Source organism: Bradyrhizobium sp. Leo78, from assembly GCF_059512425.1.
Genome location: NZ_JCAMOT010000018.1, coordinates 55,083 through 166,855, shown reverse-complemented (window position 1 = coordinate 166,855; position 111,773 = coordinate 55,083). Strand labels below are relative to the sequence as shown.

Here is a 111,773-nt window from a genome sequence, read left to right as displayed (position 1 = left end):
GAAAAAACCGCACGAAATTACTTCGCTGTCGTCGCTATCGCCGCAACTCTGCTCTGGCTAAGATAACTGTCCACGCGACCTAGAGGAGTATGTTCTCCGGGCGACGCTGCCGCGAATTACTGGGCCCTGAAATCCCCAGTTCCACTATGTCTGTCGGCGTGCAAAAGAGGTTCAAAAGAAAACCCCGCGACGGGGGCATCGCGGGGCTTCTTAGCCGGTAGGCGGCAGGGGGAGTGTTCCTACCGGCACTTCCTGATGCTTACTCAATTCGTGACGATCAGAAGTGTTCCTGCGGAGTGTTGTCACGGGTCTCAAGGCCGCGCGCGGCATGCCGCAACGGCCTGGTGTTCTGATCTCACCTTTTTACACAAGCGTTTGAGCCTGCATCGCATTCCTATGCCGCCGCGCGCATGTCGGAACCGAGGCGACGTACGCAGCGAGGGCAGATCCATGAAAAGCATCATTCTGGCCACGGCGATCGTGGCGGTGGCGGCAACGTCCGGACAGGCGTTCGCACGTTCGGACGCCTCAACGCCGCGGCAGGAAACGGCGGCCGATCAGCAGATGGCACCGCAAATGAGCGATGGCGACGCCCACCGCTATCATGGCGGGCCAAAATCCAACGACTAAGCGCTGGCGCGGTTCGGCATTCACGCCAGGAGAACGCGGAGGCGCTTGCCGTCACGCCTTGCGGTCCAGCAGCGCCTCGCGTTCGGCTTGGGTCTGGGCGTCGATGACGCTCTGGACATCGGCATTGATCTGATGCGGCGGCGCTTTTGCAGTCTCGTCGATGACGAGCTGAACCTTCGCCTGCGTCACCGCGGCAGGGACGGGGTAGATGACCATGACGGCAACCTCCTGCCCAAAAATCCCAGATCCGCATTTACGTTTTCTAAAGAGGTGCGGTTAATGGGGATGAATTCGGTTGTCCAAACGTCCGGGAACTCCGATCGCGAGCAGGGCGGGGCGTGTGTGGATCGCTGCGCAGCAAGATCAGGAAATGCTTGGCAAAGGCCGGTCCGGCGGCCTGTGGATTTGCTGCGGATAAGCTGGGGACGAGAGGAAGCGGATGGCGCCCGTGCGGCGCCGTGTTCCTAACGATCTCTTTCGGGGCAGCCGATAACGCTATTCAGTTAGGTTAAGGGCAGGATCGCGTTGCGATAACCGGAGGTTGCGCGTAGGGATCAGGTGCGGAACCCGAGCCATGATGATCCCTTCATTCCACAATGCAGACAGGCGAACTCACCGGCGCGTGATGCTGGTGGGGCTGTTGTTTTGTCTCGCCTTCGTCGCGATCAGCTTTTCGCTGCGGCCGCAGGCGGACGATGGACGCGTGCTGGTGAAAGCCGACCGCCTGGTGCGCACCGCGGGCGAACCGCACAAGGCGAATTAGCGCGGATCCTGTCCGGGCAATTTCTCGCTAGAGGAGCGGTGATACATCGCGATGGCGATGAACCCGCCATAGCCGATGATGTTGATCAGAATTTCCAGCCAGACCGGCATGGCGATTACCCCTTCTGCAGCACAGTACGCGCAGAGGTCGTGGTTTGTTCCTGCCCCCAATCCATGGGTGGTCCGGCCGAGTTGCATAGCTCGAAGGGAGGCGGCCCGTCCAAGCGCTGCCAGCGCCGCCCCGATAGGCCCGCGGGTTCCCGATGCAACCAATCGGGAATTTCTGCGTTGGAGCCGCGGATGAATCCCTAAGGAGGCGAGGATGAAAAAGGCTTTCGTAGTTTTGGCTACGGTCGCCGCGCTGGGGGCGACCACAATGAGCTCGCCGGCCGAGGCGTACTGGCGCGGCGGCGGCTGGGGCTGGCGGGGTGCAGGTCCGGGCCTGGCATTCGGTCTCGCCGCGGGCGCACTGATTGCGGGCGCTGCCGCAGCGTCCAGCCCCTACTACTACGGTTACGGCCCGGGCTACTACGGCGGATACTACGGACCGAGCTACTACAACTACCCGGCCTATTATGGCGGCTACGGGTATCGACGTTACTACGGCGGTGGTCCTTACGCCTACGGGGGCGGCCCTTATTATCGGCGCGCCTACTGGGATCCTTATTGGTAACAGAAAGCCCGGAGCGACGCGCCCCGGGCTTTTTGACTCCACTTGTGCTGCGAGCGCCTAATCGGTCTCGATCGGTGCCTGCTGATAGCCGTGCCAGGCGCTGCCAAGCGTGCTCTCGTAATACTCCTGGCGCTCGCGTTCGAACTTTTGCTGGGTCGCCTTGAAGCTGGCGATGCGAGCGGCGATCTCTTCGCGTTCACGTGCAAGCAGCTCTTCCTTCTCGGTCATGGCGTCTTCGGTCATGGCTTCGATCATGGCCCATCCCTGTAATCGTAATGTCATCGGGGGCGAATTCGCCTCCCCAATGGGGCGCCAATGGGGAGGAGCCGGTGCAGGATTGTGGTGAGATGATGGGCAGCGAAGGCGGTGGATAAGGCGCGTACGCTGCTTGTCGCTTCTCCGCGGCCCCGCTAGCCAAAAAGAGAAACTGGGGAGGCCGTTCATGGCAAAGATCGATCTGGATTCACTAAGCATCGAAGAACTCGCAAGCTTGCGCGAGTACGCGACCGACAAGCTGTTCGAGAAGGTCGCGGCGCGCCGCGCCGAACTCGAAGCGGAATTGGAGAAGCTTGCCCAATACGGCAAGCCGGTGAAGAAGTCCGATGCCGCGCCGGTTGCGAAGACGAAGAAGAGCGACGAGGTGAAGGAGCCGAACGAGGCGAAGGAGCCGGTCGCCAAAGCGGCGTGACAAACCAGGCGGTTGTGACAAAGGCGGCCTGAGAGCCGCATCCTAGGTGCGATCCCTCGGTCCGGTTGGCCGTGCTATAGTGCGCGCGGTCAACTCGGGTTTCTCACGTGATTACAAAAGATCTGCGCAGCGGTGTCGAGGCGCTCGGCAATTTGATCGCCGAGGCCTCCACCATCGTTCCCTTCACTGGTGCCGGCATTTCAACCGAGAGCGGGATTCCCGACTTCCGCTCGCCCGGCGGGCTGTGGACGCGCAACCGGCCAATTCCATTCGACGAATTCGTTGCAAGTGCCGACGCGCGCGACGAGGCCTGGCGCCGGCGCTTTGCGATGGAGCCGATCTTCATGGCGGCGAAGCCCGGGCGCGGGCATCGCGCGCTCGCCTCGCTCTATCGCGCGGGGAAGATTCCGTCGATCGTCACCCAGAACATCGACAACCTGCATCAGATGAGCGGCTTCAAATCGGATCATGTGGTCGAACTCCACGGCAACACGACCTATGCGCGCTGCATCGGTTGCGGCAGGGCGTACGAATTGCCGTGGGTCAAGCAGCGCTTTGACGAGAACGGCAGTGCGCCCGATTGCACCGACTGCGGCGATCCCATCAAGACCGCAACCATCTCGTTCGGCCAGGCGATGCCGGAGGATGCGATGCGACGGGCGACGGAACTTGCGCAGCACTGCGACTTGTTCCTTGCGATCGGGTCTTCGCTGGTGGTGTGGCCCGCGGCCGGATTTCCGATGATGGCCAAGAACTGCGGTGCCAGGCTTGTGATCATCAACAACGAGCCGACCGATCAGGACGACATTGCGGATCTCGTGATCCGTCACGACATCGGCGAGACGCTTGGGCCGTTCGTGGGCAATTGACGCTCAATTGATTCGCGGTCGTGCAAGTCTGTTCATAGTTCCCGCCAGATTCATTTTTTATCTATGCGATACAAGCGGGAGTGTTATCTTTTGATTCGAGATTCGCGTGCGTTGTTCATGAGCGGTCGTGCAACAACGCACCGATAAGGTACCGTCGCAGAGAGACGGATTGCAGATGATGTGCGGGGTCCGGGGTCATGGGGTCGGACGGATTTGAGTCCAAGAAGCTCGGCGGTCCACCATCAGGTGGCGCCGGGCAGGGTAGGCTTGTGCCGGGTGAATACTCGGAGAGAGCACCGCGTGATCCGGCGGCGGATGCGTTCTCCGGCTTGGGCGATGCCGCCAACCTCGTCGAGATTTCCGGCGTCATCAAATGGTTCGATGCCTCGAAAGGCTACGGCTTCGTCGTCCCAGACAATGGCTGGCCAGATGTGCTTCTGCACGTCACCGTGCTCAGGCGTGACGGCTATCAGACGGCCTACGAGGGCGCTCGCGTGGTGGTTGAATGCGTGCAGCGCGCGAAGGGCTATCAGGCGTTCCGCATCCTCTCGATGGATGAAACGACGGCGATCCATCCGGCGCAGATGCTGCCGCCCAGGACCCATGTCACAGTCACCCCGACGAGCGGACTCGAGCGGGCGCAAGTGAAGTGGTTCAACCGGCTGCGCGGCTTCGGCTTCCTGACCTGCGGTGAAGGGACGCCCGACATTTTCGTGCACATGGAAACGCTGCGCCGCTTCGGCATGACCGAGCTGCGCCCCGGCCAATATGTGCTGGTGCGGTTCGGGCCCGGCTCCAAGGGCATGATGGCCGCGGAAATCCACCCGGAGACCGGCCCGTCGGCGCTGTCGTCGCACTGATTTTCTGCGCAAGCTCTAACGGAAACGTGAGCCGGATGGCGCGTGGCATATCTTTGCCCTCTGGCCATCGGCGCGGTGCTCGGGTTAGGTTCCGCGCGATTTGATTTTGCCGTGAGTGCAGTTTCCATGACTTTCGATCGTGTCACCGGGCATCGCCTGCTCGTTGCCCTGTTTGCGTCGCTTGCCCTCCTGTGTGGTGTGATCGCGGGCCCTGCCGCAAGGGCTGCGACGGTCCAGCCGCTCGAGATCGTCACCAAGAATGGAGTGCACGTCTTCTCCGTCGAGCTCGCGACGACCGAGGAGGAGAAGACGACTGGGCTGATGTACCGGAAGGAGCTGCCCGACGGCAAAGGCATGCTGTTCGACTTCTCGCCGGAGCAACAGGTGTCGATGTGGATGAAGAACACCTATGTGTCGCTGGACATGATCTTCATCCGCGCCGACGGCCGCATCCTGCGGATCGCGGAGAATACCGAGCCGTTGTCGACCAAGATCATCTCGTCCGGCGGGCTCGCCAAGGGCGTGCTGGAGGTGGTCGCGGGCACGGCGCAGAAATACGGCATCAAGCCCGGTGACCGGGTGGCCCACCCGCTGTTTAATGGCAAATAGAGCATGATCCGGAAAAGTGGGCACCGGTTTTCCGGAAAGATCATGCTCAACAAAGAGATGCGATGGTGATCCGATCAGCCTGATCGGATCACCATCGCGCCTGGCGAGCGGCTTGCTGGCGCCCGCCTAACCGTGTATCGACATCGCCTGCGGATTGCTCGGGGTATAGCGCAGCCTGGTAGCGCGGCAGTTTTGGGTACTGCAGGTCGTTGGTTCGAATCCAGCTGCCCCGACCAAAATATTAGTGGAATCAAATATTTGAGCGACGTGCTGCGTCCCGCCCGCTGATTTGCTGTGCACTGTCGGGAGTCTCGGGGTCAGCCGGAGAGAGCTCGTCGAGGGGCTTCCATGAGCGCGCGATCTGGCGAGTGCGCTCCGTTTCCAATCTTTGCAACCGGAAGGTGAATGGCGTCGGACGAACGTCCGATGCGCGACTGCCCGACCCATGGAATAACGTCGTTCTGTAATGCGCATGGAATCGATGACGATCCACGCGGGAGGAGGCGGCTTACTCTTATGCCGTCGAATACGAACGATTGCTGCGTCAGTGGGTAGGGAGCAAGAAAATGCGCTCGGATATCGGCATTGCTATCGTTGGATTTGTCCTGACGTTGTCGGTCTCGGTAGAAGCACATGCATCGTGCACAGGGCCGAGGAGTATGAAGGGAATCTGGAAGGGTAACGACACAGGTACCTACTTTGTCGCGCAACACGGAAACACTGTTTGGTGGTTTGGACAGAGTAAAGAGCGGAACTTTGCCAACGTTTTTCGAGGCACGCTATGTGGCGACATCATTGACGGCGAATTTTCGGATGTTGCCGGTGGCTTCAATTTTGCCGGTCCGCTGCGTCTCCAAATTGTGAGAGGCTCGGTAACTCGATAGCTTCGTTCAAGAAGGTGAGCGGTGGATTTGGGGCGAGCCATTGGTCTTTCGCGTGTGATGATCAAAGCCTGATCCCTGCACGAGAATAGCGAAACGCTGAAATTGCTAGGGGGGCCACCCCGATTTCCCTCTACCGCTCGGAATAGGGCGTGCCATCCTTGTGCACGAACCGGCCGTCGGCGTTGGAGCTCATCATGTCGCGTCCGAGCAGATGGTGACGTCGGCTGGCGAGCGCGAGCCGACTTCGAGATAAACCGCCATTGCGCCCGACTTGTTGACGAGGTGATGGCCGTTGCCGGAGCCTTTCGGAAACGCTGCGCAATCGCCGGCGCGCAGCACCGTGTCGCCGCCATCTTCAATCAGCGTCAGTTCGCCTTCGAGCACATAGACGAATTCGTCTTCGTCCGAGTGCCAGTGGCGCTGGCTCGACCAGTTGCCCGGCGGCAGGTGCATGAGATTGACCCCGAAGTCGGTGAGGCCGCCGGCATTGCCCAATCGCTGCCGCACGCGTTCGGCACAGGCGGCGTCGAATGGCGGCGGGTAGCCGGAGCCCTTGCGTTTCGGGACAGTGGCGATGTCGATCTTGGGCATGAGGTCCTTTCCATGACACCCGAGGCCGCAATGCTTGCTCAACGCTGACACGTCAACCGCGCGAGATGTCCTGATCGGTAGATCAGGAAAAGATCACTGGTGTAGTGGAAATACTCGCCCGTGAAGTCCTTGGTTTTGAATCTGAGTTGAATCCTGTTGTTGCTGACGACCGTAGCGCGCTGCGGGCCATTCCCGGTGTCGATCGAAACCGGCGGACCGAGGGCAAGCGTCACGCTTTTTGACGACGGCGCCGATCCAGTCGGATCGAACAGGGAGCCGCTGCAGGTGAGAGAGGCAGGCTGAGCGGCGGCAGAAGCAATCATCGAGGCGAGGGCTGACAGAATTATCAGAGGCGTTCTGAACATTCATGGCTCCAAAGAAAAGAATACAGGAATCGCGGCGGGGCTTGCAGGGGCGCAGCATAGTAGGTGGCATCCGGCTTTGCCAGCAACGGTTGTGGTTGCCAAATCGCACGTCAAATCAGCGGATCCGATCATGCCGCCACCGTTAGGCTGCAGGAATTTTTGGGACGGGCGCTTGCGCTTGCACGCTGGTGGCGGCGAAGCACCGAGGGTGCAGCGCACTCCCTTTAGGTGCGGGACGCCTTAATCGTTTGACGTGAGGAACGGCAGAACCGGCACGTCGATGCCGATGGCCAATTCGAGCACCGCGCCGATCGCAGCGATTGCCGCGCACAATTCAAGCAGGACGAATGCGAACAGCGCGCTGAGCCCAATAAGTGCGTTCTTGCGGCCGTTCCACATGATATCACCTGCAATCCTGGCTCTCGGAAAGAAAGCTCGATTTAGCCCCGGTCGGGTCATAAGCCGGAAACCTGGTACGGTAAACTCGCTTACCATCGCGGCCACCAAGCTCAAGACGAGCCTGATCTTAACCTAACCGATCAACCTTAACGTCCGTGGAGCGGGGCCGCGAGGTGCTCTTGCTGCCGCTTCAGCATCCGCGGCAGATTGATCCAATCATCTTGTCGACTTTGGCGTCCTCGCGATCGAGCGAGGGATCGGTGCCAAGCAGCGGGCCTTTCTGGGGACCGTTGGCGATGCCTTCGGAGGAAAGTGCGGTTCCGAGCGAGTTGGTGCCGGGCGTGGTGGGGCTGGTTCCAAAAGCACCGCCGGTCACCGGCAGGCCCCCGCTCGTGGGCAGGCCGCTGCTCATGGGCATGCCTCCGTGCATTCCCATGGTCCCCATGCCGTGCCCCATGCCGCCTCCGCCGCCGCGCGCGAATGCAGCGGTGGTCGAAAGGCCGACGGTGAGGGCGAGGCAGAGCAGGGATAGTTTCTTCATGGCGAGACTCCTGTCTTCGCGAGACGGCTGGGCCAGCCCGTCCGGCCGGCGCCAGTAGAAGTGAAGTAGGTGTTGTGGTGCCGCGCGAATGCGGTCTCGCTCATCAAATCCTTTGGCGCGAACCATCCCGCCGGATCGCGGCCGTGAGAGCGACGGCAATGCCGTTCGTCATTCTCAACGATTTGTAATCAAGGCCTGGCTGTGAGCGGCGATAGCCGCTTCCTCATCGGTCGGGACTACCAGGGTTGCAACACTCGCCGTCTTCGCACCGATCCTGAGTTCATTGGCGCTGTTGGCGCGATCATCGATCTCCACGCCGAGCCAGCCAAGGCCGGCGCAGATCCGCTTCCGCACCTCGGGGCTGTTCTCGCCGATCCCGGCGGTGAAGACGATCGCATCCAGGCCGCCCAGGCTGTGGGTCATCGCGGCGATTGCCGCCCCCGCGCGGAAGGCGAACAGTTCGAGCGCCTCGGCGGCACGCGGATCGTCGCTCGTGGTGAGCACGCGCACGTCGGCGCTGATCCCGGACACGCCGAGCAGTCCGGACTCGTAATAGAGCACGTGCTCGATCTCGTCGGCCGAGAGCCCGCGCTGCTGCTGCAGGTAGAGGGGCAGGCCGGGATCGATCGCCCCGCAGCGCGTGCCCATCATCAGCCCGTCCAGCGTCGTGAAGCTCATCGTCGTGTCGATGCTGCGCCCGTCGCGCATCGCGCACAGGCTGGCGCCGCTGCCGAGATGGGCTGTCACGATCCGCCCCGTCGCCAGATCCGGCGCGATTTCGCGTAAGCGGCTGGCGATGAACTCGTAGGAGAGCCCGTGAAAGCCGTAGCGGCGCACGCCTTCCTGTTCGAAATGCCGCGGCAGCGCAAAGCGGCTCATGGGCGGCGCGACGCTGTGGTGAAAGGCGGTATCGAAGCAGGCGACCTGTGGCAGGTCCGGCCGCAGCTTCTGCATCGCCTCGATCGGCGCCAGACAGACCGGCTGGTGCAAGGGCGCGAGCGGGGTGAGCTCGCGCAGCGCCTGCAGGATGGCCGGCGTCACCTGCACCGGTTCAAAGAATTTCAGGCCGCCATGAACGACGCGGTGACCGACCGCGACGAGAGTTCCACCGGCGAGGAATTCATCGATCCAGTGCAACAGATCCGAGAAGAAGCGCTCGTCGTCCGCTTCCGCCGCGGCGTGCCGCTCGAACAGCACGTTGCCGTGGAGGTCCTTCACGACCATCTGCGGCTGATGCTGATGATGGTCGAGCATGCCCTTGCACAGCAGCGCGGGATGGCCTGAGCCGCCGCTCGCAAACAGCGCCAGCTTGATCGTGGACGATCCCGCATTGAGCACGAGGAGGGCGTTCGGCATCTTCTTCAGCCTCAACGCTTGTGATCGGGCATCAGTCGCCGGCGTTCGCGGCCGTGCCGTACGGCCAGGACCAGTCGCGGATATCGGGCATGTCCTCGCCGTGCTCGCGGACATATTTGCCGTGCTCGATCAGCCGGTCAAGGCAATGCTGCTTCACGGCCGCTGCGGAGGCCGCAAGTCCCGGCACGCGGTTGATGACCTCGATCGCCAGGTGGAAGCGGTCGAGCTCGTTGAGCACGACCATGTCGAACGGCGTCGTCGTCGTTCCCTCTTCCTTGAAGCCGCGCACATGGATGCCGGAGTGGTTGGTGCGCGCATAGGTGAGGCGGTGGATCAGATAGGGATAGCCGTGATAGGCGAAGATCACCGGCTTGTCGCGGGTGAACAGGGTGTCGAAGTCGCGGTCGGTGAGGCCATGCGGATGCTGCTCGCGCGGCTGCAGGGCCATGAGGTCGACGACGTTGACGACCCTGATCTTGAGCTTGGGGGTCTGCTTCCGGAGAATGTCGACAGCGGCGAGTGTCTCCAGCGTCGGCACGTCGCCGGCGCAGGCCATCACCACGTCGACGTCGTCATCCGGTGTTTCCGTTCCGGCCCATGGCCACGCGCTGATTCCGGCCTCGCAATGAACTGCGGCCTCCTTGATCGTCAGCCATTGCGGCGCTGGTTGCTTGCCGGCCACGATGACGTTGATCCGGTCGTAGGTGCGCAGGCAATGGTCGGTGATCCATAGCAGCGAGTTGGAATCCGGCGGGAAGTAGACGCGGACGATGTCCGCCTTCTTGTTGGCAACGAGATCGACGAAGCCCGGATCCTGGTGGCTGAAGCCGTTGTGATCCTGCCGCCAGACATGTGAGGTGAGCAGATAGTTCAGCGAGGCGATCGGGCGCCGCCAGGGCAGGCCGCGGGAGACCTTCAGCCATTTGGCGTGCTGATTGAACATGGAATCCACGATGTGGATGAAAGCCTCGTAGCAGGAGAACAATCCGTGTCGCCCGGTGAGCAGATAACCCTCGAGCCATCCCTGACAGAGATGCTCGCTCAAGACCTCCATCACCCGGCCGTCCCGGGACAAATGGACGTCGTAGGGCTCGATCTCCTCCATCCAGACGCGATCGGTCGCTTCGAACACGGCGTCGAGCCGGTTGGAGGCGGTCTCGTCCGGACCCATGATGCGGAAATTGCGCGTGCTTTCGTTGCGCTTCATGACGTCGCGCAGGAATTTGCCCATTGTGCGCGTTGCTTCATCGATCACGCCCCCGGGCGTCGTGATCTCGATCGCGTAGTTGCGATAGTCGGGCAATTCCAGTTCGCGCCTGAGCGTGCCGCCATTGGCATGCGGATTGGCGCCCATCCGCCGCGCGCCGTTCGGCGCCAGTTTCTGCAATTCCGGAACCAGCCTGCCTTGCTCGTCGAACAGCGTTTCCGGCTGGTAGCCGCGCATCCATCGCTCCAGTATCGCGAGATGGCCTGGATTGCTGCGGACTTCGGCAATCGGCACCTGGTGCGCGCGCCAGAACCCTTCCACCCTGAGGCCGTCGACTTCCTTGGGTCCGGTCCAGCCCTTTGGGCTGCGCAGCACGATCATCGGCCATCGTGGCCGCTCTTGTGATGGCGATGCGCCTCGCGCGGCCTGCTGGATGGCGCGGATGCGATCGGTCGCCGCATCCAGCGTGGCAGCCATCTGCCGGTGCATTGTCGCGGGATCGTCGCCCTCGACGAACATCGGCTCATGGCCGAAGCCCAGGAACAGATGGCGGATTTCCTCGTCGTTCATCCGCCCGAGCACGGTCGGGTTGGCGATCTTGTAGCCGTTCAGATGCAGGATCGGGAGCACCGCGCCGTCGCGTGCAGGGTTGAGAAACTTGTTCGAATGCCAAGAGGCGGCGAGCGGGCCGGTCTCGGCTTCGCCGTCGCCGATGACGCAGGCAACCAGGAGATCGGGATTGTCGAATGCCGCACCATAGGCATGAGCGAGTGCATAGCCGAGTTCGCCGCCTTCATGGATCGAGCCAGGTGTCTCCGGCGCGGCGTGGCTCGGGATGCCTCCGGGAAAAGAGAACTGCCGAAACAGCTTGCGCAGGCCGTCGATGTCGCGCGTGATGCTGGGATAGATCTCGGTGTAGCTGCCTTCGAGATAGGTATTGGCGACCATGCCGGGGCCGCCATGACCGGGGCCGCAGATATAGATGACGTCGAGATCGCGGTGTTTGATCACGCGATTGAGATGGGCATAGACGAAATTCAAACCGGGCGTCGTGCCCCAATGGCCGAGCAGGCGCGGCTTGATATGTTCCTTGCGAAGCGGCTCACGGAGCAGGGGATTGTCGAGCAGATAGATCTGGCCGACCGAGAGGTAGTTGGCGGCGCGCCAGTACCGATCAAGCAGATCGAGTTCGGCGCTATCGGGAACGGCGGACGGGCTGCTTGCATCTTGCATTGAACGCCTCGTTGTTTCCTGGCGACGATTGCCAATCGTGACGGCTTTTGCTGGACGCGCTACTGTCTATTTCTGCGCGGCACGGGTGTTGAGCCAAATCAACCGCATCCAGCCATCATCAATCTGGCGCCATGCGCATGCGCCAGCGGCGCCATCTGTTCGACGACAACGAGCGCGGATCGGCGCCGTTCCGGCGCACGAAATGTCAAATTATAGCGGCGGCGTTTGACAAAACTGCGATGCCGCGCTTTTGAGCAGACGTGCGCCCCAAGCCCGGTAGGATGCGTCGGCGCTACCGGCTGGAGATCAGTTTCAGCGGAGGCTGGAGGGTCGCTTCGAGTTCCACCCGCAGGCGCTGGACTCGGGGATCGCTCGATCGCTCGGCGCAGACCGTGTACTGATGGACGGATTGAGCCAGCGCCCGCCGCTCTGCCGCGGTCTTCGACACCGAGGCGAGCTTGAGCACGATGGCGCCCAGGTTCACCAGCATTTCGTCGAGCGTCCGGTCGATCTTGTCGAGCTCGTTCGTCATCCGCACTCCTTGCACGTCAATGAAGGCTGGTGAATGACGTTCCTGTGGCAACATCGGTAAGGCTAACCATTGGTAAAAGGCCCGCCGTGTGTGTCCGTAGCCCGGGTTGCGCTGCGCTCCACCCGGACTACGAGATTTCTGCTGACGTTGCAGGGATCGGCGTACTGATCCAGAATTTCATCGAGGAAACCCGAGAGGACAGACCATGGCGCGCAAACTGATCGACATCTCCGTCCCCCTGCAGAACGACGTGCCGGCCGATCCGCCGGGCAACCATCCGACCATCCAGTATATCGACCACCAGCAGGGCCTGCCGCGGATGCTGGAATTCTTCCAGGGGTTACGAGCGGAAGATCTACCGGACGGGCAGGGCTGGGCGGTCGAGCAGGTCAATCTCTCCACCCATAACGGCACGCATCTGGATGCGCCCTGGCACTTCCATCCCACGATGAACCGCGGCGAGCGCTCCTGGACCATCGACGAAGTGCCGCTGGAATGGTGTTTCCAGCCGGCCGTCAAGCTCGACTTCCGGCATCTACCGGACGGCTATGTCGCGAGCGCCAAGGATGTCGAGGAGGAGCTCATCCGCATCGGCCATACGCTCAAGCCGCTCGAGATCGTCGTCGTCAACACCAGCGCCGGCGCGAAATTCGGCCGGCCGGATTATGTCGTCTCCGGCTGCGGCATGGGCTATGAGGCGACGATGTATCTGTTGGAGCGCGGCGTGCGGCTGACCGGCACCGACGGCTGGAGCTGGGATGCGCCGTTCGTCTACACCGCGAAGAAATATGCCGAGACGAGGGATGCCAGCCTGATCTGGGAAGGCCACAAGGCCGGCCGCCACATCGGCTATTGCCACCTCGAGAAGCTGCACAATCTCGAACTGTTGCCCTCGACCGGCTTCATGGTGTCGTGCTTCCCGGTGAAGATCGAGCGCGCTTCCGCTGGCTGGACGCGGGCGGTCGCGATGCTCGAGAGCTGAGCCGCGAGAGCTCTCTTGCCAAAAGAAAATCAGGTGCGCCGTTTCCGACGCACCTGATTTTTCCTTTGATCTAGTGCAGTAGCGTCGGGCTAACGCTACTACCTGCAGACGCGAACGCCGCGCGGGGTCCACCAGCAGCGCGGGCCACCATAGCCGCCGTAGTAGCCGTAGCCGCGGGGATACCAGCCACGGCGATAACCGCCGCGATAACCCCATCCGCCGCGACCGCGACCCCAACCGCCGCGTCCGCGATACTGCGCCTGCGCCGACGAGGTGGTCGCGCCGACCAGAATCGCCGAGGTGCTGGCGACATAGACGAACAGCAATGCCACCGCGGCAAGGCAGCGCGTCAGGAAATTGTAGCGTTTAACCATTCAGTAATCTCCCGGTCACTTCCAGACATCCAAACAATCCGAACTGTCTTGCTTAGACGTTTGAGACAGCCACTAGTTCAGATGCACTAAGACAAAATTTTGTCGAACGTTCTTGCGCTTCGCAAAAACTCTATTGGGCGTGTCGGGGGAGGTCAAGTTATAGTCCCGATTGCAGAAATGCATCGTTTGTCTTGCCGTTCATCCGTCGTTCATCTTGTTCATCTTCCTCGTATCCAATGATTTGTGCGCCGCCGAACCATGGCGAAAAAGATTTCGACAAAATCCCGCAGAGAACTTGATGTCGACACGATCGCGTATCCTAAGCCACGCGATGATTCCCGCCTGACGAGTCCCCATGCCCAAGCAGCACACCTACGTCCTCGGCCTCAACACCTACGATCATGACGTCAGCGCCTGCCTGTTGCGCGACGGCGCGATCGCCTTTGCGATCGCCAAGGAGCGGATCACGCGCGAGAAGCACGCGTCCGGATTCTACAAGGAGGCGATCGACTATTGCCTCAAGGCCGAGGGCATCACGCTCGATGATGTCGATCTGGTCGTCAGCAATTGCTACATCCTGCCGGTGCCGGAGTTGGAAGAGCGGCTGATCTATCAGGACATGGCCGGCTTTCTTCCGTATCCCGAGCGGCAGGAAGCGTCGAAACATCCGCTGTTTCGTTCGACCTCGGGCAAGGTGGTATCGCTCTCCCACCATCTGGCGCATGCCTACAGCGCATTTGCGGTGTCGCCGTTCGATGAGGGTGTGGTGATGGTGGTCGACGGCGTCGGCAACTATCAGTCCGACGTCATGGAGCAGTATCCGAATGCGGATGCGGCGTCGCCGCTGGCGCGCGAATCCGAAAGCTACTACCGGTTCGAGGGCGAGAAGCTGGAGTGCCTGAAGAAGGTCTTCATGGAGCCTTCGCGCGGCATGCTCAGCGACGAGTTCTACAATATGCCGGGCCTCGGCGCGCTCTATAGCCGTGTCTCGTCCTACGTGTTCGGCGACTGGAACAAGTGCGGCGAATTGATGGGCCTTGCACCCTACGGCCGTCGCGAGCAGGTCAAGCATCTCCTCGACATGAGCGACGGCAAGTTGCGCGTGCCGCCATGGACCAGCGAATTCAATCAACCCTATCTGCTCGACAGCGGCAGTTGGGACAAGAGCCCGGCGATGCGTCACTGGGAGGACATCGCCTGGCGCGTGCAGGACGACACCGAGAACGTGCTGCTCGCCCGCGCGCGCTGGCTGCGCGAGACCACGGGCGCCAACAACCTCTGCATCGCCGGCGGCGTCGCGCTGAATTGCGTGGCCAACGGACGGATTGCGCGGGAAGCCGGCTTCGAGAATGTCTGGATCCAGCCGGCGGCGGGCGACGACGGCACCGCGATCGGCTGCGCTTATTACGGCTGGCTCGAGATCCTGAAACAGCGGCGCAACTTCGTGATGGAGCACGCATTCGTCGGCAGGCCCTATAGCGAGGCGGAGGTCGCGGCCGCGTTGCAGAAGTTCCTGGTGCGTGTGCAGGTGGACGCCAGGCGCAGCGACGATATCTGCCGCGATACCGCCAAGCTGCTCGCCGACCAGCGCGTGATCGGCTGGTTCCAGGGGCCGTCCGAGTTCGGGCCGCGCGCGCTCGGCAATCGCAGCCTGATTGCCGATCCGCGCCGGGCAGAGATGAAGGACATCCTCAACAGCCGCGTCAAACACCGGCAGGCGTTCCGCCCGTTTGCGCCGCTGGTGCTGGCCGAGCGGATGACGGAGATCTTCGAAGGTGAGGAGGATTCGCCGTTCATGCTGATCGCCAAGCCGGTCCGTCCCGAGTGGCGCGACAAGATTCCGGCCATCGTCCATGTCGACGGCTCGGCGCGCGTGCAGACTGTGCGCGAGGCGACCAATCCGAGGCTCTACCGGCTCCTGAAGGAGTTCGAGGCGCTGACCGGGGTGCCGGTGCTGATCAACACCTCCTTCAACGTCAAGGGCGAGCCGATCATCGAGACGCCGGAGGACGCCGTGAACTGCTTCCTCGCCACAGGGATCGACAACCTGATCCTGCACGACACGATCGTGTCGAAGGGCCGGATGCACAAGGTCGTCGCGCCGCTGGTCAGGACCTATGGCGATGTCGCCAGCATCGTCGCCTCGACTGCCCCGCCGCCGAGTTGAGATTACCTCGCCCCGCTTGCGGGGAGAGGTCGGATCGCATCGTAAGATGCGATCCGGGTGAGGGGGGGTCTCCGCGAGTCAGACTCTCACCGTTTTTGCGGAAGCAGCCCCTCACCCCAACCCTCTCAGGGCGAGCTCTGCTCGTCCCGGCCCCGTGAAGAACGGGGGAGAGGCGGAAGATGGCGCTACGTCGCCTTCGCCGGGGTCGGTGGCGTCTTCGGCAGCGGCTTGTCCTGCCGTTTCGACCAGGAGATGTAGTAGGCCACGATCGTCATGATCGCGATGCCGGTGACGCTGACGAAGATCTGCGCGAGCAGCGAGCCAGAGCTCATCGACAGCTCGAAGTGCCCGACAAAGGACAGGAACACGCCGACACAGAACACCGCGAGCGACTGCTGGCCACAGACGATCAGCGGATCGAACACCTTCCATTCCAGTGCCGCCCAATCCTTCGGGATGAAGCGGATCACGAGGATGACGATGACCGCGAAGTGGATGAAGCGGTAAGGCGCGAGGTTGGTCTTGTCGTTCGGGTTGAAGGCCGAATAGAGCCAGTCCGGGAACATGGCGCCGAAATCCGGGAAGCGGCCGGCCATGGTCATGATCAGCGCGAAGATCATATAGGCGACGCAGAACCAGAGCGTGTAGGGCGAGTTGATGATGTTGGCATTCTGCCGCGCGCCGCCGAGTGCGCACCAGGCGCCGAACACGAACAGAACCTGCCAGGCGAACGGGTTGAAGTACCAGACGCCGGCCGGATAGGCCGGCAGGTTCCACCCCACCTGGCGCGACACCAGCCACAGCGCGATCGAGGCGAGCATGGTCAGGTTCGGTTGCCGCAGCATGAACCAGAGCACCGGCGGGAACAGGCCCATCAGCACGATGTAGAGCGGCAGCACGTCGAGGTTGACCGGCTTGAATTTGAGGAACAGGCCCTGGCGCAGGGTCTCGGTCGCGTTGTCGACGAGGCCGGCGACGTTGAATTCGTTGATAAGGTTTGAATCGCCGAAGCGCAACGCCAGGTAGCTGATTGCGGCGATGTAGATCACAAACAGGATGATGTGGGCGACGTAGAGCTGCCAGACGCGCTTGGTCAGCCGGGTCGCGCCGACGACGAAGCCGCGCTCCAGCATCATCCGGGCGTAGACGAAGGAGGCGGTATAGCCGGAGATGAAGACGAACAGGTCGGCGGCGTCGCTGAAACCGTAATTCCGCGTGGTGATCCAATTCACCACATTGTCGGGGATATGATCGAGATAAATCGCCCAGTTCGCGACCCCGCGAAACAGGTCGAGCCGGAGATCGCGTCCCTTTTCGGGCAGGGTGGCGTTGATTTTCATGGGTCCCGCTTCGAAGTGATGCTTTCGAGAAGGCCGCGCCGCGAGACATTCGAGCCCATCCGCGGCCAGATTGTCACAGCGCGGTAGAATGGCTATACCGGACGGAAAGGTAACATCCGGGTTCAGGAATCACCCATCACATCCGTGAAAGGTGTCTGTATACTATCCCGGGCGTTCCCTCCACACGCTCCATGTCGCACAATCCCCGAAGGTTCGACGATCCATGACGACAGCTCGCATTTTTAAGCCCGCCAAAAACGCGATGCAATCGGGGCGTGCCAAGACCAGGGAATGGCAGCTCGATTACGAGCCGGAACAGCCGCGGATGGTTGAACCCCTGATGGGCTGGACCTCGTCCGGCGACATGAAGCAGCAGCTCACGCTGCGCTTCCAGACCAAGGAAGAGGCGATCGCCTATTGCGAACGCAAGGGCATCCCCTACCAGGTGCTCGAGCCGAAGGAATCGCTCCACCGGCAGATCGCCTATGCCGACAATTTCTCGTTCCGCCGCGGCGAGCCCTGGACGCACTAACTAACCAGCAGCATGTAAGCGTGCTCTCAGGGCGCCCGTAGCAGCGAATATTTGCCGACGATGCGGCCGACCCGCTTCCTCGTGCCGAACAGCATGATCCCGAGATATTCGATGCTATCCGGCGCAAGGCCGCTCATCATGCGCCGGAATTCGCCGTAGTCGTTGGTCTCTTGTCCCTGCACGGGGAAGTCGACGATCTCAATTCCCGCCTCGGCTGCCTTCTGCCGGATTCGCGGCAAATCCTCCTTCGGCGCGCCCAGCACGGGAATTCCGATCGGGATCAGTCCCGCATGGGGATTGCCCGCGGCATCGATCAGCGCATCGCCGACGAGGTGAGGGTGGCGGGCGCCCATCGTCAGGGCCATCACGGCGGCGGCGTTGGCGGCCTTGCCAAGGGGCAACCCCGCATCGATCACCGCCACGCAGCGTTGCAGCTCGGACGCGCCTTCCTCGGCATTGCGATCGGCAGGATGCGACATCATCAACCCCCGCTGTACAAGTAACTTGTACACAAGTAACATGCGTGCGTGAAAAACGTCAACCCAGAACGCCCCGGCGGCTATAAGGGAACGATGGACAAGATCGAGGACTGCATCAGCTTCCTGCTCGGAAAGGCGCAGCAGCGGGTGACACGGCGCGCCAAGGAATTGCTGGCCGAGCACGATGTGACGCCGGTGCAGTACGCCGCGCTATGCGTGCTCTGGGAAGAGGACGCGCAGACGGCGGCTGAGCTCGGCGCGCGCCTTGTGATCGACAGCGCGACCATGACCGGCGTCATAGACCGGCTCGAGCGCTCGGGTCTGATCAGGCGCCACGCCGATGAGAGCGACCGGCGCATCTACCATCTCTACCTGACGGAGCGCGGGCGGGCGCTGCGAGCCCCGCTGGATTCCGCGATGGAAAAGCTCAATGCCGAAGTCGCAGAACTCCTCGGCAAGGATTGGCCGCGCTTCCACCGCATGCTGCGCAAGGTTGGTACGTCTGGCTAGGGAAGCGGGAGCGGCAGCGGTGCGTCCTTGGAGACGCCGAGCACCGGAAAGCTCCTGATGGTGCGCACCTCAGCCATCGCCGAGAACTGCAGGAGCTGCTGGTGCATGCCCTGAACACCGGTTGCCACGCATTTGAGCAGGAAGTCTGCCTCGCCTGAAATGCGCCAGCATTGCTGCACCAGCGGCAGACGGGCGATCGACGCCTCGAACGCCTCCAACGTGGCCTGGTTCTGGCTGGTCAACTGTATCAGGACAAAGGACACCACCTCGTAACCGAGCGTCCGCTCGTCAAGGCTCGCACGGACGTCCCTGATCACGCCGCGGCTACGCAGCACACGGACGCGGCGCAGGCAGGCCGGCGCGGAGATGCCAACCCGCTGCGCCAGATCGTTGTAGCGCAGCCGGCCGTCCTGCTGAAGCTCGGACAAAATCTTCCGGTCGATCTCGTCGAGCTCGGCGCGCTCCGTCATGAATGCCTCGTGCGTTGACGAACGAATTATCCTGCGGCGACACGCCGGGTTGCCCTACGGCTGACGCGGGCAGGGGGAGTGGCCGCCTGCGGCGCAATGCCCGACAGCACCAGCTTTTCATGGGTGGCGATGATGGCTTCCTTCGAGAGCCGGCCGCCGGGACGATACCAGGTGCAGGGCCCGGTCAGCATCGCCAGGATCGCAAAGGTCGCGACCTGCACATCCACCAATTCGAAGACGCCCTGCGCAACACCTTCCTCGAGGATGTCGGCAAGGCGCCGCTCATAAGCCTCGCGCAAGGCGATCACCGCCGCATAATTCTTCGGCTCCAGGCTGCGCAGCTCGGAATTGGCGATGTAGACCTCGCGCTTGCGCGTCATGTGATAGCTGACGTGGAAGGCAACGAAGGCGCGGATTTTTTCCTCCGGACCGCTCTTGCCGTCGAGCGCAAGATCGAGCTGGCGCAGCAGCTCGTTGATATGGTGCTGCACCAGGTCGAACAGCAATTCCTGTTTGGTGCTGATGTGGTTGTAGAGCGAGCCCGCTTGGATGCCGACCTCGGCGGCGAGCTGGCGCAGGCTCATGGCCTCATAGCCATGCTCGAAGATCAGGCGCGTTCCGGCTTTGCGGATCGCCTCCAGCGTCGTTGGACCGTGTGAGCCGATCGTGCGCGCCATCGGGACCCTCGCGGGAGCGTTAGAAAGAGCGGGAAACTAGCGAACGATCGTATGTTTATAGTCGGAAAATCAAGCGAAATCAATGTGCTATAACCTTGGTAATCGCTCAATGTCGAGCCTCTTGAGAGGATGATAAAAAAACGTATGATCGTTTCGATATAGGATCCATAGCGACGGGAGGAATCATGGCGTCGAAACCGGCGGCGGTGGTCAATTTCGCAAGGCGGGAATCATCCGGCTTGAGTGGCGGGCCCTATCGCGCGATGAGCCGCGATATTCTAGTTTGAAGATTGTCGAAACACGCGGCAGAAAAGCGCAACATGCAGCTTCATTCCACGATCGATCCTAAATCCCAGGAATTTTCCGGCAATGCCGAGGTGATGCGCGGCCTGGTGGCCGAGCTCCGCGACAAGCTGAGCCAGGTTGCGGGCGGCGGGGGCGAGGCGTCCCGTATCAGGCATACCTCGCGCGGCAAGATGCTGGCGCGCGACCGCGTCGACCTCCTGGTCGATCCCGGCACCGCATTCCTGGAATTGTCGCCGCTCGCGGCCAATGGCCTCTATGGCGGCGACGTGCATTCGGCGAGCGTGATCACCGGGGTGGGACGCATCTCGGGCCGCGAATGCATCATCGTCGCCAATGATGCCACCATCAAGGGCGGCACCTATTATCCGATGACGGTGAAGAAGCACCTGCGCGCCCAGGATATCGCGCGGCAGAACAATCTGCCCTGCGTCTACCTGGTCGATTCGGGCGGCGCCTTCCTGCCGATGCAGGACGAGATCTTCCCGGACGAGCGCCACTTCGGCCGCATCTTCTACAACCAGGCGCAGATGTCGGCCGCGGGCATCCCACAGATCGCGATCGTGATGGGCTCCTGCACCGCCGGCGGCGCCTATGTGCCGGCGATGTCGGACGAGAGCATCATCGTACGCAATCAGGGGACGATCTTTCTCGGCGGCCCGCCATTGGTGAAGGCCGCGACCGGCGAGGTCGTCACCGCGGAAGAACTCGGCGGTGCCGACGTGCATTCGCGGCAGTCCGGCGTCACCGACCACTACGCGCAGAATGATGCGCATGCGATCGGCATTGCCCGGCGCATCGTCGCCACATTGAAGCCGTCGGCGCGCGCCACGCTCAACATGCGCGAGCCGCGAGAGCCTTTGTATCCGGCCGAGGAGATCTATGGCGTGGTCTCCTCCGACGGCCGCAAGCCGTTCGACGTCCACGACATCATCGCGCGGATCGTCGATGGCTCCGAATTCGACGAGTTCAAGCGGCTTTATGGCACCACGCTGATCTGCGGCTTTGCCCATATCTGGGGCTTTCCGGTCGGCATCATCGCCAACAACGGCATCCTGTTCAGCGAAAGCTCGCTGAAGGGCGCGCATTTCATCGAACTGTGCTGCCAGCGCGGCATCCCGCTGGTGTTCCTGCAGAACATCACCGGCTTCATGGTCGGCAAGAAATACGAGGCCGGCGGCATCGCGCGCGACGGTGCCAAGCTCGTCACTGCGGTGGCGACCGCCGGCGTGCCGAAATTCACCGTCGTGATCGGCGGCTCCTATGGCGCCGGCAATTACGGCATGTGCGGCCGCGCCTACAGCCCGCGCTTCCTCTGGCTGTGGCCGAATGCGCGCATCTCCGTGATGGGCGGCGAGCAGGCCTCGATGGTGCTGAGCCAGGTCCGGCGCGACAATATCGAAGCCAAGGGCGACACCTGGTCGGCAGAGGAAGAGGATAAATTCCGTGCGCCCATCCGCGCGCAATATGAGAGCCAGGGCAATCCCTATTACGCCACCGCGCGGCTCTGGGACGACGGCGTGATCGATCCCGCCGACACGCGCCTTGTGCTCGGCCTCGGGCTATCGGCCGCCGCCAATGCGCCGATCGAGCCGACGAAGTTCGGCCTGTTCAGGATGTGACGATGGACCGCTCAAAGCTCTACCGGCGTTTTCGCACCCTGCTGATCGCCAACCGCGGCGAGATCGCTTGCCGCGTGATCCGCACCGCCAAGGCCATGGGCCTGCGCACCGTCGCGGTTTATTCCGAGGCCGACCGCGATGCCCTGCATGTCGCGTTCGCCGACGAGGCCGTGCTGCTGGGCCCGGCCCGGGCGCGCGACAGCTATCTCAACATCCAGCGCGTGATCGAAGCGGCGCGCGAGACCGGGGCCGAGGCTGTTCATCCCGGCTACGGCTTCTTGTCCGAGAACGCGGAATTCGCACAAGCCTGCTTCGAGGCAGGGTTGGTGTTCGTCGGCCCGACGGCCGAGATGATGAACGCGATGGGCTCGAAATCCGGCTCCAAGGCGCTGATGGAGAAGGCTGATGTGCCGCTGGTGCCCGGCTATCACGGCGAGGCGCAGGACGAGGCCACTCTGGCGAATGCCGCGGAGCGTATCGGTTTCCCGGTGCTGGTGAAGGCCTCGGCCGGCGGCGGCGGCCGCGGTATGCGGGTGGTCAATTCAGCAGCCGAGCTGTCGGCTGCAATCATCAGCGCCAAGCGCGAGGCCAAGGCGGCATTCGGCGACGACCGCATGCTGATCGAGAAATACGTCCAGAACCCGCGCCATATCGAGGTGCAGATCATCGGCGACAGCCATGGCAATCTGCTCTCGCTATGGGAGCGCGAATGCACACTGCAGCGCCGGCACCAGAAGGTGATCGAGGAAGCGCCGTCGCCGACGCTGAATGCCACCCAGCGCGAGACCGTCTGCGCCGCCGCGCGAAAGGCGGCCGCGGCTGTCAATTACGTGGGCGCCGGCACCATCGAATTCGTCTCCGATGGCAGGGACGTGTTCTTCATCGAGATGAACACGCGCCTGCAGGTCGAGCATCCCGTCACCGAACTGATCACCGGCGTCGATCTCGTGGAATGGCAACTCCGCGTCGCCTTCGGCGAGAAGCTGCCGCTAACCCAGAACGAAATCAAGCTGAACGGCCACGCCATCGAGGCGCGGGTCTATGCGGAAAATCCGCAGAAGAATTTCATGCCGTCGGTCGGACGCATCAAGACCTGGCGCACGCCGGAGGAGGGCGACGGTTTGCGCATCGATGCCGGCTATCGCAGCGGCGACAACGTCTCGCCGTATTATGACGCGATGCTGGCAAAGGTGATCGCGTGGGCGCCGACGCGCGAGATCGCGATCGAGAAGCTCAATCGCGGGCTGGAAGAAACCGACGTCCGCGGCATCGTCACCAACATCCCGTTCCTGTCGGCGCTGGTGACGCATCCTGCTGTGGTTGCGAATGCCATCGATACCGGCTTCATTGAGCGCGAACTGAAGAGCCTGACCGCAGAACGTGGGGCTGCCGGTGCGTTCGAGCTGTGCGCCGCGGTCGCTGCGATCTTGAATGAGGAGCAGAAGGCTGCACGGAAGGAGGCGCATTCGGCGTGGCAGACCTTCGGCTGGATGCCGGTCGGCCAACGGCAGCGGGTGTTTTCGTTCCGGCAGGGGCAGGGCGCGGAACAGAAGGTGACGCTGCGCTACGGCAACGGGCCGTCGACGGTGTCGGTCGGCGATCGCACGTTCGCGCTGGCGCTGGCGCCGTCCGCGGATGAGGGCTTTGATCTGACGCTTGATGGCACGAAATCCGGTGTCGTGGCCGTGATCGAGGGTCACGAGCTCTATTTGCGTACCCGCAACGGCCGCTTCGATCTGCACTGGGTCGATCCGTTCGGCGGCGAAACCGAGGAGCAGGTCGGCGAGGACAAAATCGTCGCGCCGCTGCCGGGCACTGTTGTCGCCCTGCTTGCCGAAGAGGGCGCGATGTTGGAGAAGGGCGCGGCGATCCTGACGCTGGAAGTGATGAAGATGGAACAGACGTTGCGCGCGCCGTATGCCGGCGTGCTGAAGAAGCTGAAATGCAAGGTGGGCGATATCGTCGGCGAGGGCGTCGAACTCGCCGAAGTCGAGCCGGTGGCTGCGTGATGAGCGAGCCCGTCCGCATCGTCGAGGTCGGCCCGCGCGACGGGCTGCAGAACGAGAAGACGCCGATCAGCGTCGCCGATCGGATCGCCTTCATCGAGCGACTGATCGGCGCCGGCTTGCCGATCGTCGAGGTCGGCGCCTTCGTGTCGCCGAAGGCGGTCCCGCAGATGGTGGGATCGGCCGAGGTGCTGCGCGGCGTCAGCCATCTTCCCGGCGAATTCCACGTGCTGGTGCCGAACGAGAAGGGCTATGAGGCCTCGCAGGCCGCCGGCGCCAAGGTGATAGCGGTGTTCGCGTCCGCGTCCGAAGGCTTTTCCCGCGCCAACATCAATTGCTCGGTCGCGGAATCGATCGAGCGCTTCAAGCCGGTGCTGGCGCGTGCCAAGGCCGACGGCATCAAGGTGCGCGGCTATATCTCCTGCGTGCTCGGCTGCCCCTTCGACGGCGAGGTGAAGCCGCAGGCGGTCGTCGACGTTGCCAGGACACTGTGGGATCTCGGCTGCTATGAGATATCGCTAGGCGACACCATCGGCGTCGGCACGCCGGTCAAGGCGCGGCACCTGATGCGAGCGGTCGCAGGCGAGGTACCGGCACAAAACCTCGCGATGCATTTCCACGACACCTACGGCCAGGCGCTCGCCAACCTCTACGCCGGCATGGAGGAGGGCGTCCGCGTCATCGATTCAGCCGCCGGCGGCCTCGGCGGCTGCCCCTATGCCCCCGGCGCCACCGGCAATGTCGCCACCGAGGACGTCGTCTACATGCTCGAAGGCATGGGCATCAAAATCGGCGTCGACATGGACAAGCTGCTCGCCGCAACCAACGAAGTGAGCCGTCTGCTCGGCCGTCCGCCGGTAAGCCGCGTCGCCAACGCGCTGAACGCGAAGAAGAAGCGCTAGCTTTGTAGATGGGGTAACGGGCCGCGGTCTGCCCTCCAAGCAAGCCGCGCTTGCTACGGCGCTATGGGTGGCGCGCTGCGCGCGGCTTGCTTGGAGGGCGGGCGGTCGTCCCTCACATTGATGGTGTGACGGAGTCGAGGATGGACCTCGCTCCAAGCATCGAGGAGAGACGACCATGGAGCACTATGCCGGAATCGACGTGTCATTGGAATGCTCGAGCGTGTGTGTGGTTGACGCCAACGGCAAGATCGTGCGGGAAGCCAAGGTGGCGAGCGAGCCGGAGGCGCTGATCGCCTGGTTCCGCGCGCTCGGCTACGGTCTTGAGCGGATCGGGCTGGAGGCCGGCCCGCTGTCGCAATGGCTGTTTGCAAAGATGAAGGCGGCCGGGCTCGCCGTGGAGCTGCTGGAGACGCGGCACGTGCGGGATGCGTTCAAGGCCATGCCGGTGAAGTCGGATCGCAACGACGCCCGGGGGATCGCGCAGCTGATCCGGTTGGGCTGGTTCCGGCCGGTGCACTGCAAGTCGCTGAGCGCGCAGGAGACGCGGGCGACGCTGACCGCCCGCAAGCTGGTGCAATCGAAGCTGCTCGACGTCGAGAACAGCCTGCGCGGGATCCTGCGCGGCTTCGGTCTCAAGGTCGGCACGCCGACGAAGCGCGAGTTTGCCGGACGGATCCAGGCCCTCGTCGCCGGCCATCCGCATCTTGAGCGGATCGCCGGTGCGCTATTGGCGGTGCGCGAGATCCTGCGCAAGGAGTTTGCGGCGTTCGAGAAGCAGACCCGCAGCATGGCGCGAGCCGACATGCAGGCCCGGCTGCTGACGTCGGTCCCCGCGGTCGGCCCGATCGTGGCGCTGACCTATGCCAGCGCCATCGACGATCCGCACCGCTTCAAATCATCCAAGCAGGTGGGGGCGCATTTCGGCTTGACGCCGAAGAAGCACCAGTCCGGCGAGACCGACTACACCGGCCGGATCAGCAAGATCGGCGACGGCGCGGTGCGCACGGCGCTCTACGAGGCCGCCCACGTCATGCTGACCAAGCCGGTCAAGGGCTGTTCGCAATTGAAGAGCTGGGCGATGCGGATCGCCCGCCGCGCCGGCATCAGCAAAGCCAAGGTGGCGCTCGCCCGCCGCCTGGCGGTGATCATGCATCGCATGCTGGTCGATCAAACCCCGTTCAACGCCGCCGCGGCGGCAGCCTGACAGGAGGCGCACACCAGGTTTTCGGGCGGGTCACCACACCAGGCCTTCTCGAAGCGAAGTCCCTTCGCCGGGACGATGGATCAGGTCAGGCCGTTGCCCACCAGGTGGCTCGTAACCACGCTCCTGTAGATTGGCCGACCGATCCTCTCCAACCCCATCAGGTGGCGGTCTTGCACCGACCCCGTACAGAAGCGAGACCCCGGCGAGCGGATGACGCAAAAAGGGATTGACTGAGCAAGGCCCGTTACAGAAGGGTGGGCAAAGCGGAGCGTGCCCGCCATCCGCCCTCCGCAAGAAGTGGTGGGCACGCTCCGCTTTGCCCACCCTACAATTGATTGCCGTCATTGCGAGCGAAGCAATCCACTGCCCCCACTGGCGCAAGCGGCGAGATGGATTGCTTCGCTTCGCTCGCAATGACGGATGAAAGTTACCGCACGCTCTCCGGACCCATCACGAGATCCGGCAGCCACGTCGAGATTCCCGGGAAGAAACACAAAAGCAGCACTGCCAGCATCATCAGCAGCACGAAGGGCAGCGTGCCCCAGATCACCTCACTCAAGGGGATATCGGGCGCGACGTTGCGGATGACGAAGATGTTCAATCCGACCGGCGGATGGATCAGGCCCATTTCCATCACGATGGTCATCACCACGCCGAACCAGATGATGTCGAAATTGGCGGCGCGGAGCGGCGGCAGGATGATCGGCGCGGTCATCAGGATGATCGAGACCGGCGGCAGGAAGAAGCCGAGCACGATCACCATGAGGAGGATCGCCACGAGCAATTCCCAGCGCGGCAGGTGCATCGCGACGATCGCCTCCGCGGCCGACTGCGAGATGTGCAGATAGCTCATCACGTAGGAATAGAGCAGCGACATGCCGATGATCATCATCAGCATGGTCGACTCGCGGATGGTGGATTTCAGGATCGGCTCGAGGTCGCTCGGCTTCCAGACGCTATAGATCACCGCGATCAGCCCGAGCGCCAACAGCCCGCCGAGGCCGGCGGTCTCCGACGGCGTCGCGTAGCCGCCATAGAGCGCGATCATCACGCCGGTCAGGAGCAGCACGAACGGCAGCACCCGCGGCAGCGCGTTGAAGCGGTCGGCCATCGTGAACTCGTCGCGCTGCAGGATCGCGGCATCCGCACCGGTCGCGTCATAGGCGGCGCGCGCGGCCGCATACTCCTTGCGAAAACGGAACATCGCGTAGATGCCGAACAGCGTCACCAGCAACAGGCCCGGTCCGATGCCGGCGAGGAACAGGCGCCCCAGCGATTTCTCCGCCGCGACTGCGAACAGGATCATGGTGATCGAGGGCGGCAGCAGGATGCCGAGCGTGCCGCCGGCGGCGATGATCCCCGCGGCAAAGCCGCCGGAATAGCCGCGCTTGCGCATCTCGGGGATGCCGGCCGAGCCGATCGCCGAGCAGGTCGCCGGCGAGGATCCCGCCATAGCGGCAAACAGCGCGCAGGCGAACACGTTGGCAACCCCGAGCCCGCCGGGCACGCGGTGCAACCAGGCGTGCAGCGCCGAATAGAGATCCTGGCCCGCGCGGGATTTGCCGATCGCCGCGCCCTTCAGGATGAACAGCGGGATCGACAAGAGCGTGATCGAGGCCATCTCCTCGTAGACGTTCTGCGTCACGGTATCGAGCGAGGCCGTCGGCATGTAGATCGCCATGAACACGACCGCGACTGCGCCCAAAGCAAACGCAATGGGCATGCCCGAGAACATCGCAAACAGGGTGGCAAGCCCGTAGCTGATGCCGATCCCAAGTACAGTCATCGGCGCGCACCACCCATCATGGGAATGATGATCTGCAGCAGGAGCTGCAGGCAGAGCAGCGACATACCCAGCGCCATCAGCACGTAGGGGATCGCAAGCGGCGGCGACCACATCGAGTTCGAGACTTGGCCATCGACATAGGCTTCATGCGCCAACGTCCAGGATTTCCAGGCAAAGAAGGCGCAGAAGGCCAGGCTAGCGACATCGACCAGCCACAGCCTGATGCGATTTGCGAGCGGCGACATCAGCCCGACGAAGGCCTCGATGCTGACGTGGCCGCGCTGGGCCTGCACATAGGCCGCCGTCATGAAGGTCGCGCCAACCAGGAGGAATACCGCGGCTTCGTCCTGCCAATAGTTCGGGCTGTGAAACAGCGCGCGGCCGAGCACGCTGTAGCTCAGGATCACGCAGGCCGCGATCAGTGCGATGGACGCGAAGACCACGATGATGTTGTTGCAGATGCCAAGCCCGCGCGACAGCGCCGCCACGAATACATTGCCCGTGACGGCGGTCTGGCGTTCGGCTTGATCCGCGACCGGACCATGCATCATGCGGCGACGTCGCTTGCGAGCTTCAATAAATTGGCTGCCGTCGCGGTTTTAGCACCATAGTCCTTCCAGGCGGTATCGCGCGCAATGTCGCGCCACTTGTTGACGGTGACTGCGTCAAGCGCGCTGACCTTTGCCCCGGCCTTCTCGTAGACCTTGGCGACCTCGACATCGTCGTCCTGCGCGCCCTTCTTGCCGAAGGCCTCGAGCTCCGCGCCGACCGCAAGGATGACGTCCTGCTGCTTCTTCGGCAGCTTGTCGAAGATCGCTTTCGACATCATCAACGGCTCCAGCATGAACCAGTAGGAGGTGCCGGCGCCGGAGGTCAGCGATTTCGCGACTTCCTCCAGGCGGAACGAGATCAGGCTGGTGGAGGAGGTGATGCCGGCGTCGCAGGCACCGGTCTGCATCGCAGCATAAAGCTCGTTGGAGGGCACCGACAGCACAGCTGCGCCGGCCGTCTGCAGCACCATGTCCATTTCGCGGGAGCCGCCGCGCACCTTCATGCCCTTGGCGTCCTCGGGCGCCACGATCGGCTTGGAGCGGCTGGCGACGCCGCCGGCCTGCCAGACCCAGGTCAGGAGGATGATGCCCTTATCCGCCAGGAAGTCGGAGAGCGCCTTGCCGACCGGTTCCTTCTTCCAGCGCAGGCCCTGATCGTAGGTCGTGACCAGGCCCGGCATCAGGCCGATATTGGTCTCCGGCAGTTCGCCCCCGGCATAGGGCATCGGGTAGAGGCTGATATCGAGCGCGCCCTTGCGCATGGCCGAGAACTGCGCATTGGTCTTGATCAGCGAGGAATTCGGATAGACTTCGGCAGCGATCTCGCCGCCCGAGCGCTTCGCCACCTCAGCGGCGAACATCCGGCACAGCCGGTCGCGAAAATCGCCCTTGTCGATGGTGCCGCCGGGGAACTGGTGCGAGACTTTCAGCGTGGTCGCGGCATGAGCGGTTCCGACGCCGAAGCGCAGCACCGCGGGCGCGGCAAGCGCCGTGGCAAAAAGGTGACGGCGAGTGAGCATAAAGTTTCTCCCATTGGCAAAAGCTGTTCTTGTTTGGCGATAAGGCGGAACTTGAGGGCCGCATTTAGGCGAATTTGCCAGAATTTTCTCTAGTCTGATAGTTTGAGGCGGCCCGGTGCATGACGCCAAGCGTCACACCTGGAGCGGGTATGTTTGCACCGCACACTGCGGCGGACGATGTGCCAAGGCCTAATTTTCAGGCAGCGCCGCTCCGCGTACTCTTTCAAGACTTTGTGAGAGGGTAACAAGGGCCGTTCCGGCCGCGTCGAGGGGAGAGCGGCAGACGTCGCTCCACGATCACCCCTCAGCAAGGATGACCACCATGACCTTCTCGACCCGTATCGGCCTCAGCGTCTCGGCCGCTCTCGTCGCCCTCAGCGTCGCGCTCTCGCCTGCAGCCTTCGCTCAGGACAAGATGGGCAAGGACGACGCCATGAAGAAAGACACGATGTCCAAGGACACGATGTCCAAGGATGCCATGTCGAAGCATGACGGCATGAAGAAAAGCGACGGGATGATGAAGAAGGACGACGCGATGAAGAAAGACGACGGCATGAAGAAGAACTGATCGCCGTCGCGTCTGAGAAGGACTCGCCGCGAGCGCTTCTCGCGGAGAGTCCTTTACATCGAGTATCGAGAGCAAACTTTGCTGGTCTCGATGGTGTCGCAGCAAAGCCTCACCGCTTTTTCTTGCCGCGTTCCTTGCGGGCGGCGTAGCGCGCGTCGCGCTTGGCCTTCTGCTCGGCCTCGAGCGCGGCTTGCCGCGCGGCTTCCTCTTCCTTCTCGCGAGCGATTCGCGCCACTTCCGCGGCGGCAGCCTCTTCCGCGAGGCGCTGTTGCTCGGCCTTGGCCGCCTCGCGCGCAAGCCTTGCCTGCTCCCGGTTGGCGGCGAGCGCCGCGCGCTCGGCGGCGCGCGCCTGCACCGCGGGATCATCGGGCCCGGGACGGGAACGGAATTTTTGCAAAATGTTCTGCCGGGACTGCTGCGCAGCCTTCTGGCGGTCGGAAAAGTTCGGTTCCTTGAAGCCGCTCATACAGAGAGCCTTGTTATCTTCACTGCTGGTTGGAGGAATGATGAAAATCGGGTTCGGCACAGCACATAAGTGAACCCGGGGCAAAATGCCAGCGTCCAATTTGGCATGCCAAACGGGGAAGCTATCCGTAGTCCGCAATGTGCGCGCGGGAGAAGTGAGCCCATCGCCGAGAGCAATACGGTGATGCGCGTCGAACTTCGCTAAAATTCTGGCCGAGCTAGAAGCTGTCGCGGTGGCGGGAGGTTCCCAGCACCCTGGCCACCGTCTGCGCCGTCATGGCCACGCGATCGGAGGTCCGCTGCGCTTCGAGCTTGTCCCGGGCTTTCTCGCGGATCAGGAGCTGGATCAATTCGAGCCGCTTGCTCTCGTCGACCGCTTCCGCCAGCAGTTTTTTGTAGCGATGATAGTCGTAGCCCGTTTCTTGTTTACCCATGTTGTTTACCCATGGCACGCTCCGCACACGCGCTTCCCGGAAGGCGCGCAGTGTTGAGCAGCGCGGGGACGCGCGCAACGGATTTGCGACACTTATGCCCAGGCTTTGCAGATTTGATCTGAAGTTGTTGTGATCACACGGGCACTTGCGAAGCAGCTACTGCAACCACGATCTCTTCTGCGGTGACGGTGCGGGAACCGACACGATCATGACAGACCCGAGGGGAGGCGGCAGCCGCCGCGGCGCGATTGCCGGTCTCTTGATTGCGGCCGCGATGCTGGCAGCGGGCTTGTGGCTGGCGCGCGAACTGACCGCGGCGAGCAAGATGCAGGACTGCCTGATGTCCGGGCGGACCAACTGCAACGTGATCCAGCCGGCGCAATAAGCGGCGGGCGCCAGCGCTAAAACGCCGCGGGGCGACTGTGATTCCGATCACAGGAAGAGGGGCGACGAGGTCCTATGCTCCGCACAAACTGAACAGGAACGATCGCATGATCCACCAACTCTATAGCCGCAAGGGATTAGCGCTGCTGGCCGCTATCGTCGTGATCGGTCTTGGCGTGGCGCTCCTGTCAGCCGGCAGCCTCTCTCAGGAGACGGTGGCGAGCGCGGCGCTCGGGCCGGGGTGGCAATGCAGCCGCATCGCCTTTGTCATGACGACCTGCACCAGGGATGCAAGGCCGGAGCGCGCGCGTGCGCACGCGGAGCAGCCGTCGCCCGGTTAGGCTTCCCGTTGATCGACAGGTCAGCACGCATCGCGTGTGACCGCCGCAAAATAACCGCGGACGTGACCGCTATACCCTGAGATTCGCGCGGACCTTCCCGCGTTGGCGCGAGGCGGGCTTTCGTGGTCTAGTGCGTGCATTGCACGAAGCGACTGGCGTTCGACACTCTTGGAGTTTTCCGTCCGATAAGCAGTAATTTGCGCCTCACGGGATGGCTGACCGCGATCGGCCGTCAGTGGTTGCGCTTACCCATGCAAAGGCCGTGATCGTACGGACTTGCCCGTTATCGTTTCCTGACATCCAAATGCATTGTGCGGGGCATTCAATCCTCGTGATTGATTGCCACGCGTTCACTCGTCATTCGGTTTGTCGGTTCAATGTCGCATCATCTGCTGAAGGCCATCGACGCCATCTATCAATCCGCGGCGGAGCCGTCGCATTGGCCGCTGGCCCTGCAGAGGATTGCCGATTGCCTCGACGATGTCGGCGCTATCCTGCTCTATGGCAGGGACGACGGAAGTTTTGGCGCCATCCAGTCCGCCTCGCTCGATGTGATCGCGGAAGAATACATGCGCGAGTGGACGTTTCGGGATATCCGCGCGATCCGTGCGCGCGAGCGCGGCTATTTCTTCAATCGTGATGTCCTGACCGACCGTGACGTCGTCTCCGACGAGGACATCGCAACCGACCCCTTCTATTCCGAGCTGCTTCGGAAACACGGCCTGAAATATTTCGCCGCCGCAACGGTCTCGCCGGATGCGAAGATCGAGGTGGCGATAAGCATCCAGCGCGCGAGCAGCAAGCCGGTCTATAGCGACGCCGAGCTCGATCTCGTGGCCGAGCTCGGCCGTCACGTCGAGCGCTCGCTTCGCCTTGGCATTCGCCTGATGGACTCCGAACTAAGCAAGCTTGGCCTCGGCGCCGCGCTCGCGAGGTTGGGAACCGGGGTCTTTGTGCTCGATTCGGTCGGCCGCGTGATCTTCTCCAACCCGAAGGCGGAGTCGCTGCTCGGGGATGGGCTCGAGATCGTGGAGGAGAAGCTTGCCGCGGGATCGCTGGCGCTGAATTCGCCGGCCTCCGCGGCGATGAAACGTCTCGCGGCGTACCGTCCCGAGGATGTTCTGGCTGGCGAAAAGCCGATCATCGTGCACCGGCGGACGTCGGGACGGCCGCTTGCGCTCTATGTCCTGCCGGTCTCGATGGCGGCCAACAGCATCAACCAGTTCCTGACCCAGGCCAGGCTGCTCATCCTTGTCGTCGACCCCGACAACAGCAGCCCACCGGACCCGTCGCTGATCCGCGATGTGCTCGGCCTGACGCTGGGCGAGGCGAGGGTGACGGCGCTGGTCGGCACCGGCCAGTCGCCGCGCGACGCCGCCGACAAGCTCGGCATCACCGAGGAGAGCGCCCGGACCATCCTCAAGCGCGTGTTCTCCAAGGTGGGCGTGTCGCGGCAAGGCGAACTGGCGGCGCTATTGGCGCGGCTGGTGCTCAAATAGCCCGGTTGCCGGCGCAAGGCCCGGCAGACCGGCCGTATCGCCCTCGAACGCCAGAGAAAATCATCGGACAGTTCCCATTTGGGGAATGTCGGCGCGCCCGCGACCGGTGAAGAGATCGGCATGACCGACGGTCGGGTGAGGCGGGCGCCAGCAGCGCCTCACCTCCGACGATGGCAACGAGACCAAGCTTTTGGGAATTGGCGCGCCCGGGTTTTGCTCGGGGCGTGGTTGGCGGGGCCAAACCACGCGGCGGCATTGATCTTCGCCGCTCGCGTCAGCTCTGCTCCAATTCAGGCCATTGTTCCAGGGCCGAGAACGGCGGCGAATTTTACCGGCAGGACATTCCGGCTTCCATCTCGCCCCAGAAGCCGCACTGCGTGGCGGGCCTTGCGTGCAGTTCGTTCCGGAGTACCAGCAGGCAGGCCCCCACCAGAAGGGCAGCCGAGAGCGTGACAAGCAGTTTTCTCATCGAGTTCCAGTGAATCGCGGACGGGAATCTGCGAGCCGCCTTAAGGCATGCCGGCGCCGCCAGCAAGGCGCACTGGACGCAAACCTGCCCATCTTCTCTGGCCGCCAATAACCGGCTGCTCTGGCCGCCAATAACCGGCAGCCCGCCTATCCACCCGAACAGGGGGCTACACCGTTGCCGTCAGTTGGCCCAGGCGGTCGCTCAGCGCCCGGATGGTCGATTTGAGATTGTCCCGTCGCGTCGAGAGCGTTCTGGCGAGCAGCGGATATCGCGGGTCCGCAGCGTTGCTGACCCCTCCGGAGGCTTCCTCCGTCGCGATATCGCAATCGAGGATCCTGACAGACCTTTGCAGATCCTTGAGCATCGTCTGGATGACGATGACGTCACGTAACGCGGTGATGCTGGAATTCCCAGTCTGAGACGCGGCACCCATGGGCATTGCTCCCGCTTGATCCAACTCGGCGCAGCCTCGTCGGGGGCTGCAGTGTCGGAGCAGCGATTAGCAAGACCTTTGCCAAATTCGGCAACGAGGGATTAACCATGCCAAAGCGCCTCCCGCGTGCCTCTCCAGCGGTCGCGCGAGCCGCGGAGCCTTGCCCCGGAAGACGTCTCGCCCGAGCGCGCTACTCATCAAACGGCCCCAGGGTGCGCTGGGGCCGCCAACCTTGGAGGTTTTCCTCCGGCCGGTGGGGGTAGGGGGCGTTCGACCGGAGGCTGGGATTCGACGCTGGCCCCGCGGTTTCGTTCCTCGCCCGCCGGACACTACCTGCCGACGCGCGCCAGGCCGTCGGCGATCCGGCTCTTTTTCCGCACCTTGATTCTGAAATCCTCGATCCGTTTTCCCAACCTCAGCTGCGCGACCAGCCAGCGTGGCTTCTTGCCTCGACCAGCCCAGGTTTCCGATGGCTGATCAGGATTGCGGTACTTGGGCCGTATCTCCGGATATGGCCGACGCGCCGAAGCGGGGACCCGCAGCTTCCTCAGACGATCTTCCAACTGCGCCTTCATCGACTGAATCTTCTGTCGCAGGACGTCAGCGAGTTCGACACGCAACGTCCACAGGCGGTCAGAACTCATCCGCTTGAGTTCGGTTCGTCTCATGACATGACTCCATCACGATCCCAACCTCATAATGATCGCTCATTATCCACCCGCCTCCCGCTGGGTACGCTGCGACAAAACGTGCCTCAACAATGACGAATCCGTGTAAGAGTGCATCATCGTCTGCAAGATGATTTGATGATCAAATTCGCAGCTTGCGAACCTTTCTGCAGCCCTCGCGCAATTGCGCAAGAAAGCGACCATCGATATCAATCGGGACGGCGGCGCCCTCTCTCAGCTCATGATTCTTTCGCGATGGCTCATCAACTGTTGTTCCTGTGCACAGGCAATTATTATCGCAGCCGGTTTGCAGAAGAGCTATTCAATCACCGCGCAGGGCTGGCCGAGTTGAACTGGCGCGCCTTCTCGAAAGGGGCCGCGGAAAGAGGATCGCCCGACAATGTCGGCCCAATGTCGCCTTTCGCTCTCGATGGTCTGCAGGCCAGGGGCATCCGGCCGATCGGAAACTTGCGGTACCCTCAACCCTGTACCCTGCCTGACCTGGAGAGCGCGGATCTCATCATCGCGCTGAAGGAAGCAGAGCATCGGCCGCTCATCGAACGGCGTTTTCCGGAGATGGCGGACAGGGTGAGATACTGGCATGTGGACGACGTGGACGTCGCCAAGCCTGCCATTGCCTTGGCCTTGATCGACCGCCACGTCGACGATCTATTGGGCTCGCTTTCGGACGCGCGCGCGTCCTGAACGGCGCGGATCGTCTTCATCGTCAGGCGTAGCGCAGCCGTCGTCGGAGGCAGCCTAACGGAGATCGATCTGCCGGCCGTCGTGGGTGTGGAAGACTAGTGCGCGGTCCGCCTGGCCTTGGTCGCCTTCTGCTGCCGGTAAGCTTTGAATTGAGTCAGTATCTGCTGCGGATTCAGCTTTTCCGCCTGCCTGACCTGCTCTCTTAACCATTCCAACTCGGCGAGCTGTTCGAGTAGATCAGGTGAAAATAGTTCCAATAATGATCGTCGGTTCCTGGAAATCCGGAGCTTCTGCCGCAATTACGCAACTCCCATACGCACGCGTGCATTCTCTGGATACCTTTTACGCTGAGCGGTGATCGCGATATATCCGGGAAACCACTGCCACTACTTAAGGCTGAGATTCCGCGTTGCAGCGACCGGATCGAACAGCCATGAAGACCAGGACTTGAGTGCCGTTGCCAAGTTGCCGGGGCTCCGTCACCGAGGCGGCGACACCACGCCGGCGGTTTATCGACCCCGTCGAACAGGCGCAGGATCGGTGGGCGTCAGGAAGACCACGTCGCGGGTCTCCGCCTGGATCCCAGCGTCATGTTTTTACTGTTATTTTGGGCTCTGCCATGCTGGCGGCAGGTCCACGATTATATTATTGAAAGGCTCGATGGCCGATACCGCGCCAAGACGGTCCCATAGCTCAACTGGATAGAGTAGCGGATTTCTACTCCGCGGGTTGCAGGTTCGAATCCTGCTGGGATCGCCATTCGCCGAATCACCCGCTGCCATCTTCCGCACCACCACAGTCCAGTCAGGGCTGACGGCAGCCTCCTTGAAATCAGACGGGCGGGCCTCGCAATCCCCGAGATGCGACCGCCCAGGGCAGGCCCGCAGGGCCAACCGAATTGCAGCGCCGACGCAATCTCCCTCGCGCAGGTAAGGGCCGCGACCGTAATTCGCACCCGGCCGAATTGTTTCCAAATGTTTCTGACAGTAGGGAGGTGGACGCTGCCGAAAAAAGCTTGGACGGGAGGGGTCGATGACCTTGATGCAGAGAGTAAAACGCAAGCTGTTCCCGCCTCGCGAAGTCATCGAGGGGTATGAGAGCGAGGAGTTGGTCGAGACGATCTTCCACAAGACCATCGCTTACGATCCTACCGGCGACTGGCCGCTCGTGGCCGGGATCAATTCAGTGCTCGATTTCGGAGGCGGCGCCGGCCTGCATTACAAGCTCGCCCGCAAGCAGGCGCCGGACATCCGCTGGGCGGTGGTGGAAACGCCGGCCATGGCGCGCCGCGCGCGTCAGTTGGCGACCAATCGGCTGATGTTCTTCAGCGATATCCGCGAAGCCGCCGACTGGCTCGGAGACATCGAGCTGATGCACTCGAACGGCGCCATCCAATACGTCCCGGAAGCAATCGAGACCATCCGCACTTTGTGTGCCACGCGGCCTGCGGCGATGGCATGGTATCGCGTGCCGATCAGCGACGCCAATGCCAAGGCAGAGGTGCAGACATCCTTCCTCAGCGACAATGGACCGGGAGCGCTGCCGACGTCGAAGGACAAGCTCGTCAAGTACGCCAGGAACTGGATTCCGGCGCAATCATTCCTCGCCGCGCACGAGGGCTATCGCGTCGCCGAGCATAGCCCGGATCCGCGCGAGCACGGCACCCAGCAGTTCCGCTTCGTTCGACACTAAGGCTGGGTACCCGCCCAGCCTGCCGATGCGAAAGATCCGATTTTTCGGCAACTCGATCCGAACCATTTTCTCGCATCGGGCGACAAAGGCGTGCGGGTGGAGCGCGGGTTGCGGTCCACGGTCACCGCCTGCCGTGCCGGCGCTCCGCCGGCCGGGGATAATGACTGGTTTGGCAATGCCTGTTTGCGACTTCTTCGCTACGTTGTTTCCGCGCCATCAGTCTGTCACCTTTTCGCGCCCTTTTCTTCGTCACGCGGCGTTCGCTCGCCGCCCCGGGAGATCCGTCATGATGGGTTTGGTTCGTGTCGCAGCTTTTTGCGCAGCGCTGGCGCTTGGCCTCGCGACGGCGCAGGCGGCTGACAAGGCGTTCAAGCGCGACGAACTTGCCGATTCCGCGATCAAGCTGGAGGCGCAGATCAAGAGCGAGGCGGGGCCGGTCGCCAAGAGCACGGCGACGCTGAAGACCGATGCGGATGCCGCCTTCCGCCGCGCGGACTTCCGCTCCGGCTTGCAGATCCTCGGCCAGATCGCCGCCACCACGCCGGAGGACAGCGGCAACTGGCTGCGGCTCGCCCGCACCATCTTCCAGATCCGCACGTCGACCTCGAGCGAGCAGACCTTCCTGCTCGAGCGCGCCTCGACCGCCGCCTACATCGCCTACCAGCGTGCTGGCAACCAGGCAGAGGAGGCCGATGCGCTGGCCGTTCTCGGCCGGGCATTTTCGGATCGCAAACTGTGGCGGCCGGCGCTCGATGCTTTCAGGATGTCGCTCGACATGCGCGAGGTCGCCGACGTCCGCGGCCAATATGAGAAGATGCGCGACGAGCATGGCTTCCGGCTGCTCGACTACAGCGTGGACTCTGATGGCGCGACGCCGCGGGCCTGCTTCCAGTTCTCCGAGGAATTGGCCAAGCGCGTCGATTTCGCGCCGTTCGTGGCGCTTGCCGGCACTGACAAGCCGGCGCTCTCCACCGAGGGCAAGCAGCTCTGCGTCGACGGGCTGAAGCACGGCGAGCGCTACAACATCAACCTGCGCGCCGGCCTGCCGTCGACCGTGAAAGAGGTGCTGCCGAAGTCGGGCGAATTCAACATCTATGTCCGCGACCGCAAGCCGTTCGTGCGCTTCACCGGCCGCGCCTATGTGCTGCCGCGCACCGGCCAGCGCGGCATCCCCGTGGTCAGCGTCAACACGCCGGCCGTCACCATCAACGTGTTCCGGATCGGCGACCGCAACCTGATCAACACGGTGATCGACAGCGACTTCCAGCGCACGCTGAGCAGCTACCAGCTCTCCGACCTCGGCGACCAGCGCGGGATGAAGGTCTGGTCCGGCGAACTCGCGACCGCGACCACGCTCAACCAGGACGTTGTCACCGCGTTCCCGGTCGACCAGGCGCTCGGCGACCTGCAGCCCGGCGTCTATGTCATGACCGCCGCCGCCAAGGGGCCGAGCAGCGACGATGACGGCACGCTGGCGACGCAATGGTTCATCGTCTCCGACATGGGGCTGACGGCGTTCTCCGGCAATGACGGCATCCATGTCTTCGTCAATTCGCTGGCGTCCACCGAGCCGGTCGCGAAAGTCGACGTGAAGCTGGTCGCCCGCAACAACGAGATCCTGGCCACGCGCAAGACCGATGAGACTGGTCACGTGCTGTTCGAAGCCGGGCTGGCGCGCGGCGAGGGCGGCCTGTCGCCGGCGCTGCTGACCGTGATGAGCGAGAAAGCGGACTATGCGTTCCTGAGCCTCAAGTCCAACGCGTTCGATCTGACCGATCGTGGGGTCGCAGGTCGCGCGGTGCCCTCGGGCGCCGATGCCTTCGTCTATGCCGAGCGCGGCGTCTACCGCTCCAACGAGACCGTCTATCTGACCGCGCTCTTGCGGGACGGGCAGGGCAACGCCATGACCGGCGGCCCGCTGACGCTGGTCATCGAGCGTCCCGATGGCGTTGAATTCCGCCGCGCCGTGCTGCCCGACCAGGGCGCCGGCGGCCGCACCATGGTCGTCGCGCTCAATTCGGCGGTGCCGACCGGCACCTGGCGCGTGCGTGCGTTCACCGATCCGAAGGGCTCTTCGGTCGGCGAGACCACCTTCATGGTCGAGGACTACATCCCTGAGCGGATCGAATTCGATCTGACTGCCAAGGACAAGGTCATCAAGGCTGAAGTTCCAGTGGAACTTAAGGTCGACGGTCATTTCCTTTACGGCGCGCCGGCTTCCGGGCTGCAGCTCGAAGGCGACATGCTGGTGACGACGGCGGCCTCGGGGCGTCCCGGCTATCCCGGCTACCAGTTCGGCGTCGCCGACGAAGAGAGCGCCAGCAATGAGCGCACCCCGATCGAGAACCTGCCGGAGTCGGACGCCAAGGGCGCGGCCGTCTTCCCGGTGAAGCTGGAGAAGGCGCCGACCTCGACCCGGCCGCAGGAAGCGCAGATCTTCGTCCGCATGGCGGAGACCGGCGGTCGCTCGGTTGAGCGGAAGATCGTGCTCCCGGTGGCGCCGGCGAGTTCGCTGATCGGCATCAAGCCGCTATTCGGCGACAAGAGCGTGGCCGAGGGCGACAAGGCCGAATTCGACGTCGTGTTCGTCGATCCCGACGGCAAGCAGCTCGCGCGCAACGGCCTGCGCTACGAACTCCTGAAGATCGAGTCGCGCTACCAATGGTACCGCCAGGGCTCGTCCTGGGATTTTGAACCCGTGAAGTCGACGAGCCGTGTCGCCGATGGCGATGTCAATCTCGCCGCCGACAAGCCGTCGCGGCTGTCGTTCGCGCCGCAGCCGGGCCGCTATCGCCTCGACGTCAAGTCCAGCGATGCCGACGGTCCGCTGACCTCGGTGCAGTTCGATGTCGGCTGGTATTCCGATGGCAGCGCCGACACGCCGGATCTGTTGGAGACCTCGATCGACAAGCCGGAATACCAGTCCGGCGATACCATGGTCGTCTCGGTCAATGCCCGCTCCGCCGGGCGCCTGACCGTCAACGTGCTCGGCGATCGCCTGCTGACGACGCAGACCGTTGACGTCAAGGAAGGCACGCAGCAGGTCAGGCTCACCGTCGGCAAGGACTGGGGCACCGGCGCTTATGTGATGACGACCTTGCGCCGTCCGCTCGATACCGCCGCGCAGCGCATGCCGGGCCGCGCGATCGGCCTAAAATGGTTTGGTATCGACAAGAAGGCTCGCACGCTCGCGGTGACGCTCTCGCCGCCGTCGCTGGTGCGGCCGGGCTCGGCGTTGAATATCCCGGTCAAGCTCGACGGGCTCAATCCCGGCGAGGACGCGAAGGTCGTGGTGGCTGCCGTCGATGTCGGCATCCTCAACCTCACCAATTACAAGCCGCCGGCGCCTGATGATTACTATCTCGGCCAGCGCCGCCTGACGGCCGAAATCCGCGACCTCTACGGGCAGCTCATCGACGGCATGCAGGGCACGCGCGGCCAGATCAGGACCGGCGGCGATTCCGGCGGCGCCGAATTGCAGGGCTCGCCGCCCACGCAGAAGCCGCTTGCGGTCTATTCCGGCATCGTCACCGTCGGCGCCGACGGCACCGCCGAGATCAGCTTCGACATTCCGGAATTCGCCGGCACAGCGCGGGTGATGGCGGTGGCATGGAGCGCCACCAAGCTCGGCCGCGCCACCACCGATGTCATCGTGCGCGATCCCGTGGTGCTGACCGCGACGTTGCCGCGCTTCCTGCTCAATAGCGACCGCGGCACCATGAGCATGGATATCGACAATGTCGAGGGCGAAGCCGGCGACTACATCATCAACGTCAAGGCGTCCGGTCCGGTGAAGCTCTCGGGCAATCCTGCCACCACGGTAAGGCTCGCCGCCAAGCAGCGCACCTCGTTGTCGCTGGCACTCGATGCCGGCGGAGCCGGCGCCGGCAATCTCGATGTCGACATCACAGGCCCGAACGGCCTGACGCTGGCGCGCCACTACGCGCTCGATGTCAAGCCGGCGACGCAGGTGCTCGCGCGGCGCTCGGTCCGCACGCTGGCGAAGGGCGACAGCCTGACGCTGACGTCTGACATGTTCACCGATCTCGTGCAGGGCACCGGCGGCGTGTCGGTGTCGGCGAGCCTATCGACCGCGCTCGACGCCGCCACCATCCTCAAGGCGCTCGACCGCTATCCGTATGGCTGCTCCGAGCAGATCACGAGCCGCGCGATGCCGCTGCTCTATGTCAACGATCTCGCTGCCGGTGCGCATCTGGCGATGGACACCGCGGCCGACCAGCGCATCAAGGATGCGATCGAGCGGCTGCTCGCCCGCCAAGGCCCGAACGGCTCGTTCGGCCTGTGGTCGGCCGGCGGTGACGACGCCTGGCTCGATGCTTACGTTACCGACTTCCTGACCCGCGCCCGCGAGAAGGGGTTTGTGGTGCCGGACGTGCTGTTCAAGAGCGCGCTCGACCGCATCCGCAATGCCGTCGTCAACGCGAACGAGCCGGAGAAGGACGGTGGCCGCGATCTCGCTTATGGCCTCTACGTGCTCGCCCGCAATGGCGCGGCCCCGATCGGCGACCTGCGCTACCTCGCGGACACCAAGCTGAACAACCTCGCGACCCCGATCGCCAAATCGCAGCTCGCGGCCGCGCTGGCGCTGGTCGGCGACCGGACGAGGGCGGAGCGGGTCTATGCCGCCGCGCTCGAGGCGCTCAATCCAAAGCCGGTGCTCGAGTTCGGCCGCACCGATTACGGCTCGGCGCTGCGCGATGCCGCCGCGCTGGTCTCGCTCGCCGGCGAGGGCAACGCACCGCGTGCGACCATGATCGGCGCCGTCGAGCGTATCGAGGCGGCGCGGGGGCTAACGCCTTACACCTCGACCCAGGAGAATGCCTGGCTGGTGCTGGCCGCCCGCGCGCTCGCCAAGGAAACGCTAAGCCTCGACGTCGACGGACAGCCGGTCAAGACCGCGGTGTTCCGCAGCTACAAGGCCGAGGCGATGGCCGGCAAGCCGATCAAGATTACCAACACCGGTGAGGCGCTGGTGCAGGTCGTGGTCTCCGTGTCGGGCTCGCCGGTGACGCCGGAGCCTGCCGCTTCCAACGGCTTCAAGATCGAGCGCAATTATTTCACGCTCGACGGCAAGCCCGCGGACGTCAGCAAAGCGAAGCAGAACGACCGTTTCGCCGTGGTCTTGAAGATCACCGAACCAAAGCCGGAATACGGCCACATCATCGTGTCGGACTATCTGCCGGCCGGCCTCGAGATCGACAACCCGCACCTCGTATCCTCCGGCGACTCCGGCACCCTCGACTGGATAGAGGACGGCGAGGAGCCCAAGCACACTGAGTTCCGCGATGACCGCTTCACCGCAGCGATCGACCGCGCCAGCGGCGCCAAGTCGGTGTTCACGGTGGCCTATGTCGTCCGCGCGGTCTCGCCGGGCAAATACGTGCTGCCGCAGGCCTATGTCGAGGACATGTACAACCCCTCGCGCTACGGCCGCACCGGCACCGGCACCGTGGAGGTACGCGCGGCGAAATGAGTGATGGTGGGATGAGGGACGGTGCCATGAACGGGACGGCGTCTCCACAGACACCATCGTCATGCCCGGGCTTGACCCGGGCATCCACGCCTGCCGCGGAGAAGAACGTGGATGGCCGGGACAGGCCCAGCCATGACGTCCGTGGTAGCAGGCGGCGCGTCATACGCATCGCTGCGTTTGCTGCGGCTGTTCTCATTGTCACTGCATCTGCCTTCACCGTCTGGGCCATCTCCCTCGGCCCGTTGCCACTTGCAGACGCGCGCAAGGTCTCCACCACAATCGTCGACCGCAATGGAAAACTGCTGCGCGCCTACGCGATGGCCGACGGCCGCTGGCGGCTGCCGGTCCATGCGAAGACATCAGTCGATCCGACTTATCTGAAGCTGTTGCTCGGCTACGAGGATCGTCGGTTCTATTCCCATCGCGGCGTCGATCCGCTGGCGCTCTCGCGCGCCGCGTTGCAGCTCGTTACCTCCGGCCACATCGTCTCCGGCGGCTCGACCATCACGATGCAGCTCGCGCGGCTGATGGAGCCACGGCGCGAGCGTTCGCTCTACGCGAAACTGCGCCAGATCGTGCGCGCCGTTGAGATTGAACGGCAACTCGACAAAGACGAGATCCTCAACCTCTATCTCGCGCTGGCGCCGTTCGGCGGCAATCTCGAAGGCGTGCGCGCGGCATCGATCGCCTATTTCGGCAAGGAGCCGAAGCGGCTGACGCTGGCGGAAGCGGCGCTGTTGGTCGCACTGCCGCAATCGCCGGAGCGGCGGCGGCTCGATCGCTATTCGGACGCCGCGCGCGAGGGGCGCGACCGCGTGCTCGATCGCATGGTGGAAGAGGGCGTGCTGCCCGTCGATGATGCGGCGCAGGCCAAGTCGGAAGCCGTGCCGAAATATCGCAAGCCGATGCCGATCCTGGCGCCGCATTCCGCCGACCAGGCGCTCGCGACGATGAAGGATGCGAGCCTCATCCGGCTGACGCTCGATGCCACGCTGCAGAAGAATCTGGAATCGCTCGCCCGCGATCGGGCCGTCGCGCAAGGGCCGAACATCTCGGTCGCCATCATCGCGGTCGACAATGAAAGCGGCGACATCCTCGCCCGCGTCGGTTCGCCCGACTATTTCGACGAGCGCCGGGCAGGGCAGGTCGACATGACGCGCGCGGTGCGCTCGCCCGGCTCGACGCTGAAGCCGTTCATCTATGGCCTCGCCTTCGAGGACGGCTTTGTGCACCCCGAGAGCCTGATCGACGACCGCCCGATCCGCTTCGGCTCCTACGCGCCGGAAAATTTCGACATGACATTCCAGGGCACCGTGCCCGTGCGCAAGGCGCTGCAATTGTCGCTCAACGTGCCCGCGATCGCGCTGCTCGACCGCGTCGGCGCGAGCCGGTTGTCGTCGCGCCTGAAGCAGGCGGGCACCAGCCTGGTGCTGCCGAAGGACGAGGCGCCCGGGCTGGCGATGGGGTTAGGGGGCGTCGGCATCACCCTGCAGGATCTGGCGCAGCTCTATGCCGGCTTCCCCCGGCTCGGCACCACCAAGCCGCTTCGCGAGATCATGCTGGCACGGGACGAGCGCGAGCCGATGCGGCTGATGGACCAGGTTGCCGCCTGGCAGGTCGGCAATGTCCTGGTCGGCACGCCGCCGCCGGAAAACGGCGTGCACAACCGGATCGCGTTCAAGACCGGCACCAGCTATGGCTACCGCGACGCCTGGTCGGTCGGCTTCGATGGCCGCATCACCATCGGCGTCTGGGTCGGCCGTCCCGACGGCGCGCCGGTGCCGGGGCTGGTCGGGCGCAGCGCGGCGGCGCCAATCCTGTTCGACGCCTTTGCGCGGACCGGCAGGATTCCAGCGGCGCTGCCGAGGGCGCCGAAGGGAACGCTGGTCAGCGGCAACGCCAAGCTGCCGCTCCCGCTGCGCCGGTTCCGTCCCATAGGGGAACTGGTCCGGGCGGGCAGCGATCAGGCACCGCATATCCAGTTCCCGGTGAACGGCTCGCGCATCGATGTTGATCGGGCGGCCGGCGGCGAGGTCACGCCAATGCCGGTCAAGGTCGCCGGCGGTGTCCTGCCGTTAACCATGCTGGTCAACGGGGTCGCGATTGGCGATCTCGATAGCCGCCGCCAGCGGCTGATCGATCCGCCGGGCCCCGGCTTTGCGCGATTGACCGTGATCGACGCCACCGGGGCCGCCGATACGGTGGTCATCCGGGTGCAGTGACCCGGAGCCCACACAGGGGACAAAACGGAACCTCTGCGGTTGTTTGGCCTACGGTTTCATCGTATGCGAAGCCCATGGTTGAGACCGTCAATGTCAGACGTTTCGGAGCAGGGCAACAGCCTGTAAAACCTGCGCATTCCAGCCGCAGGCTGGCGCTCGCATTCGAGTTTGCGACCGCCAATCATAAGCGCTCGGTCCTGTTCCTGGTGCTGTGCTGCCTGATCCTGTTCCTGCCCGGCTTCTTCGCCATCCCGCCGATCGACCGCGACGAGGCGCGCTTTGCGCAGGCGACCAAGCAAATGGTTGAGAGCGGCGATTTCGTCGACATCCGCTTCCAGGACGATGTCCGCTACAAGAAGCCGGTCGGCATCTACTGGTTGCAGGCCGCAGTCGTTGAAACGGCGTCCGCCCTCGGCCTGCCGCGGGCGCAGACACGGATCTGGCTCTACCGGGTGCCGTCACTGATCGGCGCGATCGGCGCCGTGCTTTTGACCTATTGGACCGCGCTTGCCTTCGTCACCCGGCGCGGCGCGGCGCTGGCGGCGCTGATGATGGCAAGCTGTGTGCTGCTCGGGGCCGAGGCGCGTCTGGCGAAGACCGATGCGATGCTGCTGCTGTCAGTCACGGCCGCGATGGGGGCGCTGGCACGGGTATATCTGTCCTGGCAGCGCGGCGAGGATCCCGCGCATCCGCCGTGGGCGCCGCCTGCGATCTTCTGGACTGCGCTGGCCGGCGGCATCCTGCTCAAGGGGCCGCTGATCCTGATGTTTGTCGGGCTCGCCATCGCGGCGCTGGCGATCCTCGACCGCTCGCTGGAGTGGTTCTCCCGCATGCGCCCGGTCTGGGGCCTGATGTGGTGCCTGGTGCTGGTGCTGCCGTGGTTCGTCCTGATCTTCTTGCGCGCCGGCGAAACCTTCTTCGCCGACTCCGTCGGCGGCGACATGCTGAGCAAGCTCGGCGCGCAGGAATCCCATGGCGCGCCGCCCGGGCTCTATCTCGTCCTGTTCTGGATCACGTTCTGGCCGGGCGCGCCGCTGGCAGGTATGGCGGCACCGGCGGTGTGGCGGGCGCGGCGCGAGCCCGGCGCGCAGTTTCTGCTGGCCTGGCTGATCCCGTCCTGGATCGTGTTCGAGGCGGTGCTGACGAAATTGCCGCATTACGTGCTGCCGCTCTATCCCGCCATCGCGATCCTGACCGTCGGTGCGCTGGAACGGCGCGTGCTGTCGCGCTCCATCTGGCTGATCCGCGGCTCGGCCTGGTGGTTCGCGATCCCCGCGATCGCCGCCGTGATTGCGGTGGCTGGCGCAATCAAGCTGACCCATCAGCCCGCGTTTCCGGCCTGGCCGCTCCTGGCGGGTGCGATGATCTTCGGCCTGGCCGCCTGGTGGATGTTCGAGGACAGCCGCGCCGAGCGCTCGTTCCTGAATGCGGTGATCGCGGCGATGCTGCTTGCGATTGCCATCTATGGCCTGGTGGTGCCGTCGTTGAAGCCGCTGTTTCCGAGCGCCGAGGTCGGGTACCTCCTGCGCTACGCCAATTGTCCAAGTCCGAAGCTGGCCTCGGCCGGCTATCACGAGCCGAGCCTGGTCTTTTCGACCGACACCTCGATCGTCCTGACCGACGGTTCGGGCGCTGCGGATTTCCTGGCGCAAGGCGCATGCCGGTTTGCGCTGGTGGAGGCGCGTTCCGAGCGCAATTTCGTGCAGCGGGCCGAGGCGATCGGTTTGCGCTACAGCGCGGCGATGCGCATCGATGGCTATAACATCTCGCAGGGCAGGCCGATCTCCATTGGCATCTACCGTTCCGAGGACGTGCAGTAGAAAATGTCGGCGCCGGTCGTTCGCCACGAATCCGCAAGCTATCCAGCGCGCTTGGCCACGCTGACGGGGCGGTCGCTTGCCCAGCTTGTGCGCGCGCCGTCGCATTCGCGTCGCGCCGAAGCCGGCCGGCGCGCGGCGCGGCACGGGCTGGCGCTGATCGCGATCATCGGCGCCGCCATCATTGTGCTGATGCTTGCGTTCGATGTGCCTGAGATCAAGCTGATGCCGCCGCGCGGTACCGCAAGCCTGTGGTGGGTCCGCATTCTCACCGATTTCGGCAAGGATGCCTATGTGCTTTGGACCGTGGCCGGACTGTTGATCCTGGTTGCGATCATTGCGCCGGCGCTGCACGGCATTCGGCGATCCCTGCTGTTGGGACTAGGAACGCGGTTGCAGTTCCTGTTCTTCGCGGTGTTGTTCCCGGTCATGGTCGGCGACCTCCTGAAATGGGTCGTCGGGCGCGGCCGGCCGTTTGTGGGCGGCGAGCCCAACGCCTTCAACTTCTCGCATTTCGCCGGCAGCGAGGCCTATGCGAGCTTTCCCTCCGGGCATGCGACCACTGCCTTTGCGCTGGCCTTTGCGGTCTCCGCACTGTGGCCACGGCTGCGGTTCGTGATGCTGATTTATGCACTCGTGATCTGCGCCACCCGTCTGGTATTGCTGGCGCATCACCCGAGCGACGTGGTCGGCGGCGCGCTGGTCGGCGTGATCTGCGCCATGGCGGTGCGCTACTGGTTTGCGGCCCGGCGGCTCGGCTTTGCGATCCAGCGCGACGGCACGATCTACCCCCTTGCCGGCCCGTCACTGGACCGCCTCAAAAGGGTTGCCAAAAGGGTTGCCGGGCGCGCTTCCGCCCCATAAAAGCGGGCGCCGTGACGCCGTATCAGGCGGTTCCGGCCGCAAGGCCGTCCAAAGAGCCGAATATCCAGCCAAGAGTGCCGAATTGCCTTTTTCCGACCAGACCGCGGTGGCCGTCTCCATCGTTGTGCCCGTGCGCAACGAGGCCGAGAACATCGCGCCGCTGATTGCGGAGATCGCTGCCGCGCTTGGCCGCCGCTGGGTCTACGAGATCATCTATGTCGATGACGGTTCGACCGATGCGACCGCATCGCGGATCGGCGCGGCCATGAAGGAGCGCTCCAATCTGCGCCAGCTCCGGCACGTGGCCTCTTCGGGGCAATCGGCGGCCGTGCGCAGCGGCGTCCGTGCCGCGCGCGGCGCGATCGTCGCGACGCTGGATGGCGACGGCCAGAACGATCCCTCGTTCCTGCCGGATCTGATTGCCGCGGTTGAGAACGGGAGCGGCCGCATCGGGCTTGCCGCCGGCCAGAGGGTAGGGCGCAAGGATACCGGCTTCAAGAAACTGCAATCGCGCATCGCCAATGCCGTGCGCGGCGCGATCCTGCGCGACGGCACGCGCGACACCGGCTGTGGATTGAAGGCATTTCCGCGCGAGGTGTTCCTGATGATGCCCTATTTCGACGGGCTACATCGCTTCCTGCCGGCGCTGGTCCGCCGCGAGGGCTTTGAGATCGCCTATGTCGACGTGGTCGACCGTCCCCGCCATTCCGGCGTCTCGAACTACGGCTTCTTCGACCGGCTCTGGATTGGGATCATGGATCTCGCCGGCGTCTGGTGGCTGATCCGCCGCAAGAGGCCGACGCCCGTGGTCACGGAAGTGACCGAGGTGACCGAGGAGCAGTGATGCTGATTCAGTACGGTGAGGCGCTCGGCAACTACCTCTACGACGTCTTCGTCGCCAAGTTCGATTTCTGGCTTGCGTTCGGCCTGGTCGCGCAATTGCTGTTTACCGCGCGTTTCCTGGTGCAGTGGATTTCGAGCGAGCGCGCCGGACAGAGCGTGGTGCCGATGGCATTCTGGTTCTTCTCGATGGGCGGCGGATTGATGACGCTGATCTATGGCATCGCCAAGCGTGAGCCGGTCATCATTCTTGGCCAGGGACTGGCCACGATCATCTATGTCAGAAACATCATGCTGATCGTGAAGAGTCGCGGGAAGGGATCGAGGACGCTGGATCGCTGAGGGAGCCCGGTAACCGCACGACTCTCACTTGAAGCGCTCGATGATCCCGCAAAGACGATCGCAGGATTTCGCCAGGTGCTTGTTTGGCACCGTCGCGATGCCCAGAAGAAGCCCCGATCGTCCGGAATCCGGCCGTGCGTACCAAGTTGATAAAGCGGATGGTGCCATTCCGAACGCGAGGGTTTCCCTGGCGATGGATGTGTCCGGCGCGCCGTCGGGCAATCGTAGCAGCACCGCCAATCCCGCCGTTGTGATGCTGGCAGCCTCGACGTGCGGCCGCAGGCACTCCAGCAAGGCGTCGCGCTGAGCAAAGTAGGCACGTTTGGTGCGCCGAAGATGGCGCAGGTAGTGGCCTTCGCGCATGAATTCGGCGGTCGCGAGCTGCACGGACGGCCCGGGCGGCGGCGCCAGGCACGCGGCGACCTCCGCGAAGCGCGACGAGAGCGAGGCGGGCGCGACGAGGAAGCCGAGCCGCAAGGTCGGACTGATGGTCTTGCTGAAGGAGCCGATGTGGATGACGCGCCCGGCGCGATCAAGTGAGGCGAGCGCCGGCGCGGCTCGCCCCCTGAGCTGCAGTTCGCTCAGATAGTCGTCTTCGATCACCCATACGCTTGCTTGAGCGGCCCAATCGAGCAGACGCAATCGGCGTTCCAGTGATAGAGTAACCCCGAGCGGCGCCTGCTGCCCGGGGGTGACGACAACCAGCTTGGCGTCCGGGGCGTGGCGCAGCCCATGGTCGACATCGATGCCGCTGTCGTCGACTGGTATTGGTACAAGCGATAATCTTGCGAGCTCCAGGCCGTGGCGGGTGAACGGGAAGCCGGGGTCCTCTGTCCAGGCTTTCTGTCCCTCGAGGCCAAGGACGCGGAGCGCCAGTCCGAGTCCGCCGCTGTATCCCCCGGTTATGATGACCTGCGAGGCCGAACATTCGATACCACGGGCGATGGCAAGATAGGCGGCGATTTCCCGCCGCAGTTCAAGTTCACCGCGAGGGTCCGGGTAAATGGGTGCTGCGCGCGCCTCAGTGCGAATGGCATGGGCGCGGATTCGTGCGAGCAGCGTGGCCGGAAATGTTTCCTTTGCAGGTACCCCCATCTGAAAGATGGCCGGTCCCTGGGTCATCTCCCGATACATCTCCATGAACGAGCCCGGATCAGGCGGCTGCTCGGAGCGGGTGACTGCGCGAGGCCGATCCGCGACATGGGTGCCGGCGGCCCGCGAAGCGACGATGAGCTGCGCTGCGGACAGCTTCTCGTAAGCCGCGCGCACAGTGCCGCGGGCGACGCCAAGCTGCGCCGCAAGGTCCTGCCAGGACGGCAGGCGCGCGCCGGGTGCGAGCACGCCGCTCTCGATCGCCGCGCCGATACCCTTTCGGATCTGCTCAGCCAGCGGCGTCTTCGCAGAGCGGTCGAGTTCCAATTTGAGCGGCTTGGTCACGTGGCTCGTAGTACACGATTTTCGTGCGTTCTTGGTGCTTTTTTCCGACCTAAGGGGAGGACATTTAATGGAGCGAAAGGTGAGAGCCATGAAGATACGAACTGTCATTGCCGCAGCATCCGCTGCCATTGCCATTGCCATTGCATCTGCTTCGCCCATTTCCGCCCAGGATGTCGGCGGCAAGGTCACGACGAACTTCGAGCAGACGATACCCAACATTCCCGGCAAGTCTCTGATCGCGGTGGTCGTCGACTACCCGCCGGGTGGAGCCTCGGCTCCGCATACCCACGCAAAATCGTCCTTCATCTACGCCTATGTCATTTCCGGAAGCATCGAGTCGAAGGTGAACGACGGAGCAACGCGGGTCTACAAGGCGGGTGGGAGTTGGTCCGAACCACCCGGCGCCAGCCATTCTATCAGCCGCAATGCGAGCAGGACCGAGCCGGCAAAGCTGCTCGCTGTCTTCGTCGTCGATACCGACGACAAGGCACTGACCACACCAGTCAAATAGAGCCTGAAGACCAAGGAGAATAACGATGACCAAGCGTCTCGATTACAACCAAGTCGCGCCGAACGGCGTAAAAGCCCTTGGCGGCGTCTATGGCTATATCATGCAGAGCGGTCTTCCCGCCGAGCTGGTTGACCTGGTTTACTTGCGGGTTTCGCAGATCAACAACTGTGCCTATTGCCTCGACATGCACACCCGCGACCTCATCAAGAAGGGTGTGAAGGTCGAGAAGCTTGCGCTGGTGCAGGCTTGGGCGGAGGCTGGCCATCTCTTCAGCGAGCGTGAGCGTGCCGCGCTTGCCTGGGCCGAAACGGTGACACGTGTGTCAGAGACCGGCATACCGGATCAAGCATTCAACGCCGCGCGCACAGTCCTCGAGGAAAAGGAACTGGTCGATCTCACGATCGCGATCGGCTTGATGAATGTCTACAACCGGTTGGCCATCGGCTTCCGGAACACGCCACAGGCAGTACTCGAAAATAACAGGGCTCTCGTTCAGTAATCGACGCCCGGTCGTCGACACCGGGCGTCCAAGTTCGTGCTATTTGATTTCCCACGACGTGTTGTGCGGGATGTCCATCGCAAAATAGTCACCCGCGCCTGCCAGCGCAGGCATATTGATGCAAGCAAATGGTTCGCTCCCGGTGATCCCCTTATACTTCCCGGTACCGCCGGTGATGATATGAGTGCCGCAATCCATCTTCGCCTGGGACTTGTCGAGATCGCGCGTATCGAAGGTCGAGAAAATCTTGTCGCCCTCACTGTCGGCCAGCACGCAGGCACCGTCAATGTACTTCTTGTCGCCGGATGAGAGATTAAGCGCCAAAGCACCGCACGTATTGTCAGTTGTCCTGACGTTATTGCGCCATGCGGAATCTTACGCGCTGGTCGATCTCTCATCGGATGAAATTACGTCGGAGATGATTGACGCACTTCTGCGTGACTCGTAGCGTTTGCGGCCTCACGGTGCACACCTCCGAACGTATGGCAATCGTGTCTTCGGGCGACGCAACATGTTTCCCAGGTGCGTCAGATCACGTAGAATGCAGTTGCCCTTCAGGCGGGACGTGCCGAAATCACCGTCCGGGGCGAACGAGCAGCACTGGCGCCATCGGCAGGCACGCGCTCTTAAGAGACCGTTTTTTCGGTTCGCACCACCATTCACCACGAACTTTGCGCGCCGCTTTTGCAGCGGCTCGTTGCGCAACGTCGGGAGAAAAGCGATGAGCAAGATCGATCGAAGGTCCGCGCTGGGAATCGGCTTGGCAGCGGCTTCGGCGGCTATGATGAAGCCAGCCGCCGCTCAAACCTCGGGCTACAAGGACACCACGCCGTGGCCAGGTGTCGTGGTCCGTGCCTACGACGGTGAGACACCATCCATCATTCCCGGCTTTAAGACCGTCTCAATGCGCGATGTCATTATGCAGCCGGGATCGAAGACGATGGGTCCCCCGATGATGAATGCCATGATCTGTCATATCCCGGAGGGGGAGCTTCGGATTGAACAGGAAGGAAAGACCTTTACGGCCAAGAAAAACTTTGTCTGGACCTGCAACAAGGACACGAAAGAGCAGGCGTACAACGATGGGAATGTGGTCGCGATAATGCGGATCACGGACCTGAAGGCTTAAGGCTCGCTTGTTCGCAAAAGATCGATTGCAGGAGCGGATGGCGCACGAGACGAGGCGCCATCCGCTCGGAGCCGATCACCTCGTCCCGTGTATGAACGCTTGCATCTCCTCCAGGGTAAGCTTGCCATCTCTATTGCTGTCCATCGCCTTGAAAATCCGTTCGTGAGCTGTCTGAAACTCCTGCAGTGAGATGGTCCCATCGCTGTCGGCGTCCATCAGAGCGAACATCATACGCATCATAAAGGGTGGTCCCATCGCGCTCCCACCCATCATGCCGCGCCCCATCATATGTCCTCCCATCATGCCGTGCCCCGTCATACCGCCTTGTCCCATCGTGCTCGCGCCGTCCTGGCTGGTGGGATGGGATTGCATTTGTTGCTGATCTGGCTGAGGCGTCATTCGGTCCTGTGCAATCGCGCCGACAATGCCGTTCGCCAGAACGAGAGCAGATACCGTGAATCCTAGAACGCGCGTGTACATTTCGAGCCTCCTCGGAAACTTGTGTCCCCCGTCCCATTAATGCCGCACGAGAGATATTGATCCTCTGATCTCGGCTTCGCCGAGGCAGCCTGGAGAGGATGGAAAGTGAAGCAGAGCTCGGACGCAAAGCGCCGCGAGAACGTAGACTCATATCCCGACGTTGCTTGACATTTGAGTCAGACCTCACCCCGTCATTGCGAGCGCAGCGAAGCAATCCATGACTCCACTTGCGGCGCTATGGATTGTTTCGCTGCGCTCGCAATGACAACGTCGTTCTGGCGAAAGCGGGGACGAAGCCGGAGTGAGAGCCGGCGGGATAGGGCCTGACGCAGCGATCAACTACCGCGGCGTCGGCTGTGCCACGGTCCCCGGCAGCGCACCGACATCACTTTCGGTGCTGCGATCGGCGGCGAGTTCGCCGGCGGAGACGAGCGCGGTATAGGCGACCGAGCAGATGTGCGAATGGATGCGGCGGAGGTCGCGCAGCACGTCGAGGTGCAGGGACGTCGTCTCGATGGTTTCTGGGCGACCTTCGCGCAGGCGTTCGAGGTGCCGCTCGGTGGCGGCGAACTCGGCACTGCGCAGCGCGGCTTTTTCCGCAACCAGCTTGCGCGCCTCGCTGACGTCGCCCGACATGAAGACGCCGAACGCGATCCGGAGCGAGTCCAGCGTGCGCCTGTGGAACGCCTGCAATTCCTCGGTGCCCTCGGGCGAGAACTGCAGCCGGCGCTTGATCTTCTTGGTGGCGAGCTCGCTCAGGTTCTTGTCGATGATGTCGCCGATATGTTCGAGGTTGATCGCAAACGAGATGATCTCCATCGCGCGTTGGCCTTCGCGCTCGTCGAGACTGCCGCGGGTGAGCTTCGTGACATAGAGCTTGATCGCCTCGTCGAGGCTGTCGACGCTGTTGTCCATCCGCGACACCTGGTCGACCAGCACCCGGTCACCCGTCATCATCGCCGCCATCACCTTACGCAGCATCTCTTCGACGATATCGCCCATGCGCAGTGCTTCGCGCGCGGCGTCGGCGAGCGCAAGCGACGGCGTCTCCAGCGCACTCTCGTCGAGATGGCGCGGCCGGGCCGGATCGGTATCCCGGATGCGGCGAGGCAGCAGCATTCTGAGCAGCCGTGCCAGACTGTCGAGCACGCCAATGAAGAGAACCGCTGTCGCGACGTTGAAAGCGATGTGGAACAGCGCAGTCGCCTTGGCGAGATCGGGCTGGAAAGCGGACAGATGCGCGGCGATCGGACCGAGGAACGGGGCGACCACGAGGATGCCGATGACGCGATTGATGAGATTGCCGAGCGGCAACCGGTAACTCGCCGGATCGTCGCGTCGGGCGCCTTCGAACAGCGGATTGATAGCGCTGCCGAGGTTGGCGCCGAGCACCAGCGCGAACGCCGCATAGGGCGTGATGAACTGCGAATAGGCGAGCGACATCACCAGGAGCACGCTGGCGACGCTGGAATGCACCAGCCAGGTGACGACGGCGCCGATGAAGATGCAGAGCACGGGATCGCCGGTGATCGCATTCATGACGACGCGCACGCCGGGCGCATTCTCCGCCGGCGCCAGCGTGTCGAGGAGGATGTGCAGCGCCAGCAGCATCAGTCCGAGCCCGATCGAGACGCGGCCGATATCCTTGATGCGCGAGCGCGGCCCGCTGCGGAACGCGACCAGCCCGATGATGAAGAGGAGCGGGGCGATTGCGGCGATGTTGAACGACAGGATCTGCACGATCAGCGTGGTGCCGACATTGGCACCCAGCATGATTGCCAGCGCCGGAACCAGGCTCACGAGCCCTTCGGATGCAAACGAACTTGTGATCAGGGCGGTGGCGGTCGAGCTCTGAAGCAGGGCGGTGAGGCCGAGGCCCGCGGCGAAAGCGGTGAATCGGTTGTTCAGCGCTTTTGCCAGCAGGATGCGCAGATCCGGCCCGAATGCGCGCAGAATCCCGCTGTGGACCATGTGCAGGCCCCACAGCAGCAGTGCCACGCCACCCATCAGATCGAGGAGAACCATGCTTCCCATGCTCGTCAGTTTCCTGGAAGTCCGGACAAAGGGTCAGGCTATCGCCAAACGACGGCGGATCAACCCATTTGTTCCCAAGGAATGGACGCGGGCGTTCATCTGTGCCAGCGCCCCGTTTGCCCGAGATTACGTCATTTCGAGGAGAAGGCCCGCAGAGCCGGTAAATGGAATCTGAAGCCGACAGTTCAACTGCGAGCAGTCCCGCTAGCCGGATTCCAACGATTTCTCGCTACAGCAGAAGAACAAACGCGCTAATCAATGAGCAGGGGCCGGGGTCGACATGTTCGTCAATCGACGTAAGAGCGAGCGTCGTCTGTGCAGGAGTCTCGCCAAGATCCAGTTCGGCACCGGCACCCTGCCGCGGGACTGCATGATCACTGATATCTCCGATGGCGGCGTCAAGGTGATCGCCGAATATGCGGAAATTCCCTCTGAGTTCACCATCATCCTGTCGAACGGCAGCCCGCGCCAATGCCGTCTCGCCTGGCGGATCGGCTGCGAGTTCGGCGCACAGTTCGTCGATTAGACTGCAAGTTGTGCCGCTGTCGATGATGCATGTCGTCGGTAGCAACAAAGGCGCGAAGATGGTTCGATATCGGGTCGAACATCCTGTGTAGCGCGCCTCCTTAACCCGGATTTAGGGTTAAGCTGCGAAGCATTCTGGGCAATCGCCGACCGTGGTCAGGGTACATGTCCCAGAAGTTGCTTCACCGATCTTCCGCCGCAAGGCTCCTCGTCGGCGCGGCAGCATCGGCGGCCCTGGTGCTGGCGCTTAGCGGCTGCCAGACCTCCCTCCCTTCCGACATCACGGGATCGCTCGGCGACACGGCCGAGGACAGCCGGCCAAGCGCCGACCCGCGGCGCGACCTTCAGAGCTATCACGAGCGCTTCAAGGCCAATCCGAAGGACGCTGCCGCAGCCTTGCAATACGCCAAGGCGCTGCGCGCCACCGGGCAGCGCGCGCAGGCGGTCGCGATCCTCGAGCAGGCCTCGATGGCGCAGCCGAACAACAAGGCGCTGCTCGCCGGCTATGGGCGCGCGCTCGCCGACAACGGCAATTTCCAGCAGGCCTTCGACGTGCTCGGCCGCGCCCACAGCCCGGATGATCCGGATTGGCGGATCCTGTCCGCGCAGGGAGCCGCGCTCGATCAGCTCGACCGCCACGACGAGGCGCGGCAATACTATGCGAGCGCGCTCAAGATCGCACCCGACGAGCCGTCGGTGCTGTCCAATCTCGGGCTGTCCTACGTGCTGTCGAAGGAATTGCCGCTGGCCGAGGAGACGCTGCGCAAAGCCCGCACCCGCGCGCCGAACGATCAGCGGATCAAGGCCAATTTGGCGCTCGCAGTCGGCCTGCAGGGCCGCGCCGGCGAGGCGGAGAGCATCGTGAAGGCGGATGTGCCGCCGGAGGAAGCCGTCGCCAATGTCGCCGCATTGAAGCGTGTGCTGGCCCGCAAGGAAGGACCGCGGGGAGGTACCGAGAAGATCCCAGTTGCTGCGGTCGGCAGCTCCGATTGACGCGCGGTGCCTACTAGGCTGAGGCGCCTTTCGATCGGGTGCCGACCGCGCGCAATTTCTTCATGATCGGTGACAACAGCGAATTGCGCTGGGCCCTTGTGTCGGCGCGCCCGGTCATCCGCTGCGCGATCTGCAGGAACGTCTTGGTGATGCGATGATTGGAGGCGATCTCCGCGATCATCTGGCCGTTATTGGCGGCGGTGCCGAACAGTTTCGAATCGAAAGGAATGGTGGCGATCGGCTGGCTGTCGATGGTTTTGGCGAAGGCACGCACCTCGATCTCCGGCCGCTTGGTCATGCCGACCTGGTTGAGGCAGTAGAGCGGAGGACGGTCGTTGGGCCGCGCCGCCTTCAGCGTGTTCATCATATTCTTGGTGTTGCGCATGTTGGCGAGATCGGGCTCGGCGACGATCAGGATGTCGTCGGCGCCGATCAGGGCGCGGCGGGTCCAGGCGGTCCATTGGTGGGGCACGTCGAGCACGATGCAGGGCGTCGTCATGCGCAAGGTGTCGAAGATGGCATCGAACGCGTCGGCGCCGAAGTCATACACTTGATCCAGCGTCACCGGCGCCGCCAGCAGGCTGAGATGGTCGGTGCATTTGGCAAGCAGGCGTTCCATCAGCGCGCTGTCCGGGCGCTCCGGCTGGAACACCGCATTGGCGATGCCCTGGACCGGGTCCTGGTTGTAATCGAGGCTGGCCGTGCCGAATGCGAGGTCGAGATCGATCACGACCGAATCAAGCCCGACGTCGCGCGCGATCGCCCAGGCGATGTTATGCGCGACCGTGGACGCGCCGACGCCGCCCTTGGCGCCGCAGACCGCGATCATCCTGCCGACAGTGATTGCCTCGGACGCCGAGAACAGGCCGCAGATCGAGCGCACCACGTCGAGCACCTCGACCGGGCCGACCACATAGTCGTTGACGCCGCGGCGCACCAGTTCGCGATAGGGCGCCTTGTCGTCGGCCCTGCCGATCACGACGACGCGGGTGCCGGCGTCACAGACGGCTGCGAGCTCGTCGAGGCCGGCGAGGAAGTCGCTGCCGCTCTCGGTCTCGAGCACGATGACGTTCGGGGTCGGTGCCGTATGATAGGCGTCGATCGCCGCGGCGATGCCGCCCATATGCACCGAGAGATGCGCCTTAGCGAGACGGCGGTCCTCGCTCGCGGCCTTCACGGTTGTCGCGGTTGCCACCGTCGCGCAGAACGCCTGCACCGACACGCGCGGGGCAGGAGCGATATAGTCGTCGGCATGCGGCGCGGCGTCGGTCTCGTTATCAGGATGTTGTGCGCGGCTGATCATTTGCCTGTGTCGCTGAGCTTGGCCTTGTCGGCTTCGGGGTAGCTGGTGGTGGTCGAAACACCCTTGCGGTACCTCTCGAACGCCACGTCACGCCGCGGCGAGTAGGCCGGCGTCTCGACGCGGGGCTGCTCGAGGTCGGCGGGATTGTCGATCATCGCCGCCAGGTTGCGCTGGCTCGCGCAACCCAGATTGTAGTACGGCCTGTTCTGGTTGTAGCCGAAATCGTCGATCGAGGGGCCGAGATCCTCCGGCCACAACCCGCAAGGACCCGCGACGGCGGCGATCTTCGGATAGCTCAGGCGGATCGTCGCCAGCGTGCGCGGATCGTCGGGATGGTAATTGCGCAGCGTGATGGCGCGCGCGGGCACGCCGCCGGCCGTGAGCAGCGAGCGGATTTCCTGGTAGGTCGCGCCGGCCGCCCGCGCGTTCTGCGTATCGACCGGCACCTCGGCGATGATCGCGCCGGTGCCTTCGCGGGTCCAGGTTCGCGCCAGTCCCATCACATCGGCGCGCTGCGGGGCGGTGAGGCCGGGCCGGCCGTGTCGGACAAAGATGACCATCGAGCGATCGGCTTCGGTGACGGCAATCGGATGCCGCAAACGGTAGTCGGTGGGAACGCTCGCGGTCGTGAGCTCGTCGCCGCCGCTGCGGCAGGCGGCAAGCGCAACCGACACACCGACAAGGGCGCCCAGCCGGTACAAGGTGCGATGGTGATCTGCTCTGCGCGTCATCGTTGCGCCCCCAAGCTCAGTCAATGATGAAGCCGAAATTGGCGGGATAGGCTCCGACCGGCTCGGCGCGGGCCGCCACGCCGTAGATGCGGTTGATGCGGGCGAGCAGCGTCGATTGCGAGTCGGCGGCAGGCGCGAACCCGTCATCGGGCCGCGACAATTCCTTCTGGGCCACCGCACGCACGACATAGGGCGTGACCAGCACCATCAGCTCGGTCTCGTTGTTGACGAAGTCCTGGCTCCTGAACAGCGCGCCGAGGATCGGCAACTGGTCGACGCCGGGCATGCCGTTGATGGCCTGCTTGGTCTTCTGCTGGATCAGGCCGGCCATCGCCATCGAGCCGCCGGAGGGAATCTCCAGCGTGGTCTCTGCGCGGCGGGTGGTGATCGAAGGAATGGTCAGCGACGCGCCGCCCTGGTTCAGCGTGATGGCGTTGTCGGTGGAGAGCTCGGACACTTCCGTCATGACGCGCAGGCTGATCCGGCCCTCGGTCAGCACCACCGGGGTGAAGTTGAGGGAGATGCCGAACTTCTTGAACTGGATCTGGGTCGTGCAGACATGCGTGACCGGATCGCAGGAATAGCCGGCGGGGATCGGAAATTCGCCGCCGGCGATGAAGGTCGCCGATTCCCCGGAGATCGCGGTCAGGTTGGGCTCGGCCAGCGTCCGCGCCACACCCGCGCTTTCCATCGCACGCAAGGTGGCGGTGACGGTCGGGAGGCCCTTGGCGACCGCCGAGACGGCGGCGCCATTGTCCGCCACCAGCGGGCGGCCAAAGGCCGTGAACGGGGTGGAGTTGTTGAAGTTCACGATCGCCGTGCCGTAGTTCATGTTGGCCGAAAGATCGACGCCCATCTGCTTGACGATGTCGCGCCGCACTTCGGAAACATTGACTTTCAGCATCACCTGGTCGCGGCCGCGCACCGTGATGGAGTTGACGACCTTGTCGGCGCCGCCGACCAGCCGCGCCGCGAGGTCGCCGGCCTGCTGGGCCTCGATCGGAGACGACACCGAGCCGGTCAGGATCACGCCGTCGCCGACCCCTTCGATCTGGATGCCCGGCAGCGTCTGCTTCAGCGCGGCGCGCACGCCGTTGAGATCGCGCTTCACCGCGATGTCATAGGCGGCGACCTGCTGGCCGTCGGCATCGAAGAACACGACGTTGGTCTGCCCGACCGCCGCGCCGATGATGTAGGCACGCTGCGCGGAGCGAACGACTGCGTTGGCGATCTTGGGATCGGCAACCAGCACGTCCTTCACGTCGCGCGACAGGTCAATGATCACCGATTTGCCGACGCCGAGCGCCAGGAATCGGGTCTTGGCCGGCGAACCCGCAACCGGTTGCGCGCCTTCGGTCTCGGGATCGGCGGCAATGACCGGCGAGAGAGTCAGTGCGGCCGCGGCCGAAAGCAAGAGGATGCGGACCAGCGAAGACCGCACCGCAAATCTGGTTCGACCGCATTTCATGGCAGGCGTCCTTCTCACTTCTGTGTCGTTGTCGAGCTCGGGACGCCGTAGCGAACCACGTTGATGCTCTGGCCCCGCTTCGGGGGCTGATCTTGTGAGGCGTTGTCGGCCACGTTGACGTCGGCGATGCTGCGCAACGCGAGCGACAGGACGCCGGATTGGCGCGACCGCGCCAGCGTCTCGGTCTGCTCGGGCTTCAATTCAAGCGTGACGGTCTTGCCGAGCAGGGAATTGGCACCGTCTTTTTCTTTCGGCGCCTGGTCGATGGCGAGCACGCGGATATTGCTCAGGATGATCTCCGAACGGACGAGATCCGCGCTGTGCTGGTCCGGGTTCTTCTCGCGCCTGCTGAGGATGACGTCGACGCGGTCGTTCGGCAGGATGAAGCCGCCGGCAGCAGTCTCTGCCGAGATTTCCGTCGAGACGGCGCGGCTGCCTGAGGGCAGGATTGCCGCCATGAAGCCCGATCCGTCCGCCTTGACGAGCTTCTGCTCCCGGATCGGCTCGCCGGCGATGAGCGGCGCGCGCGCGATCGAGCCGATCACGTCCTTGATGGCATCTGGCCTGTTGTTACGGTGGATGAAATTGTTGCTTGCGGTCGCAGCCGGCCAGGCCTGCCATTGCAGGTTCTCCTGCTTGACCGACTGGCCGAGGCCGATGTCGGACTGCGCGACCAGAACTTCGACGGTCGCCAGTTGCTGCGCGACCGGACCAGGCTTGGTCTCGAACTGGGGAACCAAATAGACCACGCCACCGCCAGCACCAAGCGCGATGGTCAGTACGACGATCTGTGCGGTCTTCATACGCTTGACTGCTTACGCTTACCCCAGACTGCCAACGCACCACGGCGATGGCAGCCCAACCCGGGAGCATGACTAAGGCAGCAAAGGTGTAAGGGAACTTGATGAGCGGGATGATTTGCCTGACGAGGATTTGGAGTTCTTCGTCATGGTGAACGCGTGGTTATTTGGCCGCGCCGAAAGCCCGCAAAATACCGGTACTTGCGCGCTTACATCGCCGCTTTGAGCGCCGCAAAGCCACGATCGAGATCGGCCTTGAGGTCGTCGATGCTCTCGAGGCCGATATGGAGCCGCAGCGTCGGGCCGCCCGGCGCCCATTTGGTCGCCGTGCGATAGTCGCTGCAGTCGAAGGGGATGACCAGGCTTTCGAACCCGCCCCAGGAATAGCCCATGCCGAACAGCTTGACGGTGTCGAGCAGGGCGTCGACTGCTTTCTGTGGGGCCGGCTTCAGCACGATGCTGAACAGCCCGGAAGCGCCGCTGAAATCGCGCTTCCAGATCGCGTGGCCGGGATCGGCTTCGATCGCAGGGTGCAGCACCCGCGCCACTTCCGGACGTGCCTGCAGCCAGCGCGCTATCTCCAGCCCCGAACGGTAATGCTGCGCCAGCCGGATCGAGAGCGTGCGGAGGCCGCGCAGCGCCAGATAGACGTCATCGGGCCCGGCGCAGACGCCGAGCAGGCGGATGCCCTCGGCGAGCAGTGGCCACGCCTGGGTATTCGCCGAAATGGTGCCGAACATGATGTCGGAGTGGCCGCCGATATATTTGGTTGCGGCCTGGATGCTGATGTCGACGCCTTGCTCCAGCGAGCGGTGATAGAGCGGCGTTGCCCAGGTGTTGTCGTCGATCACGAGCGCGCCCCGCGCATGCGTGACGGCAGCGATGGCAGGAATGTCAGGCATCTCGAAGGATTGCGAGCCGGGCGCTTCGACCAGCACCGCGCGGGTGTTCGGCTTGAACAGCGCTTCGATGCCGGCACCGATCAGCGGATCGAAATAGGTGGTCTCCACCCCGTAGCGCGCCAGCATGCCGTTGCAGAAATTGCGCGAGGGGCGATAGACGTTGTCGCAGACCAGGAGATGGTCGCCAGCCTTGAGCACCGACAATAGTGCCGTGCTGATCGCCGCGAGGCCAGACGGCGCCAGTCCGACGCCGGCGCATTGCGGCCCCTCCAGCCCCATCAGCACGTCCTGCAGCGCCCGCGTCGTCGGCGTGCCGTGGCGGCCATACTGATACTCACCGCGATGGGCATGGAGGTCGTCCGCGGTCGGATAGAGCACGGTGGAACCGTGGACAACCGGCGGATTGACGAAGCCCTTCTGGGCCTCGGTGTCCCGGCCCGCGGTCACCAGGCGGGTTTCGGGCTGTTGTGGGGGGACCGGTCCGTCGTTGGAAAAGCTCATGCGCTCGCCGTTAAAGACTTTTTGCCGCAGCAGCCATGACGCGTCGGAAGAAGCGGGCCCGGGCCGGGTTTTTAATAACAGGACAGGGAAGAGCTACGTCAACCCCTTGACCCGGCTCGCCAGTCACTATGTGATGCCCCCAACTTCTAGTCGCCGCACGTTGAGGGGCCTGCCGCGACCTTCGATCCAACGCTTGGCTGATTGGCACGCAAGATGCAGGCCAGATCGGCGATTCGCTGGGGATCATCGGTCGGTCCGTTAACGTTTGAGGCGACCGCACGCAAACCTTCCCGGACGACCCCTTTGAAAGGCCCTGCCATGAAACGCGTATCGCTGGTTCTCACTCTTGCCCTTGCCGCCGGCCTCTCGGCGCAGGGCGCTTCGGCGCAAACTCTTAAGACGGTCAAGGACCGGGGCATGCTGTCCTGCGGGGTCAGCCAGGGCCTGCCCGGATTCTCGTCCCCCGACGACAAGGGGAACTGGACCGGACTTGATGTGGATGTCTGCCGCGCAATCGCGGCGGCGATCTTCAACGATGGCACCAAGGTCAAGTTCGTGCCGCTGTCGGCGAAAGACCGCTTTACCGCGCTGCAGTCCGGCGAGATCGACGTGCTCTCGCGCAACACCACCTGGACGCTGTCGCGCGATACCTCGCTCGGCGCCAACTTCACCGGCGTGACCTATTATGACGGGCAGGGCTTCCTGGTGAAGAAGTCGCTGAAGGTCAATTCAGCGCTGGAGTTGAACAGCGCCTCGGTTTGCGTGCAGACCGGGACCACGACTGAGCAGAACCTCGCCGACTACTTCAAGGGCAACAACATGAAGTATGAGGTGATCGCGTTCGCCTCAGCCGACGAGACGGTGAAGGCCTATGAATCCGGCCGCTGTGACGTCTTCACGTCCGACGTCTCCCAGCTTTATGCCGAGCGCCTGAAACTCGCCAATCCCGCCGACCACGTCGTGCTGCCTGAGGTGATCTCCAAGGAGCCGCTCGGCCCGATGGTCCGCCACGGCGACGACCAGTGGTTCGACATCGTGAAATGGACGCTGTTTGCGATGGTCGATGCCGAGGAGCTCGGCGTCACCCAGAAGAACGTCGACGAGATGGCGAAATCCGACAAGCCGGAGCTGAAGCGCGCTTTCGGCACCGACGGCAATCTCGGCGAACAGCTCGGCCTGACCAAGGACTGGTTCGCACGGATCGTGAAGGCGACCGGCAATTACGGCGAGGCGTTCGATCGCAACGTCGGCGCAGGCTCGAAGCTCGGCATCGCCCGCGGCCTCAACAACCTCTGGAATAAGGGCGGTATCCAGTACGCGCCGCCGATCCGCTGATCCGACAGGCGTGCGGCGATGGCCATCGAGCCCCGGAAACCACCGTCGCAGTTTGTGCTCAAGCTGCAACGTGCGCTTGGCGGCCGCGCAGGGTGGGGAGGATTCGTCCTCCAGCTCCTGTTCGTCGCCGTGCTCGCCTGGATCTCCTATGAGATCGTGGCCAATGCCCGCGCCAACCTGCAGGCGCAGCGGATCACCGCGGGCTTTGGCTTCCTGCAGAACACCGCCGGCTTTGACGTCAGCCAGAACCTGATCCCGTATACGGGCTCGGACACTTATACGCGTGTCTTCTTCGTCGGACTGCTCAATACGCTGCTGGTCTCGGTGATCGGCATCTTCTTCGCCACCGTGATCGGCTTCATGGTGGCGCTCGGGCGGCTGTCGCCGAACTGGCTATTGTCGCGGATTTCCGGCGCCTATGTCGAACTGGTGCGCAATCTGCCGATCTTGTTCCAGATCCTGTTTTGGTATCTGGCGGTGCTCGCGGCCCTGCCCAGTCCGCGGCAGAGCATCTCCGTGTTCGGGATGTTCTTCCTCAACAACCGCGGCCTGGTGATTCCGAGGCCGATCGGCAATCCCGGCTTCGAGCCGTTTGTCGTCGCGGTCTTGGTTGCGATCGTGGCGGCGCTGGTGCTTTGGCGCTACGCGCGGCGGCAGCTCTACCAGTATGGCAGGATGATCACGATCTGGCCCTACCTGCTCGGCCTCCTGATCGGGCTGCCGCTGGTGACGTCGCTGATCTTCGGCGCGCCGGTGACCTTCGAGATGCCGGTGCTGAGGGGCTTCAATTTCGCCGGCGGCGCGCGCCTGATTCCGGAGTTCGTGGCGCTGACGCTCGCGCTGTCGACCTACACCGCCGCTTTCATCGCCGAGATCGTGCGCGCCGGCATCCTGTCCGTGCACAAGGGGCAGATGGAGGCCGGCTCCTCCCTCGGGCTGCACCGCGGAGAGGTGCTGCGGCTGATCGTAATCCCGCAGGCGATGCGCGTGATCCTGCCGCCGCTCACCAACCAGTATCTCAACCTCACCAAGAACTCCTCGCTCGCGGTCGCGATCGGCTATCCCGACCTGGTGTCGGTGTTCGCCGGAACGACGCTCAGCCAGACCGGCCAGGCGATCGAGATCATCGGCATCACCATGGGCGTCTATCTCCTGATCTCGCTGGTGACGAGCGCGATCATGAGCTTCTATGGCTGGCGGATCAGTCGGAGCATGGGCTGATGAGCGATATCGTCGTTTCCAATTTCGTCCGCGAGGAGCTCGTTCCGGAGCGGCCGGCGCCGGTGAGGACCACGGGTCTCGTGGGCTTCCTGCGCACCCGGCTGTTCAATTCGCCGACCAACATCCTGATCACGATCGTCAGCGTGCTCCTGCTGTGGTTCGTGCTCGTCCCTACGGTCAAATTCTTGTTTGTGGACGCCGTCTGGACCGGCAAGGACCGCGCCGCGTGCCTGGCCGAGAATGCCGGGCATCCGGTCGGCGCCTGCTGGCCGTTCATCCAGGCCAAGCTCAGCCAGTTCATCTATGGATTCTATCCGGAGCCGGAGCGCTGGCGGGTCAACCTGACGTTCTTCCTGGCGGCTGTGCTCCTGCTGCCGCTGTTGATTCCTCGGCTCCCGGCCAAGGGCATCAATGCCAGCCTGTTCTTCCTGGCTTTTCCGGTGGTGGCGTTCTTCCTGCTGCGTGGCGGCGGGCTCGATGGTTTTGCCGTGAGCTGGGTCACGTCGCTATTGTCGGGCTTCAACGACAGCATCGGCGACGGCGGGCGTAAGCTCGCGGCAGCCGGCGAAGCCTCCGCCGTGATTGGGCCGGTGCTTTGGGGACTCGGAAAGCTGATCGTTCTGATCAGCACGGTGATCTCCTGGGTGCTGTTGCCCCTGCAATGGCTGCGCGACCAGATCCAGAGCGGCGGTCAGCCGGTCTGGACTGATTTTGCGCTCACTGCCGCGATCGTCTCGCTGCTGCTGTTCTTCCTCGGCGGCGGCTTCCGCACCGGCTGGCGGCCGCTGGCCGTCAGTCTCGCGACCTTCGCCGGTATTGGTCTGGTGATAGCCGTCATGAAGCTAGACCGCGGCGGCTTCCCCGTGGTCGACACCAGGCTATGGGGCGGCTTGCTGGTGACGCTGGTTGTCTCGGTGACGGGCATCGTCACTTCGATGCCGGTCGGCATTGCGCTGGCGCTCGGCCGACGTTCGACCATTCCCTTGATCCGTATCTTCTCGATCGCCTTCATCGAGTTCTGGCGCGGCGTGCCGCTGATCACGGTGCTGTTCTTTGCGACCTACATGCTGCCGCTGTTCGTGCCGACCGGCTTCACCATCGACGGTCTGGTGCGCGCGCTGATCGGCATTGCGCTGTTCGCCGGCGCCTATCAGGCCGAGGTCATCAGGGGTGGGCTGCAGGCGATCCCGCGCGGGCAGGGGGAGGCGGCAAGCGCGCTCGGCCTGTCCTGGTGGAAGACGACGGCGCTGATCGTCCTGCCGCAGGCGCTGCGCCACGTCATTCCCGGCCTCGTCAACAGCTTCATCGCGCTGTTCAAGGACACCTCGCTGGTGTCGATCGTCGCGCTGTTCGACCTGCTCGGCCAGTTGCGCGCTTCCTTCAGCGATCCCACCTGGGCGACGCCGACCACGGCTTTCACCGGCTTTGCCTTCACCGGGCTGATCTATTTCGTCTTCTGTTTCGGCATGTCGCGCTATTCTCTGTTCGTCGAGAACAGGCTGAACGCGCACCGGCGCAACTGAGTGAATTCGCCATGAGTTCGAATCCGATCGTCAGCATCAAGGACCTCAACAAGTGGTACGGCGAGTTCCACGTGCTGCGCGACATCAATCTCGAAGTCGCCCGCGGCGAGCGCATCGTGATCTGCGGCCCTTCGGGCTCCGGCAAGTCGACGCTGATCCGCTGCATCAACGCGTTGGAGGAGTTTCAGGAAGGCGAGATCATCGTCGATGGCATCGAGCTTGGCCCGAACTTGCGGCGCGTCGACGAGGTCCGGCGCGAGGTCGGCATGGTGTTCCAGAGCTTCAACCTGTTCCCGCATCTGACGGTGCTCGAAAACTGCACGCTGGCGCCGATCTGGGTACGCAACATCCCGAAGAAGGACGCGGAGGCCTCCGCGATGAAGTTTCTGGAGCGGGTGAAAATCCCGCATCAGGCCAGCAAATATCCGGGCCAGATGTCCGGCGGCCAGCAGCAGCGCGTCGCGATCGCGCGTGCGCTCACGATGAATCCGAAGGTCATGCTGTTCGACGAGCCGACCTCGGCGCTCGATCCGGAAATGGTGAAGGAAGTCCTGGACACCATGGTCGACCTCGCCAAGGAAGGCATGACCATGCTGGTCGTCACCCACGAGATGGGATTTGCCCGCGAGGTCGCCGACCGCGTCATCTTCATGGACGCCGGCCAGATCATCGAGTCGAACACGCCGAAGGAATTCTTCGCTCATCCGCAGCACGCGCGGACGAAGCTGTTCCTCAGTCAGATTTTACGGTGACTGTCTCCCTCATGGTGAGGAGCGCGCGATAGCGCGCGTCTCGAACCATAGAGCCCGTGGCCCATCCTTCGAGACGCGGCCTTGCGGCCACTCCTCAAGATGAGGTTCGCGAGTGTTGCCAAATCTTAGACAAACGGCACGTCGATCTTGGTGCGCTTCTCGAGCCATGCAGGCACCGGCAGGTTCTTCGAGCGCATGAAATCCGGATTGAAGAGCTTGGACTGATAGCGGTTGCCGGAGTCGGCGAGAATCGTGACGATCGTCTTGCCGGGCCCGAGCTGCTTTGCCAGGTGGATCGCGCCGGCGATGTTGATGCCGGTCGAACCGCCGAGGCAGAGGCCCTCATGCTCCAGGAGTTCGTAAATCACGGTGACCGCTTCTTCGTCGGAAATCAGGAAGGCGTCATCGACCTTGGCGGTCTCGATGATGGACGTGACGCGGCCAAGACCGATGCCCTCGGTGATCGAGTCGCCCAGCGTCGATTTGGCTTCGCCATGCTTGAACAGTTCGTACATCGCAAAGCCGTGCGGATCGGCGCAGGCAGTGACGATGGCGTTGTTCTTTTCCTTCAAATAGCGGCTGGTGCCGGCGAGCGTGCCACCGGTACCGACCGAGCAGATGAAACCGTCGACCTTGCCGCCGGTCTGCTGCCAGATCTCCGGGCCGGTCGAGTCGTAGTGCGCCTTGGCATTGTCGAGGTTGTTCCACTGGTCGGCGAACAACACGCCGTTCGGCTCGGTCTTGCGAAGTTCGTCAGCCAGCCGTTTGCCGACATGCTGATAGTTGTTCGGATTGGAGTAGGGCAGCTGCGGCACCTCGATCAATTCGGCACCGCATAGCCGCAGCATGTCCTTCTTTTCTCGGCTCTGGGTTTCCGGGATCAGGATCAGGGTCCGGTAGCCGCGGGCGCTGGCGACAACCGCAAGCCCGATGCCGGTATTGCCGGCGGTCGATTCCACCACCAGCCCGCCCGGCTTGAGCGCGCCACGTTTCTCGGCTTCCAGGATCATCCATTTGCCGGCGCGGTCTTTCACCGACTGGCCTGGGTTCATGAACTCGGCCTTGCCCAGGATGGTGCATCCGGTCAGCTCGGAGGCACGCTTCAGCTTGATGAGCGGCGTATTGCCGATGGCTTCGACGACGTCGTTGTTGATTGTCATGTCGGGGGTATTCTTTGCCGGTTATTTCGCTCCCGACTGACCCTAGTGCGGGGGCGGCAAAAGGGAAAGGCCCTTGCGCCGCGGTGCGCGACGGCCCGAATCGACCCACCGGTCCGCGGCAATCTGCCTCGCGACTCTCGGTCCGCGAAATGGGCCGCCGGATGGCGTCGGAGCATTGGGGATTTGGGGCAACAGGCGCCCGGAAATCCCCATGAAATCTTCGTAAGATTCCGGCAGCTTCCGGTGCCGACGAAATTGAAGTAAGGCCCGTAACATAAGGACAACTTGCTATTCGGCGGTTCCCTGGTTGAACTTGACCGGAGTGTCTCGTCGGGTTGGCAGGACTGTCCGCTTGCCATGCCCTCGGAGTAGTATGACGGCGCGGTTCCATTGGAAGCATCACTCCGTGAACGTTCGACAGACCATCCCCCAACGCGTTGCGAACTCATCGCGACTTGATTCGGCGCGCGGAGGAGAACGGAGGTGACCCAACGCATCCGGGGGGCTGCTGTCAGCGCACGGCGGCGCGCGCCTGTGCCAAGCCTGCGAGGCGTGTTGCGCATGTTTGCGGGTTTTGTGATTGCCGCGAGTTCGGCCGGCTGCATCCTGACCAAGGATATTCCCGATGCCGCGCTGGATATTCCCGGCGGCTACAAGGCGGCGCGGCCGGCAAAGGCCTCCGACGCGCCGCCGACGCTCGACTGGTGGCGCGGCTTTCGCTCGACGGAACTAACGACGCTGATGGAAGAAGCCCAGCGGGTCAATCTGGACATTGCGGCGGCAGTGGCGCGTTTCAAGCAAGCGGACGCGCAGGCGCGGATTGCCGGCGCGGCCTTGCTGCCGACGCTCTCCGGCTCTGGGTCCGAGACGTATTCACGTACCTCCGGCTCGAGCGCGAGTGGCCTCAGCATCGGCGGGCGCGAGGTGGTCAATTACAACGCCTCGCTTGCCGCGAGCTATCAGCTCGATTTCTGGGGCCAGAACCGCGATGCCGCGCAAGCGGCCGAAGAGACCGCGGTCGCCAGCCGCTTCGACCGTGAGGTGGTGGCGCTGACCACGCTGACCGCCGTTGCCAACGCCTATTTCCAGGTGCTGACGTCGCAGGATCGAATTCGCACCGCCCAGCGCAACATCGCCAGCGCCGAGCGTGTCCTCAACGCGATCAAGGATCGCTTCAAGGCCGGCACCGGCACCGATCTCGATGTCGCGCAGCAGGAGAGCCTGGTGGCCAATCAGCGCGCGCTGGTGCCGCCGCTCCGGCAGACCCTCGACCAGAACGTCAATGCGCTGGCGACGCTGGTGTCGCGGCCGCCGGAGAGCGTGCGCGTCACCGGCGGCTCGCTCAACAACATCGCCATTCCCCGGGTGACGCCGGGCTTGCCGTCGGCATTGCTGACGCAGCGTCCCGACATCAGGCGACAGGAGGCGCAGCTCGCCGCCGCCACCGCCAATGTCGGCAGCGCCCGCGCGCAGTTCTTTCCGAGCATCCAGTTGACCGGACAAGGCGGCTATCAGAGTTCGGCGCTGTCGGCACTATTCCAGCCGCATGCCGCCTTCTTCAGCCTGGTCGGCGGCGCGACGCAGCCGATCTTCGACGGCGGGCGGATCCTCGGCAATTTCGAGTTGACGCAGGCGCAGCAGGAAGAACTGCTGCAAACCTATCGCAAGACAGTGGTGCAATCCTTTGCCGACGTCGACAACGCGCTGGTGGCGATCCGCGAGACCACGATCCGGCTGAAGCTGCAGCGTGACGTCGTGGCGTCGTCACAGCGGGCATTCCAACTGGCCGAACAGCAGTTGCGGGCTGGAACTGCTGACATCGTAACTGTGCTACAGACTCAACAGACTCTGTTCCAGGCCGAGGACGCGCTGTGGCAGGCGCAACTCGCGCGGCTGCAGGCGATCATCAGCCTGTATCAGGCTTTGGGCGGCGGCTGGGAGCCAAAGGTGGAGAGATCGGTCGATGCTCTTTAAGCCGGAAGCAAAGGACAACGCGAAGGCTGCGGAGGTGAAGAAGCAGGGCCTGTTGCCGCGCCTGCTCAAGCGGATGGTATCGCTGATCATTGCCGCCGTGATCCTCGGCGGCCTCAGCTATATCGGCTGGCTCGCCTGGCAGCCGAAGAGCGGCGGCCACAACCCCAACGCCCGGCCGGACCTGCCGGTGCCGGTGCTGGCGGCCATGCCGCGCGTGCAGGACGTGCCGGTCTATCTGGACGGCGTCGGCTCGGTGCGTGCGTTAAATACCGTTACGGTTCGCTCGCAGGTCGACGGCAAGCTGATCAAGGTGAACTTTGTCGAGGGGCAGGACGTCAAGAAGGACGACGTGCTCGCCGAAATCGATCCCGCGATCTATCAGGCCCAGTACGATCAGGCCGTCGCCAAGAAGGCGCAGGATGAGGCGCTGCTCGCCAATCAGCGGCTCGACCTCGCCCGCTACCAGCAGCTCGCCCAAACCAACGCGGGTTCGAAGCAGCAAGCTGATACCCAGAAGGCGGGGGTTGCGCAGCAGGAAGCGCTGGTGAAGGCCGATCAGGCCGCGATCGACAACGCGGCGGCGACGCTGAGCTACACCAAGGTCATTGCGCCAATCTCAGGGCGCGCGGGCCTCCGCCAGGTCGACCAGGGCAACATCATTCATGCCTCCGACACCACCGGCCTCGTTGTGCTCACCCAGTTGCAGCCGATCGCGGTGTGGTTCAGCCTGCCGCAGCAGCAGATCGTGCGGGTGAATGCCGCCGCCGGCCAGGGCACGCTCGCGGTCGACGTGTTCGGCAATGACGGCGTGACCGTGATCGATACCGGCAAACTGACCGGCATCGACAATCAGGTCGACCCGACCACCGGTACGCTGAAACTGAAGGCGGAATTTCCCAACGGCAATTTCCAGCTCTGGCCCGGCCAATTCGTCAATGTGCGGCTGAAAGTCGAGACGCTGCCGAATGCGATCGTGGTGCCGACCTCGGCCGTGCAGCGCGGGCCAGCCGGAACCTTCAGCTATGTGATAGGCGAGGACAATATCGCCACTGCGAAACCAGTGACGGTCATTCAGCAGAACGAGCATGACGCCGTTATCGGCAAGGGGATCACGGCCTCCGACCGCGTCGTCACCACGGGATTTGCCAATCTCGCCGATGGATCGAAAGTCATCATCGGCAAGGACGATGCCGCGCCGACCGCCGATCTCGCGCCGCGCAAGCGCAGCCGCAGCCCGGATGCCAAGAACGGCCAGGCCAAGGATGGTCAGGCCAAGGATGGTCAAGCGAAGGACGGCGAGCATCGTTCGCGGCGCGAGCGCACGCAGGGCGAAGGCGATCAGAAGAGCTCGAGCGGGGCAGCAACGGGGGGTGAAACGTCAGGCGGCGCAGCGAAGTCGCAGCCGTGACGCGACGACTATCCCAGAGCATGATCCGGAAAAGTGGAAACCGGTTTTCCGAAAAGATCATGCTCCAGCAAAGAGATCACTTCGCAAGGACGAGTACGCAAAGCCATGGGCGTCTCTGAACCGTTCATCCGCCGGCCGATCGCGACCTCGCTGCTCGGGATCGCGCTTTTGATCGGCGGTGCTCTCGGCTATTTCGCGCTGCCGGTCTCGGCGCTGCCGCAGGTCGATTTCCCGACAGTGCAAGTGTCGACGCAACTGCCGGGCGCCAGCCCCGACGTCATCGCCTCCCTGATCACGGCACCGCTCGAACGCCAGCTCGGACAAATCCCGTCGCTGTCATCGATGAACTCGACCAGCTCGTTCGGCGTCAGCCAGATCTCGCTGCAGTTCGATCTCAACCGCGACATCGATGGCGCGACCCAGGACGTCCAGGCCGCGATCAATGCCGCCGCCGGCGTATTGCCGAAGAACCTTCCGTACCCGCCCGTCTACGCCAAGGTAAATCCAGCGGATGCGCCGGTCATGACGCTGGCGCTGACGTCGGAGACGATCTCGCTGCGCGCGATGAGCGACCTCGCCGACACCATCCTCGGCCAGCGGCTGAGCCAAATTTCGGGCGTCGGCCGCGTCGCCGTGCTCGGCGGGCTGAAACCGGCGGTGCGGGTGCAGGCCGATCTGGCGCGGCTTGCAGCCTATGGCATCTCGATGGAGGACTTGCGCAACGCGATTGCCGGCGCCAACGTCTCGGGCCCGAAGGGATCGCTCGACGGCGCGCAGCAAGCCTATACGATCGCCGCCAATGACCAGATCGCGGTGGCGGAAGCCTACAAGCCGATCATCATCGCCTATCGCAACGGCTCGCCGGTGACGATCGGCGACGTGGCCGTGATCGTGGATGGGCTCGAGAACGACCGCACCGGCGGTTGGTATCAGGGCACACCGGCTGTTATTATCGACATCCAGCGCCAACCCGGCGCCAATGTCATCGAGGTCGTCCGCCAGATCCGCGACGAGATCCCGCGGCTGCAGCGGCTGATTCCGGCCGGCGTCAACCTGACCGTCGTCAGCGATCGCACCGTCACCATCCGCGCCTCCGTACGCGACGTGCAGTTCACACTGATCCTGAGTGTCGTGCTGGTGACGCTGGTCGTGCTGCTGTTCCTGCGGTCACTGCGCGCCACGCTGATCGCGGGCGTCGCGCTGCCGTTGTCGCTGATCACGAGCTTCGGCATCATGTATTTTGCCGGCTTCAGCCTCGACAATCTGTCGCTGATGGCGCTGACGATCGGCACCGGATTCGTGGTCGACGACGCCATCGTGATGATCGAGAACATCGTCCGCCACATGGAGGAGGGCGAGTCGGTCATGGAAGCGGCGCTCAAGGGCGCGAGCGAGATCGGCTTCACCGTGATCTCGCTGACGCTGTCGTTGATCGCGGTCTTCATTCCGCTGCTGTTCATGTCCGGGCTGGTCGGGCGCATGTTCCGCGAGTTTGCGCTGACGCTGACGATCGCGGTCGTGACCTCGGCGGTGGTCTCGCTGACGCTGACGCCGATGATGTGCTCGCGGCTCTTGAAGCGCGTCGACGAGGAATTCGTGCTGCCGGGCCTTGGCGCCATCAGCCGCTTCATCGACCGCATGGTCGAGTTCTACCATCGCACGCTGTTGTGGGTACTGCAGCGCCAGCGCGCGACGCTGCTGGTGACCTTCGCTACCATCGCGCTCACGCTGTTCATGTATGTGATCGCGCCGAAGGGCTTCCTGCCGCTCCAGGATACGTCCTCGATCACTGCGGTAACCGAGGCCGGCCCGGACGTCTCTTTCGCTGAAATGCAGGCGCGACAGAGCAAGGCGGCGGACCTGATCAAGTCGGACCCGGACGTAACCGGCGTGGTTTCCGTGATCGGCGCCGGTTCGGTCAACCCGACCACCAATGTCGGCCGGCTCGTGATGACGCTCAAGCCGCTCGGCGAGCGGCGCGACGACATTTCGAAGGTGGTGGCGCGGCTGAAGCAGAAGACGGCCTTGATCCCCGGCATGACCATCTATTTCCAGCCGGTGCAGGACGTGCAGATTTCGACACAGTCGAGCCGGTCGCAGTACCAATACACACTGAACGGCACGGACGCCAAAGAGGTGTCGCTCTGGGCGGGCAAGCTGGTCGCCGAGATGCGGCGTGATCCGATGTTCCGCGACGTGTCGTCGGAGGCGCAGGAGGCCGGTCTGCGGGCGGCACTCGATATCAATCGTCAGCGCGCCGGCCAACTCGGCGTCAGCCTGCAGGCCGTCAACGACACCCTGAACGACGCATTCGCGCAGCGGCAGATTTCGACCATTTACGGGCAGGCCAACCAGTACCGCGTCGTGCTCGAGGCGCTGCCGATGTATCAGCGCGATCCGTCGATCCTCGACAAACTGTATCTGCCCGGCGTGAACGGCGCGCAGGTGCCGCTGTCGGCGGTGGCGACGCTGACGCGTACCACGGCGCCGCTTGCCATCTCGCACCAGGCGCAATTCCCGGCGGTGTCGCTCAGCTTCAACCTCGCGCCCGGCGAGGCACTCGGCGATGCCGTTGCAGCGGTGAAGGCGATCGAAACCCGGATCGGCATGCCCAACAGCATCGTCGGAGTCTATACCGGCGACGCCGCGGAATTTTCCAGATCGCTCGCGGGCCAGCCCTGGCTGATCCTCGCCGCGATCATCACGATCTACATCGTGCTGGGCGTGCTTTATGAGAGCTACATCCACCCGATCACGATCCTGTCGACGCTGCCCTCGGCGGGCGTCGGCGCCATCCTGGCGCTGATGCTGTTCGGGCAGGACCTTTCGGTCATCGGCCTGATCGGCATCATTCTCCTGATGGGCATCGTCAAGAAGAACGCGATCATGATGATCGATTTCGCGCTGGACGCGGAGCGCCATCGGGGCATGTCGCCCTATGACGCGATCGTGCAGGCCTGCCTGTTGCGCTTCCGGCCGATCATGATGACGACATTGGCGGCGCTGTTCGGCGCGCTGCCGCTCGCGATTGAAAGCGGCACCGGCGCGGAGCTGCGCTTTCCGCTCGGCATTTCCATCATCGGCGGCCTCCTGCTCAGCCAGTTGCTGACGCTCTACACGACGCCCGTGATCTACCTCGCGCTCGACCGGCTGAACCGCAGGATCGAGCACGCGCTACCGGACCCGGGTCCGCAGGGCCCGCCGGTCGCGGGAGCGACCGAGGGGATGCAGTGATGGCGTCGATCTCGATCTCGGAGCCCTTCATCCGCCGTCCGGTCGGCACCACGCTGATGGCGATCGGGCTGTTCCTGATCGGGATCGTTGCGTATGGGTTCCTGCCGGTGGCGTCGGTTCCGAACGTCGATTTCCCGATGATCCGGGTGTTCGCTTCGCGGCCGGGCGCCGACCCTTCGGTGATGGCTGCGACGGTGGCGGCGCCGCTGGAACGCCGGCTCGGCGAGATCGCGGACGTGGAGCAGATCACGTCGGTGAGCTCGCTCGGCAGCACCAGCATCCAGGTGCAGTTCGCGATCGGACGCAACATTGACCGCGCTGCGCGCGACGTGCAGGCGGCAATCAACGCCTCGATGGCGGATCTGCCGACCGACCTGCCGACATTGCCGATCTTCAGGAAGGCCAATCCAGCGGCGGCGCCGGTATTCGTGCTGGCGCTGACATCGAAGACGATGTCGACCAGCGCGATGTACGACGTCGCGGATACCGTGCTCGCCCAGCGCATCTCGCAAGTGCCGGGAGTGGGCGAGGTCACGGTCTCGGGCGCCGATCAGCCGGCGGTGCGGATCTCGCTCAATCCGGTCGCGCTGTCGAATGCCGGCATTGCGACCGAGGACGTCCGCCAGGCCATCGTCAACGCCAATCCGCTCGGACCGGTCGGCATCTTCAATGGTGGCCGCCAGAGCGAGACGCTCTCGATCAATCCGCAGATGCGGACCGCCGCCGAGTTCCGCAACATCCTGATCAAGAGTGCGAACGGCAATTTCGTCCGCCTCTCGGATGTCGCCGAGATCGAAGACAGCGTACGCAACGTCCGCTCGGTCGCCTGGTTCAACAAGCAGCCGGCGGTCCTGATCCAGATCACCAAGCAGGGCGATGCCAACGTCATCGATACCGTCGACCGGGTGACGGCGATGCTGCCGGAGCTGAAGCAGTGGATTCCCGCCGGTCTCGAGATTTCGACGCTCGTGGACCGCACCGGCACCATCCGTGCCAGCGTGCTCGACATGCAACTGACGCTGCTTGCCACCGCCGGGCTGGTCATGGTGGTGGTGTTCGTGTTCCTGCGCCGCTTGACGCCGACGATTGCGGCAGGCGTCTCGGTGCCGCTGGCGCTGGCGGGCACGTGCGCCGGCATGTGGCTCGCCGGTTTCTCGATCGACAATCTGTCACTGATGGCGCTGGCGATCTCGGTCGGCTTCGTGGTCGACGATGCGATCGTGATGATCGAGAACATGTACCGCAATCTCGAGCAGGGCATGGCGCCTTATCCGGCGGCGCTGGAGGGGGCCAAGCAGATCGGCTTCACCGTGGTTTCGATCTCGCTGTCGCTGATCGCCGCCTTCACGCCCCTGATTTTCATGGACGGTATCGTCGGACGGCTGCTCCGCGAATTCTCGCTGACGCTGACCTTCGCCATCCTGGTCTCGACCCTGGTGTCGCTGACGATCACCCCGATGATCTGCGCGCACTACATCAAGGAAGCGACCTCCGCCCGCGCCACTTGGTTCGACCGCCTGATCGAGGGAACCCTGTCGCGCATCGTGCGCTTCTATACGTGGACGCTGCGCGGCGTGCTCGATTTTCCGTTCCTGACCTTGCTCGTGTTCTTTGCCACCATCGCGCTGACCGTGACGCTCTACATCAAGACGCCGAAGGGCTATTTCCCGACCGACGACAGCGGCTTCGTCATCGGCGCGACGCGGGCATCGGCTGACACCTCGTTCCAGGCCATGCTCAAGCTGCAGCAACAGGTGGCCGACATCGTGATGGCCGATCCCGCGGTCGCCGGCATCGGCTCATCGCTTGGGAGCGGCGGGATGGGCGGCGGCGCTAGCCGTGGCACCATGTTCATCAGCCTGAAATCGCCGGAGGAGCGGGGGGGAGTTTCGACACAGCTTGTGATCGATCGCCTGCGCCGCAACCTGTTCATGGTGCCGGGGATCCGCCTGTTCATGTTCGCGGCTCAGGACGTCCGCGCCGGCGGGCGACAGAGCGATTCCGACTACCAGTACACGCTCTCGAGCGCCGATCTCGATTTGTTGCAGAAGTGGGCGCCGATCGTCGCCAAGCGCATGGAGACCGTCGAAGGTATCACCGACGTCTCCAGCGATCGCGACCCCGGCGGATTGCAGCTCAACCTGGTGATCGACCGCAAGACCGCCTCAAGCCTCGGCGTCCGTGTGCAGGATATCGACAACGCGCTCAACAACGCTTTCTCGCAGCGGCAGATCTCGATCGTCTATACCCAGCGCAACCAATACATGGTGGTGCTGGAGATCGATCCGAAATTCCAGACCGATCCGTCCAACCTCGAGCGAATCTACGTGGCCGGCGCCAACGGCGCCCAGGTGCCCTTGTCGGCTGTGGTCCACTATCAGCGAGGGCTGGCGCCGCTCGCCGTCTATCACACGCAGTCCTTCCCCTCGACCACGGTATCGTTCAATCTGCTGCCGAACGTGCCGCTGGAGCAGGCGACGTCGAATATCCAGCGCGCGGTGGATGAATTGCATATGCCCGAAGGCATCCGTGGCAGCTTTGACGGCAACGCCGGCGACTTCAACAAGACCAGCGGAAGGCAGCCGCTCCTGATCCTGGGGGCGCTGGTCGCGATGTATATCGTGCTCGGGGTGCTCTATGAGAGCCTGGCGCATCCGCTGACGATCATCTCGACCTTGCCCTCCGCAGGGCTGGGCGCGCTGCTGGCTCTGCAACTGACCGGTACGCCCCTGACCGTGATCGCCTTTGTCGGCATCATCCTCTTGATCGGCATCGTCAAGAAGAACGGCATCATGATGGTCGATTTCGCGCTGGACGCCGAGCGGCAGCGCGGCCTGTCCTCGGCGGACGCGATCTTCGAGGCCTGCAGCGCAAGGTTCCGGCCGATCCTGATGACGACCATGGCGGCGCTGTTTGCCGGCATTCCGCTGGTGCTCGCCACCGGTCCCGGGACGGAGCTGCGCCGGCCGCTCGGCATCACCATCATCGGCGGCCTGTTCGTTTCGCAGATCCTGACGCTCTACACCACGCCGGTGATTTACTTGTTGATCGACCGGTTGCGGCGGCGCGCCGAACCTGCCGCGCTGGCAGCGCCCGCGGAATAGTTGAATTGGCGGCCGCGTAGCGTATAGCGGGCGGATGACGGAATCAGATCAGACAATCCTTGCCGAGCCGGTCGCGGACTGCCCGCATTGCGGCAAGCCGATGCCGCTGTGCATCTGCGACAGTGTTACGCCGATCGAGAGCCGGATCGAGCTCCTGATCTTGCAGCATCCGCAGGAGCAGGATAGGGCGCTCGGCACCGCACGGCTGACCGCGCGCCACTTCGAGGAAGCAGTGGTGCGGATCGGGCTGTCCTGGCCGAGCCTGTCGAAGGCGCTGGGGCGACCGGTGGCGGACCCGTCGCGCTGGGCGGTGCTCTATCTCGGCTCCGCCAAGGTCGCCGATCTCGACACCGATGCCGAGGTCGTCGCCGTCGACCGCAAGGCCGAGCTCGAGCCGAACCAGCGCAGCATTCTCGGACGCATCGAAGGCATCGTGCTGCTCGATGGCACCTGGAGCCAGGCCAAGGCGCTGTGGTGGCGCAATCCCTGGATGCTGAAATGCCAGCGGGTGATTCTGGGCCCCCGCCAGCCGTCACGCTACGGCCAGCTTCGCCGCGAACCGCGCCGCGATGGACTTTCCACGATCGAGGCGGCCGGCCTGCTGCTCGCCGCGCTCGAAAAGCGGCCGGACATTGCCGAAACCCTGAATGCGAGCTTCGAGCGGATGCTGGCAAGATATCGCCAGGTGCAGCGGACGATGCCGCAACTCGCCCCAAAGCCGAAAAAGCGCGATTTTCGGCGACGGAAGCGATGAAAGCGACGCCTCATCTATCAGGCGTAAGCCATTGATTGTATGAGTGGAGGCCACGACCAGAATTGAACTGGTGTACACGGTTTTGCAGACCGTTGCGTAACCACTCCGCCACGTGGCCTCAAGCGGGGCGGATCAATACAGAGGTTCAAGGACTTAGGCAACCGGCCCCGAACCGGTTCCTGCAGAATTCTGAAACTCCAACTGCGTCGCCGGCATTGCGGCGCTCTTTAGCAGGAGGCGTACCAACCATCCGGAAATGGGATGAGCGGCCAGGGCGTCTGGTTGTCATTCGCGGGGCGTGGCGGCGGCTGGAAGCGCGGCAATGGCTGAGCCATGAAATCCTCCTGTGGCGTCGGGGCGACGGCTGCTCGCACAGCATCCAACACCAGATCAAATTCAGCTTCGCTCATTGCGCTCTCCCCGGAGGTTGTGAGCGCAACGTCGCAAAATGGGTTTGTGGGCGGATTGAGCGGATCGCTCCAATTTTAGCGATCCGGCAGCCGCCCCCTCACTTGGTTACCAGAGTCTTGCTAGCGCCGTATGAACGCTATTGCCGGCGCGGTCCACCGCACTGTGAGAAAAATCACATTTGACCAAAATGAATTCGCATAAGTCCCAATCACGCCTGCAGCGGAGCAGGCCAAGCCCGAGCTTAGGGAGACGCGGTCATGAAGGCAAGCGTTACGCGATCGGCAGCCTTGAAAAGCCGCGCCCGTCGCCTGCCTGCGTTGGCAGAAGGCTAGTCTGAGCGCGGTGTGCTCCGCGGTGTTCGAGCAGTGAATCGCGCGCCCCAAACGTCGGGCCATGACTCGAATACAATTTGAGCAGCCGTTGCCCAAACCGCAGGCCCGCTTCATCCAATTTTTTGTACGCCGCCAGACAAGCTTTTGCGGAGCGGTTCCCCGTAGCCTTCGTTCCGAGCTTTGGGACATGGCCGTGGCCATGACAACGTCGGAGGAGCTGGCAACATGCAGAAATGGCTTTGTGGGGAAGCACGGCACGCGTCACTTCCGTGGCGTCGCGCGATTCTGGGCGCGATCGTCGCCGCAGGATTTCTGGTGCCGCTAAGCGCGCAGGCGGCGGCGCCGGCGGCATGCGCGGCGCTTCAGGAGAAATATCCGGACTGGAAGGGCAAGACGCTCGTCAACGCGATCAACCCGCACACGCCGGGCTATGAATCGATCGACCCGAAAGACCCGAGCAAGTATGTCGGCTTCGACATCGATCTCGGCGAAATGATCGGTGAATGCCTCGGCTTCAAACTGACCTACAAGGCCGTGACTTTTGCCGCATTGCTGACAACGCTCGCCAGCGGGCAGGCGGACATCGTGATCTCGGACATCTACGCGACCGAGGAGCGCGCGAAGGCGGCCGACTTCATTACCTATTCGAAAGTGTTCGACGGCGTGCTGGTTGCCAAGGGCAATCCGAAGGGCATCAACGGCATCAACCTGTCGCTGTGCGGCGCGGCGGCGGCCGAAAACACCGGCTTCGTCGAGGTGCCGCTGGTGCAAGCCCTCATTCCCCAATGCAAAGCTGCCGGCAAGCCTGAGCCGACGCTGCAGCTCTATGACAACAACGCCAACTGCATCCAGGCGATCCTGGCCGGCCGGGCCGACACCTACATCAACGACGTCAACACCGTCGACAACGCGGTGAAGGCCTATCCGGACAAGCTCGAGAAGGCGATCGCGGTGACGATCCCGTACTCGGTCGGCATTGCCGTGCCCAAGGACAAGCCGAAGTTTCGCGACGCGGTGATGGCCGCACTGACGGAGATCTACAAGTCCGGCGACCAGCTCGCGCTGCTCAAGAAGTGGGGACTTGATCCCGACAATCTCAAGGAACCGGGCCTGCTGACCGTCAACTGATGTCCCTGTTCCTGCACTATCTCAGCCTGCCTTACCTGCTCGCGGGCATCGAGCTCACCCTGGAGGTGACCGCCCTCGGGCTCGCAGGCGGGCTGATCCTCGGCCTGATCCTGGCCTGGATGCAGCTCAGCCACCTCTGGTGGCTGTCGGCGATCGCGCGTGGCTACACCGTGATCTTCCGCGGCACGCCGCTGATCCTGCAGATGGTGTTCGCCTACGACGCGCTGCCGCATATCGGCATCAAACTGCCGGCCGTGCTGGCGGCCGGCCTCGCGCTCGCCTGCAATGAGGCGCCATTCATTGCCGAGATGCTGCGCGCCGGCGTGCTCGGCGTCGAGCGCGGACAGATATCAGCGGGACAGGCGCTCGGCATGACGCCGGCAGTGCTGATGCGGCGGGTGATCGCGCCGCAGGCGATCCGCACCATGATCCCGGCCTTCGGCAATGAGTCCGTCAGCGCGTTGAAGAATTCGTCGCTGGCCTCGGTGATCGCGGTCCAGGAATTGACGCTGCGAAGCACGCAGCTTGCGTCCTCGACCTTCGACTTTTTCTCGATCTTCTTCGCCTCCGGCTTGATCTATCTCGTGCTGACCGGCGCGATCAGCGTCATCCAGCTCGCCCTGGAATGGTTGCTCGATCTCGACCGCACCTCGCGTGAACGCAAGCTTGCCGATTATCTGCCCTGGCGCCGGGTCGACCTCATCACCAAGCTGGAGCTTGCGGAGAAGACCGCTCCGGCGGTCGACGTTGCGGCTGGCATCGAGCCCGAAATCCCGGTGCCGCCGTCCAGGACGCTGACGCCGGAAGAGCGGGCCAGACGCACCGCGACGATCGCGCGCAACAATGTCGCCGTCGAGGTGAAGGATCTGCGCAAGAGCTATGGCGCGCAAGATGTGCTCGACGGCTTGGATATCACGGTTCGCGTCGGCGAGGTCATCGCGCTGCTCGGACCCAGCGGCTCCGGCAAGAGTACGCTGCTGCGCTGCATCAATCATCTGGAGAATTGGGATGCCGGCACGGTGCGTGTCGGGGGACGGCGGCTCGGCTTCGACGACGACGGCAGGCCGCTGTCGCCGCGCGCGATCGCCAATGAGCGCGCCAATGTCGGTGTCGGCATGGTGTTCCAGCAGTTCAACCTGTTCAGCCACCTGACGGCGAAGGAGAACGTCGCGGGTCCCTTGCGCTGGGTCCATGGCATGACACGAATTGACGCCGAGCGTCGCGCGCGCGAACTGCTCGACCGCGTCGGCCTGAGCCATCGCGCTGATGCGCTGCCGCGGCACCTGTCGGGCGGGCAGCAGCAGCGGGTGGCAATCGCCCGCGCGCTGGCGCCGAACCCGAGCGTGCTGCTTCTGGACGAGCCGACCTCGGCACTCGATCCCGAACTCGTCAACGAAGTCCTGGAAGTGATCCGGCGGCTCGCCATCGACGACGGCCTGACCATGATCATCTCGACGCATCAGATCCGCTTCGCCGATGAGGTGGCCGACCGCGTCGCCTTCCTGAGCGGCGGCAGGATCCTGGAGGAGGGGCCGGCGCATGAGGTGCTGTCCAATCCGCGCCATCCCGTCACCGCGCGCTTCCTCAGCGTGATGGAAGCCGACAAGACGCCGGAGCCGGTGAGATGAAGCGTCACGCGCCAGAACTTCGATCGTTCCGATCCCCCGAAGAGGCACTTGCATGAGGCACTTTACCCTGCCGGTCTCGCCGGCCAATGTTCACTGGGGCTACTTCAGCAAGAAGGTCGCGCCGGCGCTGACATTGCGCTCGGGCGACCGCGCCACCATCGAGACGCTGACCCATCACGCCAATGACGATTACGAGCGCATGATCGCGGGCGATCCCGGCGCCGAGAGCGTGTTCCACTGGACGCGCGAGCACAAGGCGGTGGCGCGCCGCGGTTCCGGCCCGACCGAGGGGCCGTTCATCCGCGGCGCGGGCGAGGGGCTTGGCGTACACCTTTTGACCGGACCGGTCGCGATCGAGAACGCAGAGCCCGGCGATGTCCTGGAGGTGCGCATCCTCGACATCAGGCCGCGCCCGAGCTGCAGCGCCTGCCACGCCGGCCGCTGCTTCGGCTCGAACGCCGCAGCCAATTGGGGCTTCCATTATCACGATCTCATCGAAGAGCCGAAGCCGCGCGAGGTGATCACGATTTTCGAGCTCGACGCCTCGGGCGAGCCGTTCGCAAAGGCCATCTACAACTACGTCTGGACGCCGCAGACCGACCCTGATGGCATCGTGCACGCCACCATCGATTATCCCGGCGTGCGGGTCGACCATGCGACCATCCGCAAGCGTGAGAACATCCTCACCGGCGTCAAGGTGCCGGCGCGGCTGCATTTCGGGACCATGGGGCTGGCGCCGTCGGAGGCCGACTATGTCAGCTCGATCCCGCCGAGCTATACCGGCGGCAATATCGACGACTGGCGGATCGGGAAGGGCGCGCGGATGTATTATCCCGTGGCCGTCCCCGGCGCGTTCTTCTCGGTCGGCGACCCCCATGCCGCGCAAGGCGACAGCGAACTCGGCGGCACCGCGATCGAGACCTCGCTGACCGGGGATTTCGAATTCATCCTGCACAAGAACAATGATCTCGGCGGAACCGCGCTCGAGGGCCTCACGCATCCGATGCTGGAGACCGACCATGCCTGGTCGGTCTATGGCTTCACCTATCCGAACTATCTCGCCGAGCTCGGCGCCGGTGCGCAGACCGAGATTGCCAACCATTCCAGCCTCGACCGTGCGATGCGAGACGCGTTCCGCAAGCTGCGGCGGTTCCTGATGACCGTGCACCGGCTGAGCGAAGACGAGGCGATCTCGTTGATGTCGGTCGGCGCCGATTTCGGCGTTACCCAGGTGGTCGACGCCAATTGGGGCGTGCACGGCACGATCCGCAAGAACGTCTTCAGGTGCGACTAATGCCTTGAGAATGGACCGCTTTTGATCGTGGGTTGAATTTGCCGGCGTCGTTTTGACGCCGCCATTTTGGCGGAGGACTGCGCTTGTCTGGCACGCGGGTTGCTTCGATCGGCCCTGATTGGGTCGAACCGATGAGCTTCCGTCCGTTCACGAGTGAATCCTACGCGCGAGACGACCGCCTGAAGGCATGGCGGGACGTCCTGGCTGCGGTCGGCCTGCAGCCGGCTTCCGCAAGCGCATTCGACGACGGTCACGCGACGGCCTCGCATCGCAACGCCGTGGGCGTGGCGCTGACCCGGATCGCGGCGGGATCGCAGGGGATCGCGCCGCTGCCGCAATCGGGCGAGGGGTTGCCGATCGCGCTGCTCCCGATCGAGGATGGCGTGATGCTGCGGCAAGGCGCGAGCCACCGTATCGTTCCCGTTGGCCATCTCCTGCTGCTGCCGCGGCATGGCGACTGGAGCCTGATGTTCCAGCGCGATATGCGCGCGATCATCCTCTCTGTTGCAGCCGAAGCGCGGCACGGCCGCCTCATCGGCAGGCCGATCGCGTCCGAAGCCCGCGTCGTCGCGCCCGCCGGCCTTGCCGATGTGTTCTCGCGATTGCTGGATGCAACCTCCCGCACCCTGGAAACGCTGAGCGACGTCGAATGGGCGGCCATTGCGCAAAGCCTCGTCGATCTTCTCTTGACGCTTGCGCACCAGTCCACCTCTCCCGCCTCAGAGGTCGCCGGTACGGCCACGCAAGCCGCGATCCTGCACCGGATTTGCCAGACCATCGAGCGCAACCTCGACAATCCCGAGCTTGCGCCGTCGCGTGTCGCGCAGGCCGAAGGGATTTCCGAGCGCTACCTGCAGAAGCTGTTCGAGGGCGTCGGCGACAATTTCTCGCACTATGTACGCGAGCGGCGGCTGCAGCGCGCCTGGGCTGATCTGTCGAACCTGGCGGAGGCGCATCGATCGATCTCGGAGATCGCCTATCGGTACGGCTTTAGCGACTCCGCGCATTTCAGCCGCGCCTTCCGTCATCGCTTTGGTCTGCCACCGCGCGAGTTTCGCCAGCAGGAGGCCGAGCGCGCGGCGCCATCGTCGATCGCCGCGGGTCAGCGCGGCTGGCCGCAGGAGGCGCTTGCGCAACTGCGAACGCATCAGCCATCGAGCGTCGGAAGGAATATGGCTGCCGTCACAACGGGGCCGGCGCACGAAGGCGAACGGGAGCATCACGCGGCCCACCATCATCTCTCCGTCGACGCGAACCGCGTGCATTGGGGCTACTTCAGCCGCACGCTTGCGCCGCAGGCCGAGATCAATTCCGGCGACACGATCACGATCGAAACCCTGACCCAGCATGCGTCTGATGATCCTGAAAGAATGATCACGGGTGATGCCGGCGCCGAAAGCGTGTTCGGCTGGACCAATGACCGCAAGAATGTCGACCGGCGCGGCGCCGGTCCGATGGATGCCTCGGTGTTCGGGCGCGGCGCGGGCGAGGGGTTCGGCGTGCACATCTGCACTGGCCCGATCGCTGTCAAGGACGCGCAGCCTGGCGATGTCCTGGAGGTGCGCATCCTCGATATCGTGCCGCGGCCGAGCCGCAATCCGCATTATGAGGGCAGGGTATTCGGCTCCAGTGTCGCGGCCTGGTGGGGCTATCACTACAACGAGTTGCTCGCCGGCCCCAAGCCGCGCGAGGCGGTGACGATCTACGAAATCTACTTCGCGGGTCGCGAAGGTGACCACGACGAGACGCCGCATGCGCGTGCGCTCTATTCCTACCGCTGGGAGCCGCAGGCCGATCCGTTCGGCGTGGTCCATACCACCTACGATTATCCCGGCATTCCCGTCGCGCCTGGTTCGGTGAGGCGCCGGCACGCCGTGCTCGACGGCATCCGTATTCCGCTGCGGCCGCATTTCGGCGTGATCGCGGTCGCGCCGCGCGAAGTTGATTTCGTCGATTCCGTACCGCCGTCCTATTTCGGCGGCAATCTGGACAATTGGCGGCTCGGCAAGGGGGCGACCGTCTATCTTCCGGTCTCGGTGCCAGGCGCGCTGCTCTCGGTCGGCGATCCCCATGCCGCCCAGGGCGATGGCGAGTTGAGCGGAACGGCGATCGAATGCTCGATGACCGGCACGTTCCAGGTGATCCTGCACAAGAAAGGCAATCTGGCTGGCCAACCGTTTGCCGATCTCAGCTATCCCCTGATCGAGACCGCGACCGATTGGGTGCTGACCGGCTTCAGCCATCCGAACTATCTCGCCGAGTTCGGCGCGCACGGGCAGAGCGAAGTCTATGCGACGTCCTCGCTCGACCTTGCGATGAAGGACGCCTTCCGCAAGATGCGGCGCTTCCTGATGAACATCAAAGGTCTCAGCGAGGACGAGGCGATCGCGCTGATGTCGGCAGCGGTCGATTTCGGCGTCACCCAGGTCGTCGACGGCAATTGGGGCGTGCATGCGATCCTGAGCAAGCGGTTGTTCGAGGACGCGGCACTGTCGCGATAACAGAAGGATACCGAGATTGAAATTCCACATGATCGCGGGCGGGCCAAAGCCCGTCGCGCCCTTCAGCCACGCTGTCGAGGCCGACGGCTTTGTCTTCGTCACAGGCCAGATGCCAGACACGCCCGCTAGTCCCGGCGTATTGCCCGACGGCATCGTCGCGCAGACCAAGGCGGTGATGGAAAATCTGCGCGTTGTGCTCGAGGGTCTCGGTCTCGGCTTCGAGCACATCGTGATGTCGCGCATCTATCTTACGCGCTTCAAGGAAGACTACGCCGCCATGAACGAAACCTATCGCAGCTATTTCCCGCCGGACCGCCTGCCGGCACGCACTTGCGTCGGCGTCACCGGGCTTGCTTACGACGCGCTGATCGAGATCGATCTGGTGTGCCGCCGGCCGTGAGTGCCGGCGCATTCACGATTGATCGCGCGGCCCGCCACGCCGTCGTCCTCGCGAAAGCGAGGACCCATAACCACAGGGTGTTGTGGCGCGAGCAAGCGGTTGGAGCGGAGTGCATTACGCACGGAAATAGCTTCCCCGACGCGCGTTCGTCGCAAACGTCCGTTATCTCGCTACATTGCTGGACCGCTCCCCAATGCGGGCCCCTCAAAACACCAGTGAACGGTGCACATGCACCCCCGCCATTGCGCCATCGCCGACCGCAAGCGATACCGAATGCGGTGCTCGCGCGACGTCTCCGCAGGCAAAGGCGCCGCGCACCGTCGTTTGCTTGGTCTCGTCGGTTCGGATCTGGGTGCCGAACGGAGTCGTTTCCAATTCGCAGCCAAGCGTCTCAGCCAATGGCGTGGAGGGCGCGTTGCGCGTTGCCGTGAACAGGCCGGCGAAAGGCAGGACGCGTCCGTCTTGCAGCCTCACGTCTGCGTGGCCTTCGATGCCTGCGATAGGACCTGTCTCGATCACGACGCCCCGCGCAGCAAGCTCGGCGCGGGCGTCCGCGTCCGGCTCGAAGGCACCGTTGAGCATGAGCGTCACGTCTCCCCATTCCGTAAACAGAACGACGTGATGGAGCACGTCGGGGCTCGTGGCGATTACACCGATCCGTCCCTCATTCAGTTCATATCCGTGACAATAGGGGCAGTGAAAGATGCTACTGCCCCAGCGCTCGGCGAGCCCATCAAGATGAGGGAGTGCATCGCTGACGCCGGTGGCAAGGATAAGCCTCTTGCCACGATAGAACTCGCCGTCGGCTGTTGTCACCGCGAAACCATCTTCTTGCCGCTTGGCGTCGGTAGCGGTTCCCTCGAGCCATGTGAGCGTCGGATAGGCCGTGAGCTGTTCTCGTGCAGTGCGCGCGATCTCGGCCGGATCGACCCCGTCCTGACCAAGAAAGCCATGGGATTCCGAGGCGAACCGGTTGCGCCGGACGCCTGCGTCAACGACGAGCACCTTGCGCCGGGCGCGCAACAATTGAAGGGCCGCAGCCATGCCGGCGTAGCTGCCGCCAATGACGATCACGTCATGAAGCATTTCGGTTCCTTTCCTTGTGCGCCACATGACGCCGCGAGAATTCCGCACTGAGATCGGCGATGGTGATGGCGCCGAAGCGATCGAGCAGTAGCGCCTCTGCTTCGGCGAAAGCTCCGTCCAAAACGGCGTTCAGCGCTTCGCCGGGCTCAGCCATGCGCAAAAGAGTATGAAGCACGGAGGAGGAGCGGCGGTCTCGCATCATGTAACTTCGTATATTACATGATGTGCCGAGTTTCAAGGCGCGCTTGGCACAAAGTCATCCCGTTGCATCGAACGCGACGTGACGCTGTGAACGCTATGTGCGCGACGGCGCTATTCTATTGATCTGCAGGGAAGTCGGCGTGCCGTCGTATCGTGGAAAGAGATCTTCTCCCCACTCGGCGATGGTGGGCCATTCAGCAGCACTTGGCAGGGCCGGATGCATTGCGAGATGCGCGCGAATGGAGTCAGGAAGAAAGCGCCAATTCGGCGTGAAAGAAAACAGCAGCGCATCGCGCCGTGAAAGGCTGCGATTTGGATGCGTTCCATGGAGGAGACGATAGTCCACCGCCACTGCATCGCCACGGCGCAGATTGAGCGTGATCTGTCCTTCGTGGTTACTGAGAGCAGGGTGGTCGGGCGCCAACTGCTCGGCGGCCGCACTATGCGGCTCGGGCAGGTCGGAGTGGATCGGCAGACTGCGCAGATGGGAACCCGGAAGAACTCGCAATGCGCCCGTCCGGTCACTCGTGTCTGAGAGGTAGCACAGGATTGCGATCTGCGGGGCGGTCGGCGCGAAACTGATGGAGTGGTCCCAGCACCACCAGTCCTGGTGCCATAGCAGCGCAGGCGTAGAGGCGCCTTTGGATGAGATGTAGGCCGAAATCCAGCGCAGGTCGTCAGCCGCGACTGTAGATCTGATCCGACCGAGCACGGATGTCCGGCAGAGCAAGCGCGTGACGATTGGATCATTCCAGCGCAACGGGACGAGATCGTTCCCAACGCGGTTCATCATCGGATCATGCGGCTGTGCGAGCCGGTGGTGAACCTGCTTTTCGATCTCTTGCAAGTCCGGCTCTTCAAAGAGCGCCGGGATGGTCGTGAAACCGTCGACAGCAAATTTGCTCGAACCAGACATGCGGGCTCCATTAGGCGGATGAAATCCCATTAGGAGATTCATCCAACGGCCGAAAGCTGAGCGATCGGCTCAAGCGATTCGAACGCGTGCGCCCTTGACGAAAGGTGCGCGCTCATATAGGAACCAATCAGTTCCAGAACTATTTGGTTCCATATATGCCAACCCAAGACACGTTGAGCGCCACGTTTGGCGCGCTGGCTGATCCGACGCGCAGGGCAATCCTCGCGCGACTGTTGGAAGGCGAGGCCTCGGTCGCCGAACTGGCCAAGCCGTTCGCGCTCACGCCCCGGGCTGTCTCCAAGCATGTCGCCGTGTTGGAAGCGGCGGGCCTGGTGACGAAGGGCCGCGATGCCCAGCGGCGTCCGTCACGGATCGTCGCCAGTCCGTTGATCGAGATCGATTCCTGGCTCGCCAACTATCGCAAGCTCTGGCTGCGGCGCTTCGACAAGCTCGAAAGCCATCTGGCAAAGCAAACGGGAGGAGAATGATGGAGAGAGGCAAGGTGACCTTGGAGGAGAGGCCGCTGGGCGCCACCATCCAACGCTGGTTTCCAGCCTCGCCCGAGCTCGTCTACCGCAACTGGATTGAAGCCGAACAGATCCGGCATTGGTTTGCGACCGACGGCTACGAGGTCACTGGCTGCGAGATCGACGCACGGCCGGGAGGAAAGTGGCGGGTCGATTTTCGCTCCTCGACCGGGCACGTCTATTTCGAGCGCGGTGAGTTCCGGGAAATGGTGCCGGGGAAGTTGCTCGCGCTGACCCTGACCCAGGTCGATGGCGCCCACTCAGGACCGGAGACTCTGATCACCGTCACCTTCGAGGCTTCACGCGGCGGCACTGACATGACGTTCCATCAGGTTGGCTACGACAGCAGTCTGCGCCGCGACGGCAACGCCGAAGGCTGGCAGGAATGCTTCGACAAGCTCATCGCCCGCCTGCCGAACTCGGACATCACCACTTGAAAGGAAAAGCATATGAGCAGGAATGCAGCAGACGAGCAGGAGGTCCGCGCTCTTTTCGCCGACTGGCTGCGCACTTCATCGGCGCTGGACATCGACGGCGCCATGCGTCCTCTCGATCCCGATATTCACTCCTATGAACATGTCGCGCCACTTCAGTACCGCGGTATCGATGCCATTCGCGAAGTCTGCCAGCAGGGCTTCGACCTGATCAAGGGCGACTTCGAATGGGACATTCCTGATCTTCAGGTGATCGTGCGCGATGACATTGCCATCGCGTGGGGCCTCAACCGCATGCGCTACCGCTCAGCTTCAGCGCCGGAGATCGAGAATTGGTCGCGAAGCACGAGAGTGTTTCAGAAGAAGGATGGGCAATGGAAGATGATCCACCAGCATCTTTCCGTCCCGGCCGATCCAAGGACCGGACAGGCCAGATTCGACCTGAAGCCCTGAAATGGCGATTGCCGAGCAGCCCGGTGGTTCGCGCCGTTATCTCTTCGAACTGTGCGGAGGGGTCCATTTGGTCCTTTGCAAGCTGGGAAGGCTTTGTTATAGGGCTGACCGCAAGCGAAACGCCGGTTTCGCCCATTCCTCGGTAGCTCAGCGGTAGAGCATTCGACTGTTAATCGAATGGTCGCTGGTTCGAATCCAGCCCGGGGAGCCAATCTCTCAATTAAATCGAGCTGTTAGCCGAATTTCCTAAGCTCTTGGTTTCGCGCTTGCGCGGCCCGGCAAGGCGGATTCGCATCCAACCTCCAGATTCGACTCGTCCTGACGGGCGCGACTCAGTCACATCCGCGTGGCGCTTTGCGGATTTGATGCGGACAGCCGCCAAATCGACTCATTCATCGTCGATTTTTGCTTAAGCAGGGCTCCTTGCGAGGTGATTCCATGGCCGTCTTCGACACCGAGGTGCCGAAAACAACACCCTCGATCGTCCCGAGCGATATCCCGACCATGAGCGACGACGAATGCCTTCGGCGGCTCGCGCGGATCGTCGAAGAGCACGATTCCACGTGTCTTGACGAAGCTGCGAGGCTGATCGGCCGGCTTGCCGTCGCGATCGAATAAGCGCTGTTCCCCTGCAAGAACTCGCGGGGCCGGTATGGCCCATCGGGCGTGTTGCGTTTTGATCCTGCTTGTTCCAAAAGACGGGCGGTCTCACTCCCGTCGCGGCCGCGCCGCGCGACTTGCAGGTTTCAGCCCATGTCCGGTTTCTCGACCGCGCGCCAGAAAATGGTCGATGGCCAGGTGCGCACCAGTGACGTCACCGACGCGCGTATTCTCGATGCGATGCTTGCCGTGCCGCGCGAGGCCTTCGTTCCCGAAAGCAAGCGCGCGCTGGCCTATCTCGATCTCGACCTCGATGTCAGCGAGGGCGGCGCGACGAAGCGCTACCTGATCAAGCCAGCCGTGATGGCGAAGATGCTGCAGGCGGCTGAGATCAATTCGACTGACCGCGTTCTGGTCGTCGGCTGCGCGACTGGCTACGCGGCTGCCGTGGTCGCACGGCTCGCCGGGGAGGTGTTCGCCACCGAAAGCGAGCCCGCGCTCGCCGACCAGGCCAAGGTCGCGCTTGCGGGGACCGGTGCCGCCAACGTGACCGTGCGCGCGGCGCCGGCGGCGAAGGGCGATGTCGCGGACGCGCCGTTCGACGTCATTTTCCTCAATGGTGCCACCGAGATCGTGCCGCAGGAACTCTACGAGCAGCTCCGCGAGGGTGGGCGATTGGTCGGGGTGTTTGCCTTGTCGCAGCCGCAACGGGCCGCCGTCGTGACACATACCCACGGGGATTTCGGGCATCGGCCGCTATTCGATGCCGTGGCGCCGCTCCTGCCGGGCCTGGAGCGCTTGCCGGCTTTCGTGTTCTAATAAGATGCATCGTCCCGGAGGGAGGAGGGCCTCTTTCCAGGCGTGCCGGCGAATGCGGATTCACAACTAAAGGCGGATTCACGGCCGGCGCGAAGCGAGGGAGTTCGTATGGTGGCGGCTTGGTGGCGATTCGAAGCGTTAAAATCCCGTTCTGAATCAGAAGTGTGGCCCGTTTGCCCCACGTGAAGAGTTTCCACCGGGTTCCGTTGCGAGGTAGTTCCGTCCAGCCTAGCTGCGGAATAAGGTGAGGCGGGACTCACTTCGATCGAAGCGGCGCCCGGTTCATGGTCTCGAGCCGGGTGGTGAATAGCAATGGATGGATTATTGGGGATGCGTGGGGTGAAGGTTGTCACCGGAGCCGCGGCAGCGGTCCTTTTGTTGGCGTGCATGGGACCGACGCCGGCCCTGGCCGACACGATCGAGGCCGCATTGGTTCGCGCCTATCAGACCAATCCGCAACTCAATGCGCAGCGCGCCTTTGTGCGATCCACCGACGAAAACGTGCCGCAAGCGTTGTCGGGCTACCGGCCGAGAGTGTCGATCACGGCGAGCGGTGGTTATCAGTATACCGATGCCATCTCGGGTGGGGTGGCTGCGCATGGAACGCAGGTCCCGCGCGCCGTCGGCGCCACGATTTCGCAGACCCTGTTCAATGGATTTCAGACCGGCAACCGAACGCGGGCCGCAGAGAGCCAGGTCTCCGGCTCGCGCGAAGCGCTGCGGAATATCGAGCAGACCGTGCTGTTCAGCGCTGCCTCGATCTACATGGATTACCTGCGCGATGCGGCGATCGTGGAGGTTCAGCGCAGCAACACACGCGTGCTCGAGCAGACGCTCAAGCAGACCCGCGACCGGTTCAATGTCGGTGAGGTGACGCGCACCGACGTCGCGCAATCGGAGGCGCAACTTGCCGCCGGCCGCACGCAGCAGCTCACGGCCGAATCGCAACTGACCACGACGCGATCGAACTTCCGGCGCATCATCGGCAGCGAGCCGACGAATCTCGCGCCGGGCTCACCGGTCGACCGTTTCCTGCCGCCGACCCTCAATGCCGCCATCGAACTCGCGCTGACGCAGAACCCGAACGTGACCGCGGCGATGTTTGGCGTCGACGTCAACTTCCTCAACGTCAAGATCGCTGAGGGCGCGCTCTTTCCGAGCGTGACGCTGCAGGCGAGCGCGCAGCAGGCCTACGATCAGACGCTGGTCATCCAGCGCCAGTTCCAGGCGTCGGCGATCGCGCAGATTGCGGTGCCAATATACCAGGGCGGTGCCGAATATTCGCTGATCCGCCAAAACAAGGAATCGCTGGCCCAGCAGCGCCTTGTGCTCGAACAGACGCGCGACCAGGCCCGAGCCAATGTCGTCACGGCATGGGGCCAGTTGGTGGCTGGTAAGGCCCAGGTGTCTTCGGCGCAGGCGCAGGTGACGGCATCCGAGATTGCGCTCAACGGCGTGCGCGAGGAAGCCAAGGCCGGACAGCGCACCACGCTCGACGTGCTGAACGCGCAGCAGGCGCTGGTCAACGCCCGCAACGCTCTGGTCATCGCGCAGCATGACCGTGTCGTTGCTTCCTACAGCGTGCTGCAGGCCGTGGGCCGGCTGCAGCCCCAGGTGCTCAACCTGCCGACCCAAACCTACGATGCGAGCGTTCACTACCAGCAGGTGCGTGATAGCTGGGCCGGGGTTCGAACGCCCGACGGCCGCTGATCGTCGCTTCGGCATATTACTCTAAATAGACAGTTGGGCCCGCTTGCAGCGGGCCCATCGCATTTCTGAACATTCGTTTGTCCCGCGCGCGACCGCCGACTCCATATGTCGCGTGGCGGTCATGAAGACGCCGCGAAACTTCGAAGCGCGTTGCTTGCAATCGATTGTTGCCCTGACATACCGTTTCCATAGGCAACACAACGATTCGCAACGGCTTTTTGCGTCCATCGCTGCGGATCGGTTGCCGTGAGGGCGAACGCACCGCGTGCAACGCACCGGTAACCGTTGATCTGGGGACAAGTCCGGACTCGAGCGATGAAAAATTCCGGCCGCTTCATCCGGAACCGCCGAATCTCGTGTGGCTTGGTGTAGGATAATTTCGATGTGGAGTCGGAAATGACGCAACCTGCAAAGGTCCAAGAGCCCTCCATGGAGGAGATTCTGGCGTCGATCCGTCGCATCATTGCCGATGATGAGGCCAAGCCCGCTTCCGCGGATAAAGCCGCAAACGACAGGCCGGCAAGCGTTGCGACACCGGAGAAACCGGCGGTCGCCGCCGCGCCTGCGCCCAAGCCGGTGGTGAAGGACATTCCGCCGCCGCCGACTCCCGCAGCGGCGAAGCCGGTGCCAGCAGCGCCAAAACCTGCGCTGGCGCCACCACCAGCCAAAACGAACAGCCAGGACGACATCGACGCCATGCTGGCAAGCCTCGATGAGGCGACGCAGGAGGCCGAAGTCAGGCCGCCGCAACCCGACGGCGACGTATTCGAACTGACTGACGAAATGGCCCTGCCGGATCCGGCACCGACGCCGACGCCCAAGCCGCCGCCACCGACCTTTCAGAAAGTTGAACCGCAGGACGACATCGAATTCACGGAAGCCACCAAGCCACCGCCGTCTCCACCGCGGCAGCCAGCCTATGAGCCAGCGACCGAGAGTTCCTCCTATGGTCAGCAGCCAATCCTGTCGCGCACGACCATGAACGCGGTCGAAAGCGCGTTCAATTCGCTGGCCAATACCGTGCTCAGCAACAATGCACGGACGCTGGAGGACCTGGTCAAGGAAATGCTGCGGCCGATGCTCAAATCATGGCTGGACGACAACCTGCCGGGGCTGGTCGAGCGGATCGTGAAAGCCGAGATCGAGCGGGTTTCGCGGGGGCGTTAGCCGCCCGGGCCGCGAAGCCCCCTCAATTCAGCCATCCCTAATGGGTGTTATGGCGGTTTGGACGCGCCAGTCCGGTTGACTTGGCGCGTCCGGACGGCTTTTTAGCGCTCTCAAACATCCCCATTTGTAGTGCCATGATCGAGAAAAACTACCAGCCTGCCGATATCGAAAGCCGGATGTCCCGCGTCTGGGAGGAGAGTGGCGCCTTCAAGGCCGGCCGCCCCGAGCGGCGCGACGCCGCGCCGTTCACCATCGTGATCCCGCCGCCGAACGTGACGGGCTCGCTGCACATGGGACATGCGCTGAACAATACGCTGCAGGACATCCTCTGCCGCTTCGAGCGCATGCGCGGACGCGACGTGCTCTGGCAGCCCGGCACCGACCATGCCGGCATCGCCACCCAGATGGTGGTCGAGCGGCAGTTGATGGAACGGCAGGAGCCGGGCCGTCGCGAGATGGGCCGCGCCAAATTCCTCGACCGGGTCTGGCAATGGAAAGCCGAGAGCGGCGGCACCATCATCAACCAGCTCAAGCGGCTGGGCGCCTCCTGCGATTGGTCGCGCGAGCGCTTCACGATGGATGAGGGCCTGTCGCGCGCCGTCGTGAAGGTGTTCGTCGAACTCCACCGCCAAGGGCTGATCTACAAGGACAAGCGGCTGGTCAACTGGGACCCGAAGCTGCTCACCGCGATCTCCGATCTCGAGGTGCAGCAGGTCGAGGTCAAGGGCCATCTGTGGTACCTGCGCTATCCGCTCGAGGGCAGGGCGTTCAGCCCCGACGATCCCGCAAGCTTCATCGTGGTCGCGACGACCCGTCCCGAAACCATGCTCGGCGATACCGCGGTGGCCGTGCATCCGGACGACGAGCGCTACAGTGCGCTGGTCGGCAGACACGTGATCCTGCCATTGGTCGGCCGCAAGATTCCGATCGTGGCCGACGATTATTCCGATCCGGAGAAGGGCTCTGGCGCTGTGAAGGTCACGCCGGCGCACGACTTCAACGACTTCGAGATCGGCAACCGCCACGGGCTGCCGCGGATCAGCGTGCTCGACCAGGAAGGCAAGCTCTCGCTTGTCGGCAACGAGGACTATCTGCGCGGCCTGCCCGAGGGCGCGCTGCATTTCGCCGAGGAATTCCATGGCATCGAGCGCTTTGCCGCGCGCAAACAGCTCGTCGCGCGGTTGGAGGATTTCGGCTTTCTCGAGAAGATCGAGCCGAACACGCATATGGTGCCGCATGGCGACCGTTCCGGCGTGGTCATCGAGCCGTTCCTCACCGACCAATGGTACGTCGACGCCAATACGCTGGCGCAGCCGGCGATCGCGGCCGTGCGCGCGGGCGAAACCAGCTTCGTGCCGAAGAACTGGGAAAAGACCTATTTCGAATGGATGGAGAACATCCAGCCCTGGTGCATCTCGCGCCAGCTCTGGTGGGGCCATCAGATCCCGGCGTGGTACGGGCCCGACGGCAAGGTGTTCGTCGCCGAGACCGAGGAAGAGGCCGTGGGCAACGCGCTCGGCTACTACGTCGAGCAGGAAGTCATCACGCCGGAGCAGGGCCACGACATGGCGGTGGACCCCGCCAAGCGCGAGGGCTTCATCACCCGCGATGAAGACGTGCTCGACACCTGGTTCTCGTCCGCGCTGTGGCCGTTCTCGACGCTTGGCTGGCCGGACGAGACGCCGGAGCTGCAGCGCTACTATCCGACCAACACGCTGGTCACCGGTTTCGACATCATCTTCTTCTGGGTGGCGCGGATGATGATGATGGGCCTTCACTTCACGAAGGAGGTGCCGTTCTCGACCATCTATATGCACGCCCTCGTCCGCGACGAGAAGGGCGCCAAGATGTCGAAGTCGAAAGGCAACGTCATCGATCCCCTGCATCTGGTCGACGAATACGGCGCCGACGCGCTGCGCTTCACGCTGGCGGCGATGGCGGCGCAGGGGCGCGACATCAAGCTGTCGACGCAGCGCGTCGACGGCTATCGCAGCTTCGCCACCAAGCTCTGGAACGCCTGCCGTTTTGCCGAGATGAATGGCGCCGCCCTGACGGCCGGATTTGATCCAACCAGCGTGAAGGAGACGCTGAATCGCTGGATCATGCATGAGACCACGCTTGCGGCTCGCGAAGTGACCGAAGCGATCGAGGCGTACCGCTTCAACGACGCGGCAGGCGCGGTCTACCGCTTCGTCTGGAACGTGTTCTGCGACTGGTATGTCGAGCTAACCAAACCGCTGTTGATGGGCGAGGACGGACCCGCGAAGACCGAGACCCGCGCCATGATCGCATGGGTGCGCGACGAGATCCTGAAGCTGCTGCACCCGTTCATGCCGTTCATCACCGAGGAGCTCTGGGCCGTCACAGCGAAGCGCGACGGTGTTCTGGCGCTGGCGCCATGGCCGCGCAAGGCGCGCGCGCTAACGCCTGAGCAGATCGCCACGCTTTCGCTGGCAGGGCCGACCGACGCGCTCATCCCGCCCGTGATCGGCGCGTTGGAAGATGACCCCGAGGAATTCAGCGACCCTGAAGCCGAGGCCGAGATCGGCTGGGTGGTCGATCTCGTCAGTGCGATCCGTTCGGTGCGCGCGGAGATGAACATCCCACCGTCCACGTTGACCCCGTTGGTGCTTGTGGACGCTTCCGCTGAGACAAAGGCGCGGGGGCAGCGCTGGAACGATGTCGCCAAGCGGCTGGCGCGGCTGGCCGACATCTCCTTTGCCGATGCTGCCCCGGAAGGCGCCGTGCAGCTATTGGTGCGCGGCGAGGTCGCGGCACTGCCGCTGAAGGGCGTGATCGATCTTGGCGCCGAGCGCGCGCGGCTCGAGAAGGAAATCGCCAAGGCCGACGCCGACATCAAGCGCGTCGACGCCAAGCTTTCCAACGAGAAGTTCGTCGCCAACGCGCCGGAAGAGATCGTCGAAGAGGAAAAGGAAAAGCGCGAGGCGGCGCTGGAGCGCAAGGCAAAGATCCTCGAGGCGCTCGAGCGGCTGAAGAAGGCATCTTGAGAGAAGTTGCAGGGAGGGCACGCTGCGCTTTGCCCACCCTACAATCCGTGGCGAAAGATCGCTTACACGAACGTGAAGTCGCTCGCGTGGAGCTGATCGAGCGTCGTGTTCCTGATCTCGACCGAGTTGTTGTCGTCGAAGGTGATCACGACGCTCGTTCCGTTTTGCGCCATGTGCGACTGCACGGCGTTGAAATCGGCAAAGAGCGTGCGGTTGATCTGAATCAGATCCTGCGCGCCATCGGTGTTCTGGAAGTCGAGAATGACATCCTTGCCGAAGCCGGGGGCGAACATGAAAGTGTCGTTGCCCGCGCCGCCTGACAACGTATCGTTACCGCCGCCGCCATTGAGCCGGTCGTCGCCGCTGCCGCCGTACAGGAGCTCGTTGCCGGTTCCGCCCATCAGCGTGTCGTTGCCGTCATCGCCGAACATCTGGGTCGCCGCCGGACCGCCCTTCATCGAGTCATTGCCGGCGCCGCCGTAAAGGGTGTCGTTGCCGCCGCCGCTGGACAGGTAATCATTACCGTCGCCGCCCTTGATGACATTGGTGGCCCATCCGCCATAGAGCTGATCGTTGCCGGCGCCGCCGTCGAGCAGGGCGCCGGTATCGGCATTGCCGGCCTTGATGATGTCGTTGCCATCGTCGCCGTAGAGTTGATCGGTCGCGGTCGCAATACCGGGTCCACCATCGATCGTGTCGTCACCGGCGCCGCCATGGATCACGTCAGCACCGGCGCCGCCGTAGATCACGTCCTTGCCCGGACCACCGTCGATGACGTCATTGTCGGTCGACGCGCCGAAGAACAAGTCCTGGCGGCCGCTCATGTCATAGTGGATCGCCTTGTTCTGATAGAGATTCCAGGTTCCCGGCGAGCTCGGATTGACCGCGTCGGCGGCCGACAGATGCTCGCCGTTGACCGTGATGTCCTTGATGTAGAGGTTGCGGTCGCCACTGGCGCCCGCGATGTCATTGATGAAGGCGAGATCGAGACTCGAGATTGCCGCGGAATTGGCGAACGTGAAAGTGAAGGTCTGGAAGCCGGCTGGATTGGTCGCATTGTGGAACTCGACCGTGTTGCCGACCTGCTGGCCATTGACCAGAAGCTGCATCTGGGCGCCGATGCCGTCGACGACGGAGCTGTAACCCGTCACCGTGACGGTGGTTTCCGTCAGTTTCGGAATGGTGCCGGGGCCGCCCCTGATGGTATCGTTGCCGGCGCCGGCTTTGATCGTATCGTTGCCGGCGCCACCCGACAGAACGTCATTGCCGCCGCCGGTATCCATCAGATCGGCCGCCGGAGAGCCCGTCAGCGTCTGGCCGGGCGGCTGACGCTCGCCGCCATACCACTCTGTGATGAGCCCCTGCGCCGGCTTGCCCTGCGGCGAGTAGCCGAGTTCCGAATATTTGTTGTTCGCATCCCAGTTCCAGATCGATGCGCCCCTGAACCAGCTCCCGCCTTCCGATCCCCAGACCTGAAAGAAGGCGTTGAACGCGTCATATTGCTCCTGGACATCCGGCGTCGAGCTTCCGGCCCAGCCGCCCGGGCTGATATTGGTGCCGTCCACGCTGCGATAGCCGGTCTCGGTGAAGACCACCTGCTTGCCGTACTGAAGGGCAAGCGAGTGGAAGAAATCGACCGGCGATTTGTGATCCATCACTTTCGCCCAATAGTCATCGGAGGACATGGTGTTCCACGCGTTGACCATTTCCTGGACCGTCGGATCGCGGTCGGTCGTCAGCGGCGGATAGGCGTTGACGCCGATGACATCGACCTTGTCCCAGAAGCTGACATTGATGGCTTCGTCGGTGGCGGCGGCGTAGGTGATTTCGCCGTGATACACGGCGCGCACGGCATTGATGATGTCCACCCATTGGTCGCGATATTCGGGACCGGAGAGCTTGGCGAGCTCATTGCCGATCACCAACATGCTGACGCCGGCTTGCTGGGCGAGTTCCGCCATGTGAACGATTTCGGTCTTGTATGACGCGAAAAAGGCGGCGGGATCGTCTGGTGTCAGCACATGTGCAAGCGAGCCATCGAGGGCCGAGACCATGGGTTTGAGCGAAACCGAAAGGCCGAGCGCCTGCGCATCCGCGATGGCCTTAAGGATGTTGGCGTCGCTCTCGGTCTTGCCGGGATCGGCGAACACGTCGTCCGAATGCCTTGTGTTCGTGAAGAGCCGAGGCGCAAGCTCGATCGAATTTGCATTGGTGTCCGCGATTGCCTGCATGGCATCGCGCGCCGCGCTCGTGACGAATGCTCCATTGTAGTTGGAAGGGAATCCGAATCCTTGGACAGTAAACGGGCCCGCCATCGGTACAGCTCCTTTAGTTTTAGTTTCTATGTTTTCTATTTCGCTGTTTCGGTGGCCAGCATTCTGCGCAGGACTTGTTCACCCGCGTTGTGTTCCGTCTTTTCAGCAGAGCACAATTCATAAGCAACTCACACGCGCGCAGCGAAGCACGCGCGCTCAGTCTGCACACGCAACGTGGGCGCGTCGTGACAGGATTGCGTCGATGTTGCGATTGTTGATGCGCATCTCGTTACGATGGCGCTTCAAGTTCAACTTAAACTGGAAACCGCTTGCTCAGGAATTTCGAGCCCTTCATGCCGTAACGCCAAGGAAGATCGATTGCCTTGGTGATTCCGATTCGCACGCCTGCGACAACTTCGACACTGCCGACGCGCGCGTGCAGCGAGAACGGTGCCTGATCGAGCGGCAGGGCGTTGTGCTCAATCGTTATGCCGAGTGCTTCGGTCAGCTTTCCCGGACCGGAACATAGCGCGTGCACTTCCTTGAGATGGCGCCGCCGCCGCATCGTCGCGATCCCATGCGTGGGCTCCAGCGCGCGGATCAGCACGGCGCTCGCCGAGCCTGCTTCTTCGCAGACCAAGTTCACGCACCAGTGGATGCCGTAAGAGCGATAGACATAGGCAAATCCGGGCGGGCCGAACATCACCTGGTTGCGCGCTGTCGGCCCACGATAGGAATGGGCCGCCGGATCGGTGTGGTGATAGGCCTCCACCTCCACGATGAGGCCGCCGACGCCATTGAAGAGCAGGGTCGCACCGATCAGGTCGGGCGCGACCTCATGCACGCTGCGGCCAAAGAATGAGCGTTTGAGCGTCTTGCCGAGGCGGATCGGTGCTTCGCCTGGCAGTCTGGGATTTTGAACCATTTTGGTGGGAATCAGAGGGAAACGCGGGGGATTGCTGCCCATATGTTGCACGTTCTGCTAGCATGCGCGAGCCGGGTTGCGGGTTCGGGCAATACGGATTAGCTAACAGTTCCAAAGATCCGTAGATTTCCCATGGTCACCCTGATCGACACCATCTCAGCCAATCCGTTGCGCCCGCGCCACCCCGAAAAGGTGAACCGGCCCGACGCGCTGTCGCCGCCGAAGCCGGACTGGATACGGGTGCGCGCGCCGAATACACGCGGCTATGCCGATACCCGCAACATCGTGAAGGAGAATGGCCTCGTTACGGTCTGCGAGGAGGCCGGCTGCCCGAATATCGGCGAGTGCTGGGACAAGAAGCACGCCACCTTCATGATCATGGGGGACACCTGCACCCGGGCCTGCGCGTTCTGCAACGTCAAGACCGGCATGCCCGGCGCGCTCGACGCCGCCGAGCCGGAGCACGTGGCGGAGGCGACCTTCAAGCTCGGGCTCTCCCATGTCGTCATCACCTCGGTCGACCGCGACGATCTTGCCGACGGCGGCGCCGAGCATTTTGCCCAGACCGTCCGCGCCATCCGCGCGCGCTGCCCGAACACCACGATCGAGCTCCTCACCCCCGATTTCCTGCGCAAGGACGGCGCGCTTGAAGTCGTGGTGGCGGCGAAGCCCGACGTCTTCAACCACAATCTCGAAACCGTGCCCTCGCGCTATCTGTCGGTGCGGCCCGGCGCGCGCTATTTCCACTCGATCCGCCTGCTGCAGCGGGTGAAGGAGATCGACCCGACGATCTTCACCAAATCCGGCATCATGGTGGGCCTGGGCGAGCAGCGGCACGAAGTGTTGCAGGTGATGGACGACCTGCGCTCGGCGGATGTCGATTTCCTCACCATCGGGCAATATCTGCAGCCGACGCGGAAGCATCACGCTGTAATGAGCTACGTCACGCCGGACGAGTTCGCAGGCTACGAGAAGGTCGCCTATACCAAGGGTTTCCTGATGGTATCGGCGAGCCCGCTGACGCGCTCGTCCCATCACGCGGGCGACGATTTCGCCAAACTGCAAGCGGCGCGCGTGGCGCGGTCACGCTAACGCCGGATCGCACCGATGCGACGCATTCTTGTGATGGGGTCTTCGGGATCCGGCAAATCGACTTTTGCTCAACGGCTTTCAGCCACTACGGGCATTCCGTTCGTGTCGCTCGACGCGATCTACTGGAAGCCAGGCTGGGTCGCGTCCGATAACGCGAAGTTCCACGAACGCGTGACTGAGGTGGCGCTTCGGCCGCAATGGGTTATGGACGGAAACTACATTTCAAATGGGGCCGGCGAGCTGCGCCGCCAGGTCTGCGATAGCATCATCTGGTTTGATCTTCCGCGTCGGACCTGCATGCTCGGCCTCGCGCGACGGATAGCCCGAAGCTATGGCCAGGTTCGCGCCGAAATGGCCGAGGGTTGCCCGGAACGAATCGATCTTGAATTCTTTCGATACGTCTGGACGTATCGGCAGAAACAGCGGCCGAAGCTCCTCAGATATTTCGAGGGCATGCGACCGGACCAATCACTTGTCTGTTTCACGGATCGGACACAGGCGGGCCGGTATTTGAAGGAGATCTCGCTGATGACTCACGCGGCGAGTATCCACTGATGCCGAGGTTTTCCAGCACGCGGCGGGTCCGTCACTCCGCATCGCAGATGTTCGATCTGGTCGCCGATGTCGAGCGCTATCCGGAATTCGTGCCGCTGTGCCATGCGCTGAAGATCCGGCAGCGCACGCCGAAGGAGGACGGCACCGAGGTTCTCGTTGCCGATATGACCGTGTCGTTCAAGCTGGTGCGCGAGAGCTTCACCAGCCGCGTCACGCTGGACCGGCCGAACCTGAAGATCATGGTTGAATATCTGCGCGGCCCGTTCAGCAATCTCGAGAACCGCTGGACCTTCGAGCCGAAATCCGACACCGAATGCGATGTCGGCTTTTTCATCTCATACGAGTTCAAAAGCCGGATGCTGGGAATGCTGATGGGATCGATGTTCGACGCAGCGTTCCAACGCTTCGCCGGCGCATTCGAAAAGCGCGCCGACGTGATCTACGGCAAGCCGGCTACCGCATCGTAAGCTCTCACCCTCATTGCGAGCGAAGCGAAGCAATCCATCGCGCCGCTTGCGGAGGCATGGATTGCTTCGTCGCTTCGCTCCTCGCAATGACGGAGAGGAAGCTGTTAGGCCCGCGGCGGTCTTCGGCGCTTGACGGCGCTGCGGCGCGGGGAGCGCGCGACGCGGGGACGCAGGCGGCTGGCAGCTTCGCGGCGCGGCTTGGTTGCGGCCTGGGGGCCGCGTGCCAGTTCCATCAACATGCGCAGGGCTTCCACCACGGAGCGTTGCCGCACCGCGCTGCGTCCGATTGCGCCGAAGCGGTGCTCGCGATGCATGATCCGGCCATCGCGGGCGGCGACCGCGAAATGCACAAGGCCCACCGGCTTGCCCGGGGTGGCGCCGCCGGGGCCGGCGATGCCGGTGATGGAGACGGCAAGATCAACGCCGGCGCGCTCCAGGGCACCGACCGCCATGGCGGTTGCGGTCTCCTTGCTGACTGCGCCGAAAGTCGAAAGCGTCAGCGCGTTGACGCCGAGCATCGCCCGCTTGGCCTCGTTGGAATAGGTGACGAAGCCGCGATCGATGACGTCGGAGGAGCCGGGGATATCGGTGAGCGCGCCCGCGACCAGCCCGCCGGTGCAGGACTCCGCCGTCGCGATGGTCAATTTCCGCATCCGGCACAGATCGAGCAGCGAGCGGGAGAGGGCGCGCGCGTCGCTGCCGCTCATGGTTACTCGCTCCAACCTTTGTCGTTCCAAGGAAGGCGAATGGTGGCGCTCGCGGTAGCTGCGATGCCTTCCTCACGGCCGGTAAAGCCCAGTCTCTCGCTGGTGGTCGCCTTCACCGCGATGCGCGTGATGCTCACGCCCGAGATCTCGGCGATCTTCGCCCGCATGGTGTCGCGCAGCGGGCCGATCTTCGGCCGCTCGCAGATCAGCGTCACCTCGAGATTGGCGATGCGGCCGCCGCGCGCGGCGACGCGATCAACGGCATATTTCAGGAACCGGTCGGAAGAGGCGCCCTTCCACTGCGGATCTACAGGCGGAAAATGCGAGCCGATGTCGCCGTCCGCGAGCGCGCCGAGGATGGCATCGACCAGCGCATGCAGGCCGACATCGCCGTCGGAGTGGGCGAGAAACCCCTTGCTGTGCGGCACGCGCACGCCGCAGATCATCACGTGATCACCTTCACCGAAGGCATGCACGTCATAGCCGGTGCCGGTCCTGATGTCGCCGAGCAGGCTGGCGAGGCGGGCTTCCTCGCGGACGAAGTCTTCAGGTGTGGTGAGTTTCATGTTCGCAGGATCGCCCTCAAAGGTCGCCACCGTCAATCCCGCCCATTCGGCAATCGCGGCATCGTCGGTGAAATCGCTTCTGCCCTCGCGCGCAGCGCGGCGATGCGCATCCAAGATCACGTCGAAACGAAAGACCTGTGGCGTCTGCGCGATTCGCAGCAGCGCACGGTCGGGCGTCGCTTCGACATCGCCGCTCGCACCGGTCAGCTTGATGGTATCGGTGACCGGGACCACGGGAATGGCAGCACCGGTACGGCCGACCGCATCGATCGCGCGCGAGATCAGCGCCTCGGTCGCGAACGGCCGTGCAGCGTCGTGGATCAGCACGATGTCGGGCTTCTCGCTTGCAAGTGCCTCCAGTCCCGCACGCACGGACGCCTGCCTGGTTGCGCCACCGTTTGTCGGCGGCCGGTGGCGAAGGCCGACCACCGCTTCGTTGAAGAGGGCGGCATCATCGGGATTGACGACGGGCTGCACGGCGAAAACATCGGGATGGCGGCTGAACGGCTCCATCGCCCGGAAGATCACCGTCTGGCCGCCGATCACCCGGTACTGCTTCGGCCCGCCTGCGCCGGCGCGAAGCCCGCGGCCGGCTGCGACAAGGATGGCGGCGATACGCTCAGGTCTGGGCATTGGTCGAAACTGTATACGAGATGGGTTGAGGAGAGGGGCGCCAAGCTTTCCGCCAGCGCACAGCCCTTACCACGCTGGATGCGCAATGACAGAGCTATTCCCATACCCTGTGGGAAAAGCGGTTCTTGTTGCGGTGCACTTGCGCAAATGATAGAAATGTCTAAACCATAGGCATAATGCTTGACTGCACAAGAATTGTGCTCAAAATAGAGGACAGCGGCGCGATGAGGCTGCCGCCAGTAACACGAGAAGCCTGTGACCGGCCTCGCAAGAACGCGTCGTAACTCTTTGAAAATAGGTGACATTACTGTCGCCAACCCGGTGCTTCTCGCCCCCATGTCCGGCGTGACCGATGCCCCGTTTCGGCGTCTCGCAGCGAGTCTCGGCGCGGGGCTTGTCGTGTCGGAGATGACCGCAAGCGACGATCTTGCGCAGGGCAGAGCAATCTCGCTTTTGCGCTGCGAGGCGGCCGGGATCGGGCCGCATGTGGTCCAACTCGCCGGGTGCGAGACCCGCTGGATGGCCGAGGGCGCGAGGATCGCGGAAGCCGCCGGCGCCGACATCATCGATATCAACATGGGTTGCCCGGCGCGCCACGTCACCGGGGGCCAGTCAGGTTCCGCTTTGATGCGCGACCTCGATCACGCGACGAGCCTGATCGAAGCGACGATCGCCGCGGTCAAGGTGCCGGTGACACTGAAGATGCGGCTCGGCTGGGATGACCGTTCGCGCAATGCGCCGGAACTGGCACGGCGCGCGCAAGCCGCCGGTGTGCAGATGGTGACGGTGCACGGCCGCACCCGCTGCCAGTTCTACAAGGGCGAGGCGGATTGGGCCGCTGTGCGCGAAGTCAGGGACGCCGTCTCGATCCCGCTCGTCGTCAATGGCGACATCACCTCCTTCGAGAGGGTGGTGACCGCGCTCGATAAGTCCGGCGCGGACGCGGTCATGATCGGACGCGGCGCGCAGGGGCAGCCCTGGCTGCCCGGGCAGATCGCGCGCCGGCTCGAGACCGGCATCGCCGAGCAGGCGCCGCCGCTCGCCGAGCAGCTCAGCCATATCCGCGAGCTCTATGATGCTGTCCTGAGCCATTACGGGGTCCGTGTCGGGCTCAAGCATGCGCGAAAACATCTCGGTTGGGCGTTGGAGATCGCCGCCCACTGCAGCCGCGCTCCGGCCGCGACGCTGAAGGGCTGGCGGCAAAGCATCCTGACCTCGGACGAGCCCTCGCGTGTGCATCAATCGCTTCAGGATGCTTATGACGATTTTGCATGGAGTGCTGCTGCATGACATCAGCCGCAGAGACTCGCCGGCGCATGCCCTCCGACAGCGAGGCTATCCTCAACGCGCTGCCGAACCCGGTGCTGCTGGTGGCGCCGGATGGCCGTATCGCCGACGCCAACATCGCCGCCGAATCGTTTTTCGAAATCTCCACGCAATTCCTGCAGCGGCAGTCGCTGAAGGAACTGGTGCCGTTCGGCAGCCCGCTGCTCGCGCTGATCGACCAGGTGCGTACCAGCGGCTCGCCGGTCAACGAATACAAGGTCGACCTCGGCACGCCGCGGATCGGCGGCGACCGCCAGGTCGATTTGCATGTGGCGCCGGTCACGGAACGGCCGGGGCATATCGTCGTGATGCTGCAGGAGCGCACTATCGCCGACAAGATGGACCGGCAACTCACCCATCGCAGCGCCGCGCGCTCCGTGATCGCGCTGGCGGCGATGCTGGCGCATGAGATCAAGAACCCGCTGTCGGGCATCCGCGGCGCGGCGCAACTCCTGGAGCAGCAGGCGTCCTCCGATGATCGCATGCTGACCCGGCTGATCTGCGACGAGGCCGACCGCATCGTCACCTTGGTGGACCGCATGGAAGTGTTCGGCGACGATCGGCCGGTCGCCCGCGGCCCGGTCAACATTCATTCGGTGCTCGACCACGTCAAACGGCTGGCGCAGTCCGGCTTCGCGCGCAACGTCCGTTTCATCGAGGACTACGACCCGTCGCTGCCGCCGGTTCTCGCCAACCAGGATCAGCTCATCCAGGTGTTCCTCAACCTGGTGAAGAACGCCGCCGAGGCGGTGGCCGATCTCGGCACCGATGCGGAAATTCAGCTCACCACCGCGTTCCGTCCAGGCGTCCGGCTTTCGGTGCCCGGCAAGAAATCGCGGGTGTCGCTACCGCTGGAATTCTGCGTCAAGGACAACGGCTCCGGCGTGCCGGAAGACCTGTTGCCCAATCTGTTCGATCCCTTCGTCACCACAAAACAGACCGGCAGTGGCCTCGGGCTTGCGCTCGTCGCCAAAATCGTCGGCGATCACGGCGGCATCATCGAATGCGAATCCCAGCCGCGGAAGACCACCTTCCGCGTACTGATGCCGATGTACAACCCCGCCAAACAAATCGACCAAAGCAGCCGCGAGGACGTTCCGGGTACGCCATCGCATGCCTCACAGGACGCAAGATGAGGAAAGACAATGCCCGCAGGTAGCATTCTCGTTGCTGATGACGACACCGCCATCCGCACGGTTCTCAACCAGGCTCTGTCACGCGCCGGGTATGAGGTGCGGTTGACCGGCAACGCGGCGACGCTGTGGCGCTGGGTCAGCCAGGGCGAGGGCGATCTCGTCATCACCGACGTGGTGATGCCGGACGAGAACGCGTTCGACCTGCTACCGCGGATCAAGAAGATGCGGCCGAACCTGCCCGTCATCGTCATGAGCGCGCAAAACACCTTCATGACGGCGATCAGGGCTTCCGAACGCGGCGCCTACGAATATCTGCCGAAGCCGTTCGACCTGAAGGAGCTGATCACCATCGTCGGGCGGGCGCTCGCGGAGCCGAAGGAGAGGGTGACGAGCGCCGCCGACGATTCCGAATTCGACTCGATCCCGTTGGTCGGCCGCTCGCCGGCGATGCAGGAAATCTACCGTGTGCTGGCGCGGCTGATGCAGACCGACCTCACCGTGATGATCTCGGGCGAGTCCGGCACCGGCAAGGAACTGGTCGCTCGTGCGCTGCACGACTACGGCAAGCGGCGGAACGGCCCCTTCGTCGCCGTCAACATGGCCGCGATCCCGCGCGACCTGATCGAGTCGGAATTGTTCGGCCATGAGCGCGGCGCGTTCACCGGCGCCAATACCCGCGCCTCGGGCCGGTTCGAGCAGGCGGAAGGCGGCACCCTGTTCCTCGACGAGATCGGCGACATGCCGATGGAGGCGCAGACCCGGCTGCTGCGCGTGCTGCAGCAGGGGGAATACACCACCGTCGGCGGACGCACCCCGATCAAGACCGACGTGCGCATCGTCGCCGCCAGCAACAAGGATTTGCGGATACTGATCCAGCAGGGCCTGTTCCGCGAAGACCTGTTCTTCCGCCTGAACGTGGTGCCGCTGCGGCTGCCGCCGCTGCGCGAGCGGATCGAGGATCTGCCCGACCTGATCAGGCACTTCTTTGCGCTCGCTGAGAAGGACGGTCTGCCGCCGAAGAAGCTCGACGCCCAGGCGCTGGAGCGGCTGAAGCAGCACCGCTGGCCCGGCAACGTCCGCGAGCTGGAAAACCTCGCACGTCGGCTGGCGGCGCTTTATCCGCAGGATGTGATCACCGCGTCCGTCATCGATGGCGAACTGGCCCCGCCGGCCGTCAACTCCGGCAGCAACACGCAGCACGGGGTGGACAATCTCGGCGGCGCTGTCGAGGCCTATTTGTCCTCGCACTTCTCCGGCTTCCCGAATGGCGTGCCGCCCCCGGGGCTCTACCACCGCATCCTCAAGGAGATCGAGGTGCCGCTGCTGACGGCCGCGCTCGCGGCCACCCGCGGCAACCAGATCCGCGCCGCCGACCTGCTTGGCCTCAATCGCAACACGCTGCGCAAGAAGATCAGGGACCTCGATATTCAGGTCTACCGGAGCGGGGGCTAACCTAGAGATCCGTCATTCCGGGACACGGCGACGCGAACCCGGAATGACGAAACTTCCCGACAAGGGCTGTGGAACCCTGTTCATTCCTGAACAAGCGCCGCGGAAATGTCGCAATTCGGCAACATTGTGATATGATTGCATCAGTCCGCTCGATCAGCGGACGTTGAGGCCTTCAGTTCATCCTTGCCGGAATGACCAGCCCAGAGACCACGGCCCAGCCGTTCGATCCATCGCGTACCGAGAAAAGGGCACTGCCGCTTGCGAAGTGGCTGGCGCTCTTTGCCATCGCGGTTGCGCTTTTGTCGGCGTTCCTGACCTTCGTGGTGCTGACGGGGCTGACTCCGATCGAGCCGACCAAGCACGTCGTCTATTCATTCCTGCTGATCAACGCAGGCACGATCCTGCTGCTCCTCGGGATCATCATCCGCGAAATCTGGCAGGTAATTCAGGCCCGGCGCCGCGGCCGTGCGGCGGCGAGGCTTCACGTCCAGATCGTCAGCCTGTTTTCCATCATTGCGGTGTTGCCTGCGGTGGTGGTCGCGATCGTCGCCAATGTCATGCTCGATCGCGGCCTCGACCGGCTGTTTTCGGGACCGACGCGGGTAGCGATCCAGAATTCGGTGACGATCGCCGGCGCCTACATGCAGGAGCATGCGCAGCTCATTCGCGGCGACGTCCTGGGGATGGCAAACGACCTCGCCCATGCAAGGCCACTGTATGACCAGGATCGCATGACGTTCATGCAGCTCCTGACGGCGGGCGCGGCGGCGCGTAATCTGCCGGTTGCGCTGCTATTGGACAAGGACGGCAACGTCCTCGACAGCGCCGATACCGGTAGTCGTCTGAACTACGCACTACCACCCCTCGAAATTCTCAAGAACATCAACGAGACCGAGCCGGAAATCTCGGTTTTCCCCGAAAGCTATGTCGCGTCCGTGGTCCGGCTGCGGGCTTATGACGACACGTTCCTGTACGTGGCGCGTCTACTTGATCCGACCATCGTTGCCCAGCTCAAGCAGACCCAGGCCAGCGCTGCCGAATATGCCGCGATCGAAGCGCAGAGGCTCGGCATCCAGGTGACCTTCGCGCTGGTGTTTGCGGTGATTGCGCTGACCATTCTGGTCGCGTCGGTGCTGATCGGGCTCAATTTCGCCAACTGGCTCGTGTCGCCAATCCGCAGTCTGATGAGCGCCGCCAATCAGGTGTCGACCGGCGATCTCAACATCCAGGTTCCGGTCCATAGATCGGAAGGCGATCTCGCCCAGCTCGGGCAAACCTTCAACAAGATGACGCAGGAGTTGCGGACCCAGCGCGATGAACTCGTCAATGCCAGCGAACTGATCGACAGCCGCCGGCGCTTCATCGAGGCCGTGCTGTCATCGGCCAGCGCCGGCATCATCGGCGTCGATCCGTCCGGCAGCGTCGGCACCCTCAATCGCTCGGCGGAGAAGCTGATCGGCCACGCCGAATCGGAGACCTTGGGTCATCCGCTCTCGGACGTGCTTCCGGAGCTTGACGAGATGATGAAGACGGCAAGGGAGGGCACCCAGCGCCTGGTCCAGGGCCAGATCACCATCACCCGCGACGGCCACGAGCGCAATTTGTCGGTTCGCATCTCCGCCGAGAAGACCAGCCACTCCTGGGACAATTACATCATCACGCTCGACGACATCACCGAACTGGTCTCGGCCCAGCGCACCTCGGCCTGGGGCGATGTCGCCCGCCGTATCGCGCATGAGATCAAAAACCCGCTGACCCCGATCCAGCTCTCGGCCGAACGCATCCGCCGCAAATTCGGCAAGACCATCACCGAGGAGAAGGACAAGTCCATCTTCGAACAATGCACCGACACCATCGTGCGCCAGGTCGACGACATCAGGCGCATGGTCGACGAATTCTCGCGCTTCGCCCGCATGCCGAAGCCGGTGATGGAAGGCGAGGATGTCGCCGACACCGTGCGGCAGGCGGTGTTCCTGATGAAGGTCGCGCACCCCGAGCTCGATATCGAGGCCGATATCAAGCAGGACCCGATGCGGGCGCAGTTCGATCGCCGGCTGATCTCGCAGGCGCTGACCAACATCATCAAGAACGCGACCGAAGCGATCGAGCAGGTGCCGCCGGAAGAGCTGGGCAAGGGGCGGATCGACGTCATCGCGCAGCGCGAGGGCGAGGGCGAGGAGATCATCATCGACGTGATCGACAACGGCATCGGTCTGCCGAAGGTCGCGCGCGCGCGTCTGCTCGAGCCCTATGTCACGACGCGCCAGAAGGGCACCGGGCTCGGGCTTGCGATCGTCGGCCGCGTGCTCGAAGACCATGGTGGCCGCATCGAGCTCAAGGATGCTTCCGACTTCCGTCCCGGCCAGCGCGGTGCCTGGATGCGGCTTCGATTCGCCGTCTCCGGTCAGCCGCCGAACGCGGGGGCCAAGGAGCCGCCTCCGGCGACCGGCCCCGAGTCGCAGCAGTCAAGCGCGCGGGACGAAGAAAAAAATCCGCCGGCATCCGCGACCAGCGACCCGGCATCCACGACCAATATCCAAGCGAAAATCCAAGCAGCGACAGGCGACTGACAGGCAGGTGTAACCCATGGCAAGTGACATTCTGATTGTCGACGATGAAGCAGACATTCGCGACCTCGTTGCCGGCATCCTCGAAGACGAAGGCTTTTCCTCGCGCACCGCGCGCGACAGCGATTCGGCGCTGGCGGAGATCGCCAACCGTCGCCCGCATCTGGTCTTCCTCGACATCTGGCTGCAGGGCTCCAAGCTCGACGGGCTGCAGCTCCTGGAGCAGATCAAGAAGGACAATGCCGACCTGCCGGTGGTGATGATCTCCGGCCACGGCAACATCGAGACCGCGGTCGCTGCGATCAAGCGCGGCGCCTATGACTTCATCGAAAAGCCGTTCAAGTCGGACCGGCTGATCCTGGTCGCCAACCGGGCGCTGGAGAATTCGCGTCTCAAGCGCGAAGTGAAAGAACTCAAGCAACAGGCTCCAACTGCAAGCGTTTTGACCGGCCGCTCCGCCTGCATGAACCAGTTACGCCAGACCATCGAGCGCGCCGCCAAGGCCAACAGCCGCATCCTGATCGTGGGGCCGGCAGGCTCCGGCAAGGAGCTGGTGGCGCGTACGCTGCACCAGGCATCGAGCCGCGCCGACGGCCCGTTCGTCGTCATCAACGCGGCCGCGATCACGCCCGAGCGAATGGAGGTCGAGCTGTTCGGCGTCGAGGCGTCCAATGGTGAGCAGCCGCGCAAGCCGGGCGCCCTGGAAGAGGCGCATGGCGGCACGCTGTTCATCGACGAGATCGCTGATATGCCGCGCGAAACCCAGAACAAGATCTTGCGCGTGCTGGTCGACCAGACGTTTCAACGCTCCGGCGGCACCGCAAAGGTCCATGTCGACGTCCGGATCATCTCCTCCACGGCGCGCAACCTGGAGGAGGAGATCGCGGCCGGCCACTTCCGCGAGGATCTCTACCATCGCCTGTCGGTGGTGCCGATCCGGGTGCCGCCGCTGTCGGAGCGTCGCGAGGATATTCCCGAACTGATCGACTATTTCATGGACCAGATCTCGGCGGCGACCGGCCTGCCGAAGCGGCAGATCGGCCAGGACGCGATGGCGGTGCTGCAGTCCCATGTCTGGCCCGGCAACGTCCGCCAGCTCCGCAACAATGTCGAGCGGGTGATGATTCTGGCCGGCGGCGGCCCGGAGGCGATCATCACCGCGGACATGCTGCCGCAGGACGTCGGCTCGATGGTGCCGGCGATGCCGACCAGCAGCAATGGCGAGCACATCATGGGATTACCGCTGCGCGAGGCGCGAGAGGTATTCGAGCGCGACTATCTGATCGCCCAGATCAGCCGGTTTTCCGGCAATATCTCGCGCACGGCGGAGTTCGTCGGG

General features: G+C 63.6%; 103 protein-coding genes, 4 tRNA genes and 1 pseudogene (1 of these 108 only partly in view). 66 read left to right on the top strand and 42 right to left on the bottom strand.

From position 1 onward, the window contains the following. The first annotated feature begins 450 nt into the window (after positions 1-450). On the top strand, positions 451-630 hold the full coding sequence (locus AC5ZG1_RS22955; RefSeq protein ID WP_456641572.1) for a hypothetical protein: 180 nt from the start codon (positions 451-453) through the stop codon (positions 628-630). Positions 631-681: 51 nt separating this feature from the next. Here AC5ZG1_RS22955 and AC5ZG1_RS22950 read toward each other — a convergent pair whose 3' ends face one another. Continuing rightward, complete coding sequence (locus AC5ZG1_RS22950) at positions 682-846, bottom strand: hypothetical protein (RefSeq protein WP_208826239.1); 165 nt, start codon at positions 844-846, stop codon at positions 682-684. 358 nt (positions 847-1,204) lie between these two features. Between AC5ZG1_RS22950 and AC5ZG1_RS22945 the strand changes: the two genes are divergently transcribed. Beyond that, positions 1,205-1,393 carry a hypothetical protein gene (locus AC5ZG1_RS22945; protein ID WP_130225694.1) on the top strand — a complete coding sequence of 63 codons (189 nt, stop codon included), beginning with the start codon at positions 1,205-1,207 and terminating at the stop codon, positions 1,391-1,393. 321 nt (positions 1,394-1,714) lie between these two features. After that, positions 1,715-2,065 carry a hypothetical protein gene (locus AC5ZG1_RS22940; RefSeq protein WP_456641573.1) on the top strand — a complete coding sequence of 117 codons (351 nt, stop codon included), beginning with the start codon at positions 1,715-1,717 and terminating at the stop codon, positions 2,063-2,065. A 57-nt stretch (positions 2,066-2,122) separates the two neighbouring features. Here AC5ZG1_RS22940 and AC5ZG1_RS22935 read toward each other — a convergent pair whose 3' ends face one another. Further along, entirely contained in the window at positions 2,123-2,320 is a 198-nt protein-coding gene (locus AC5ZG1_RS22935; protein WP_208826698.1) for a hypothetical protein, read from the bottom strand. 187 nt (positions 2,321-2,507) lie between these two features. On the opposite strand from AC5ZG1_RS22935, the gene AC5ZG1_RS22930 reads away from it, so the two are divergent. The 6 genes from AC5ZG1_RS22930 (at position 2,508) to AC5ZG1_RS22905 (ending at position 5,975) form a co-directional block, all read left to right on the top strand. Further along, the gene (locus AC5ZG1_RS22930) at positions 2,508-2,753 is read left to right on the top strand and encodes a hypothetical protein (RefSeq protein ID WP_456641574.1); all 246 of its coding nucleotides are present in this window, start codon (positions 2,508-2,510) and stop codon (positions 2,751-2,753) included. Between the two features lie 107 nt (positions 2,754-2,860). Then, the gene (locus AC5ZG1_RS22925; RefSeq protein WP_456641575.1) at positions 2,861-3,622 is read left to right on the top strand and encodes an SIR2 family NAD-dependent protein deacylase; all 762 of its coding nucleotides are present in this window, start codon (positions 2,861-2,863) and stop codon (positions 3,620-3,622) included. 197 nt (positions 3,623-3,819) lie between these two features. Further along, positions 3,820-4,482, top strand: a complete 663-nt coding sequence (locus AC5ZG1_RS22920) for a cold-shock protein (RefSeq protein ID WP_130225698.1) — start codon at positions 3,820-3,822, stop codon at positions 4,480-4,482. A gap of 126 nt (positions 4,483-4,608) precedes the next feature. Beyond that, complete coding sequence (locus tag AC5ZG1_RS22915; RefSeq protein WP_456641576.1) at positions 4,609-5,091, top strand: DUF192 domain-containing protein; 483 nt, start codon at positions 4,609-4,611, stop codon at positions 5,089-5,091. 159 nt (positions 5,092-5,250) lie between these two features. Then, positions 5,251-5,327, top strand: a tRNA-Pro gene (locus AC5ZG1_RS22910). A gap of 330 nt (positions 5,328-5,657) precedes the next feature. Beyond that, positions 5,658-5,975, top strand: coding sequence for a hypothetical protein (locus AC5ZG1_RS22905; RefSeq protein WP_496134148.1), 318 nt, complete (start codon positions 5,658-5,660; stop codon positions 5,973-5,975). 130 nt (positions 5,976-6,105) lie between these two features. Here AC5ZG1_RS22905 and AC5ZG1_RS22900 read toward each other — a convergent pair. The 7 genes and pseudogenes from AC5ZG1_RS22900 to AC5ZG1_RS22870 all read right to left on the bottom strand — a co-directional run bounded on the left by AC5ZG1_RS22900 (position 6,106) and on the right by AC5ZG1_RS22870 (position 12,199). Continuing rightward, positions 6,106-6,566, bottom strand: a pseudogene (locus AC5ZG1_RS22900) (cupin domain-containing protein). A gap of 38 nt (positions 6,567-6,604) precedes the next feature. Then, positions 6,605-6,889, bottom strand: a complete 285-nt coding sequence (locus tag AC5ZG1_RS22895) for a hypothetical protein (RefSeq protein WP_155255575.1) — start codon at positions 6,887-6,889, stop codon at positions 6,605-6,607. A 282-nt stretch (positions 6,890-7,171) separates the two neighbouring features. Then, entirely contained in the window at positions 7,172-7,330 is a 159-nt protein-coding gene (locus AC5ZG1_RS22890; protein ID WP_155255395.1) for a hypothetical protein, read from the bottom strand. 190 nt (positions 7,331-7,520) lie between these two features. Beyond that, positions 7,521-7,871: a hypothetical protein gene (locus AC5ZG1_RS22885; RefSeq protein WP_496134147.1), complete on the bottom strand. Its 351-nt coding sequence runs from the start codon at positions 7,869-7,871 to the stop codon at positions 7,521-7,523. A 174-nt stretch (positions 7,872-8,045) separates the two neighbouring features. After that, positions 8,046-9,227, bottom strand: a complete 1,182-nt coding sequence (locus AC5ZG1_RS22880; protein WP_496134146.1) for an acetate/propionate family kinase — start codon at positions 9,225-9,227, stop codon at positions 8,046-8,048. 31 nt (positions 9,228-9,258) lie between these two features. Beyond that, complete coding sequence (locus AC5ZG1_RS22875; RefSeq protein WP_496134145.1) at positions 9,259-11,667, bottom strand: phosphoketolase family protein; 2,409 nt, start codon at positions 11,665-11,667, stop codon at positions 9,259-9,261. A 292-nt stretch (positions 11,668-11,959) separates the two neighbouring features. Further along, a complete protein-coding gene (locus AC5ZG1_RS22870) occupies positions 11,960-12,199 on the bottom strand; it encodes a hypothetical protein (protein WP_130225705.1) in 240 nt (79 codons plus the stop codon). 205 nt (positions 12,200-12,404) lie between these two features. Between AC5ZG1_RS22870 and AC5ZG1_RS22865 the strand changes: the two genes are divergently transcribed. Further along, entirely contained in the window at positions 12,405-13,181 is a 777-nt protein-coding gene (locus AC5ZG1_RS22865) for a cyclase family protein (protein ID WP_496134144.1), read from the top strand. Positions 13,182-13,279: 98 nt separating this feature from the next. On the opposite strand, the gene AC5ZG1_RS22860 is transcribed toward AC5ZG1_RS22865, so the two are convergent. Continuing rightward, positions 13,280-13,555 (bottom strand): hypothetical protein, encoded by a 276-nt coding sequence (locus AC5ZG1_RS22860; protein WP_130225706.1) that lies wholly within the window; start codon positions 13,553-13,555, stop codon positions 13,280-13,282. Positions 13,556-13,910: 355 nt separating this feature from the next. On the opposite strand from AC5ZG1_RS22860, the gene AC5ZG1_RS22855 reads away from it, so the two are divergent. Further along, the gene (locus AC5ZG1_RS22855) at positions 13,911-15,722 is read left to right on the top strand and encodes a carbamoyltransferase family protein (RefSeq protein WP_496134143.1); all 1,812 of its coding nucleotides are present in this window, start codon (positions 13,911-13,913) and stop codon (positions 15,720-15,722) included. 185 nt (positions 15,723-15,907) lie between these two features. On the opposite strand, the gene AC5ZG1_RS22850 is transcribed toward AC5ZG1_RS22855, so the two are convergent. Then, the gene (locus AC5ZG1_RS22850; protein ID WP_028166802.1) at positions 15,908-17,062 is read right to left on the bottom strand and encodes an OpgC domain-containing protein; all 1,155 of its coding nucleotides are present in this window, start codon (positions 17,060-17,062) and stop codon (positions 15,908-15,910) included. A gap of 223 nt (positions 17,063-17,285) precedes the next feature. Between AC5ZG1_RS22850 and AC5ZG1_RS22845 the strand changes: the two genes are divergently transcribed. After that, positions 17,286-17,594, top strand: a complete 309-nt coding sequence (locus AC5ZG1_RS22845) for an ETC complex I subunit (RefSeq protein WP_035691450.1) — start codon at positions 17,286-17,288, stop codon at positions 17,592-17,594. A 26-nt stretch (positions 17,595-17,620) separates the two neighbouring features. Here AC5ZG1_RS22845 and AC5ZG1_RS22840 read toward each other — a convergent pair whose 3' ends face one another. Next, positions 17,621-18,073 (bottom strand): DUF2000 domain-containing protein, encoded by a 453-nt coding sequence (locus AC5ZG1_RS22840; protein WP_496134142.1) that lies wholly within the window; start codon positions 18,071-18,073, stop codon positions 17,621-17,623. A 48-nt stretch (positions 18,074-18,121) separates the two neighbouring features. Here AC5ZG1_RS22840 and AC5ZG1_RS22835 point away from each other — a divergent pair, with 48 nt between their 5' ends. Next, positions 18,122-18,583: a MarR family winged helix-turn-helix transcriptional regulator gene (locus AC5ZG1_RS22835; protein ID WP_496134141.1), complete on the top strand. Its 462-nt coding sequence runs from the start codon at positions 18,122-18,124 to the stop codon at positions 18,581-18,583. Here the strand turns inward: AC5ZG1_RS22835 and AC5ZG1_RS22830 are convergent. Beyond that, a complete protein-coding gene (locus AC5ZG1_RS22830; protein WP_130225710.1) occupies positions 18,580-19,053 on the bottom strand; it encodes an Lrp/AsnC family transcriptional regulator in 474 nt (157 codons plus the stop codon). The two genes, AC5ZG1_RS22835 and AC5ZG1_RS22830, sit on opposite strands and share 4 nt — an antisense overlap. A gap of 26 nt (positions 19,054-19,079) precedes the next feature. Next, on the bottom strand, positions 19,080-19,730 hold the full coding sequence (locus AC5ZG1_RS22825; RefSeq protein WP_130225711.1) for a TetR/AcrR family transcriptional regulator: 651 nt from the start codon (positions 19,728-19,730) through the stop codon (positions 19,080-19,082). Between the two features lie 320 nt (positions 19,731-20,050). On the opposite strand from AC5ZG1_RS22825, the gene AC5ZG1_RS22820 reads away from it, so the two are divergent. The 4 genes from AC5ZG1_RS22820 to AC5ZG1_RS22805 all read left to right on the top strand — a co-directional run bounded on the left by AC5ZG1_RS22820 (position 20,051) and on the right by AC5ZG1_RS22805 (position 25,767). Continuing rightward, positions 20,051-21,655, top strand: a complete 1,605-nt coding sequence (locus AC5ZG1_RS22820; protein ID WP_496134140.1) for a carboxyl transferase domain-containing protein — start codon at positions 20,051-20,053, stop codon at positions 21,653-21,655. A gap of 2 nt (positions 21,656-21,657) precedes the next feature. Beyond that, positions 21,658-23,664, top strand: a complete 2,007-nt coding sequence (locus tag AC5ZG1_RS22815) for an acetyl/propionyl/methylcrotonyl-CoA carboxylase subunit alpha (protein ID WP_456641589.1) — start codon at positions 21,658-21,660, stop codon at positions 23,662-23,664. Beyond that, positions 23,664-24,563, top strand: a complete 900-nt coding sequence (locus tag AC5ZG1_RS22810) for a hydroxymethylglutaryl-CoA lyase (protein ID WP_456641590.1) — start codon at positions 23,664-23,666, stop codon at positions 24,561-24,563. The genes AC5ZG1_RS22815 and AC5ZG1_RS22810 overlap by 1 nt, the downstream gene beginning before the upstream one ends. A 175-nt stretch (positions 24,564-24,738) precedes the next feature. Beyond that, a complete protein-coding gene (locus AC5ZG1_RS22805; protein ID WP_496134139.1) occupies positions 24,739-25,767 on the top strand; it encodes an IS110 family RNA-guided transposase in 1,029 nt (342 codons plus the stop codon). Between the two features lie 427 nt (positions 25,768-26,194). On the opposite strand, the gene AC5ZG1_RS22800 is transcribed toward AC5ZG1_RS22805, so the two are convergent. Genes AC5ZG1_RS22800 through AC5ZG1_RS22790 form a run of 3 tightly spaced genes read right to left on the bottom strand, consistent with a single transcriptional unit; the run spans position 26,195 to position 29,123 of the window. Beyond that, on the bottom strand, positions 26,195-27,553 hold the full coding sequence (locus tag AC5ZG1_RS22800) for a TRAP transporter large permease (protein ID WP_456641591.1): 1,359 nt from the start codon (positions 27,551-27,553) through the stop codon (positions 26,195-26,197). Then, positions 27,550-28,104, bottom strand: a complete 555-nt coding sequence (locus AC5ZG1_RS22795) for a TRAP transporter small permease (RefSeq protein WP_496134138.1) — start codon at positions 28,102-28,104, stop codon at positions 27,550-27,552. The genes AC5ZG1_RS22800 and AC5ZG1_RS22795 overlap by 4 nt, the downstream gene beginning before the upstream one ends. Further along, a complete protein-coding gene (locus AC5ZG1_RS22790; protein ID WP_130225717.1) occupies positions 28,101-29,123 on the bottom strand; it encodes a TRAP transporter substrate-binding protein in 1,023 nt (340 codons plus the stop codon). Before AC5ZG1_RS22790 ends, AC5ZG1_RS22795 begins: the two co-directional genes overlap by 4 nt. Before the next feature lie 322 nt (positions 29,124-29,445). On the opposite strand from AC5ZG1_RS22790, the gene AC5ZG1_RS22785 reads away from it, so the two are divergent. Continuing rightward, positions 29,446-29,691, top strand: a complete 246-nt coding sequence (locus AC5ZG1_RS22785; protein WP_028166814.1) for a pentapeptide MXKDX repeat protein — start codon at positions 29,446-29,448, stop codon at positions 29,689-29,691. Positions 29,692-29,800: 109 nt separating this feature from the next. On the opposite strand, the gene AC5ZG1_RS22780 is transcribed toward AC5ZG1_RS22785, so the two are convergent. Both AC5ZG1_RS22780 and AC5ZG1_RS22775 read right to left on the bottom strand, forming a co-directional pair. Continuing rightward, entirely contained in the window at positions 29,801-30,157 is a 357-nt protein-coding gene (locus AC5ZG1_RS22780; RefSeq protein WP_456641593.1) for a DUF6481 family protein, read from the bottom strand. Positions 30,158-30,374: 217 nt separating this feature from the next. Next, a complete protein-coding gene (locus AC5ZG1_RS22775) occupies positions 30,375-30,590 on the bottom strand; it encodes a hypothetical protein (RefSeq protein ID WP_028166816.1) in 216 nt (71 codons plus the stop codon). Positions 30,591-30,798: 208 nt separating this feature from the next. On the opposite strand from AC5ZG1_RS22775, the gene AC5ZG1_RS22770 reads away from it, so the two are divergent. From AC5ZG1_RS22770 to AC5ZG1_RS22760, 3 genes are all read left to right on the top strand, one after another. Further along, the gene (locus AC5ZG1_RS22770; protein ID WP_165435193.1) at positions 30,799-30,975 is read left to right on the top strand and encodes a hypothetical protein; all 177 of its coding nucleotides are present in this window, start codon (positions 30,799-30,801) and stop codon (positions 30,973-30,975) included. 106 nt (positions 30,976-31,081) lie between these two features. After that, complete coding sequence (locus AC5ZG1_RS22765; RefSeq protein WP_028166817.1) at positions 31,082-31,315, top strand: hypothetical protein; 234 nt, start codon at positions 31,082-31,084, stop codon at positions 31,313-31,315. A 377-nt stretch (positions 31,316-31,692) separates the two neighbouring features. Next, positions 31,693-32,814, top strand: a complete 1,122-nt coding sequence (locus tag AC5ZG1_RS22760) for a helix-turn-helix transcriptional regulator (protein WP_496134137.1) — start codon at positions 31,693-31,695, stop codon at positions 32,812-32,814. A 328-nt stretch (positions 32,815-33,142) separates the two neighbouring features. On the opposite strand, the gene AC5ZG1_RS22755 is transcribed toward AC5ZG1_RS22760, so the two are convergent. The 3 genes from AC5ZG1_RS22755 to AC5ZG1_RS22745 all read right to left on the bottom strand — a co-directional run bounded on the left by AC5ZG1_RS22755 (position 33,143) and on the right by AC5ZG1_RS22745 (position 34,291). After that, a complete protein-coding gene (locus AC5ZG1_RS22755; protein ID WP_165435194.1) occupies positions 33,143-33,283 on the bottom strand; it encodes a hypothetical protein in 141 nt (46 codons plus the stop codon). A gap of 166 nt (positions 33,284-33,449) precedes the next feature. Beyond that, the gene (locus AC5ZG1_RS22750) at positions 33,450-33,716 is read right to left on the bottom strand and encodes a hypothetical protein (RefSeq protein ID WP_496134136.1); all 267 of its coding nucleotides are present in this window, start codon (positions 33,714-33,716) and stop codon (positions 33,450-33,452) included. Positions 33,717-34,045: 329 nt separating this feature from the next. Then, on the bottom strand, positions 34,046-34,291 hold the full coding sequence (locus AC5ZG1_RS22745) for an H-NS histone family protein (RefSeq protein WP_456641597.1): 246 nt from the start codon (positions 34,289-34,291) through the stop codon (positions 34,046-34,048). 231 nt (positions 34,292-34,522) lie between these two features. On the opposite strand from AC5ZG1_RS22745, the gene AC5ZG1_RS22740 reads away from it, so the two are divergent. Continuing rightward, complete coding sequence (locus tag AC5ZG1_RS22740; RefSeq protein ID WP_496134135.1) at positions 34,523-35,089, top strand: arsenate-mycothiol transferase ArsC; 567 nt, start codon at positions 34,523-34,525, stop codon at positions 35,087-35,089. Between the two features lie 95 nt (positions 35,090-35,184). On the opposite strand, the gene AC5ZG1_RS22735 is transcribed toward AC5ZG1_RS22740, so the two are convergent. Further along, the gene (locus AC5ZG1_RS22735; protein WP_496134134.1) at positions 35,185-35,388 is read right to left on the bottom strand and encodes a hypothetical protein; all 204 of its coding nucleotides are present in this window, start codon (positions 35,386-35,388) and stop codon (positions 35,185-35,187) included. Between the two features lie 383 nt (positions 35,389-35,771). On the opposite strand from AC5ZG1_RS22735, the gene AC5ZG1_RS22730 reads away from it, so the two are divergent. From AC5ZG1_RS22730 to AC5ZG1_RS22695, 8 genes are all read left to right on the top strand, one after another. Then, positions 35,772-35,848: transfer RNA gene (locus tag AC5ZG1_RS22730), tRNA-Arg, on the top strand. 273 nt (positions 35,849-36,121) lie between these two features. Beyond that, entirely contained in the window at positions 36,122-36,781 is a 660-nt protein-coding gene (locus tag AC5ZG1_RS22725) for a class I SAM-dependent methyltransferase (RefSeq protein ID WP_456641598.1), read from the top strand. Between the two features lie 286 nt (positions 36,782-37,067). Further along, positions 37,068-42,275, top strand: a complete 5,208-nt coding sequence (locus AC5ZG1_RS22720) for an alpha-2-macroglobulin family protein (RefSeq protein ID WP_496134133.1) — start codon at positions 37,068-37,070, stop codon at positions 42,273-42,275. Then, positions 42,272-44,497 carry a penicillin-binding protein 1C gene (gene pbpC, locus AC5ZG1_RS22715; RefSeq protein WP_496134132.1) on the top strand — a complete coding sequence of 742 codons (2,226 nt, stop codon included), beginning with the start codon at positions 42,272-42,274 and terminating at the stop codon, positions 44,495-44,497. The genes AC5ZG1_RS22720 and pbpC overlap by 4 nt, the downstream gene beginning before the upstream one ends. Positions 44,498-44,571: 74 nt before the next feature. Continuing rightward, positions 44,572-46,317, top strand: a complete 1,746-nt coding sequence (locus AC5ZG1_RS22710; RefSeq protein WP_496134131.1) for an ArnT family glycosyltransferase — start codon at positions 44,572-44,574, stop codon at positions 46,315-46,317. A gap of 3 nt (positions 46,318-46,320) precedes the next feature. Continuing rightward, complete coding sequence (locus AC5ZG1_RS22705; RefSeq protein ID WP_456641602.1) at positions 46,321-47,178, top strand: phosphatase PAP2 family protein; 858 nt, start codon at positions 46,321-46,323, stop codon at positions 47,176-47,178. A gap of 82 nt (positions 47,179-47,260) precedes the next feature. After that, a complete protein-coding gene (locus AC5ZG1_RS22700) occupies positions 47,261-48,022 on the top strand; it encodes a glycosyltransferase family 2 protein (RefSeq protein WP_456641603.1) in 762 nt (253 codons plus the stop codon). Beyond that, positions 48,022-48,360: a lipid-A-disaccharide synthase N-terminal domain-containing protein gene (locus AC5ZG1_RS22695; protein WP_028166827.1), complete on the top strand. Its 339-nt coding sequence runs from the start codon at positions 48,022-48,024 to the stop codon at positions 48,358-48,360. The genes AC5ZG1_RS22700 and AC5ZG1_RS22695 overlap by 1 nt, the downstream gene beginning before the upstream one ends. A gap of 24 nt (positions 48,361-48,384) precedes the next feature. On the opposite strand, the gene pdxR is transcribed toward AC5ZG1_RS22695, so the two are convergent. Beyond that, complete coding sequence (gene pdxR, locus AC5ZG1_RS22690) at positions 48,385-49,797, bottom strand: MocR-like pyridoxine biosynthesis transcription factor PdxR (RefSeq protein ID WP_130223498.1); 1,413 nt, start codon at positions 49,795-49,797, stop codon at positions 48,385-48,387. Between the two features lie 88 nt (positions 49,798-49,885). Between pdxR and AC5ZG1_RS22685 the strand changes: the two genes are divergently transcribed. Together AC5ZG1_RS22685 and AC5ZG1_RS22680 are read left to right on the top strand one after the other, a co-directional pair. Then, positions 49,886-50,308: a cupin domain-containing protein gene (locus AC5ZG1_RS22685; RefSeq protein WP_456641604.1), complete on the top strand. Its 423-nt coding sequence runs from the start codon at positions 49,886-49,888 to the stop codon at positions 50,306-50,308. 25 nt (positions 50,309-50,333) lie between these two features. Then, positions 50,334-50,807 (top strand): carboxymuconolactone decarboxylase family protein, encoded by a 474-nt coding sequence (locus tag AC5ZG1_RS22680; protein ID WP_130223494.1) that lies wholly within the window; start codon positions 50,334-50,336, stop codon positions 50,805-50,807. Between the two features lie 39 nt (positions 50,808-50,846). On the opposite strand, the gene AC5ZG1_RS22675 is transcribed toward AC5ZG1_RS22680, so the two are convergent. Beyond that, positions 50,847-51,131: a hypothetical protein gene (locus AC5ZG1_RS22675; RefSeq protein ID WP_456641605.1), complete on the bottom strand. Its 285-nt coding sequence runs from the start codon at positions 51,129-51,131 to the stop codon at positions 50,847-50,849. Between the two features lie 397 nt (positions 51,132-51,528). On the opposite strand from AC5ZG1_RS22675, the gene AC5ZG1_RS22670 reads away from it, so the two are divergent. After that, positions 51,529-51,936, top strand: coding sequence for a hypothetical protein (locus AC5ZG1_RS22670; RefSeq protein ID WP_028166831.1), 408 nt, complete (start codon positions 51,529-51,531; stop codon positions 51,934-51,936). 75 nt (positions 51,937-52,011) lie between these two features. Here AC5ZG1_RS22670 and AC5ZG1_RS22665 read toward each other — a convergent pair whose 3' ends face one another. Both AC5ZG1_RS22665 and AC5ZG1_RS22660 read right to left on the bottom strand, forming a co-directional pair. After that, the gene (locus tag AC5ZG1_RS22665; protein ID WP_456641606.1) at positions 52,012-52,416 is read right to left on the bottom strand and encodes an EF-hand domain-containing protein; all 405 of its coding nucleotides are present in this window, start codon (positions 52,414-52,416) and stop codon (positions 52,012-52,014) included. Positions 52,417-52,755: 339 nt separating this feature from the next. After that, positions 52,756-54,450: a Na/Pi cotransporter family protein gene (locus tag AC5ZG1_RS22660; RefSeq protein WP_496134130.1), complete on the bottom strand. Its 1,695-nt coding sequence runs from the start codon at positions 54,448-54,450 to the stop codon at positions 52,756-52,758. A 280-nt stretch (positions 54,451-54,730) separates the two neighbouring features. Between AC5ZG1_RS22660 and AC5ZG1_RS22655 the strand changes: the two genes are divergently transcribed. Both AC5ZG1_RS22655 and AC5ZG1_RS22650 read left to right on the top strand, forming a co-directional pair. Then, positions 54,731-54,976 (top strand): PilZ domain-containing protein, encoded by a 246-nt coding sequence (locus AC5ZG1_RS22655; protein WP_028166833.1) that lies wholly within the window; start codon positions 54,731-54,733, stop codon positions 54,974-54,976. A 164-nt stretch (positions 54,977-55,140) separates the two neighbouring features. Beyond that, positions 55,141-55,968: a tetratricopeptide repeat protein gene (locus AC5ZG1_RS22650; protein WP_456641608.1), complete on the top strand. Its 828-nt coding sequence runs from the start codon at positions 55,141-55,143 to the stop codon at positions 55,966-55,968. A 13-nt stretch (positions 55,969-55,981) separates the two neighbouring features. Here the strand turns inward: AC5ZG1_RS22650 and AC5ZG1_RS22645 are convergent, their stop codons facing one another. From AC5ZG1_RS22645 to metC, 5 genes are all read right to left on the bottom strand, one after another. Then, the gene (locus AC5ZG1_RS22645; protein ID WP_456641609.1) at positions 55,982-57,271 is read right to left on the bottom strand and encodes a CpaE/TadZ family protein; all 1,290 of its coding nucleotides are present in this window, start codon (positions 57,269-57,271) and stop codon (positions 55,982-55,984) included. Further along, positions 57,268-58,002: a CpaD family pilus assembly protein gene (locus tag AC5ZG1_RS22640; RefSeq protein WP_456641610.1), complete on the bottom strand. Its 735-nt coding sequence runs from the start codon at positions 58,000-58,002 to the stop codon at positions 57,268-57,270. The genes AC5ZG1_RS22645 and AC5ZG1_RS22640 overlap by 4 nt, the downstream gene beginning before the upstream one ends. Positions 58,003-58,018: 16 nt before the next feature. Further along, positions 58,019-59,470: a type II and III secretion system protein family protein gene (locus AC5ZG1_RS22635; protein ID WP_456641611.1), complete on the bottom strand. Its 1,452-nt coding sequence runs from the start codon at positions 59,468-59,470 to the stop codon at positions 58,019-58,021. A 14-nt stretch (positions 59,471-59,484) separates the two neighbouring features. Further along, on the bottom strand, positions 59,485-60,273 hold the full coding sequence (gene cpaB / locus AC5ZG1_RS22630; RefSeq protein ID WP_496134129.1) for a Flp pilus assembly protein CpaB: 789 nt from the start codon (positions 60,271-60,273) through the stop codon (positions 59,485-59,487). Positions 60,274-60,479: 206 nt separating this feature from the next. Then, positions 60,480-61,673 carry a cystathionine beta-lyase gene (gene metC / locus AC5ZG1_RS22625; RefSeq protein WP_496134128.1) on the bottom strand — a complete coding sequence of 398 codons (1,194 nt, stop codon included), beginning with the start codon at positions 61,671-61,673 and terminating at the stop codon, positions 60,480-60,482. 318 nt (positions 61,674-61,991) lie between these two features. Here metC and AC5ZG1_RS22620 point away from each other — a divergent pair, with 318 nt between their 5' ends. Genes AC5ZG1_RS22620 through AC5ZG1_RS22605 form a run of 4 tightly spaced genes read left to right on the top strand, consistent with a single transcriptional unit; the run spans position 61,992 to position 66,504 of the window. Further along, on the top strand, positions 61,992-63,008 hold the full coding sequence (locus AC5ZG1_RS22620; protein WP_028166840.1) for an amino acid ABC transporter substrate-binding protein: 1,017 nt from the start codon (positions 61,992-61,994) through the stop codon (positions 63,006-63,008). Positions 63,009-63,026: 18 nt separating this feature from the next. After that, positions 63,027-64,229, top strand: a complete 1,203-nt coding sequence (locus AC5ZG1_RS22615; protein WP_496134127.1) for an amino acid ABC transporter permease — start codon at positions 63,027-63,029, stop codon at positions 64,227-64,229. Beyond that, positions 64,229-65,752, top strand: coding sequence for an amino acid ABC transporter permease (locus AC5ZG1_RS22610; protein WP_496134126.1), 1,524 nt, complete (start codon positions 64,229-64,231; stop codon positions 65,750-65,752). The genes AC5ZG1_RS22615 and AC5ZG1_RS22610 overlap by 1 nt, the downstream gene beginning before the upstream one ends. Before the next feature lie 11 nt (positions 65,753-65,763). Further along, on the top strand, positions 65,764-66,504 hold the full coding sequence (locus tag AC5ZG1_RS22605) for an amino acid ABC transporter ATP-binding protein (protein ID WP_028166843.1): 741 nt from the start codon (positions 65,764-65,766) through the stop codon (positions 66,502-66,504). 125 nt (positions 66,505-66,629) lie between these two features. Here AC5ZG1_RS22605 and AC5ZG1_RS22600 read toward each other — a convergent pair whose 3' ends face one another. Beyond that, positions 66,630-67,664, bottom strand: a complete 1,035-nt coding sequence (locus AC5ZG1_RS22600; protein ID WP_456641615.1) for a cysteine synthase A — start codon at positions 67,662-67,664, stop codon at positions 66,630-66,632. A gap of 561 nt (positions 67,665-68,225) precedes the next feature. On the opposite strand from AC5ZG1_RS22600, the gene AC5ZG1_RS22595 reads away from it, so the two are divergent. From AC5ZG1_RS22595 to AC5ZG1_RS22575, 5 genes are all read left to right on the top strand, one after another. Beyond that, entirely contained in the window at positions 68,226-69,638 is a 1,413-nt protein-coding gene (locus AC5ZG1_RS22595; protein ID WP_456641686.1) for an efflux transporter outer membrane subunit, read from the top strand. Further along, a complete protein-coding gene (locus AC5ZG1_RS22590) occupies positions 69,628-71,046 on the top strand; it encodes an efflux RND transporter periplasmic adaptor subunit (RefSeq protein WP_496134125.1) in 1,419 nt (472 codons plus the stop codon). Before AC5ZG1_RS22595 ends, AC5ZG1_RS22590 begins: the two co-directional genes overlap by 11 nt. A 105-nt stretch (positions 71,047-71,151) precedes the next feature. Beyond that, positions 71,152-74,280, top strand: a complete 3,129-nt coding sequence (locus tag AC5ZG1_RS22585) for an efflux RND transporter permease subunit (protein WP_456641617.1) — start codon at positions 71,152-71,154, stop codon at positions 74,278-74,280. Continuing rightward, positions 74,280-77,384 carry an efflux RND transporter permease subunit gene (locus tag AC5ZG1_RS22580; protein ID WP_456641618.1) on the top strand — a complete coding sequence of 1,035 codons (3,105 nt, stop codon included), beginning with the start codon at positions 74,280-74,282 and terminating at the stop codon, positions 77,382-77,384. Before AC5ZG1_RS22585 ends, AC5ZG1_RS22580 begins: the two co-directional genes overlap by 1 nt. Positions 77,385-77,418: 34 nt before the next feature. Further along, positions 77,419-78,138: a tRNA-uridine aminocarboxypropyltransferase gene (locus AC5ZG1_RS22575; RefSeq protein ID WP_456641619.1), complete on the top strand. Its 720-nt coding sequence runs from the start codon at positions 77,419-77,421 to the stop codon at positions 78,136-78,138. Positions 78,139-78,182: 44 nt separating this feature from the next. Here AC5ZG1_RS22575 and AC5ZG1_RS22570 read toward each other — a convergent pair. Continuing rightward, positions 78,183-78,256, bottom strand: a tRNA-Cys gene (locus AC5ZG1_RS22570). Between the two features lie 109 nt (positions 78,257-78,365). Continuing rightward, positions 78,366-78,548: a hypothetical protein gene (locus AC5ZG1_RS22565; protein WP_028165620.1), complete on the bottom strand. Its 183-nt coding sequence runs from the start codon at positions 78,546-78,548 to the stop codon at positions 78,366-78,368. A gap of 558 nt (positions 78,549-79,106) precedes the next feature. Between AC5ZG1_RS22565 and AC5ZG1_RS22560 the strand changes: the two genes are divergently transcribed. From AC5ZG1_RS22560 to AC5ZG1_RS22540, 5 genes are all read left to right on the top strand, one after another. After that, complete coding sequence (locus AC5ZG1_RS22560) at positions 79,107-80,009, top strand: ABC transporter substrate-binding protein (protein ID WP_130223458.1); 903 nt, start codon at positions 79,107-79,109, stop codon at positions 80,007-80,009. Next, a complete protein-coding gene (locus AC5ZG1_RS22555) occupies positions 80,009-81,637 on the top strand; it encodes an amino acid ABC transporter permease/ATP-binding protein (protein ID WP_456641621.1) in 1,629 nt (542 codons plus the stop codon). The genes AC5ZG1_RS22560 and AC5ZG1_RS22555 overlap by 1 nt, the downstream gene beginning before the upstream one ends. Before the next feature lie 52 nt (positions 81,638-81,689). Next, the gene (locus tag AC5ZG1_RS22550) at positions 81,690-82,931 is read left to right on the top strand and encodes an acetamidase/formamidase family protein (protein WP_496134124.1); all 1,242 of its coding nucleotides are present in this window, start codon (positions 81,690-81,692) and stop codon (positions 82,929-82,931) included. Between the two features lie 131 nt (positions 82,932-83,062). Continuing rightward, positions 83,063-85,432 (top strand): acetamidase/formamidase family protein, encoded by a 2,370-nt coding sequence (locus AC5ZG1_RS22545; RefSeq protein WP_496134153.1) that lies wholly within the window; start codon positions 83,063-83,065, stop codon positions 85,430-85,432. Positions 85,433-85,448: 16 nt separating this feature from the next. Further along, a complete protein-coding gene (locus AC5ZG1_RS22540; RefSeq protein WP_456641625.1) occupies positions 85,449-85,832 on the top strand; it encodes a RidA family protein in 384 nt (127 codons plus the stop codon). A gap of 204 nt (positions 85,833-86,036) precedes the next feature. Here AC5ZG1_RS22540 and AC5ZG1_RS22535 read toward each other — a convergent pair whose 3' ends face one another. The 3 genes from AC5ZG1_RS22535 to AC5ZG1_RS22525 form a co-directional block, all read right to left on the bottom strand. Continuing rightward, positions 86,037-86,918, bottom strand: a complete 882-nt coding sequence (locus AC5ZG1_RS22535) for an NAD(P)/FAD-dependent oxidoreductase (RefSeq protein ID WP_130223452.1) — start codon at positions 86,916-86,918, stop codon at positions 86,037-86,039. Then, positions 86,908-87,117, bottom strand: a complete 210-nt coding sequence (locus tag AC5ZG1_RS22530; RefSeq protein WP_496134123.1) for a hypothetical protein — start codon at positions 87,115-87,117, stop codon at positions 86,908-86,910. Before AC5ZG1_RS22530 ends, AC5ZG1_RS22535 begins: the two co-directional genes overlap by 11 nt. A gap of 96 nt (positions 87,118-87,213) precedes the next feature. Then, the gene (locus AC5ZG1_RS22525) at positions 87,214-88,035 is read right to left on the bottom strand and encodes a phytanoyl-CoA dioxygenase family protein (RefSeq protein ID WP_165435059.1); all 822 of its coding nucleotides are present in this window, start codon (positions 88,033-88,035) and stop codon (positions 87,214-87,216) included. A gap of 155 nt (positions 88,036-88,190) precedes the next feature. Here AC5ZG1_RS22525 and AC5ZG1_RS22520 point away from each other — a divergent pair, with 155 nt between their 5' ends. From AC5ZG1_RS22520 to AC5ZG1_RS22480, 9 genes are all read left to right on the top strand, one after another. Continuing rightward, complete coding sequence (locus AC5ZG1_RS22520) at positions 88,191-88,523, top strand: ArsR/SmtB family transcription factor (protein ID WP_208826363.1); 333 nt, start codon at positions 88,191-88,193, stop codon at positions 88,521-88,523. Then, entirely contained in the window at positions 88,523-88,999 is a 477-nt protein-coding gene (locus AC5ZG1_RS22515; RefSeq protein WP_496134122.1) for an SRPBCC family protein, read from the top strand. Before AC5ZG1_RS22520 ends, AC5ZG1_RS22515 begins: the two co-directional genes overlap by 1 nt. A gap of 12 nt (positions 89,000-89,011) precedes the next feature. Next, entirely contained in the window at positions 89,012-89,449 is a 438-nt protein-coding gene (locus tag AC5ZG1_RS22510) for a YybH family protein (RefSeq protein WP_496134121.1), read from the top strand. A gap of 136 nt (positions 89,450-89,585) precedes the next feature. Beyond that, positions 89,586-89,660: transfer RNA gene (locus AC5ZG1_RS22505), tRNA-Asn, on the top strand. A gap of 227 nt (positions 89,661-89,887) precedes the next feature. Then, the gene (locus AC5ZG1_RS22500) at positions 89,888-90,067 is read left to right on the top strand and encodes a hypothetical protein (protein WP_496134120.1); all 180 of its coding nucleotides are present in this window, start codon (positions 89,888-89,890) and stop codon (positions 90,065-90,067) included. Between the two features lie 135 nt (positions 90,068-90,202). Further along, positions 90,203-90,868, top strand: a complete 666-nt coding sequence (locus AC5ZG1_RS22495) for a protein-L-isoaspartate O-methyltransferase family protein (RefSeq protein WP_028165629.1) — start codon at positions 90,203-90,205, stop codon at positions 90,866-90,868. Positions 90,869-91,198: 330 nt separating this feature from the next. Continuing rightward, positions 91,199-92,578, top strand: coding sequence for a TolC family outer membrane protein (locus AC5ZG1_RS22490; protein WP_130223438.1), 1,380 nt, complete (start codon positions 91,199-91,201; stop codon positions 92,576-92,578). Positions 92,579-92,974: 396 nt separating this feature from the next. Beyond that, positions 92,975-93,745 (top strand): PopZ family protein, encoded by a 771-nt coding sequence (locus AC5ZG1_RS22485; protein WP_496134119.1) that lies wholly within the window; start codon positions 92,975-92,977, stop codon positions 93,743-93,745. A 134-nt stretch (positions 93,746-93,879) separates the two neighbouring features. After that, on the top strand, positions 93,880-96,753 hold the full coding sequence (locus AC5ZG1_RS22480) for a valine--tRNA ligase (RefSeq protein WP_496134118.1): 2,874 nt from the start codon (positions 93,880-93,882) through the stop codon (positions 96,751-96,753). A gap of 62 nt (positions 96,754-96,815) precedes the next feature. Here the strand turns inward: AC5ZG1_RS22480 and AC5ZG1_RS22475 are convergent, their stop codons facing one another. Further along, positions 96,816-99,068 (bottom strand): glycoside hydrolase family 113, encoded by a 2,253-nt coding sequence (locus AC5ZG1_RS22475; RefSeq protein ID WP_496134117.1) that lies wholly within the window; start codon positions 99,066-99,068, stop codon positions 96,816-96,818. A gap of 253 nt (positions 99,069-99,321) precedes the next feature. Next, on the bottom strand, positions 99,322-99,933 hold the full coding sequence (locus AC5ZG1_RS22470) for a DNA-3-methyladenine glycosylase (RefSeq protein ID WP_130223432.1): 612 nt from the start codon (positions 99,931-99,933) through the stop codon (positions 99,322-99,324). A gap of 132 nt (positions 99,934-100,065) precedes the next feature. Here AC5ZG1_RS22470 and lipA point away from each other — a divergent pair, with 132 nt between their 5' ends. The 3 genes from lipA to AC5ZG1_RS22455 are packed head-to-tail and all read left to right on the top strand — an operon-like array spanning position 100,066 to position 102,047. Next, positions 100,066-101,025 carry a lipoyl synthase gene (gene lipA, locus AC5ZG1_RS22465; protein WP_496134116.1) on the top strand — a complete coding sequence of 320 codons (960 nt, stop codon included), beginning with the start codon at positions 100,066-100,068 and terminating at the stop codon, positions 101,023-101,025. A gap of 15 nt (positions 101,026-101,040) precedes the next feature. Continuing rightward, a complete protein-coding gene (locus AC5ZG1_RS22460; RefSeq protein WP_130223428.1) occupies positions 101,041-101,580 on the top strand; it encodes a P-loop NTPase family protein in 540 nt (179 codons plus the stop codon). Continuing rightward, positions 101,580-102,047 (top strand): type II toxin-antitoxin system RatA family toxin, encoded by a 468-nt coding sequence (locus AC5ZG1_RS22455; RefSeq protein WP_130223426.1) that lies wholly within the window; start codon positions 101,580-101,582, stop codon positions 102,045-102,047. The genes AC5ZG1_RS22460 and AC5ZG1_RS22455 overlap by 1 nt, the downstream gene beginning before the upstream one ends. Before the next feature lie 104 nt (positions 102,048-102,151). Here AC5ZG1_RS22455 and AC5ZG1_RS22450 read toward each other — a convergent pair whose 3' ends face one another. Both AC5ZG1_RS22450 and AC5ZG1_RS22445 read right to left on the bottom strand, forming a co-directional pair. After that, positions 102,152-102,754: a CinA family protein gene (locus AC5ZG1_RS22450; RefSeq protein ID WP_130223424.1), complete on the bottom strand. Its 603-nt coding sequence runs from the start codon at positions 102,752-102,754 to the stop codon at positions 102,152-102,154. A gap of 2 nt (positions 102,755-102,756) precedes the next feature. Continuing rightward, complete coding sequence (locus tag AC5ZG1_RS22445; protein WP_496134115.1) at positions 102,757-103,953, bottom strand: bifunctional 2-C-methyl-D-erythritol 4-phosphate cytidylyltransferase/2-C-methyl-D-erythritol 2,4-cyclodiphosphate synthase; 1,197 nt, start codon at positions 103,951-103,953, stop codon at positions 102,757-102,759. 288 nt (positions 103,954-104,241) lie between these two features. Between AC5ZG1_RS22445 and dusB the strand changes: the two genes are divergently transcribed. The 5 genes from dusB to ntrX form a co-directional block, all read left to right on the top strand. Beyond that, entirely contained in the window at positions 104,242-105,243 is a 1,002-nt protein-coding gene (dusB, locus tag AC5ZG1_RS22440; RefSeq protein ID WP_463327460.1) for a tRNA dihydrouridine synthase DusB, read from the top strand. Then, entirely contained in the window at positions 105,240-106,415 is a 1,176-nt protein-coding gene (locus AC5ZG1_RS22435) for a two-component system sensor histidine kinase NtrB (RefSeq protein ID WP_130223420.1), read from the top strand. The genes dusB and AC5ZG1_RS22435 overlap by 4 nt, the downstream gene beginning before the upstream one ends. 9 nt (positions 106,416-106,424) lie before the next feature. Continuing rightward, complete coding sequence (gene ntrC, locus AC5ZG1_RS22430) at positions 106,425-107,867, top strand: nitrogen regulation protein NR(I) (protein ID WP_130223418.1); 1,443 nt, start codon at positions 106,425-106,427, stop codon at positions 107,865-107,867. Between the two features lie 191 nt (positions 107,868-108,058). Further along, positions 108,059-110,437 carry a sensor histidine kinase gene (locus AC5ZG1_RS22425; protein WP_496134114.1) on the top strand — a complete coding sequence of 793 codons (2,379 nt, stop codon included), beginning with the start codon at positions 108,059-108,061 and terminating at the stop codon, positions 110,435-110,437. Positions 110,438-110,453: 16 nt separating this feature from the next. Beyond that, positions 110,454-111,773, top strand: partial view of a nitrogen assimilation response regulator NtrX gene (ntrX, locus tag AC5ZG1_RS22420; protein ID WP_130223414.1) — the 5' portion only. 51 nt of this gene lie beyond the right edge of the window; 1,320 of the gene's 1,371 nt are visible here — the first part of the coding sequence; the start codon lies at positions 110,454-110,456; its stop codon lies beyond the right edge, outside the window.

Bases quoted from the DNA above. Each gene is read 5' to 3' on its own strand.
- AC5ZG1_RS22955 (WP_456641572.1), top strand. From the start codon at position 451: ATGAAAAGCATCATTCTGGCCACGGCGATCGTGGCGGTGGCGGCAACG.
- AC5ZG1_RS22950 (WP_208826239.1), bottom strand. From the start codon at position 846: ATGGTCATCTACCCCGTCCCTGCCGCGGTGACGCAGGCGAAGGTTCAG.
- AC5ZG1_RS22945 (WP_130225694.1), top strand. From the start codon at position 1,205: ATGATGATCCCTTCATTCCACAATGCAGACAGGCGAACTCACCGGCGC.
- AC5ZG1_RS22940 (WP_456641573.1), top strand. From the start codon at position 1,715: ATGAAAAAGGCTTTCGTAGTTTTGGCTACGGTCGCCGCGCTGGGGGCG.
- AC5ZG1_RS22935 (WP_208826698.1), bottom strand. From the start codon at position 2,320: ATGATCGAAGCCATGACCGAAGACGCCATGACCGAGAAGGAAGAGCTG.
- AC5ZG1_RS22930 (WP_456641574.1), top strand. From the start codon at position 2,508: ATGGCAAAGATCGATCTGGATTCACTAAGCATCGAAGAACTCGCAAGC.
- AC5ZG1_RS22920 (WP_130225698.1), top strand. From the start codon at position 3,820: ATGGGGTCGGACGGATTTGAGTCCAAGAAGCTCGGCGGTCCACCATCA.
- AC5ZG1_RS22915 (WP_456641576.1), top strand. From the start codon at position 4,609: ATGACTTTCGATCGTGTCACCGGGCATCGCCTGCTCGTTGCCCTGTTT.
- AC5ZG1_RS22905 (WP_496134148.1), top strand. From the start codon at position 5,658: ATGCGCTCGGATATCGGCATTGCTATCGTTGGATTTGTCCTGACGTTG.
- AC5ZG1_RS22895 (WP_155255575.1), bottom strand. From the start codon at position 6,889: ATGATTGCTTCTGCCGCCGCTCAGCCTGCCTCTCTCACCTGCAGCGGC.
- AC5ZG1_RS22890 (WP_155255395.1), bottom strand. From the start codon at position 7,330: ATGTGGAACGGCCGCAAGAACGCACTTATTGGGCTCAGCGCGCTGTTC.
- AC5ZG1_RS22885 (WP_496134147.1), bottom strand. From the start codon at position 7,871: ATGAAGAAACTATCCCTGCTCTGCCTCGCCCTCACCGTCGGCCTTTCG.
- AC5ZG1_RS22880 (WP_496134146.1), bottom strand. From the start codon at position 9,227: ATGCCGAACGCCCTCCTCGTGCTCAATGCGGGATCGTCCACGATCAAG.
- AC5ZG1_RS22875 (WP_496134145.1), bottom strand. From the start codon at position 11,667: ATGCAAGATGCAAGCAGCCCGTCCGCCGTTCCCGATAGCGCCGAACTC.
- AC5ZG1_RS22870 (WP_130225705.1), bottom strand. From the start codon at position 12,199: ATGACGAACGAGCTCGACAAGATCGACCGGACGCTCGACGAAATGCTG.
- AC5ZG1_RS22865 (WP_496134144.1), top strand. From the start codon at position 12,405: ATGGCGCGCAAACTGATCGACATCTCCGTCCCCCTGCAGAACGACGTG.
- AC5ZG1_RS22860 (WP_130225706.1), bottom strand. From the start codon at position 13,555: ATGGTTAAACGCTACAATTTCCTGACGCGCTGCCTTGCCGCGGTGGCA.
- AC5ZG1_RS22855 (WP_496134143.1), top strand. From the start codon at position 13,911: ATGCCCAAGCAGCACACCTACGTCCTCGGCCTCAACACCTACGATCAT.
- AC5ZG1_RS22850 (WP_028166802.1), bottom strand. From the start codon at position 17,062: ATGAAAATCAACGCCACCCTGCCCGAAAAGGGACGCGATCTCCGGCTC.
- AC5ZG1_RS22845 (WP_035691450.1), top strand. From the start codon at position 17,286: ATGACGACAGCTCGCATTTTTAAGCCCGCCAAAAACGCGATGCAATCG.
- AC5ZG1_RS22840 (WP_496134142.1), bottom strand. From the start codon at position 18,073: ATGTCGCATCCTGCCGATCGCAATGCCGAGGAAGGCGCGTCCGAGCTG.
- AC5ZG1_RS22830 (WP_130225710.1), bottom strand. From the start codon at position 19,053: ATGACGGAGCGCGCCGAGCTCGACGAGATCGACCGGAAGATTTTGTCC.
- AC5ZG1_RS22825 (WP_130225711.1), bottom strand. From the start codon at position 19,730: ATGGCGCGCACGATCGGCTCACACGGTCCAACGACGCTGGAGGCGATC.
- AC5ZG1_RS22820 (WP_496134140.1), top strand. From the start codon at position 20,051: ATGCAGCTTCATTCCACGATCGATCCTAAATCCCAGGAATTTTCCGGC.
- AC5ZG1_RS22815 (WP_456641589.1), top strand. From the start codon at position 21,658: ATGGACCGCTCAAAGCTCTACCGGCGTTTTCGCACCCTGCTGATCGCC.
- AC5ZG1_RS22810 (WP_456641590.1), top strand. From the start codon at position 23,664: ATGAGCGAGCCCGTCCGCATCGTCGAGGTCGGCCCGCGCGACGGGCTG.
- AC5ZG1_RS22805 (WP_496134139.1), top strand. From the start codon at position 24,739: ATGGAGCACTATGCCGGAATCGACGTGTCATTGGAATGCTCGAGCGTG.
- AC5ZG1_RS22800 (WP_456641591.1), bottom strand. From the start codon at position 27,553: ATGACTGTACTTGGGATCGGCATCAGCTACGGGCTTGCCACCCTGTTT.
- AC5ZG1_RS22795 (WP_496134138.1), bottom strand. From the start codon at position 28,104: ATGATGCATGGTCCGGTCGCGGATCAAGCCGAACGCCAGACCGCCGTC.
- AC5ZG1_RS22790 (WP_130225717.1), bottom strand. From the start codon at position 29,123: ATGCTCACTCGCCGTCACCTTTTTGCCACGGCGCTTGCCGCGCCCGCG.
- AC5ZG1_RS22785 (WP_028166814.1), top strand. From the start codon at position 29,446: ATGACCTTCTCGACCCGTATCGGCCTCAGCGTCTCGGCCGCTCTCGTC.
- AC5ZG1_RS22780 (WP_456641593.1), bottom strand. From the start codon at position 30,157: ATGAGCGGCTTCAAGGAACCGAACTTTTCCGACCGCCAGAAGGCTGCG.
- AC5ZG1_RS22775 (WP_028166816.1), bottom strand. From the start codon at position 30,590: ATGGGTAAACAAGAAACGGGCTACGACTATCATCGCTACAAAAAACTG.
- AC5ZG1_RS22770 (WP_165435193.1), top strand. From the start codon at position 30,799: ATGACAGACCCGAGGGGAGGCGGCAGCCGCCGCGGCGCGATTGCCGGT.
- AC5ZG1_RS22765 (WP_028166817.1), top strand. From the start codon at position 31,082: ATGATCCACCAACTCTATAGCCGCAAGGGATTAGCGCTGCTGGCCGCT.
- AC5ZG1_RS22760 (WP_496134137.1), top strand. From the start codon at position 31,693: ATGTCGCATCATCTGCTGAAGGCCATCGACGCCATCTATCAATCCGCG.
- AC5ZG1_RS22755 (WP_165435194.1), bottom strand. From the start codon at position 33,283: ATGAGAAAACTGCTTGTCACGCTCTCGGCTGCCCTTCTGGTGGGGGCC.
- AC5ZG1_RS22750 (WP_496134136.1), bottom strand. From the start codon at position 33,716: ATGGGTGCCGCGTCTCAGACTGGGAATTCCAGCATCACCGCGTTACGT.
- AC5ZG1_RS22745 (WP_456641597.1), bottom strand. From the start codon at position 34,291: ATGAAGGCGCAGTTGGAAGATCGTCTGAGGAAGCTGCGGGTCCCCGCT.
- AC5ZG1_RS22740 (WP_496134135.1), top strand. From the start codon at position 34,523: ATGATCAAATTCGCAGCTTGCGAACCTTTCTGCAGCCCTCGCGCAATT.
- AC5ZG1_RS22725 (WP_456641598.1), top strand. From the start codon at position 36,122: ATGACCTTGATGCAGAGAGTAAAACGCAAGCTGTTCCCGCCTCGCGAA.
- AC5ZG1_RS22720 (WP_496134133.1), top strand. From the start codon at position 37,068: ATGATGGGTTTGGTTCGTGTCGCAGCTTTTTGCGCAGCGCTGGCGCTT.
- pbpC (WP_496134132.1), top strand. From the start codon at position 42,272: ATGAGTGATGGTGGGATGAGGGACGGTGCCATGAACGGGACGGCGTCT.
- AC5ZG1_RS22710 (WP_496134131.1), top strand. From the start codon at position 44,572: ATGGTTGAGACCGTCAATGTCAGACGTTTCGGAGCAGGGCAACAGCCT.
- AC5ZG1_RS22705 (WP_456641602.1), top strand. From the start codon at position 46,321: ATGTCGGCGCCGGTCGTTCGCCACGAATCCGCAAGCTATCCAGCGCGC.
- AC5ZG1_RS22695 (WP_028166827.1), top strand. From the start codon at position 48,022: ATGCTGATTCAGTACGGTGAGGCGCTCGGCAACTACCTCTACGACGTC.
- AC5ZG1_RS22685 (WP_456641604.1), top strand. From the start codon at position 49,886: ATGAAGATACGAACTGTCATTGCCGCAGCATCCGCTGCCATTGCCATT.
- AC5ZG1_RS22680 (WP_130223494.1), top strand. From the start codon at position 50,334: ATGACCAAGCGTCTCGATTACAACCAAGTCGCGCCGAACGGCGTAAAA.
- AC5ZG1_RS22670 (WP_028166831.1), top strand. From the start codon at position 51,529: ATGAGCAAGATCGATCGAAGGTCCGCGCTGGGAATCGGCTTGGCAGCG.
- AC5ZG1_RS22665 (WP_456641606.1), bottom strand. From the start codon at position 52,416: ATGTACACGCGCGTTCTAGGATTCACGGTATCTGCTCTCGTTCTGGCG.
- AC5ZG1_RS22660 (WP_496134130.1), bottom strand. From the start codon at position 54,450: ATGGGAAGCATGGTTCTCCTCGATCTGATGGGTGGCGTGGCACTGCTG.
- AC5ZG1_RS22655 (WP_028166833.1), top strand. From the start codon at position 54,731: ATGTTCGTCAATCGACGTAAGAGCGAGCGTCGTCTGTGCAGGAGTCTC.
- AC5ZG1_RS22650 (WP_456641608.1), top strand. From the start codon at position 55,141: ATGTCCCAGAAGTTGCTTCACCGATCTTCCGCCGCAAGGCTCCTCGTC.
- AC5ZG1_RS22645 (WP_456641609.1), bottom strand. From the start codon at position 57,271: ATGATCAGCCGCGCACAACATCCTGATAACGAGACCGACGCCGCGCCG.
- AC5ZG1_RS22640 (WP_456641610.1), bottom strand. From the start codon at position 58,002: ATGACGCGCAGAGCAGATCACCATCGCACCTTGTACCGGCTGGGCGCC.
- AC5ZG1_RS22635 (WP_456641611.1), bottom strand. From the start codon at position 59,470: ATGAAATGCGGTCGAACCAGATTTGCGGTGCGGTCTTCGCTGGTCCGC.
- cpaB (WP_496134129.1), bottom strand. From the start codon at position 60,273: ATGAAGACCGCACAGATCGTCGTACTGACCATCGCGCTTGGTGCTGGC.
- metC (WP_496134128.1), bottom strand. From the start codon at position 61,673: ATGAGCTTTTCCAACGACGGACCGGTCCCCCCACAACAGCCCGAAACC.
- AC5ZG1_RS22620 (WP_028166840.1), top strand. From the start codon at position 61,992: ATGAAACGCGTATCGCTGGTTCTCACTCTTGCCCTTGCCGCCGGCCTC.
- AC5ZG1_RS22615 (WP_496134127.1), top strand. From the start codon at position 63,027: ATGGCCATCGAGCCCCGGAAACCACCGTCGCAGTTTGTGCTCAAGCTG.
- AC5ZG1_RS22610 (WP_496134126.1), top strand. From the start codon at position 64,229: ATGAGCGATATCGTCGTTTCCAATTTCGTCCGCGAGGAGCTCGTTCCG.
- AC5ZG1_RS22605 (WP_028166843.1), top strand. From the start codon at position 65,764: ATGAGTTCGAATCCGATCGTCAGCATCAAGGACCTCAACAAGTGGTAC.
- AC5ZG1_RS22600 (WP_456641615.1), bottom strand. From the start codon at position 67,664: ATGACAATCAACAACGACGTCGTCGAAGCCATCGGCAATACGCCGCTC.
- AC5ZG1_RS22595 (WP_456641686.1), top strand. From the start codon at position 68,226: ATGTTTGCGGGTTTTGTGATTGCCGCGAGTTCGGCCGGCTGCATCCTG.
- AC5ZG1_RS22590 (WP_496134125.1), top strand. From the start codon at position 69,628: ATGCTCTTTAAGCCGGAAGCAAAGGACAACGCGAAGGCTGCGGAGGTG.
- AC5ZG1_RS22585 (WP_456641617.1), top strand. From the start codon at position 71,152: ATGGGCGTCTCTGAACCGTTCATCCGCCGGCCGATCGCGACCTCGCTG.
- AC5ZG1_RS22580 (WP_456641618.1), top strand. From the start codon at position 74,280: ATGGCGTCGATCTCGATCTCGGAGCCCTTCATCCGCCGTCCGGTCGGC.
- AC5ZG1_RS22575 (WP_456641619.1), top strand. From the start codon at position 77,419: ATGACGGAATCAGATCAGACAATCCTTGCCGAGCCGGTCGCGGACTGC.
- AC5ZG1_RS22565 (WP_028165620.1), bottom strand. From the start codon at position 78,548: ATGAGCGAAGCTGAATTTGATCTGGTGTTGGATGCTGTGCGAGCAGCC.
- AC5ZG1_RS22560 (WP_130223458.1), top strand. From the start codon at position 79,107: ATGCAGAAATGGCTTTGTGGGGAAGCACGGCACGCGTCACTTCCGTGG.
- AC5ZG1_RS22555 (WP_456641621.1), top strand. From the start codon at position 80,009: ATGTCCCTGTTCCTGCACTATCTCAGCCTGCCTTACCTGCTCGCGGGC.
- AC5ZG1_RS22550 (WP_496134124.1), top strand. From the start codon at position 81,690: ATGAGGCACTTTACCCTGCCGGTCTCGCCGGCCAATGTTCACTGGGGC.
- AC5ZG1_RS22545 (WP_496134153.1), top strand. From the start codon at position 83,063: ATGAGCTTCCGTCCGTTCACGAGTGAATCCTACGCGCGAGACGACCGC.
- AC5ZG1_RS22535 (WP_130223452.1), bottom strand. From the start codon at position 86,918: ATGCTTCATGACGTGATCGTCATTGGCGGCAGCTACGCCGGCATGGCT.
- AC5ZG1_RS22530 (WP_496134123.1), bottom strand. From the start codon at position 87,117: ATGCGAGACCGCCGCTCCTCCTCCGTGCTTCATACTCTTTTGCGCATG.
- AC5ZG1_RS22525 (WP_165435059.1), bottom strand. From the start codon at position 88,035: ATGTCTGGTTCGAGCAAATTTGCTGTCGACGGTTTCACGACCATCCCG.
- AC5ZG1_RS22520 (WP_208826363.1), top strand. From the start codon at position 88,191: ATGCCAACCCAAGACACGTTGAGCGCCACGTTTGGCGCGCTGGCTGAT.
- AC5ZG1_RS22515 (WP_496134122.1), top strand. From the start codon at position 88,523: ATGGAGAGAGGCAAGGTGACCTTGGAGGAGAGGCCGCTGGGCGCCACC.
- AC5ZG1_RS22510 (WP_496134121.1), top strand. From the start codon at position 89,012: ATGAGCAGGAATGCAGCAGACGAGCAGGAGGTCCGCGCTCTTTTCGCC.
- AC5ZG1_RS22500 (WP_496134120.1), top strand. From the start codon at position 89,888: ATGGCCGTCTTCGACACCGAGGTGCCGAAAACAACACCCTCGATCGTC.
- AC5ZG1_RS22495 (WP_028165629.1), top strand. From the start codon at position 90,203: ATGTCCGGTTTCTCGACCGCGCGCCAGAAAATGGTCGATGGCCAGGTG.
- AC5ZG1_RS22490 (WP_130223438.1), top strand. From the start codon at position 91,199: ATGCGTGGGGTGAAGGTTGTCACCGGAGCCGCGGCAGCGGTCCTTTTG.
- AC5ZG1_RS22485 (WP_496134119.1), top strand. From the start codon at position 92,975: ATGACGCAACCTGCAAAGGTCCAAGAGCCCTCCATGGAGGAGATTCTG.
- AC5ZG1_RS22480 (WP_496134118.1), top strand. From the start codon at position 93,880: ATGATCGAGAAAAACTACCAGCCTGCCGATATCGAAAGCCGGATGTCC.
- AC5ZG1_RS22475 (WP_496134117.1), bottom strand. From the start codon at position 99,068: ATGGCGGGCCCGTTTACTGTCCAAGGATTCGGATTCCCTTCCAACTAC.
- AC5ZG1_RS22470 (WP_130223432.1), bottom strand. From the start codon at position 99,933: ATGGTTCAAAATCCCAGACTGCCAGGCGAAGCACCGATCCGCCTCGGC.
- lipA (WP_496134116.1), top strand. From the start codon at position 100,066: ATGGTCACCCTGATCGACACCATCTCAGCCAATCCGTTGCGCCCGCGC.
- AC5ZG1_RS22460 (WP_130223428.1), top strand. From the start codon at position 101,041: ATGCGACGCATTCTTGTGATGGGGTCTTCGGGATCCGGCAAATCGACT.
- AC5ZG1_RS22455 (WP_130223426.1), top strand. From the start codon at position 101,580: ATGCCGAGGTTTTCCAGCACGCGGCGGGTCCGTCACTCCGCATCGCAG.
- AC5ZG1_RS22450 (WP_130223424.1), bottom strand. From the start codon at position 102,754: ATGAGCGGCAGCGACGCGCGCGCCCTCTCCCGCTCGCTGCTCGATCTG.
- AC5ZG1_RS22445 (WP_496134115.1), bottom strand. From the start codon at position 103,953: ATGCCCAGACCTGAGCGTATCGCCGCCATCCTTGTCGCAGCCGGCCGC.
- AC5ZG1_RS22435 (WP_130223420.1), top strand. From the start codon at position 105,240: ATGACATCAGCCGCAGAGACTCGCCGGCGCATGCCCTCCGACAGCGAG.
- ntrC (WP_130223418.1), top strand. From the start codon at position 106,425: ATGCCCGCAGGTAGCATTCTCGTTGCTGATGACGACACCGCCATCCGC.
- AC5ZG1_RS22425 (WP_496134114.1), top strand. From the start codon at position 108,059: ATGACCAGCCCAGAGACCACGGCCCAGCCGTTCGATCCATCGCGTACC.